General features: G+C 43.7%; 116 protein-coding genes, 2 pseudogenes and 1 riboswitch (1 of these 119 only partly in view). Of the genes and pseudogenes, 64 read left to right on the top strand and 54 right to left on the bottom strand.

Annotated features, from left to right (window positions below; all coding sequences use genetic code 11):
- Positions 1-456, top strand: partial view of a DEAD/DEAH box helicase family protein gene (locus QUB33_RS05680; RefSeq protein ID WP_333348443.1) — the end only. Its footprint begins 2,778 nt before the window's first position; only the last 456 of its 3,234 coding nucleotides appear in the window; its start codon lies beyond the left edge, outside the window; it ends in the stop codon at positions 454-456.
- Between the two features lie 242 nt (positions 457-698).
- Here the strand turns inward: QUB33_RS05680 and QUB33_RS05685 are convergent, their stop codons facing one another.
- The 8 genes and pseudogenes from QUB33_RS05685 to QUB33_RS05720 all read right to left on the bottom strand — a co-directional run bounded on the left by QUB33_RS05685 (position 699) and on the right by QUB33_RS05720 (position 9,419).
- Entirely contained in the window at positions 699-1,673 is a 975-nt protein-coding gene (locus QUB33_RS05685; RefSeq protein ID WP_333348446.1) for a hypothetical protein, read from the bottom strand.
- Positions 1,674-1,871: 198 nt separating this feature from the next.
- A complete protein-coding gene (locus QUB33_RS05690; protein ID WP_015211780.1) occupies positions 1,872-2,066 on the bottom strand; it encodes a heavy-metal-associated domain-containing protein in 195 nt (64 codons plus the stop codon).
- Positions 2,067-2,615: 549 nt separating this feature from the next.
- Positions 2,616-3,029, bottom strand: coding sequence for a heavy metal-responsive transcriptional regulator (locus QUB33_RS05695; protein WP_333151733.1), 414 nt, complete (start codon positions 3,027-3,029; stop codon positions 2,616-2,618).
- 178 nt (positions 3,030-3,207) lie between these two features.
- Positions 3,208-4,185, bottom strand: coding sequence for a cupredoxin domain-containing protein (locus QUB33_RS05700; protein ID WP_333151735.1), 978 nt, complete (start codon positions 4,183-4,185; stop codon positions 3,208-3,210).
- Positions 4,186-4,444: 259 nt separating this feature from the next.
- Positions 4,445-6,703, bottom strand: a complete 2,259-nt coding sequence (locus QUB33_RS05705) for a heavy metal translocating P-type ATPase (protein WP_333151737.1) — start codon at positions 6,701-6,703, stop codon at positions 4,445-4,447.
- Positions 6,704-6,748: 45 nt separating this feature from the next.
- On the bottom strand, positions 6,749-6,949 hold the full coding sequence (locus QUB33_RS05710) for a heavy-metal-associated domain-containing protein (protein WP_333151738.1): 201 nt from the start codon (positions 6,947-6,949) through the stop codon (positions 6,749-6,751).
- Between the two features lie 451 nt (positions 6,950-7,400).
- A pseudogene (locus QUB33_RS05715) lies at positions 7,401-8,105 on the bottom strand (transposase); the annotation flags it as partial.
- A 9-nt stretch (positions 8,106-8,114) separates the two neighbouring features.
- Entirely contained in the window at positions 8,115-9,419 is a 1,305-nt protein-coding gene (locus tag QUB33_RS05720) for an Nramp family divalent metal transporter (protein WP_333151740.1), read from the bottom strand.
- 168 nt (positions 9,420-9,587) lie between these two features.
- Positions 9,588-9,730, top strand: a riboswitch (cobalamin riboswitch).
- Between the two features lie 18 nt (positions 9,731-9,748).
- On the opposite strand from QUB33_RS05720, the gene QUB33_RS05725 reads away from it, so the two are divergent.
- Complete coding sequence (locus tag QUB33_RS05725; RefSeq protein ID WP_333151742.1) at positions 9,749-9,946, top strand: CbtB-domain containing protein; 198 nt, start codon at positions 9,749-9,751, stop codon at positions 9,944-9,946.
- 145 nt (positions 9,947-10,091) lie between these two features.
- Positions 10,092-11,282: a hypothetical protein gene (locus QUB33_RS05730; protein ID WP_333151745.1), complete on the top strand. Its 1,191-nt coding sequence runs from the start codon at positions 10,092-10,094 to the stop codon at positions 11,280-11,282.
- Positions 11,283-11,351: 69 nt separating this feature from the next.
- Here the strand turns inward: QUB33_RS05730 and QUB33_RS05735 are convergent, their stop codons facing one another.
- The 6 genes and pseudogenes from QUB33_RS05735 to QUB33_RS05760 form a co-directional block, all read right to left on the bottom strand.
- The gene (locus QUB33_RS05735; protein ID WP_333151747.1) at positions 11,352-12,272 is read right to left on the bottom strand and encodes a vitamin K epoxide reductase family protein; all 921 of its coding nucleotides are present in this window, start codon (positions 12,270-12,272) and stop codon (positions 11,352-11,354) included.
- A 55-nt stretch (positions 12,273-12,327) separates the two neighbouring features.
- Entirely contained in the window at positions 12,328-12,975 is a 648-nt protein-coding gene (locus tag QUB33_RS05740) for a hypothetical protein (RefSeq protein WP_333151749.1), read from the bottom strand.
- 66 nt (positions 12,976-13,041) lie between these two features.
- Entirely contained in the window at positions 13,042-15,024 is a 1,983-nt protein-coding gene (locus tag QUB33_RS05745; RefSeq protein WP_333151751.1) for a heavy metal translocating P-type ATPase, read from the bottom strand.
- 189 nt (positions 15,025-15,213) lie between these two features.
- A pseudogene (locus tag QUB33_RS05750) lies at positions 15,214-15,507 on the bottom strand (transposase); the annotation flags it as partial.
- Positions 15,508-15,698: 191 nt separating this feature from the next.
- Positions 15,699-16,289, bottom strand: coding sequence for a cation transporter (locus QUB33_RS05755; RefSeq protein ID WP_333151753.1), 591 nt, complete (start codon positions 16,287-16,289; stop codon positions 15,699-15,701).
- A 44-nt stretch (positions 16,290-16,333) separates the two neighbouring features.
- Positions 16,334-16,678 carry a metalloregulator ArsR/SmtB family transcription factor gene (locus tag QUB33_RS05760; protein ID WP_333151755.1) on the bottom strand — a complete coding sequence of 115 codons (345 nt, stop codon included), beginning with the start codon at positions 16,676-16,678 and terminating at the stop codon, positions 16,334-16,336.
- Positions 16,679-16,727: 49 nt separating this feature from the next.
- Between QUB33_RS05760 and QUB33_RS05765 the strand changes: the two genes are divergently transcribed.
- The 4 genes from QUB33_RS05765 (at position 16,728) to QUB33_RS05780 (ending at position 23,439) form a co-directional block, all read left to right on the top strand.
- Positions 16,728-16,871: a hypothetical protein gene (locus QUB33_RS05765; RefSeq protein ID WP_333302392.1), complete on the top strand. Its 144-nt coding sequence runs from the start codon at positions 16,728-16,730 to the stop codon at positions 16,869-16,871.
- Between the two features lie 548 nt (positions 16,872-17,419).
- On the top strand, positions 17,420-18,136 hold the full coding sequence (locus tag QUB33_RS05770) for a DUF305 domain-containing protein (RefSeq protein ID WP_333142764.1): 717 nt from the start codon (positions 17,420-17,422) through the stop codon (positions 18,134-18,136).
- Positions 18,137-18,209: 73 nt separating this feature from the next.
- The gene (locus QUB33_RS05775) at positions 18,210-20,156 is read left to right on the top strand and encodes an efflux RND transporter periplasmic adaptor subunit (protein ID WP_333348449.1); all 1,947 of its coding nucleotides are present in this window, start codon (positions 18,210-18,212) and stop codon (positions 20,154-20,156) included.
- Between the two features lie 157 nt (positions 20,157-20,313).
- On the top strand, positions 20,314-23,439 hold the full coding sequence (locus QUB33_RS05780) for an efflux RND transporter permease subunit (protein ID WP_333348450.1): 3,126 nt from the start codon (positions 20,314-20,316) through the stop codon (positions 23,437-23,439).
- Here the strand turns inward: QUB33_RS05780 and QUB33_RS05785 are convergent, their stop codons facing one another.
- Complete coding sequence (locus QUB33_RS05785) at positions 23,440-23,886, bottom strand: heavy metal-responsive transcriptional regulator (protein ID WP_333348452.1); 447 nt, start codon at positions 23,884-23,886, stop codon at positions 23,440-23,442. It lies immediately after the preceding gene.
- Positions 23,887-24,445: 559 nt separating this feature from the next.
- On the opposite strand from QUB33_RS05785, the gene QUB33_RS05790 reads away from it, so the two are divergent.
- Both QUB33_RS05790 and QUB33_RS05795 read left to right on the top strand, forming a co-directional pair.
- Complete coding sequence (locus tag QUB33_RS05790) at positions 24,446-25,522, top strand: cysteine synthase family protein (RefSeq protein WP_333348454.1); 1,077 nt, start codon at positions 24,446-24,448, stop codon at positions 25,520-25,522.
- A gap of 3 nt (positions 25,523-25,525) precedes the next feature.
- Positions 25,526-26,833, top strand: a complete 1,308-nt coding sequence (locus QUB33_RS05795; RefSeq protein WP_333348456.1) for a hypothetical protein — start codon at positions 25,526-25,528, stop codon at positions 26,831-26,833.
- A gap of 599 nt (positions 26,834-27,432) precedes the next feature.
- On the opposite strand, the gene QUB33_RS05800 is transcribed toward QUB33_RS05795, so the two are convergent.
- The gene (locus QUB33_RS05800; RefSeq protein WP_015211800.1) at positions 27,433-27,579 is read right to left on the bottom strand and encodes a hypothetical protein; all 147 of its coding nucleotides are present in this window, start codon (positions 27,577-27,579) and stop codon (positions 27,433-27,435) included.
- Between the two features lie 225 nt (positions 27,580-27,804).
- Here QUB33_RS05800 and QUB33_RS05805 point away from each other — a divergent pair, with 225 nt between their 5' ends.
- The 9 genes from QUB33_RS05805 (at position 27,805) to rppB (ending at position 35,080) form a co-directional block, all read left to right on the top strand.
- Entirely contained in the window at positions 27,805-28,308 is a 504-nt protein-coding gene (locus QUB33_RS05805; protein WP_333348458.1) for a hypothetical protein, read from the top strand.
- A gap of 99 nt (positions 28,309-28,407) precedes the next feature.
- On the top strand, positions 28,408-28,914 hold the full coding sequence (locus tag QUB33_RS05810) for a hypothetical protein (protein ID WP_333348460.1): 507 nt from the start codon (positions 28,408-28,410) through the stop codon (positions 28,912-28,914).
- A 96-nt stretch (positions 28,915-29,010) separates the two neighbouring features.
- Complete coding sequence (locus tag QUB33_RS05815; protein ID WP_333348462.1) at positions 29,011-30,066, top strand: acyltransferase; 1,056 nt, start codon at positions 29,011-29,013, stop codon at positions 30,064-30,066.
- A 162-nt stretch (positions 30,067-30,228) separates the two neighbouring features.
- Positions 30,229-30,558: a four-helix bundle copper-binding protein gene (locus QUB33_RS05820; RefSeq protein ID WP_333348464.1), complete on the top strand. Its 330-nt coding sequence runs from the start codon at positions 30,229-30,231 to the stop codon at positions 30,556-30,558.
- An 81-nt stretch (positions 30,559-30,639) separates the two neighbouring features.
- Entirely contained in the window at positions 30,640-31,674 is a 1,035-nt protein-coding gene (locus QUB33_RS05825; protein ID WP_333348466.1) for a C39 family peptidase, read from the top strand.
- Positions 31,675-31,839: 165 nt separating this feature from the next.
- Positions 31,840-32,316 carry a DUF2808 domain-containing protein gene (locus QUB33_RS05830; RefSeq protein WP_333348468.1) on the top strand — a complete coding sequence of 159 codons (477 nt, stop codon included), beginning with the start codon at positions 31,840-31,842 and terminating at the stop codon, positions 32,314-32,316.
- A 96-nt stretch (positions 32,317-32,412) separates the two neighbouring features.
- A complete protein-coding gene (locus QUB33_RS05835) occupies positions 32,413-32,886 on the top strand; it encodes a hypothetical protein (protein WP_333348470.1) in 474 nt (157 codons plus the stop codon).
- 113 nt (positions 32,887-32,999) lie between these two features.
- Entirely contained in the window at positions 33,000-33,470 is a 471-nt protein-coding gene (locus QUB33_RS05840) for a DUF2808 domain-containing protein (protein WP_333348472.1), read from the top strand.
- Positions 33,471-33,694: 224 nt separating this feature from the next.
- Complete coding sequence (gene rppB / locus QUB33_RS05845; RefSeq protein WP_333348475.1) at positions 33,695-35,080, top strand: two-component system sensor histidine kinase RppB; 1,386 nt, start codon at positions 33,695-33,697, stop codon at positions 35,078-35,080.
- A 671-nt stretch (positions 35,081-35,751) separates the two neighbouring features.
- On the opposite strand, the gene QUB33_RS05850 is transcribed toward rppB, so the two are convergent.
- The 4 genes from QUB33_RS05850 to QUB33_RS05865 form a co-directional block, all read right to left on the bottom strand.
- Positions 35,752-36,117 carry a hypothetical protein gene (locus QUB33_RS05850; RefSeq protein ID WP_333348476.1) on the bottom strand — a complete coding sequence of 122 codons (366 nt, stop codon included), beginning with the start codon at positions 36,115-36,117 and terminating at the stop codon, positions 35,752-35,754.
- Between the two features lie 689 nt (positions 36,118-36,806).
- Positions 36,807-36,956, bottom strand: a complete 150-nt coding sequence (locus tag QUB33_RS05855) for a hypothetical protein (protein WP_333348478.1) — start codon at positions 36,954-36,956, stop codon at positions 36,807-36,809.
- A 190-nt stretch (positions 36,957-37,146) separates the two neighbouring features.
- The gene (locus QUB33_RS05860) at positions 37,147-37,803 is read right to left on the bottom strand and encodes an acyltransferase (protein ID WP_333348480.1); all 657 of its coding nucleotides are present in this window, start codon (positions 37,801-37,803) and stop codon (positions 37,147-37,149) included.
- Positions 37,796-38,377 carry a serine acetyltransferase gene (locus tag QUB33_RS05865; RefSeq protein WP_333348482.1) on the bottom strand — a complete coding sequence of 194 codons (582 nt, stop codon included), beginning with the start codon at positions 38,375-38,377 and terminating at the stop codon, positions 37,796-37,798. The genes QUB33_RS05860 and QUB33_RS05865 overlap by 8 nt, the downstream gene beginning before the upstream one ends.
- A gap of 657 nt (positions 38,378-39,034) precedes the next feature.
- On the opposite strand from QUB33_RS05865, the gene QUB33_RS05870 reads away from it, so the two are divergent.
- From QUB33_RS05870 to QUB33_RS05885, 4 genes are all read left to right on the top strand, one after another.
- Positions 39,035-39,583 carry a hypothetical protein gene (locus QUB33_RS05870; protein ID WP_333235648.1) on the top strand — a complete coding sequence of 183 codons (549 nt, stop codon included), beginning with the start codon at positions 39,035-39,037 and terminating at the stop codon, positions 39,581-39,583.
- A gap of 103 nt (positions 39,584-39,686) precedes the next feature.
- Positions 39,687-42,800 (top strand): hypothetical protein, encoded by a 3,114-nt coding sequence (locus QUB33_RS05875; RefSeq protein WP_333348483.1) that lies wholly within the window; start codon positions 39,687-39,689, stop codon positions 42,798-42,800.
- Between the two features lie 85 nt (positions 42,801-42,885).
- Complete coding sequence (locus QUB33_RS05880) at positions 42,886-43,713, top strand: hypothetical protein (RefSeq protein ID WP_333348485.1); 828 nt, start codon at positions 42,886-42,888, stop codon at positions 43,711-43,713.
- A gap of 13 nt (positions 43,714-43,726) precedes the next feature.
- Positions 43,727-44,569: an ATP-dependent DNA ligase gene (locus tag QUB33_RS05885; RefSeq protein ID WP_333348488.1), complete on the top strand. Its 843-nt coding sequence runs from the start codon at positions 43,727-43,729 to the stop codon at positions 44,567-44,569.
- Positions 44,570-44,639: 70 nt separating this feature from the next.
- On the opposite strand, the gene QUB33_RS05890 is transcribed toward QUB33_RS05885, so the two are convergent.
- The 4 genes from QUB33_RS05890 to QUB33_RS05905 all read right to left on the bottom strand — a co-directional run bounded on the left by QUB33_RS05890 (position 44,640) and on the right by QUB33_RS05905 (position 49,985).
- Positions 44,640-45,230, bottom strand: coding sequence for an HU family DNA-binding protein (locus QUB33_RS05890; RefSeq protein WP_333348490.1), 591 nt, complete (start codon positions 45,228-45,230; stop codon positions 44,640-44,642).
- Between the two features lie 36 nt (positions 45,231-45,266).
- The gene (locus tag QUB33_RS05895) at positions 45,267-47,978 is read right to left on the bottom strand and encodes a hypothetical protein (RefSeq protein WP_333348492.1); all 2,712 of its coding nucleotides are present in this window, start codon (positions 47,976-47,978) and stop codon (positions 45,267-45,269) included.
- 4 nt (positions 47,979-47,982) lie between these two features.
- Positions 47,983-49,464 (bottom strand): hypothetical protein, encoded by a 1,482-nt coding sequence (locus tag QUB33_RS05900; protein ID WP_333348494.1) that lies wholly within the window; start codon positions 49,462-49,464, stop codon positions 47,983-47,985.
- A gap of 101 nt (positions 49,465-49,565) precedes the next feature.
- The gene (locus QUB33_RS05905) at positions 49,566-49,985 is read right to left on the bottom strand and encodes an RNase H family protein (RefSeq protein ID WP_333348497.1); all 420 of its coding nucleotides are present in this window, start codon (positions 49,983-49,985) and stop codon (positions 49,566-49,568) included.
- 90 nt (positions 49,986-50,075) lie between these two features.
- Between QUB33_RS05905 and QUB33_RS05910 the strand changes: the two genes are divergently transcribed.
- The gene (locus QUB33_RS05910; protein WP_333348499.1) at positions 50,076-50,621 is read left to right on the top strand and encodes a hypothetical protein; all 546 of its coding nucleotides are present in this window, start codon (positions 50,076-50,078) and stop codon (positions 50,619-50,621) included.
- Here the strand turns inward: QUB33_RS05910 and QUB33_RS05915 are convergent.
- Entirely contained in the window at positions 50,612-51,238 is a 627-nt protein-coding gene (locus tag QUB33_RS05915; protein WP_333348501.1) for a hypothetical protein, read from the bottom strand. The genes QUB33_RS05910 and QUB33_RS05915 overlap by 10 nt on opposite strands.
- A gap of 95 nt (positions 51,239-51,333) precedes the next feature.
- On the opposite strand from QUB33_RS05915, the gene QUB33_RS05920 reads away from it, so the two are divergent.
- Entirely contained in the window at positions 51,334-51,915 is a 582-nt protein-coding gene (locus QUB33_RS05920) for an HNH endonuclease signature motif containing protein (protein WP_333348503.1), read from the top strand.
- 7 nt (positions 51,916-51,922) lie between these two features.
- On the opposite strand, the gene QUB33_RS05925 is transcribed toward QUB33_RS05920, so the two are convergent.
- Together QUB33_RS05925 and QUB33_RS05930 are read right to left on the bottom strand one after the other, a co-directional pair.
- A complete protein-coding gene (locus tag QUB33_RS05925) occupies positions 51,923-52,234 on the bottom strand; it encodes a hypothetical protein (RefSeq protein WP_333348505.1) in 312 nt (103 codons plus the stop codon).
- A gap of 16 nt (positions 52,235-52,250) precedes the next feature.
- On the bottom strand, positions 52,251-53,075 hold the full coding sequence (locus QUB33_RS05930; protein WP_333348507.1) for a DNA cytosine methyltransferase: 825 nt from the start codon (positions 53,073-53,075) through the stop codon (positions 52,251-52,253).
- A 68-nt stretch (positions 53,076-53,143) separates the two neighbouring features.
- On the opposite strand from QUB33_RS05930, the gene QUB33_RS05935 reads away from it, so the two are divergent.
- The 5 genes from QUB33_RS05935 to QUB33_RS05955 all read left to right on the top strand — a co-directional run bounded on the left by QUB33_RS05935 (position 53,144) and on the right by QUB33_RS05955 (position 55,848).
- Positions 53,144-53,542, top strand: coding sequence for a hypothetical protein (locus tag QUB33_RS05935; RefSeq protein ID WP_333348509.1), 399 nt, complete (start codon positions 53,144-53,146; stop codon positions 53,540-53,542).
- A 63-nt stretch (positions 53,543-53,605) separates the two neighbouring features.
- Positions 53,606-54,022: a hypothetical protein gene (locus tag QUB33_RS05940; protein WP_333348511.1), complete on the top strand. Its 417-nt coding sequence runs from the start codon at positions 53,606-53,608 to the stop codon at positions 54,020-54,022.
- Positions 54,023-54,076: 54 nt separating this feature from the next.
- Positions 54,077-54,817 (top strand): hypothetical protein, encoded by a 741-nt coding sequence (locus QUB33_RS05945; RefSeq protein ID WP_333348513.1) that lies wholly within the window; start codon positions 54,077-54,079, stop codon positions 54,815-54,817.
- An 88-nt stretch (positions 54,818-54,905) separates the two neighbouring features.
- Positions 54,906-55,253, top strand: coding sequence for a hypothetical protein (locus QUB33_RS05950; RefSeq protein ID WP_333348515.1), 348 nt, complete (start codon positions 54,906-54,908; stop codon positions 55,251-55,253).
- A 148-nt stretch (positions 55,254-55,401) separates the two neighbouring features.
- Positions 55,402-55,848: a hypothetical protein gene (locus QUB33_RS05955; protein ID WP_333348517.1), complete on the top strand. Its 447-nt coding sequence runs from the start codon at positions 55,402-55,404 to the stop codon at positions 55,846-55,848.
- 26 nt (positions 55,849-55,874) lie between these two features.
- Here the strand turns inward: QUB33_RS05955 and QUB33_RS05960 are convergent, their stop codons facing one another.
- Complete coding sequence (locus QUB33_RS05960) at positions 55,875-57,056, bottom strand: thymidylate synthase (RefSeq protein ID WP_333348519.1); 1,182 nt, start codon at positions 57,054-57,056, stop codon at positions 55,875-55,877.
- Between the two features lie 132 nt (positions 57,057-57,188).
- Positions 57,189-57,410, bottom strand: a complete 222-nt coding sequence (locus tag QUB33_RS05965; protein ID WP_333348521.1) for a hypothetical protein — start codon at positions 57,408-57,410, stop codon at positions 57,189-57,191.
- A 119-nt stretch (positions 57,411-57,529) separates the two neighbouring features.
- Here QUB33_RS05965 and QUB33_RS05970 point away from each other — a divergent pair, with 119 nt between their 5' ends.
- From QUB33_RS05970 to QUB33_RS06110, 29 genes are all read left to right on the top strand, one after another.
- Complete coding sequence (locus tag QUB33_RS05970; protein ID WP_333348523.1) at positions 57,530-57,928, top strand: hypothetical protein; 399 nt, start codon at positions 57,530-57,532, stop codon at positions 57,926-57,928.
- Between the two features lie 119 nt (positions 57,929-58,047).
- Positions 58,048-58,413 carry a hypothetical protein gene (locus tag QUB33_RS05975; RefSeq protein ID WP_333348525.1) on the top strand — a complete coding sequence of 122 codons (366 nt, stop codon included), beginning with the start codon at positions 58,048-58,050 and terminating at the stop codon, positions 58,411-58,413.
- A gap of 78 nt (positions 58,414-58,491) precedes the next feature.
- Positions 58,492-58,905 carry a hypothetical protein gene (locus tag QUB33_RS05980; RefSeq protein WP_333348527.1) on the top strand — a complete coding sequence of 138 codons (414 nt, stop codon included), beginning with the start codon at positions 58,492-58,494 and terminating at the stop codon, positions 58,903-58,905.
- Entirely contained in the window at positions 58,902-59,198 is a 297-nt protein-coding gene (locus QUB33_RS05985) for a hypothetical protein (protein ID WP_333348529.1), read from the top strand. Before QUB33_RS05980 ends, QUB33_RS05985 begins: the two co-directional genes overlap by 4 nt.
- Before the next feature lie 282 nt (positions 59,199-59,480).
- Entirely contained in the window at positions 59,481-59,888 is a 408-nt protein-coding gene (locus tag QUB33_RS05990; RefSeq protein ID WP_333348531.1) for a hypothetical protein, read from the top strand.
- A gap of 178 nt (positions 59,889-60,066) precedes the next feature.
- Positions 60,067-60,363: a hypothetical protein gene (locus QUB33_RS05995; RefSeq protein WP_333348533.1), complete on the top strand. Its 297-nt coding sequence runs from the start codon at positions 60,067-60,069 to the stop codon at positions 60,361-60,363.
- 177 nt (positions 60,364-60,540) lie between these two features.
- Positions 60,541-61,050, top strand: coding sequence for a hypothetical protein (locus QUB33_RS06000; RefSeq protein ID WP_333348535.1), 510 nt, complete (start codon positions 60,541-60,543; stop codon positions 61,048-61,050).
- A gap of 88 nt (positions 61,051-61,138) precedes the next feature.
- Positions 61,139-62,680 (top strand): phospholipase D-like domain-containing protein, encoded by a 1,542-nt coding sequence (locus tag QUB33_RS06005; protein ID WP_333348537.1) that lies wholly within the window; start codon positions 61,139-61,141, stop codon positions 62,678-62,680.
- 22 nt (positions 62,681-62,702) lie between these two features.
- Positions 62,703-63,308, top strand: a complete 606-nt coding sequence (locus QUB33_RS06010; RefSeq protein ID WP_333348539.1) for an alpha-ketoglutarate-dependent dioxygenase AlkB — start codon at positions 62,703-62,705, stop codon at positions 63,306-63,308.
- 71 nt (positions 63,309-63,379) lie between these two features.
- On the top strand, positions 63,380-63,982 hold the full coding sequence (locus tag QUB33_RS06015) for an SLOG family protein (RefSeq protein ID WP_333348541.1): 603 nt from the start codon (positions 63,380-63,382) through the stop codon (positions 63,980-63,982).
- A gap of 71 nt (positions 63,983-64,053) precedes the next feature.
- Positions 64,054-64,326: a hypothetical protein gene (locus QUB33_RS06020; RefSeq protein ID WP_333348543.1), complete on the top strand. Its 273-nt coding sequence runs from the start codon at positions 64,054-64,056 to the stop codon at positions 64,324-64,326.
- Positions 64,327-64,400: 74 nt separating this feature from the next.
- Positions 64,401-64,652 carry a hypothetical protein gene (locus tag QUB33_RS06025; protein ID WP_333348545.1) on the top strand — a complete coding sequence of 84 codons (252 nt, stop codon included), beginning with the start codon at positions 64,401-64,403 and terminating at the stop codon, positions 64,650-64,652.
- Between the two features lie 98 nt (positions 64,653-64,750).
- A complete protein-coding gene (locus QUB33_RS06030) occupies positions 64,751-65,224 on the top strand; it encodes a hypothetical protein (protein ID WP_333348547.1) in 474 nt (157 codons plus the stop codon).
- Positions 65,225-65,309: 85 nt separating this feature from the next.
- A complete protein-coding gene (locus QUB33_RS06035; RefSeq protein WP_333348549.1) occupies positions 65,310-65,765 on the top strand; it encodes a hypothetical protein in 456 nt (151 codons plus the stop codon).
- Positions 65,766-65,839: 74 nt separating this feature from the next.
- Positions 65,840-66,301 (top strand): hypothetical protein, encoded by a 462-nt coding sequence (locus QUB33_RS06040; RefSeq protein WP_333348551.1) that lies wholly within the window; start codon positions 65,840-65,842, stop codon positions 66,299-66,301.
- A 205-nt stretch (positions 66,302-66,506) separates the two neighbouring features.
- Positions 66,507-67,265 (top strand): hypothetical protein, encoded by a 759-nt coding sequence (locus QUB33_RS06045; RefSeq protein ID WP_333348553.1) that lies wholly within the window; start codon positions 66,507-66,509, stop codon positions 67,263-67,265.
- Between the two features lie 266 nt (positions 67,266-67,531).
- Positions 67,532-68,461: a DUF5131 family protein gene (locus tag QUB33_RS06050; RefSeq protein WP_333348555.1), complete on the top strand. Its 930-nt coding sequence runs from the start codon at positions 67,532-67,534 to the stop codon at positions 68,459-68,461.
- 83 nt (positions 68,462-68,544) lie between these two features.
- Entirely contained in the window at positions 68,545-69,123 is a 579-nt protein-coding gene (locus QUB33_RS06055; protein ID WP_333348557.1) for a hypothetical protein, read from the top strand.
- 94 nt (positions 69,124-69,217) lie between these two features.
- Positions 69,218-69,565 carry a hypothetical protein gene (locus tag QUB33_RS06060; protein WP_333348559.1) on the top strand — a complete coding sequence of 116 codons (348 nt, stop codon included), beginning with the start codon at positions 69,218-69,220 and terminating at the stop codon, positions 69,563-69,565.
- Position 69,566: 1 nt separating this feature from the next.
- Positions 69,567-69,914 carry a hypothetical protein gene (locus QUB33_RS06065; RefSeq protein WP_333348561.1) on the top strand — a complete coding sequence of 116 codons (348 nt, stop codon included), beginning with the start codon at positions 69,567-69,569 and terminating at the stop codon, positions 69,912-69,914.
- Between the two features lie 47 nt (positions 69,915-69,961).
- Entirely contained in the window at positions 69,962-70,297 is a 336-nt protein-coding gene (locus QUB33_RS06070) for a hypothetical protein (protein WP_333348563.1), read from the top strand.
- A 30-nt stretch (positions 70,298-70,327) separates the two neighbouring features.
- Positions 70,328-70,579: a hypothetical protein gene (locus tag QUB33_RS06075; RefSeq protein ID WP_333340788.1), complete on the top strand. Its 252-nt coding sequence runs from the start codon at positions 70,328-70,330 to the stop codon at positions 70,577-70,579.
- 87 nt (positions 70,580-70,666) lie between these two features.
- Positions 70,667-71,032 (top strand): hypothetical protein, encoded by a 366-nt coding sequence (locus QUB33_RS06080; protein ID WP_333348565.1) that lies wholly within the window; start codon positions 70,667-70,669, stop codon positions 71,030-71,032.
- A 9-nt stretch (positions 71,033-71,041) separates the two neighbouring features.
- Positions 71,042-71,278 (top strand): hypothetical protein, encoded by a 237-nt coding sequence (locus QUB33_RS06085; protein WP_333348567.1) that lies wholly within the window; start codon positions 71,042-71,044, stop codon positions 71,276-71,278.
- 39 nt (positions 71,279-71,317) lie between these two features.
- A complete protein-coding gene (locus QUB33_RS06090) occupies positions 71,318-71,632 on the top strand; it encodes a hypothetical protein (protein WP_333348569.1) in 315 nt (104 codons plus the stop codon).
- 457 nt (positions 71,633-72,089) lie between these two features.
- Positions 72,090-72,599, top strand: coding sequence for a thermonuclease family protein (locus QUB33_RS06095; RefSeq protein WP_333348571.1), 510 nt, complete (start codon positions 72,090-72,092; stop codon positions 72,597-72,599).
- A gap of 6 nt (positions 72,600-72,605) precedes the next feature.
- Entirely contained in the window at positions 72,606-73,226 is a 621-nt protein-coding gene (locus QUB33_RS06100) for a hypothetical protein (protein WP_333348573.1), read from the top strand.
- 11 nt (positions 73,227-73,237) lie between these two features.
- Complete coding sequence (locus QUB33_RS06105; protein ID WP_333348575.1) at positions 73,238-73,564, top strand: hypothetical protein; 327 nt, start codon at positions 73,238-73,240, stop codon at positions 73,562-73,564.
- 30 nt (positions 73,565-73,594) lie between these two features.
- Positions 73,595-73,849, top strand: a complete 255-nt coding sequence (locus QUB33_RS06110; RefSeq protein WP_333348577.1) for a hypothetical protein — start codon at positions 73,595-73,597, stop codon at positions 73,847-73,849.
- Positions 73,850-73,966: 117 nt separating this feature from the next.
- Here the strand turns inward: QUB33_RS06110 and QUB33_RS06115 are convergent, their stop codons facing one another.
- From QUB33_RS06115 to QUB33_RS06195, 17 genes are all read right to left on the bottom strand, one after another.
- The gene (locus tag QUB33_RS06115) at positions 73,967-74,218 is read right to left on the bottom strand and encodes a hypothetical protein (protein WP_333348579.1); all 252 of its coding nucleotides are present in this window, start codon (positions 74,216-74,218) and stop codon (positions 73,967-73,969) included.
- A gap of 58 nt (positions 74,219-74,276) precedes the next feature.
- The gene (locus QUB33_RS06120; RefSeq protein ID WP_333348581.1) at positions 74,277-76,133 is read right to left on the bottom strand and encodes a hypothetical protein; all 1,857 of its coding nucleotides are present in this window, start codon (positions 76,131-76,133) and stop codon (positions 74,277-74,279) included.
- Positions 76,134-76,493: 360 nt separating this feature from the next.
- Positions 76,494-76,934 (bottom strand): hypothetical protein, encoded by a 441-nt coding sequence (locus QUB33_RS06125; RefSeq protein ID WP_333348583.1) that lies wholly within the window; start codon positions 76,932-76,934, stop codon positions 76,494-76,496.
- On the bottom strand, positions 76,849-77,169 hold the full coding sequence (locus QUB33_RS06130; protein ID WP_333348585.1) for a hypothetical protein: 321 nt from the start codon (positions 77,167-77,169) through the stop codon (positions 76,849-76,851). Before QUB33_RS06130 ends, QUB33_RS06125 begins: the two co-directional genes overlap by 86 nt.
- Positions 77,166-78,035, bottom strand: coding sequence for a hypothetical protein (locus QUB33_RS06135; protein WP_333348587.1), 870 nt, complete (start codon positions 78,033-78,035; stop codon positions 77,166-77,168). The genes QUB33_RS06130 and QUB33_RS06135 overlap by 4 nt, the downstream gene beginning before the upstream one ends.
- An 11-nt stretch (positions 78,036-78,046) precedes the next feature.
- On the bottom strand, positions 78,047-78,301 hold the full coding sequence (locus QUB33_RS06140; protein WP_333348589.1) for a hypothetical protein: 255 nt from the start codon (positions 78,299-78,301) through the stop codon (positions 78,047-78,049).
- A 10-nt stretch (positions 78,302-78,311) separates the two neighbouring features.
- Positions 78,312-78,656 carry a hypothetical protein gene (locus tag QUB33_RS06145; protein ID WP_333348591.1) on the bottom strand — a complete coding sequence of 115 codons (345 nt, stop codon included), beginning with the start codon at positions 78,654-78,656 and terminating at the stop codon, positions 78,312-78,314.
- The gene (locus QUB33_RS06150; RefSeq protein WP_333348593.1) at positions 78,656-78,880 is read right to left on the bottom strand and encodes a hypothetical protein; all 225 of its coding nucleotides are present in this window, start codon (positions 78,878-78,880) and stop codon (positions 78,656-78,658) included. The genes QUB33_RS06145 and QUB33_RS06150 overlap by 1 nt, the downstream gene beginning before the upstream one ends.
- The gene (locus QUB33_RS06155) at positions 78,873-79,220 is read right to left on the bottom strand and encodes a hypothetical protein (RefSeq protein WP_333348595.1); all 348 of its coding nucleotides are present in this window, start codon (positions 79,218-79,220) and stop codon (positions 78,873-78,875) included. The genes QUB33_RS06150 and QUB33_RS06155 overlap by 8 nt, the downstream gene beginning before the upstream one ends.
- Positions 79,213-79,548 carry a hypothetical protein gene (locus QUB33_RS06160; protein WP_333348597.1) on the bottom strand — a complete coding sequence of 112 codons (336 nt, stop codon included), beginning with the start codon at positions 79,546-79,548 and terminating at the stop codon, positions 79,213-79,215. Before QUB33_RS06160 ends, QUB33_RS06155 begins: the two co-directional genes overlap by 8 nt.
- Before the next feature lie 35 nt (positions 79,549-79,583).
- On the bottom strand, positions 79,584-80,030 hold the full coding sequence (locus tag QUB33_RS06165) for a GIY-YIG nuclease family protein (protein WP_333348598.1): 447 nt from the start codon (positions 80,028-80,030) through the stop codon (positions 79,584-79,586).
- Entirely contained in the window at positions 80,020-80,460 is a 441-nt protein-coding gene (locus QUB33_RS06170; protein WP_333348601.1) for a hypothetical protein, read from the bottom strand. Before QUB33_RS06170 ends, QUB33_RS06165 begins: the two co-directional genes overlap by 11 nt.
- A 16-nt stretch (positions 80,461-80,476) precedes the next feature.
- Positions 80,477-80,695: a hypothetical protein gene (locus QUB33_RS06175; RefSeq protein WP_333348603.1), complete on the bottom strand. Its 219-nt coding sequence runs from the start codon at positions 80,693-80,695 to the stop codon at positions 80,477-80,479.
- Positions 80,692-81,033, bottom strand: coding sequence for a hypothetical protein (locus tag QUB33_RS06180; protein ID WP_333348605.1), 342 nt, complete (start codon positions 81,031-81,033; stop codon positions 80,692-80,694). The genes QUB33_RS06175 and QUB33_RS06180 overlap by 4 nt, the downstream gene beginning before the upstream one ends.
- Before the next feature lie 173 nt (positions 81,034-81,206).
- Complete coding sequence (locus QUB33_RS06185) at positions 81,207-81,776, bottom strand: hypothetical protein (RefSeq protein ID WP_333348607.1); 570 nt, start codon at positions 81,774-81,776, stop codon at positions 81,207-81,209.
- Entirely contained in the window at positions 81,760-82,113 is a 354-nt protein-coding gene (locus QUB33_RS06190) for a hypothetical protein (protein ID WP_333348609.1), read from the bottom strand. The genes QUB33_RS06185 and QUB33_RS06190 overlap by 17 nt, the downstream gene beginning before the upstream one ends.
- A gap of 66 nt (positions 82,114-82,179) precedes the next feature.
- Complete coding sequence (locus QUB33_RS06195; RefSeq protein ID WP_333348611.1) at positions 82,180-82,440, bottom strand: hypothetical protein; 261 nt, start codon at positions 82,438-82,440, stop codon at positions 82,180-82,182.
- A 168-nt stretch (positions 82,441-82,608) separates the two neighbouring features.
- Between QUB33_RS06195 and QUB33_RS06200 the strand changes: the two genes are divergently transcribed.
- The 3 genes from QUB33_RS06200 to QUB33_RS06210 all read left to right on the top strand — a co-directional run bounded on the left by QUB33_RS06200 (position 82,609) and on the right by QUB33_RS06210 (position 87,788).
- Entirely contained in the window at positions 82,609-82,821 is a 213-nt protein-coding gene (locus QUB33_RS06200) for a hypothetical protein (RefSeq protein WP_333038842.1), read from the top strand.
- Between the two features lie 277 nt (positions 82,822-83,098).
- Positions 83,099-83,707: a Uma2 family endonuclease gene (locus tag QUB33_RS06205; RefSeq protein WP_333348613.1), complete on the top strand. Its 609-nt coding sequence runs from the start codon at positions 83,099-83,101 to the stop codon at positions 83,705-83,707.
- A gap of 532 nt (positions 83,708-84,239) precedes the next feature.
- Positions 84,240-87,788: a PAS domain S-box protein gene (locus tag QUB33_RS06210; RefSeq protein WP_333348615.1), complete on the top strand. Its 3,549-nt coding sequence runs from the start codon at positions 84,240-84,242 to the stop codon at positions 87,786-87,788.
- 162 nt (positions 87,789-87,950) lie between these two features.
- Here the strand turns inward: QUB33_RS06210 and QUB33_RS06215 are convergent, their stop codons facing one another.
- The 4 genes from QUB33_RS06215 to QUB33_RS06230 form a co-directional block, all read right to left on the bottom strand.
- Positions 87,951-88,097, bottom strand: a complete 147-nt coding sequence (locus tag QUB33_RS06215) for a hypothetical protein (RefSeq protein WP_333348617.1) — start codon at positions 88,095-88,097, stop codon at positions 87,951-87,953.
- A gap of 61 nt (positions 88,098-88,158) precedes the next feature.
- A complete protein-coding gene (locus QUB33_RS06220) occupies positions 88,159-88,317 on the bottom strand; it encodes a hypothetical protein (RefSeq protein ID WP_333298450.1) in 159 nt (52 codons plus the stop codon).
- A gap of 10 nt (positions 88,318-88,327) precedes the next feature.
- Positions 88,328-89,326 carry a hypothetical protein gene (locus QUB33_RS06225; RefSeq protein ID WP_333348620.1) on the bottom strand — a complete coding sequence of 333 codons (999 nt, stop codon included), beginning with the start codon at positions 89,324-89,326 and terminating at the stop codon, positions 88,328-88,330.
- Between the two features lie 99 nt (positions 89,327-89,425).
- Entirely contained in the window at positions 89,426-90,694 is a 1,269-nt protein-coding gene (locus tag QUB33_RS06230; RefSeq protein ID WP_333348622.1) for a transposase, read from the bottom strand.
- A 459-nt stretch (positions 90,695-91,153) separates the two neighbouring features.
- Here QUB33_RS06230 and QUB33_RS06235 point away from each other — a divergent pair, with 459 nt between their 5' ends.
- Positions 91,154-91,423 (top strand): helix-turn-helix transcriptional regulator, encoded by a 270-nt coding sequence (locus tag QUB33_RS06235; RefSeq protein ID WP_333348624.1) that lies wholly within the window; start codon positions 91,154-91,156, stop codon positions 91,421-91,423.
- 39 nt (positions 91,424-91,462) lie between these two features.
- Here QUB33_RS06235 and arfB read toward each other — a convergent pair whose 3' ends face one another.
- Together arfB and QUB33_RS06245 are read right to left on the bottom strand one after the other, a co-directional pair.
- A complete protein-coding gene (arfB, locus tag QUB33_RS06240; RefSeq protein WP_333348626.1) occupies positions 91,463-91,876 on the bottom strand; it encodes an alternative ribosome rescue aminoacyl-tRNA hydrolase ArfB in 414 nt (137 codons plus the stop codon).
- 72 nt (positions 91,877-91,948) lie between these two features.
- On the bottom strand, positions 91,949-92,419 hold the full coding sequence (locus QUB33_RS06245) for a restriction endonuclease (protein WP_333348628.1): 471 nt from the start codon (positions 92,417-92,419) through the stop codon (positions 91,949-91,951).
- A gap of 346 nt (positions 92,420-92,765) precedes the next feature.
- On the opposite strand from QUB33_RS06245, the gene QUB33_RS06250 reads away from it, so the two are divergent.
- Positions 92,766-94,250 (top strand): alpha-amylase, encoded by a 1,485-nt coding sequence (locus QUB33_RS06250; RefSeq protein WP_333348630.1) that lies wholly within the window; start codon positions 92,766-92,768, stop codon positions 94,248-94,250.
- Between the two features lie 60 nt (positions 94,251-94,310).
- Here QUB33_RS06250 and gnd read toward each other — a convergent pair whose 3' ends face one another.
- Positions 94,311-95,765: a decarboxylating NADP(+)-dependent phosphogluconate dehydrogenase gene (gnd, locus tag QUB33_RS06255; protein WP_333284161.1), complete on the bottom strand. Its 1,455-nt coding sequence runs from the start codon at positions 95,763-95,765 to the stop codon at positions 94,311-94,313.
- A 293-nt stretch (positions 95,766-96,058) separates the two neighbouring features.
- On the opposite strand from gnd, the gene QUB33_RS06260 reads away from it, so the two are divergent.
- Positions 96,059-96,481, top strand: a complete 423-nt coding sequence (locus QUB33_RS06260) for a hypothetical protein (protein ID WP_333175632.1) — start codon at positions 96,059-96,061, stop codon at positions 96,479-96,481.
- A 128-nt stretch (positions 96,482-96,609) separates the two neighbouring features.
- Here the strand turns inward: QUB33_RS06260 and QUB33_RS06265 are convergent, their stop codons facing one another.
- Entirely contained in the window at positions 96,610-97,206 is a 597-nt protein-coding gene (locus tag QUB33_RS06265) for a Uma2 family endonuclease (RefSeq protein ID WP_333348632.1), read from the bottom strand.
- Positions 97,207-97,636: the final 430 nt, after the last annotated feature.

Genomic DNA, 97,636 nt, shown 5'->3' on the forward strand with positions numbered 1-97,636 from the left:
AAAGATGCGATCGAGGTTTATTTCGATAATCAAATCGGTATTATCGAGGTCGAAACTCAAGAGCCAGAGGCAAAAAATAATAGACTAACCAAGGTTGCTAAAGCTAAAGAGCCTAGTAGTACGGTATATCAATTTGACATTCTAGCAATTATCGAAGCCCGTAACCAGCAAGAAGATTTAAAGGGAGAACTAATTAAAGAATTTGAATCAAAAATCAGCGACTTATTTGAATACGTGCGGAATTCTGACAACGGTAAACGTTTGATTGTGAAAATTAAGTCAAATGTTTCTGAAGCTGAGAGATATGAGGAGTTCGGCAAAATTTATCGTACTTACAAAGCTTTAAATCGCAGAAAAGTAGGAGAGAACTTTTTTAAAGAAACTGAAGACCTGATTGATAAGCTTTGCGATGATTTTGAAATGACGGTTCGTAATGCTAATGAGCAGAGTATTTAAGCACTAAGAGTGTCTGAGTCAGGTTGTTATGGAGTAATGCCGTTAGTGCGATCGAAATTCCCAAACTTAACATCGGCAAATTCGATCGTACTAACGATTGATTCCATAGTTTACTCATGATTTATCGCCAAGGAGTTTTGCTATCAGCCACCAGTAGTTAGCTGATAGCAAAATGTTTAGAAATCAAGCATTTGAAACAAAAATCTGTTTCTCTGCTTCAGAAACAAAAAATGCGAGTATAATTATTCCACGTTTACCCAAAAATCAGCCGTGACAATTTGACCATTACGATTGAACTGCCCCCAAAGCTTATATTTTCCTGGTTGGGGGAAACTGGTCATAAAGTGAACCTCTCCTGCTGGAGTATCTTTCAAGGCATGAGCATGAATATAGTCGGCTTTTGTCAACGGTGATGACTGCTTGAGGATAACTAAGTGTCCTCTTTCGCCTAAATAGGGCTGTAAATCCTTCAGCGGTTGGTTGCTACTAGCATCTTGCAAATTGAAAATTAAGTTAACTCCTTGTCCTGCTTTTATTTGAGGTTGAGAAAACGTGAGGTTAGCCTTAGTATTTCCCAAAGTTTTGGTGGTAGCCATGTCAACTTTCGATCGAGCTAAAGCTTGACCCGGAACTTGCATTTTTAAGACAGAAACTTGTTCTGCATTTTCGGCGGGTTTGTAATCGCTGAACAGCGTGTAACCACCTGAGCCGGGAAAATCAGTTTGAACTTCAAAGCGTCCATTTCCTTTATAGGTGGGGTGAATATGATTGAAATATTGGAGATTATCGCTAACGACAATCAGGTGCATTAATTGTTCTTGGAATTTATCAAAATCAGCAATAGACTTTCCCTCTTTGTTTTGGACTTCAATTACCAAAGGTACGAGAGTTTTGGGCGCGATATTGGAGGAAACTGTCAGCTTAGCGATAGCATTCGCAGGTTCGGCCTCTGAATATCCCGAAGGACCACCATCATGATGTTGTTCTCCCGCGTCATGGGTTTTGGAATCCTCCATATTATGACCCTCATGAGGATTTTTATTAGCTGCTGATGTTTTGGAATTATCCATTACATGACCCTCGTGAGAACTGGTATCTGCCACTTGTGAGCCAGAAGAAGTTGATGTTTCGCCAGATTTCGTGCTTGAGGGTGAGAAGCAACCTTGAACTAGGATGAGAGTTGAAGTAATAGCAATTGCAGTTAAAAATGGCTTCATTGTTTTGTCCAGTTAGTAAACTTGAGGTTGTCTATTTATCAGGGGTTCAGACTTTGCTGTTCTCGTTTGGAGTTTCTAGTTAAGGGCATTCTTGTAAATGAATCCTCTAAACTACTGATAAACTCCACCGTTAAGATGAATATTTAGGATTGGCGGCTAGCCAAAGCTAACCGCTGGCAGGAAAAAAGACTAAAAGGTTTACACGGATGGATAGCCAGCCGCAGCTATTGCTTCTTTGATTGCTGTTTCGGAGGCTTGAGTTTCTATGCTGACAAGTTTGGTTTTTGGATTGGCTTGAACCGAGGCAGTAGAATCAAGCGTTTGAATAACTTTGGTGATAGCATTCACGCAAGCAGAACAAGCCAGTTTAGGAACAGTTAGTTGCAGTACCATAGTTTTCAATTTCTAATCGATGGTGATTAATGGGTAAACTTTGTTGAGTAAATCAATCGTGAACTTACTCAACCTAATAACAGCTTAAATTCTCCATTCGACTGGAGAGTCAAGGGGGTAGCGAAAGAATATTGACAAATTTTTTCAGAATAAATCGACATATAAGTAGGTAGGCAGGAAAAATTATCTTTATGTACCGAAAAGCTTAGTGTGGTGATTGGATTTAAATTTAAAACGTTGGGTACGGTAGTTTTTTCTTTCTCCTCTATCTAACTTCTACTCCCTGAATTACGACGTAGGCAAGCTCTAGCTCATTGTCAAATATTTGTCCGGCTAATTCATCTTTTTTAATGTGTTGCAACTCTAATATTTAGGCAGGCAGAAAATATATAAACCCTGATTTTTTCTTGACCATAACTGTTGAACTTGCCTTAATCAGTGTATGGGGCCGTTGTCTTGAGCGATATTATTTTTTGATAAAAAACCAGTGTGTCAACTTCTCTAACCTCCGTTGACACACCGATCGAAACAATTAAGTTATAGAAGAATTTACTTTTTTTGAATCAGAGGACAAATGATGGAATCAACCTTTTCTAGTAAGGTGGGCGAACCTGAAAGTAATCCTTCCAACTCTAGTTTGAGGATAAGTAGTTGCTGCATTTGTAGATCGATAGCGAGCAGTTTATCTTGCAACTGGACTTTGATGTGTTCACAAGGCAACTCTCCCCCATCGTGAACCGTCAATAATTCTTGAATCTCGGCTAAAGTTAATCCCAAAGTTTGGGCGCGTTTAATAAACCTTAGCCGAGTCAAAATATCAGAATTAAATAATCTATATTTCCCTTCGGTTCTGCCTGATGCCTTGATTAAACCGAGTTCCTCATAGTAGCGAATGGTTTTGATCGGTACGCCGCTTTCCTTCGCAACTAAACCAATGAGTTTTTGCTTTTCTTGAACTAACATACTCATTTCCTCTACTGAATCCAACTCTAAGCTTATGATAAACTATCCAGTGGGATGGAGAGTCAAGAGGGGCTAGAAATTTTTTTGAATGCCTGAGTGGCGATCGCCTGAATGTCGCAACTTTGGGTAGCAGTAGGCGTTTGGACAAACCATTCGAGCGATCGCACTTGGTTGACGGTCAGTTATTTAAGGCTTGAGCAGCCATTTCATCTGGGTCAGAGACGTTAGCGGCTTGCACTTCTATGGTACCGCGAAACATATTCATGCCACAACTAAAAGTGTGGTTTCCTACGTCTTCGGGAGTGAATTCAATGGTTGTTACTTGATTCAAAGACAAATCGGTAGCAATGCCAAAATCGGGAATCAGCACTTTCGCTAAACAAGCACTAGAAGTTTCACGTAAAAAGTGGAGTTGAACGGGTTTACCTGCTTTAACTACCAGATGATTGGGCGTGTAGCCTTTGTTAACAATGATACTCACTTTCTGGATGCCCTGGTCAACAGTTGGATTGATTTGCATAGCTTCAGCGTCAATTATTGTTTCAGGCTGATGTGTTGACATGGATGAATTGAACTGGGATTCTGTTAGTGTTTGAGGTTCCTCGAACCCCGTTGATTCAAGTTGTGGGTCTTCGGTGGCGATAATTTCGCCTCGAAACATATTCATGCCACAGCTAAAGACATAACTGCCAGCTTTTTTAGGTGTGAATTCAACAGAGGTTACTTGATTCAGATGCAAATCTGCTGCAATATGAAAATCTGGAATTAAGACTTGTTCCAAACAACTGCTAGGATCTTGGCGGTGAAAGTTAAGACGCACGGGTTGTCCAGCTTGCACAACAATGCGGCTGGGTTCATAGCCACCATCAACGGTGACGGTTACTTCTTGAATTCCTCCACTGGCTGTAACTGCTTTCTGAGATTTGGGTTTGCTAAGGAGAAACCACCAAAGTTCTAAACTAATTAACCCGATTCCAGCCAAAGTAACTAAAATCTTGTTACTTAAGGGTTGTTCAATGCGCTGAAACTGACTTTTTTGCTGTGTTTGAGTTTGGTGTGTTTCATGGGTATTTTGCGCTATTCCTTCACCAGATAACATTCCTAGTACAACCCCCAGACTAGCAATAGTACCGATAATTGTTGTTTTGCCGATCATTTGAAAACCTCCTAAAAAATACACAAGATTATGGGAGTAAGAGCGGGTTTTGAACAAAGGTATTTAGTGAATTTCCTTCGTGATTGACTAAACCCGCGCTATCGTTCGATGTTTCATTCATCAGAGTGCAAAAATAGGCTACGTTAACACTCCAAAAATTGAACCGGAAATTACCCCAAGCAGAAATCCAAATCCTGCTAATGTTCCTAGAAATGTAAGTTGCTTGTTCATCATTATTCCCTCTTAAGCACGAATCAAATTAGCCAACATTTTTGGGTCGAAAGTTACGGAGACGCAACGCATTTGTTACTACAGAAACGGAACTAAATGCCATTGCTGCCCCGGCAATAATTGGATTGAGGAGCCATCCAAAAATCGGGAAAAGAATTCCGGCGGCGATCGGAATGCCTGCCACATTGTAGACAAAGGCAAAAAACAGATTTTGTTTGATGTTTTGGATCGTAGCGCGAGACAGTTGGATGGCAGTAACAATGCCTTGTAAGTCACCAGAAATTAGAGTGATATCGCTAGCTGCGATCGCGACATCTGTTCCTGTGCCAATTGCCATGCCTACGTCAGCTTGAGCAAGTGCAGGTGCATCATTGATTCCATCCCCCACCATTGCGACAATTTTTCCCTCTGCCTGAAGATTTTCGATTTGAGCGACTTTTTGATCGGGACGAACTTCTGCAATAACTCGTTTGATGCCGACTTCCTGCGCTATGACTTCTGCCGTGCGACGGTTATCACCTGTTAGCATTACCACTTCTAATCCCATCTTTTGTAAAGTGCGAATTGCGACAACAGAAGATGGTTTTACGGCATCGGCAATGCCCATAATTCCTTCTACTTTGCCATTTATGGCAATCCAGATAACCGTCTTACCGAGATATTCCAATCGATCCCACGGTGGCTGCAAACTACTGGTATCAATTCCCAATTCGTTCATCCAACGATGAGTTCCAATTTGCACCGATTGATTGGATACATACCCTTGCACACCACTGCCTGCGTGAGCCTCGAACTCCCGTGAATCCGTCAACTCCACTCCTTGAGATTGGGCATATTGCACCACCGCTTCTGCCAGAGGATGTTCTGAATTCCGTTCGACGGATGCAGCGAGGCGCAGAAGTTTTAGCTCGTTACCATTGGCGGTACCATTAACCGTTATAAAGTCCGTTACAGTGGGTTTACCTTGGGTAATCGTGCCTGTTTTGTCTAAAACAACAGTTTGCAGTTTGTGCGCCAGTTCTAAACTATCTGCACCTTTAATCAAAATTCCGTTTTCTGCCCCTTTACCTGTACCCACCATGATCGAGGTTGGCGTGGCTAAGCCAAGCGCACAGGGACAAGCAATAATCAGCACGCCCACGGTGGTAATCAATGCCATTGTGACGTTGCCCATGATGTTGTACCAAATGATGAAGGTAGCGATCGCAATGGCAATCACAACAGGGACAAACCATCCCGTAACGCGATCGGCTAATCGCTGAATCGGTGCCTTGGAGCCTTGCGCTTGCTGCACCAGTTTAACGATTTGCGCCAAAAACGTATCTTTACCCACTCGTGTGGCTCGGAATTTGAAGCTTCCAGTCTTGTTAATAGTCGCTCCAATCACTTCATCACCAGGCTGCTTTTTCACGGGTACACTTTCACCCGTCACCATTGCCTCATCAATCGTTGAGGAGCCATCAATAATCTCGCCATCCACGGGAATCTTTTCACCCGGACGAACTAGAATGACATCTTCCAACACTACCTCAGCGATGGGAATGTCCACTTCTCGTCCATTACGAATTACCCGCGCCGTTTTTGCCTGCAAACCCATAAGAGAACGAATTGCTTCTGAGGTTTGTCCCTTAGCGCGGTTTTCCAACAGTCGTCCTAGCAAGAGCAATGCAATAATTACAGATGCCGCTTCAAAGTACACATCTGGTTTAAGACCCTGACTGATAAACCACTGGGGAGAGAAGGTGGGAAATAGAGAATAGAGGTAAGCTGCCCCTGTCCCGATCGCTACTAGCGTATCCATTGTCGCGGTATGACGCTTCAAGGCTTTCCAGGCATTGATGTAGAAAGACCTACCCGCCCAAAACAATACTGGAGTAGTGAGTACAAGTTGTAGCCAGGGATGGTGCAGCCACATGGGAATCAAGGGAATAGGCAATCCCGTCATCGCAGGCAGCGAGCCAATCACGATAACGGCGCTGATAATACCGCTAACCCACACCTTGCGGGTCAAGTCCTGATTTTCACTTTGCCGCGCCTGCCGTTCTGCATCATCTTCTGGGGCAAGTACATCATCTTGCATCGGCAGAGCAGAATATCCAGCCGCATCCACGGCATCCTGAATCGCTGCTACATCAGTTTGGCTGGGATTATAGGTAACGCTGGCTTGTTCAGCTCCAAAATTAACATTGCACGTCTCAACTCCCGGAACTGAGCGGATTGCCTCTTCGATGTTACTTGCACAAGAGGCACAACTCATGCCTCGCAGTTTCATAGTGGCGTTTTCCATACAAAATCTCCTTATTTTCATCCTTAAAATGGGTCTGAGAAATCTTTAGTGACAGGTAACGGGATAACCTGCCACTGTAATTGCCTCTGTAATGGCGGCTTCAGATGCTTGAGTTTGGATATTGACCAGTTTGGTTTTGGGATCTGCCTGAACATTTGCGGCGGCATCTACTGTCTTGATGGCTTTGGTAATGGTTTCGCCACAAGCTGAACACGCCATGTTAGGGACTTTTAGCTGTAGTGTCATGGTTGTATTTTTCCTTTCCTTTGAGGGGTTAATCCTATCTTGCAGTATCCAGTCCACTGGAGTGTCAAGGGGGAATGAAAAGAAATTTTTGAGAACCTCTAAAAAGGAGAAATCAACACCCTGGACACCATGATCTGCTGTCTCTTGAATCCCTAGGGCGTGTTTTCAAAGTCGGTGTATCCTAGATTGGGGCGCCGATCGCACGCAGGGAGTCATGCTTCCCTTCAATCAAGGCCAAGTGTGGACCTGTCCCTTCTGCGCCAATACGGTTCAGTTAAGGGCTATGCAGTGCTTAAAACAATAAATACAGGAGGATTCATTATTATTCCAGTACCTCTGTGTTTAACTTGTTTAGAGCGAAATTTTGAGACAGGCTTTTTCACAACTCTTGGGTTGTTTCTATGAACCATTTCAGGTAGAAGTTGGTCAAGTATCTCTAAAGTTAACCAATTCAAAAGAAGAGAATTTCTTGTGGTTGTAACCGCTGGAATTTTGGCAGAGCACGACGAATCACTCGTAATGTTCCAGTAAAAGACAGACGCAATGGTGAAACACCGGCACTGCTTGCAGCTTGAAAAATTAATGACCGTACAGCTCTTCGGTCCTAGTAGTAAACCATAAATTTCTTGTACCACTTCTTTCGGTCTTTGAGAACGAATATGAGTTTTTCTTCCCAATAAATGTACTTTGACTTCATCAATAGTATTCTCGACTTCCCAACGTTGATGATATTCACAAGCAAGTGACTGGGCTGGAAATTTTTCAGCGTCCAACAAGCTCGTAATTAAACGATATCTAATTTGTGTGACTGGGTGTTCGGGAGCCTCAATTGTGTACTCAATTACTCTTACCTGTATGGGCTTAAATCTTTTTTTTCTTAGTTTGCCTGATGGATAAATCTTTCCTCAAATATGAACCATCATCTAATAGTGTTTGGTTTAAGAATTTAACGTTGGATGGAATTCGCACTCTTCTACTCACAACCTTTACTGACTGTAGCTTCTACCATCGCATAAGAATGTAAGCCTCTATCCCACATCAATAGCATTCCTGGCGTTACTGAGCGTAACAACTTTAACGCTCTTACTCTTTCTCCCATTTTATATGGACACATTAAGGCATCAAATATTAAATGTGTTCCTGCCTCTACCGCAATCGCAGATTACTAGAAAATAGTCTGCAATAACAGCCAACTATTTAATCCTACTATAATACTAGCCACTAACCAAGCTAAGGCTTTCAGCCAAAATGGATTCACAAACTCTCCCATTAAGTTGCGGTTTGAGGTAAACATTACCAAGGGAATTACTGCAAAGGGTAATTGCAAACTGAGAATCACTTGACTGAAAACCAGTAAATTAGTTGTACTGCCTTCACCAAACAAGATAATTACGATCAAAGCCGGCACAATTGCAATCAGTCGAGTCAGCAAGCGCCGCAACCAAGGTCGCAGCCGAAAATTTAGAAACCCTTCCATCACAATCTGTCCTGCTAAAGTTGCTGTCAAGGTTGAGTTCTGCCCCGAAGCCAATAAAGCAAAGGCAAAAATTGCACTAGCAGAACCCACACCCAGTACCGGAGAAAGCAGTTTGTAAGCATCTTGAATTTCTGCTACTTCTTGATACCCGGAAAAATGAAAGCTTGCAGCCGACAATATCAGAATTGCTGAATTAATAAACAAAGCTATTGACAGCGCTACGGTGGAATCAATTGTGCCAAATTTAATTGCTTCCCATTTTTTATCAGCAGTTTCTTCCCAAGAGCGAGTTTGCACGATCGACGAATGCAAGTAAAGATTGTGCGGCATCACAGTTGCCCCCAAAATACCCACCGCAATATAAAGCATTGCCTGATTTTGCAAAATCTCTAGGCTGGGAACATAACCGAGTAAAACTCCTCCGGCATCAGGTTTTGCAAAAATCATTTCTGCAATAAAACAACCGCCAATAATTGCAATAATCGTAATCACCAAAGCTTCGATATAACGAAAGCCTTTTCCTTGTAAAAATAATACCATTATTACATCTAGCGCAGTGATGCACACTCCCCAAACTAAGGGAATACCAAATAGCAATTGCAGTCCGATCGCACTTCCAACAAGTTCAGCTAAATCGCAAGCAGAAATAGCAATTTCACAAAGTATCCACAGCAAAAAACTGACTCGCGGACTGAAATAATCTCGACAAGCTTGTGCCAAATCTCGTCCCGTTGCCACTCCCAAACGCACGCAGAGTGATTGCAGCAAAATTGCCATCAAATTAGATAGCAAAATCACACTTAATAGCGCATAGCCAAACTTGGCTCCCCCCGCTAAGTCAGTCGCCCAGTTTCCGGGGTCCATGTAACCCACTGAAACCAAATATCCCGGCCCTGCGTAGGCCAGCATTTTACGCCAGAAACCTTTGCTGTTGGGAACGGGGACGCTGCGGTGGACTTCAGGAAGGCTGGGTCTGTTTTCGGGGTGAGTCATTGGTTTTATTGTTAAATAATTTTCATATTATTTTCATAATCTCACAAATTCTGTTAAATTTCATCAGTCGTATTGCTCAAAATCCGCCAAAGTTGCAAGAAATATGAAGTTGTGTATTTTTTATCTAACACTCCAGGTAATGTGAATGCAGCAACAGAATGTGTGATATGCTCTGAATATCAAATCGGTTCTGGTGAGGAACAGCCACCAGAGGTAACGGGGAAAGTTCGGTGTAAGTCCGGCACTGTCCCGCAACTGTGAAGGAGACAAGTTCTCCAAGTCAGGATGCCCGCCGATGCCCAAATTTACTTTATTCATCTGCGAGGTACATGATGACTACTCAATCTTCTTCTTCTTCGGTTTGGCAACAAACGGCACGGTTGACGCTTTCAACACCCGTGCAAGCGACGCTCTACATCTCCCTATGCGCTTTGACTGTCTGGACTGTTTACTTTACAACTTATCCCGCCGTCCATAACAAGGTACACTCTCTGCGCCACCACACTTTGATGGTTAGTTGTCACTAAACAAGATTGTTTTTATTTGAGATATTGCAGTGCGATTCGTTTAACCTGTTGGGGCGGGTAAACCTGCGAGCTTTCTCAGAGTGCAGACAGGTTAAATAAACCCGCCCCCACCCCGCGCGAGATTCCTTAAAAGTCCAGAATTAAAATGTCAAAATTAAAGTTTTCTGCGCTCATCAGTGCTGTCTGCATGATGAGTATCTTTTTCTATGGTTGGGTAGGGTTTTCGCAGTCTCCACAATCAACTGTGCGACTGACTTCTGAACCCCCAATCAGCCAGATTTTACCCTTTGAAGCCGAGGCAACTACACCTTTATCTCCAGTGTCGTTAAAGCTGCAAGCTTTAGATGCAGCGGGGATTCCTTTAGAGAATGCTCGAATTAGTTTGACAATTTTAACTCCGCCTAAAAATCATTGGTTTACCACCGATTTTCCGATCGTGGAGGGAACAAAGTTGCTGGATATAGAGGCTGTTGCAGCTAAAGGTGAGTTACAAATCCAGCAAATGCTGCCCATTAGGGGAAATTATCAATTGTTAGCAAAGGTGACTCCGATCGCAGAAAATGCTTTTACTCCTATTCAGCAAACTTTAACACTATCCGTGCCGGAAAACGGGGTGAAGTATCGCAATTTTGGGATTTTAGCTGTGATTTTGTTGGTTGTTGGGCTAGGTGGCGGCTTGGCGATTGGAGGAAAGCCCAAAATCCAAGCAGGAGAAATAGCGCCTGAAAGAGTGCGATTGCTGTTAAGTGGGGCGATAATAATTGCGATCGCTACCTTGTTATATGTTAATGTCAGTGCTGAAATTGCCCAGTCTGAGATGTCGATGCCAATGTCTCACATGACAGAATCTAAACCGACAGAAAAAACTAGCCCCATTGTGCAATCTCAGGGTTTACAGGTGCGACTTTCTGGAGATGTTAGTGCGACAGTAGGGAAAGCTGCTAATTTACAAGTTCAAGTCACCGATACCAAAACAAATCAGCCAGTCACAGATGTATTGTTCAATGTTAAAGTCACCCAACTCGAAAATGATTGGATTGCTTTTGCCTACAAAGGTGTCCCGGATGCAGCCGGAAAACTGATATGGCAAGAGCAGTTTTTTGATGGCGCACCTCACAAAGTAGAGGTAGAAGTTTCTCCCCAACCCAACGGGGCCCGTCAGTTTTCACCATTCCAGGTTTTACAAAGTATTGAAGTTGAGGGAGTCGCGCCTCCTCTTTCAGTGCGGTTGACTGTTTTAGCTTACTTTACAGGCATTGTAATCGCGGGGATGGCGATCGGATTTGGATTGCAGCGCCGTTTGCTTGGGCTGCGGGTGAGAGTAGGGCGCATTTAACCGGATTTCGGATAATTTAATTTAAGTGCGATCGACTATGATTAAGTCGATCGCCAGAAATCACTCTTGTCAACGTTCCTGATTTGAGAGCTCTTTAAATTCGCGAGTTCCCTGATAGCCAGATAAATCCGCTAACTCCTGCAAAGATTTTTGCCCTTGGTAAAACTTACCGTTAATTTCCCAAGTGGGAGTCCCTTGAATCTTCGCAGCTTCGCAAAGATCCCGCCGAGCATTTTTCCCTTGAGGATTGCACTCAATATAATTGATAATGCCCGCCGCTTCTTTGCCGAAACTTGCTTTCTGTGCTTGACAATGATCGCAGGTAAAAGAGCCGTACATTTTAGCACCCACTATTTTTAAATGCTGCGCTAAAGCAATTTCTGAAGTACCGGAAGATGTCGTAGTCTTGATGCTAGTCTCGTTAGCTGTACCGAGATTATTCACATCGGCATAAAGAGCCAGAGAGGAAATCAGCACTAACATAGACACCACAATTCCTATAAAAAATAGTTGCCCGATATCATCCCATTCGCGACCTATTAATGCTAAGACAAACAAGCTAGTTGCAAACAAAGCAGATGCAATACAGTAAATACAAGCTGCTTTAATATCAACAGCCAGTACATACATCAGATAGCCGCTGAAAATCGTCATAGCTGTGCTACCAGCAAACAGAAATAGTCCCGTCCAAGACTCTAACTTAGAGCGGAGACTCTTCTGTTCTGCGGGATTGACCAATAGGGGAGCTACGGCAAAAACTATCATGCTCAAATAGCCCAAAAAACCGAACAAAGAAAGAGGCAAACCAAAGACATAGGCATAAGGACTCGAAAGCACGATATCGCAGCCTTCGATCGGACAAACTGCCGTTCCGTTGGATAACTTAACCACTGTTAGATAAGCAGTGATCGCAGCCCCTATCGAGGCAATTCCTGCCGTGAGCGGACGAGAATAGCGGTGAATCCAAGGCATGGAACGTTGACGACGCATAATATTTTTTCCTGTGCTGGATATTTCCCAAGACTAAATTGTATTACCAACCATTTTACACTTTGATGAAATAAGCCACAATTCCTAGAAGGATTAATACTGCTCCGGTTAATCCTTGTTCGTGAGCCTCGAAAAAATGCAGCTTTTCTTCTAAAGCATTAACTCCTTTCATTCCCAAGTCTACTAGCAAAACCATTCCCAAAACTGTCACAACTAAGTAGACCACAGAAACTACAAGTATGCCGCTCAAACCAATCGTTCCTGCTGAAAAAAAATAGGCTTCTATTTCGATGCAAGGCGAGAAAAACATTCCTGTTCCTAAAACAGCTAGGATTTGAAATTGCGATCGCTTGGTAGTTAAATTAACTGTTTCCGCGTGATGGTGGTGGTGCCTGCGAGAACTATCTAACTCTGCCAAAAGATAGATAATTCCTAAAACTAATAAAACTAAAGGCGCAATTATTTCAGCGGCCTCTACATAGGTAGCAGCGAACTTGTAACCGAATAAGCCGACGACAATTCCAATTAGGATAATGCTGAGGGTATGAGCAACTCCTGTAATTACTGTAGCCCGCAAAGTTTCGCTGCGAGACCAATTTTCAGTTTTACCAATCGCAATTAAAGGCATCCAGTGGTTGGGAATTAATGCGTGAATAATACTAAGAGCTAGACTTCCCAACAGAATTTTGAGCATACTTTCCATTTGCTTTCCTCTACAAATTGCTACAAGGAGGAAGGAATTGCCCGCCCTCCTGGAGTTGTCAGCCGACTACTTTAAAACTCTAGTCGCATTGAAAATAGCTGCTAAAGCCACCCCAACATCAGCAAAAACTGCTTCCCACATTGTCGCTAAACCAAAAACACCCAAACCAATAAATATCGCTTTAATTGACAGGGCAAAAATGATATTTTGCCAAACAATATTGTGAGTTTTTCTGGCAATTTGGATGGCTTCAGCCACCTTGGAGGGTGCATCTGACATAATTACAACATCGGCAGTTTCGATCGCCGCATCCGAACCCAAACCTCCCATTGCTATGCCCACATCAGCTCTAGCAAGTACGGGTGCATCATTAATTCCATCCCCGACGAAGATAATTTTATCGCCTTTTTTAGATTGGGAGATCAGTTTTTCGATCGCCTCTACTTTTCCTTCAGGTAATAACTCAGCTAAGTAGGAATCTAAACCGAGCTTTTTCGCAACACTCTCAGCTACAGCTTGATTATCTCCTGTGAGCATCACGATTCGCTCAACACCCAGTTTCTTGAGGTCGCGAATAGCCTGTACAGCGTCTTCCTTAAGCTCGTCAGCAATCAAAATATACCCAGCGTAGCGGTTGTCTACCCCTAAATGTACGATCGTACCTTCAGCATTGCAGACATCGTGAGGGATATTTTCTCGGTGCAGCAAACGGTCATTTCCGGCAAGCACAATTTGATTATTTACTTTCGCCCGAATGCCGTGCCCCGCTATTTCTTCGTAATCTTTCACATCCGATGAATCTATTTTTCCGCCGTAAGCTTCCATAATAGATTTCGCGACTGGGTGATTGGATTGAGATTCTACTTTAGCCGCTATTGCCATCAACTCTGTTTGGGAAAAACCATTTTTAGGCACAATTTGTGCTACTTTAAAAACTCCTTTTGTCAAAGTTCCTGTTTTATCCAAAACAACTGTCTTGACTGCTGTCAGAGTATCTAGAAAAGTCGAGCCTTTAACCAAAATCCCGCGCTTGGCTGCACCGCCAATTCCCCCAAAGTATCCCAGAGGAATGCTAATCACCAATCCGCAAGGGCAGGAAATAACTAACAAGACTAGGGCGCGGTAAACCCACAAAAATCTGTCTGCATTAGTTGCTCCTGAAATGAACAAAGGCGGAATTAAAGCCACTGCTAGCGATGCAAAGACTACAAAGGGCGTGTAGTAACTGGCAAATTTGCTGATCATCTTCTCAGTCTCAGCTTTTTTGCTTCTGGCATTTTCTACTAATTCCAGAATTCGGGAGATTGAAGATTCACCGAAGAGTTTAGTAACTTTGACGGTGAGAACTCCTGTCTGGTTAATTGTTCCTGCTAAAACTGTTTCTCCAACTTTCACGGTTCGAGGTACTGATTCTCCAGTTAGTGCAGACGTGTCAAGCTGAGAATTGCCGTCTATAATTTCACCGTCTAAGGGAATTTTTTCTCCCGGTTTGACAAGGATGATATCGCCGATGACTACTGTTTCTGGTGCAACTTTTTTAATGTCGCCGTTGTCCTTGAGGTTGGCATAATCTGGGCGAATTTCTAAAAGCGATTTGATCGATTGACGCGATCGCCCTACAGCAAATTCTTGAAAAAGTTCTCCGATTTTGAAAAACAACATCACCCCGACTGCTTCAGGGAGTTTGTGAATGGCTACAGCGCCGAGTGTTGCTATAGTCATTAAGAAATTTTCATCAAAAAATCGACCTCGCAGAATGTTGCGACCCGCACTGGTTAAAACATTCCATCCGCTTAAAAGATAGGCTGGGATGAAAACCAGATATTCACCTATAGAATAGGGCGTGTTGTGCAGTTTTTCTTCAAAAATTAAACCGCCAACAAATAGGACAACAACCGATATCACAGGAATCAATTCTTGCTTCAGGTTAAAATCTCCGTTCCCGTGGTTGTGGCTGTGGTCATGGTTATGATTCTCATTACTGAGATCGGGGCGATCGTCGTGACTGCAACTACAGCAGCCGGAATCTGATGCTTTTGTCTTTTTCATGATGCCTCCTAGATGGAAAAACATAATTAACTTATGAACATATATTCATACTATATCTCCAAAGCTAACAATTTGGTAAATTATTGAGTTAAAAGTTTGGCTGCTAGTTAGCTCAAGTTTGCGGTCACAAGTTGCGATCGAGAGTAAGAATTATTATCGTTTTGCTCATGTTAAGTAAAAATTATTGACTCATATTATTTGCTTGCCTGTGTCACATCCCATTGCTTGGTTTACCATTGCTGCATTTTTGACGCTTTGACTATCCACGATGGCTTCAGACGGACTCACCGCTCGGTTGTGGCTAACTTTAACCCAGGCTCTAAGTCGGTCATGTAGCCTCAGCAAAGTTCCGTCTTTACGCCAGGTGCAGAAGTAGCGATAGACGCTCTGCCAAAGTGGGAAGTCTCCCGATAAGTCACGCCAAGTACAGCCTTGGGTTAACAGGTAAAAGATTGCATTCAGGACATTCCACACCTCAACCTTGGGTGACGATCCCTAGATGTTGGAGGTGAAATAAAAGGTTCAATCAACTCCCATTGTTCCAAAGTAAAGTTGCTGGAGTACATTTTACTCATAGCTATTTTTGGTACTGTTTCTATGTCTCGGCGATGAAAAAACTAAAACGAAGCGAGAAACGTTCAAATCGTTGCTGCAAAACCTGTTAAGCGGTATTACTACAGCCGTTGTTGCTTCATTCTGTCACGTTGTGTATCTCGAATAATACTGATTCCACCCCAAACGACTAGGCTTGCGATTCCCAATCCAACAATTAAATCAGGAAACCGAGAATTAAATAGAGTGACTAGGAAACCTGCGACGATCACACTAAAATTTGCAATTACATCATTCTGCGTAAATATCCAACTTGCCCGCATATGTACCTCACCCTTACGATGCTTTGAGAGAAGGTACAAACCATAACTGTTAGCAATCAGGGCCAAAAAAGCCATTGCCATCATCCAACCTGATTCCGGTGAACTTCCCCAAACAAACCGTCGAATCACATCGACGACAACCATCACGGCTAACGTGATCTGAAAAATACCACTTAGAGTCGCTGCACGATTCTTGTGATGCGCCGATTTGCCAACTGCATACAGCGACATCGTGTAAACTGAAGCATCTGCAAACATATCTAATGAGTCTGCAACTAAGGCAGTTGAATCCGCTAAAACTCCTGCCACAATTCCGACGACAAACATTGTGCCATTGATAAGTAACAGAATTCGCAACGTTTTACGCTCGGCTGCGTTCTTGGCTTCCATGTGACATCCACAGTCTGACATCGTGCCTCCTGTTTAGCTTGTTGTTATTCGTTCTCTGAGCAGTTGTAGCGGGTACATTCATAAACTCCTTTTGCTACATCAGCCAGTAACTCTTCAACCATTTCCAAAATCTCAGCAACTCGTGCATCGGCGAGTTGATAACTGGTGTACCGTCCTTGCTGCAGGGTGTTTACCAGACCGCAATCACGGAGACAGCCCAAGTGGTTTGAGGTGTTAGATTGCGATAGCCCGGTTGCTTCAACAATTTCACTCACGGTCATTGGACGCGATCGCAGCACGTCCAAAATCGCCAATCGTGATGGATCGGAAAACCCACGAAAGAGTTTTGCTTTCAAGCGAGTGGACTGGGATTGAGCAGAGACAATCATATGCTTAGCTTCAATACAAAGCTCTTTTATATCATCATATCAGCAACTAATGATATGTCAACACCTGAAAGCTTATTTATACCCTTACGTGAGCAGCGTCGCAGTTCCCACATCCGCTATTGCCCAAGCCGGAGCATCGTTAATCCCATCTCCCAGCATCGCTACAATTTTCCCTGGTGCTTGCAGTGTTTAGATTTGAGCTGCTTTTGGGTCTAGTCCAACTTCAGCAAAAACGCGCTGGATACCAGCAGAAGGGGCCATCGACTCAACTCATGCCTTGGAGTTTGACTGTCAGATGATCCATATATGCACTGTGAAATTGGGAGGGGTAATATTCTGACTTCTGTCTTCAAGCGCCTGGATAGCCAACAGATGCGCTCGCTTCCCTAACTTCATTTTCCGGTTTCACAGTTTGAATTGTCACCAACTTCGTCTTGAGATCGGCTTAAACAACGGCGGCTGAGTCAACTGCTTGGACTTCTCTAGTCCACTGGAGAGTTAATGGGGGATTGCGAAATTAATCAGGAATTATGGAAAAAGTGGTTTGACACCCTACCCATAGGGGTAAGGCGCGCACTGTGCACCCTACATAATTAGGTTGTGAGTCCTGTAAATCTTAAATGTGAGTTCGATCGACGGCACAGCAATAATTTTTTACAATTTCCAGTCGAAAATTTCATCCTAATTTCATTTATATGTGGAAAGCTGAAGATAAATAGTCCTTTTAAGCATATAAAATGTATGAAACCAATTTCATTAAAAACCGGCTTTGCAGGGCTGACATTGATCGCCACAGCCGCCCTAACCAGCGGAGTGCTCGCAGCTTGTTCAAAAGCTCCTACAAGCCAAACTCAAGCCCCAAACGTTACGGCTGCAACCGAAGTGAACAACAAGCCAGACGCGGCACAAGGTGGCATGGGTGGCATGAATCATGGCATGGATCACAATATGTCAATGGATTTAGGCCCGGCTGATGCCGAGTACGATTTGCGATTTATTGATGGCATGACACTGCACCATCAAGGTGCTGTAAACATGGCAAAAGAGGTACTCAATAAATCCAAACGCCCGGAAATGAAAAAAATAGCAAATGAGATGATTGCCGCTCAGAACCGCGAAATCAATCAAATGAAAGAGTGGCGAAAAGCTTGGTATGCCAAAGCCAGCAGTACGCCAATGGCTTATCACGCTGCAATGAGTCACACGATGGCAATGACTCCCGAACAAATGCAAAGCATGATGATGAGCATGGATTTAGGGGCCGCTGACGACCAATTTGACTTGCGATTTCTCAATGCGATGATTCCCCACCACGAAGGAGCTTTAGTGATGGCCCAAGATGCTTTGAAGAAGTCGAAGCGGCCGGAAATAAACAAATTGTCCCAAGAGATTGTGACTTCGCAAAAGCAAGAAATCGAGCAAATGAAAGAGTGGCGACAAGCTTGGTACAAACAGTAACACCATATTTCACCCGGATTTCATTTTGATCTGCAAAACTGATCTTTGAGTTCAGATTCTCCCCTACTCAATCATGCAATACTACCGCCGTGTCCGCTCCTCAGCACCCATAGTTCACTTTTCGGGAATACTCCTGACTCTTTTGTTATTCATCGAGTCCACCCCCGTTTTTGCCCACGCGGGACACGGAGATGAATTTAAGCACAGTGGCGAAACAACTGAAACTCCTACTGCTATTTCTGTCGATGCCGAAACAGCAAAACGATTAGGAATTAAAGTCTCCCCAGCCGCTCGCCAGCGACTAGATATCGGCATCAAAACCACAGGACAAATTGAAACTTTACCCAACGAAAAAGTAGAAGTTACGGCTCCGGTTGCTGGCAAAGTAGTAGAGTTGCTGGTTAAGCCTGGGGACAAAGTATCAAAAGGTCAACTGGTTGCGGTTTTATCGAGTTCAGAATTAGGACAATTGCGGGTTGAATCTCTCTCGAAACGTGCCGAAGCTGAGGCAGATTTGCAGCAAGCACAAGGAGATCTAAAACTAGCACAAGAAAATTACGATCGCCAACTTCAAATATCCGCAGCAGAAATCGCCCAAGCCAAAACCCAATTGACGGCGGCAACTAAGCAGTACCAGCAAGAACAAGAATTAGTAAACAACCGTTCAGTTGTGCAAGCCGCTAAAGAAAACTATCAGCGCCAAGTTGAAATAGCGCAAGCCGAAATAGCGCGGGCAGAAACAGAATTAACTGTGGCAAAAGAACAGTTCGAGCGCGACAAAGAATTAGTGGCATCTGGGGCGATCGCGCGGCGCACAATGCTGGAATCGCAAGCGCACTTCGCCGAAGCACAAGCCACTGTTGCTAAGGCAAAAAGCCGTCCTGAAGTTATCCAAGCTCAAACCGAAATTAAACAAGCCGAAGTAGACCTCCCAATGCGGGAATTGCGGGAATCTCAAGGCATGGTTGCAGAAGCAAAAGCTCAACTTACCAGAGCTCAGAGCCGCCGGGAAGTCCTAGAAGCCGAGAACCAAGTTAAACGTGGCAAAACTGCCGTCCAAGTTGCTCAGTCGCGCATTCGTTTGGCTGACGCACCCTATCAAGCGCGGCTCCAACAATTAGGAACGGTTGCCAACGATCGAGGACTCGTTACCGTAGTTGCTCCGATTTCGGGGACGGTAGCAGATCGCGAAATCACTCTAGGAGAGTCAGTAAACGCTGAAAAACCGTTGATGAGTCTCTTAAATGACAGCCGCGTTTTTGCCACCGCCAATATCTACGAAAAAGACCTAAATAAAGTAAAACAGGGTCAGGTAGTCAGGGTAAAAGTCGCTAATTTACCCGATCGCATTTTCAATGGAAAAATCGCCTTCATTGGGTCATCCGTCGAAGGAGAAACGCGGGTTGTGCCGGTGAAAGCAGAAATAGATAATATTAACGGCGAATTAAAGCCCGGACTGTTTGCGGAGTTGGAGATTTTAACCGACAAAACTGCAACAAATATTTTAGCAATTCCGAGTGGGGCGGTAGTGGATGTTAGCGGTAAAAAAACTGTTTACGTCCAAAATGGCAATGCTTATCAAGCTGTTGAAATTGAGCTCGGTCAAACGGCAGGAGATTTAGTTGAAGTTAAGAGTGGTTTATTTGAGGGAGATTTGATAGTAACGCAGCGAGCACCTCAACTTTACGCACAATCTTTGCGGGGCGGCAGCAAGCCCTCAAAAGACGAGGAAAAAAAAGAGGCAATTCCAAAGGTAGCAGAGGTTAATTTTAATAATTTACCCGTCTCTTTCTGGTGGACGGGAATAGGGGGAGCAGTTGCGATCGCATCCCTGACTTTCACAGCCGGCGTGTTGTTGGGAAATCGGCGCAAATTGCCAGCATTAGCAGTGGATTCTGGAAACAATGCCGGAAACAATAGTTTTTCCGACTCTGCATCGCCGTTGCACAATGAACTGCTGTTACACAATAACAACCATCACGTTAAAGCTCAAGAGAAAGAAGTCAAGAGTTTGAAGTAAACAATTGCGTGAATATAGCAATTTAGTTTGCAGAAGTATCTATCTATAGCCTTTCTCAGTAAAATGAGGTGCTCATAGGGCATAGGGCATAGGCATAAGACTCGCCCCCATACCTCACCACGCTTGAGAACCGCTATATTAACTCCAAAATAATAAAATGTTCAGCACTATTCTCAGATGGGTAATTAACCGCCGCTGGCTAGTTGTTATCGCTACCATTATTGTTAGTCTTTGGACATTGTATATCATCCCCCAAATGTCCCTTGATGTCTTTCCTCCTTTTGCACCCCCGCAAGTCGAAATTCAGACGGAAGCACCGGGGCTGGCGCCGGAAGAAATCGAGTCTTTGGTAACACTACCGATCGAAAGTGCGATTAACGGAACTCCAGGGGTAACAGCAGTGCGATCGTCTTCCGCTGTAGGGCTTTCTGCCGTTAAGGTAATCTTTGATTGGGGAACTGAAATTTACCAAGCCCGCCAGTTGATAACAGAAAGGTTGCAGCAAGCTCAAAGCAAGCTTCCCGCAGGAGTAGAAGCACCACAAATTTCTCCGACAACTTCACCGGTAGGCCTGGTGATTACCTATGCTTTTACCTCGGAAACTACTCCTTTGATGGAAGTGCGCCGTCTGGTGGATTGGCAAGTCACAAATCGCCTTCTAGCTGTGACTGGCGTTGCTCAAGTGGTGGCTTACGGCGGCGATCAGAGGCAGTATCAAGTATTAGTAGAACCTGCAAAGTTGAAAGCTTTTAATGTGTCGTTGCAGGAAGTTGCCGAAGCGACAGCGGCTGCGAATGTTAACGCGCCGGGGGGGTATTTAATTACGCCGGATCGAGAAACTTTAATCCGGGGGGTGGGGCGGATTGCGTCTGTGGAAGATTTGCAGCAATCTGCGATCGCCTCTCGCAACGGAACGCCTGTCAGAATTGCTGATGTCGCTGATGTCAAAATTGGTGCTGCAATCAAGCGGGGCGATGGCAGTTTTAACGGCAAAAAAGCTGTGATTGTGATGGTAAACAGACAGCCAGTTGCTGATACTCCGACGGTAACTAAAGCGGTTGAGGCAGCAATGGCTGAGGTGCAGCAAGCTCTGCCAAAAGATATTAAAGTTACTGTGACTTTTCGACAGGAAGAATATATTAATTCCTCGGTGGAGAATGTGCGATCGGCTTTAGTTGAAGGCAGCATCATTGTTACCATCATCCTGATCCCGTTTTTGATGAATTGGCGCACTCTGGCGGTTGTTTTGCTGGATTTCTTTCTGACTTGGCTGTTCGCGCTGCTGGCGATGTATTGGCTGGGGCTGGGGCTGAATACGATGACTTTAGGGGGTTTGTCGGTGGCGATCGGCACTGCGATCGACGATGCGATCGTCTATGCCGAAAATACTTACCGCAACTTGAGAGAAAATAGGTCTTCTCTTAATCCGCGTCCGGTAATGGATGTGATTTTTGACGGCAGTCAAGAGGTGCGCGATTCGTTAATTGGAGCGACTGTTATTGGGATTGTTGTGTTTTCTCCTATTTTTACTTTGCCCGGTGTAGAAGGTCGGATTTTTACGCCGATGGGGATTACTTATTTGGTAGTTGTTGTGATTTCTAGTCTGGAATCGCTGTTAATATCTCCCGCCCTTTGCGCTATCTTGTTGCCTACCAAACGCATGAGTTCCGAGGAACCTTGGCTGCCGAGATTTTGCAAGCGTATCTATCATTTTTTTATAGAATTGTCAATGCGCTATTCGGCGATAATTTTAGCTTTAGCTGCTGCTAGCATGGTGGCTGCATTAATTATTTTGCCATCTTTTGGACGGGTGTTTTTACCGGAGTTTCAGGAGCAAACTTTGGTAAATACTATTCTGCTTTATCCGGGGGTGTCTTTGGAAACAACAGATAGCGCGGCTTTTGCGATCGAAGATGCACTTAAGGATGATAGCAGGTTTGAATACGTGCAAGTGCGATCGGGCAGAGCTCCGGGAGATGCTGATGCTGCGGGAGTCAATTTAGCTCACATTGATATCGGTTTGAGCGAGGAGGGCATGGAACACAGGCCGAAAACTTTGGAGGCGTTGCGGCAGGAATTTGCTAAATTGCCGGGAGTTGCACCAAATATCGGCGGTTTTATTTCTCACCGGATGGATGAGGTTTTATCTGGTGTCAGAAGTCAGATTGCTGTCAAAATCTTTGGCCCGGATTTGGATCAGCTTCGCAGCATCGGTGCAAAAGTTGAAGAGCAAATGAAAACTGTTGAAGGGATTGTAGACTTGCAACTCGAACCGCAGGTGCCAGTGCAACAAATTCAAATTAATTTTAACCGTCAAGCTGCGGGTAGATACGGTTTAAAAATTGGAGAGCTTTCTGAATTAATTGAGACAGCTTTAAACGGCAAAGTTGTTTCTCAAGTTTTGGAAGTGCAGCAAACTTTTGACTTAGTTGTTTGGTTGCAGCCTGAAGCCCGAAATAACTTAGAAACTATTCAGAATTTGTTGGTTGATACTCCAAGCGGTAATAAAATTCCCCTCGCCCAAGTTGCTACTGTCAAATACGGTACTGGCCCCAATACGATTAACCGCGAGAATGTTTCTCGCTTGATTGTGGCGGCGGCTAATGCTAAAGGTAGGGATTTGCGATCGGTTGTGAATGAAATTCAAGCTAAAGTCAAACAAGAGGTGGAGTTGCCTTTTGGCTATTTTATCCAGTACGGCGGTCAATTTGAAGCCGAGCAAAGAGCTTCGCAAAATATTATGATATTTAGTGCGATCTCTTTTCTTGTAATTACAGTATTGATGTACTTGTCCGTCAAGTCAATTCCTTCAACTGCGATGATTATGATTAATTTACCCCTCGGATTAGTGGGAGGAGTAATTTCTGTAGCTTTGACTGGCGGCATCATTTCTGTAGCTTCTTTAGTTGGTTTTGTCACTTTATTTGGCGTTGCCACCCGCAACGGCTTGTTATTAGTAGACAACTACAACACTAAATTTGCCGAGGGAATGCCTTTTAAGGAAGCTATTGTTAAAGGCTCGATGGAACGGCTCAATGCTATTTTGATGACGGCTTCAACTTCAGCTTTAGGTTTAGCACCTTTAGTCTTAGAAGGCGGCCCCGGAAAAGAAATCCTGCAACCTTTGTCAGTAGTAGTTTTAGGAGGATTGTTTACTTCTACTGCCTTGACTCTGTTAGTTTTGCCAGCTTTGTATGCTAAATTTGGGAAAATTTTACGACCTCAACAACCTCAGCCAGTTATTGAAGACGGGAAGGTAGTTAAAGCTGAAATAGCGAACTGATCAACCCTCCTTCACTCCCTCAATCAAAGTGCAAAGTTCCTCGCTATCGGGATTGTCTGAAGCTCGATTTGTCCAAAGTTTTTTATAAGCTTCCAACTCAGCTTTGAACGCACTCATGCGCTGAATTTCCTGCTCAAAGAAATTTATTTTGCGACTTAATAAGTCTTGCACTAGCGGACAAGCTGTTATTCCTTGACGGCGAGAGGTCAAAATTTGCTGAATTTCTTGAAGAGAAAAGTTGAGTCTTTGGGCTTTCTTAATAAATTGCACTTGTCTGGCAGCATCGGCTGTGTAGTAACGATAACCGCTACTGTTGCGTAAGGCAGGTTCCAGTAACCCTAGGCTTTCATAGTATCGCAGGGTGCCTACAGTAACACCAGTTTGCTTGGCTAGTTCTCCTATTTTTAGTAGTTGCTGTTCTAGGGATTCTGTTGCAAATTTTGTCATAGCAGTTCTAGGTAAATTGGCACCCTATCATTATAGCGGTAGCCACTTTTACTTCCACTTTTTTGTGCTGGTTATACTCACCCAATTTGGGCTGATAAAATATTTTATTTTGTCCATAATCCTAGTGACTCAAAAAGCAGCAGTAACTCAGTTTGGAGTTACTGCTGCTTTTTGGGATTTTCTTATTTATCTCCTGCCCCTGCCAATATAAAAACTACTTATATCAGGCGCTATTTCCTATATCTTTTTAAATCACTAAACCTGACTTATTTCACCCAAATTTCATTTTGGTGTGATGATAATAACTCGGCTTTAGTGTTGTTTATTGAGAACGGTTTTTGCACCTGTAGCGCTTTTGTATTTACTCAGAAGCTATATATGAAAATTTAGAAATTAGATGCGTTTACCCTGATTTTGAAGTTGCAAGCTTGTAATTAGGCAAAGAGGGCTTCTGGCTAATTGATAAGCATGATCTCGCGCTCGGATACTAAAATTTCCCGCAGGCAAGCAAGATAGATGACCAGGACTAACTACCGTGTATTTTGAAGGATCTAAATCAATGATTCAACTCTTACAAACAGCGCTGAAATCATCCCTAGCTCGCGATATCACCCAGGCAATTGGACAGGTTCCCATTGTTCGTCTCAATCGCTTGAGCGAACTCTGTCAGCATCACGAATTTTATCTCAAATTAGAATCCTGTAATCCCGGTGGCAGCATTAAAGAGAAAAATGCTGTATGTCTGGTTCAACACGCAGAACGTACCAGGTTACTCGCCCCCGGCGGCACAATTGTTGAATCTAGTTCTGGTAATTTCGGCATTGGTTTAGCAATGATTGGTGCAGCGCGAGGCTATCGCGTGATGATTGTCATCGATGGTAAAACACCGCCCCCGATTCGGCGAATGCTGGCTGCCTATGGAGCAGAATTGGTAGATGTCCCCCTGAGTGCGGCAGATGCCAATGGATCGATGCAAGTTGCGAGGATGAAAAAAGCCAAAGAACTCGCCGAAACCATTCCTGGTGCCTGGTATCCTTGCCAGCACCGCAATCCCGAAAACCCAACTGCCCACGAGCAATTTACTGCTCGCGAAATCGAACAGGCTTTTCCCGTAGCACCAGATGTTATCGTTATTGGCGTTAGTACGGCGGGACAATTGGCGGGAATTAGCCGATATTTTAAACAGCGTCATCCCCAAACTCGAATTGTCGGCGTAGATGTGGCAGGTTCGGCTATTTTTGGCACGCCGTCTCACCCCTATAAAATGACAGGATTGGGGTTATCTTTTGTACCGCCCAATTTTGATCCAATGGCACTGGATGCAGCGTATTCTGTGAACGATCGCATTGCCTTTTCTGTTTGTCATGCCCTGGCACGTCGAGAAGGCTTGTTGTTAGGAGCATCCACAGGCGCTATCGTTGCCGCTGCCCTGGCTTACAGCCAGCAGCATCCCCATCCTCAACGCATGGTACTGTTGAACCCGGATCGGGGCGATCGCTATCTCGAAACAGTCTACAATCCAGAATGGCTGTCCCAACAAGGGATTGAAATCTTAGAACAAAAAGCCCTCACCGCTACAATTAACGCCCTTCAAAGCGTCCCTCTTACCCTCGTGCGACAGCAAGAACCTGCATAAACAATGACCTTAAAGGCTTCTCAAAGTCCGTCTAAAATCGGTCTGCTAGATTTATGGCGGCAATTTATTCCTCTCTCCCTCAGCGATGTGGCAATGGCTTTTGGCGATCCGATGATGACGGCTGCCCTAGCTCATTTACCCGATGCACGGGTGAATTTGGCAGCCGTAGGCATTGCCAAAGCCCTTGCGGTCTTTTTTGAAAGTCCGATTATTATGATTCTGCACGCCTCGAATGCGCTTGCACCGAATGGGCGATCGCGTCGCGCCTTGTGGCGATTTACGCTTTTAGCAGGGGGCGGACTGAGTGCGTTACTGTTGCTGCTGACGCTGCCGTTTATTTTCGCCACGCTGGGAGGGACGCTGTTAGGAATTCCACCCCAATTGCGGCAGACGGTGCAGACTGTGTTGACGTTAATGTTTCTGTGGCCTTTGGCGATCGCGTGGCGGCGTTATTTTCAAGGATTGCTCATCCACACAGGTCATTCTCAGGCGGTTGCCAAAGCTAGCATGGTTCGTTTGTTAATTGTAGCCCTAACGTTATGGGGCGGATTTATGTTGAAAATGTCAGGCGCACTGCTGGCGGGGACTGCTTTGATCGCGGGGGTTCTCTCAGAGGCGCTGGTTGTAACCATTGCGGCGCAGCGACTAGGAGCCACTCGTTCGCCTGGAACAATTGATTCTGAGTTAAAGCTACCCACCAATCTCAAAAGTGTGTGGAATTTCTACTGGCCATTAGGCTCTTCAATGCTGGTAGTCTGGGGTGGACGTGCTGTCCTGGTGGGAATTATTGCCCGCGCCCAAGACGCTAATATTGCATTGGCCGCTTGGCCGGCGGCTTGGGGATTGGTTTTGGTGATTGCCAATGCGACTCGCATGGTGCAGCAGGTGATTATCAAAAATCGAGATCAAGTGAGCGATCGCCAATTAATTGCATTTGCCCTCAGTGTGGGTGGGTTTTGTTCGCTACTGTTGTTTTTAGGTAGTACAACGCCATTTGGGTTGCAGGTTGTGCAAAGTTTTATCGGCAACGATGAAGCCCTGGTTGAGAGTATCCGTCCCGTATTGCTGTTGTGCGCGTTTGTACCCCTTCTGGTGGCGGTGCAAAATGCTACTCAAGGTTTTTTGGTCGGGGCAGGTCAAACCAAAGGTCTGAATTATGCAACTTGGATTGGCACGACTATATTGCTTTTAGTTGCGTTCGGTGCAGTTCAGCTTGGGGCATCGGGTGCAATTGCGGCTGCGAGCGCGATGATTATTTCTTTAACAATAGAAGTATCCTGTCTCGCGTTCAATTTACGCAAACAATTATAGCAACCGCCAAGGCTGTGCCGGACGCAAGGTGTAAGACATCCTCGATCGCATGGAGTAAACCATCAAAATTTTGAGAGATCGCTAATCAGTATTTACTTCTTGGCATCATCATTAGTTTCCCCATCGCCATCGCTTTAATTGTCGATTACAGTTGGCGGGGTTGTCACCCCGCCAGGGTGTTATACTATCTCAGGACTTACTTGTGTGCACACTATATGTAGTGTGCACACAAGCAAGATCGCACTATTCGAGAAGTAGGGTAAAAGAGCAATTAGAAAACTAGCTACCAGATTTGATGTGAGTAAGTATAATTGTTGAACGACTTTTTAGTAGCTGCTGTTCTAAGGATTCTGTTCCCAATTTTTTCATAGCAGTTTTAGGCAAGTTGGAACCCAATCATTATAGTGATAGCCACTTTCAGTTTTGTGTAGTGGTTATAGTTATCCAATTTTTCGATAAAATACTCTATATTGTCAAGAAGAATATTGGAGAAAAAAGCAGCAGTCACTCAAAATTGAGATCGTGCTGCTGTCGGATATTCTCTTGCTTATCCGGCGAAAAATTCGCGATGGAATCTACACGCCGTGGAAAAATAAGGATTATTTATCGCAATTAGCTTGAGGGCAGTCAGGAGTAGGAGTAGTACAGGGGCCGGCGGCAAAGACAACCGCGGCTGTACCTGCTGTCAGGAGAACTGCCGTCAAAGCTGCAAGAGTGAAGCGTTTAGTCTGAGTTGCTTTTATCATGAATTTTTACCTGGGAATCTAGGATCGAAAAGTTTCTTTGGGAAACTATATATAGCATAAACCCTCAAGTCGGCTATAGAGTCAAGGGGGGGGAAGACTAAAAATGATAAAAATATTGAATTTCCGATGTCACAATCCGAATACCTGTAGGAAAATCTGAAGATTTCATCCTGATTTCATTTTTGGGTGTCATATTCTAATCATTGTACCCAAAAAATAAATCGAATGAAAGCGCTCAAGTCAAGCTTAGTTATTCTAGCCAGTGTCGGATTGCTGTTTTTGGGAGCTTGCAGCAAAAGCGACCAAGGAACCGGCCCAAACAGCAGCCCAACATCCGCTCCTGTTGCCTCTCAACCTAATACTTCCAGTCCGGCCGCTTCTCCTGCAGCATCTGCTAAAACAGAACCTCCCAAACCATCTAAAGGAGGTCAAGTTGTCGAGTCTGGACCTTACCACCTAGAACTTTTAACTCTGAAAGAGGATACCGGAACTCACTTAGATCTTTATTTGCAAAAAGGTGATACCCACGAACCGATTCCTAATGCAAAAGTGACGGCACAAGTGCAGTCTCCGAATGGAGAGCAGCAAACGCTGGACTTTAAATACGATGCTGATGGCAAACATTACGCCGTTGTATTTCCAGGCAAAGATGCAGGAAGTTATCCCGTGAAAGTGACTGCGGATATTAACGGAGAAAAAGTTGACGGTCGTTTTACCTTCAGTCAATAGATAGCTGATTTGCTCTGAACGCATAGGAATTTTGCTTCAAGAATTGATGAATTTTGGGGCAGTCATTGTTCATTACTAACAAACAAAGGACAAAAACAAATGAAATCTCTGAAGACTGGTTTAATCGTTGCAGGTACTGCGGGAATGATGTTAGTAGCAACCTATGGCAATGCTACGCAGGTCACAAATGCTGCTAGCAGCCCCGCTGCTAGTCCAAATGCTTCTGGAACAAAACCGTCACTATCACTCAACCCGACTACACAAATAGCTGCAACTCCTAATCATTCTAATTCATCAAAAGGGGGTCAAGTAGTAGAATCAGGCCCTTATCATTTAGAGTTGGTGGTCGAAAAAGAAGCCGATCGAACTCACCTGGATTTCTATTTGCAAAGAGGCGACAACCACCAGACAATACCTAATGCGAAGATAACCGGTCAAATTCAGATGCCCGATCGCACTCAAAAGGATCTTACCTTTACTTATGACCAGAAAGACCAGCACTATACTGCTTTGCTGCCTGGAAAAGCTGCTGGTCAGTATCAGATGAAGATTACTGCTGATATTAAGGGTCAAAAGGTAGACGGTCGATTTACGTTCAATCGTTAGGGATACGGCACTGCCAATAGTTGGCAAATTAAGAGTGAAACCATTAACTATATCGTTTACAGCCGATTGTTCCCCTCTAAATACCCCTTGTTTACAATGCTAAAAGCTTCTAACAGGTGCATCGAATTTGATTTAATCCGAGCTTTTGCTATCGTCAGTGTTGTGATTATTCATGCTGGGTTTTTGTCATTACCCGATCGCAGACTTCTATTTATTGCGATCGATACACTCCAGCTTTTCTGCGTACCTGCATTTTTACTGCTTAGCGGTTTTTTTCTTACCAACAAGCGTGAGAATCAAAATAACCCAACGCTGATATTAAAGAAAAGGCTATCGCGAATTATACCACCCTATCTTTTTTGGTCGGTAGCCTTCTACATTTTAAATAATTTTGGCAACCTCAAACGATTTGATTTACTCGGATTAGTTAGAGATGTGCTGACAGGTTCTGTGCTGCCCCCCTATTATTTTATAGTTGTGATTGTTCAATGCTATTTGTGGTGGTGGATTCTAGTTAAATTAAGATTTTTTGAGTCCCGAAAAGTTTTGGCTTTGGGTTTCACCATTCAAATAGCTTTTACCATAGTCTTTTACTTAGTTGCTTTCAAATACTTACCTTCCATACCTATACCGCTGATAGAGCGCTGGATTTTTAGTTGGATTTTGCCGTTTTCCACTGGTTTAGTTCTTGGCAGTTGCTATGACAACATTCAAGGATACCTTCAGCGCCAAAGAATGCTTATTTTAGCAGCAACTATCTTGTTCTATCTAGCAAGTATTTGGGAATTTTACGTACTCAGTGAAGTGAATTCGGATGCCTGGTTTGCCCGATCGTTTTTTAAACTATCTACTCAAGGATACGCAATTTTGTTCGTACTGTCGATATTGGCATTTTCTCAAAGCATCATACTTCCTAGTAAAGTATCGAAATTAGTCAAAATATTGGCGACTTACTCCTTTCCTATATACCTGCTAGATGTGATGGTAGTAAACTATGCTAATTTAGCGTCTTATAAATTTATGTATTCTCCCGATCCCCTGCTCAAGCTCGGAGTTTTAGTGACGGTAGATTTGCTAGTTTGTTTTGGGATTATTTACCTGTTGCAAAAACTTTTACCCAAGAATTACAGTCAGTACATTCTGGGAATTTAATCTGGATTTACGCCACATCCCTGGGGCAAAGGCGCTGGAAGATGTGGAAAATGGGTTTAACAATTTCATCCAGATTTCATTGCGTAATGTCAATGTGAAGTTAAGGAGAGTTAAATGTGGCTCAATCATTTAAAACATTAAACTTTTCAGGGATCTTTACCTATGAGCGAACACCCACACAATTACCCATCCTATTGCGATACAGTGGTTCAGTGCGCTACTGAATGCGAAAAATGCGCTGAGTTCTGCATCGGAGAAATGCCAGAATGCCGCCGACTCTGCCGAGATTGTGCAAACATCTGCTGGACTTGCGCTAGTTTTATGAGTCGCGGTTCGTGCTTTGCAGAGGTAATCGGTAAAGTCTGTGCGGATATCTGCGAAGCTTGCGCTAGCGAGTGCGAGAAACATCAAAACGAACACTGTCAAAAATGCGCTGAAGCTTGTCGGGGCTGTGCTGCGGAATGTCGCGATATGGCAAGTGCTGCTGCTTAATTAATCACGCTTCGGCAAGGTGGGATTTGTAATACTCACCTTGTCTGGAAACAGTTAGTTCCAATATTCAATAAATTAATTATGAAACTCCAAAATATTGTAGGAACAAATAAGAAGGTGGATGTAAAGGCGATCGCTGCCGATAAAGAGCTCACTCGCCAAATCCAAATTCGTCTCATCGACTTAGGTTTGCTAGACCCTCCAGCCAACGGCATCTTTAGTCCAGTCTCTACTGCGGCTCTCAATCGATTTCACAAGCTGATTCAGTGCACTGATGAACCAGGATTTATCGGAGCAAAAACAGCCGAGAAACTTATTGAAGCCAAGCCATCGGATCTCAAATTTCCACCTCCTGTCCTCAAGATAGTTAATGAGACAGTTCTCAAGGCTAGACCTATCTATGCGTTAAATTTATCAGATGCAGAGAAACAAAAAATTGAAACGGGGAAAGTATTGGAGCTTGTCTCTTATGAAATGGTTCGCGATCACATCCGAGTAGCTTTCCGAAAAGATTCCTTTAAAAATTCTCAAATCTGGTATGTCTATAGGTCGCACGTCCAAATTTTACAAGAAGGAAAGGTAATTTATCCAAAAACTAAGCCTAAGAGCTTTCAACTTGCCAATTTTCCTTACAAGTACCAACTGGATAATTACTATAATCCGACTGGTGCTTGCAATGTCACATCAATGGCAATGTGCTTGCAGTTCCTCAACAAACAGCGCCGGGACAAGATCGGTCAATTTGAGGACGAACTCTACCAATATGCACTCAACAAAGGTTACAGTCGCTGGAACCCCTACGACTTAGCAAAAATTGTCAGAGAGTATGGTGCTCAAGATACCTTTAAAGAGAATGCGACATTTGAGGAAGTTAAAGATTGGTTAGTAGATGGAAACCCAACGGTCATACATGGCTATTTTACTCCTTTCGGTCATATTCTGCCCGTAGTTGGATATGACGAAACTGGCTTGATTGTTCACGATCCTTATGGAGAATGGTTTGCTAGCGGGTATAACAACAACGCCAATGGAGCTTATCTTCACTATTCCTATGATTTAATCCGTCGCGTTTGTATGGCAGATGGAAATTTCTGGGTTCATTTCATTTCCAAGTAAGAGAGTAAAGCGCTTGTTTGCTATTAAAATTCACCTCTCACTGGTTCATATTTCATCTTGATTTCATAATTAGCTGTCAATCTAGTTAATAAGAAGCTAACTCTTCAAATATGAATGTTGAAGTAGGTTGGCGTACTGTACTTAATTCCCTAGAGAGTCAAAACTATGAGAACACTCATTTACGGTGCTGTATTTGCTCTGTCAGCCACAGTTTTAGTTCCTGCTGTCCATGCGAGCACCAGAACAGGCGCCGAGAATTTTCCTCACATTGATAGTGCAGTACAATTTCCGGAAACTAAGGCAAGAATCGTCAGGCATACTTTCCGGCTGCACATTCCTCAAGGAACTAGGGCTATTTCTCAATTAAAAATTAGCGTTCCTGCGGGGTTAACTGTCAGGGATGATATCAGTATATCTGACGATTCAGGTCAAAAAATTGACACTAAGGTTTCTGTCAACAGCAATCAAGTTATACTAACCTTCTCCCAACCTCTTTCTCCCGAAAACACAATCAAAATTACCATGAATAAAGTAATAATTTCTGGAGTTTCTAACGCTTGGATGTACCAACTTACTGCTATATTAGTTGGCGACAATACAGACATTATCCTCGGTATAGCACGGGTTCGTAGCTATCAATAAAAAAATCAGGTGTTACGGCCGATCTTTCATCCTGATTTCATCCATACGTATCAAACTAAGAAATAAGCCAAACGTTAGTTTTCAAGGAGTGCAGTCGTGAAAAAATTAATTAGTATTAGTGCAGCATTTGCCTTAATTCTTACCTCTTCTATCTCCGCAGCAGAAGCAACAGGAATACCGGGAGATTCCCAATCTCCTCACATTGTCGGAGGCCGTTCCTATCCTGACTACCCAACTTGGAGAGCCTTCCACGATTTTGACGTTCACGTTGAGGGAGAAGCCATTTCAGAACTGTCAATTCAGTTGCCATCACTGCGAATCAAGGGTATTGAAGTAAGCAGTCAATCCGGTGAAAAGATTGAGGCAACAACTTCTGTTAAAGGTGGAAAAGCAACGGTAGTTTTCTCCAAACCTGTAGTTGCCGGGACTGTGCTGACAATTTCTATGCTTGAGGTTGAGGCTTCAATCTACCCGCGTAATTATATATACCGCGTTTATGCCAAGAAAGTGGGTCAGAGTTCAGACAGTAAAGTTGGTACGGCCAATATTCAAACTCTCCCGCGTTGGTAAATGCTTGTGAAGGTTGAGTCTTTAAACGACTGACATCTGACCTGGATTTATTTCAGGGCTTTTAAACCAATTAATGCCGAGTCCATTGAGTTAATTATTTGAGGAGCATCGCCATGAAAAAGTTACTTTACGCTGCTGCATTCACCTTTGTGCTAGCATTTAATGCCCCGACTACTCTTGCAGGAGGAGCCATGCGAAATGCTAATGTTTCTCACCTCGTACACAGCGGCGCCCATCCCAATAACGCTCGCTTTCAGGGTGCTACCCATCATTTTGAAGTTCACGTTCAGGGAAAAGCTCTTTCGGCACTTGCAATTGATTTGCCGGATGATGTGAAAATGCGTAGCGGAATTGAGGTCAAAAATCAATCTGGTCAAAAAATCGAGTCTCAAGTTTCTGTTAATAACCGAAAAGCCACAGTAGTTTTCTCCCAACCTGTTTCTCCTGATACCACCATATCAATTGATATGCGGGGCATATACACTCCTGGTTACAGTCGGAATTGGGGCTATGCTATCTCTGGTAAAATGGTGGGAATAAATGCAGAAGTACCACTCGGTACAGTTTTAATTCAAACCTACTAAAGGTAGCTGGCAGTTAGGGATTTTAAATTGCAATTAACTTGAATAAATTCGAGAAAATTGCAATTTAAAATTTGCTCTTACTTAAAGGCTAAAAGCTAAAAAAGTCTGAAGAGTGCTATCTTTTGTTGCTCAATTTTTAAAAAGATTTACTGCTATAAATTAGAGTTATGCCCTGACCAATTAGCTATTAACACTTTAACACTTACCAATTACCACTTAGGAAGATGAATCAAAATAAACTATTTAATCGGACTCGCTGGAAATTAGCCATTTCCTATGCAGCAGTAATGGGTTTGATTTTAAGCTTGTTGGGATTTGGTGTATATAAGGCGATCGCCCACGCTCACTGGGTAGCCCTAGACCGGGAATTAGAATCGGTAGCGGGAACGCTACATGACAGCCTAGAACTCAAATTGCAGCAGCCCGGACGCTTAGAGCCAATAGTAAACGAACTTTTGCCCAACCTCCGCCTCATTGGAGTTAACGGCATTAAAGAACAGTTGCCAAGCCGCCATACTTTAAGCGCTATCAACCAAAGCTATTACTATATCCGTTTATTTGATAAGTCAGGAAATTTGATTGCTACAGCAGGCGCTTATCCCGAAAAATTGCCACCGACATTTAACTCGCAAAACTGGCAAACAATCACTGACAGCACAGGCAATATTTATCACCAAATTTCAGTATCGCTGCACACTCAAAATCAGGAAAATTGGGGATATTTTCAAGTGGGGCGGAGCTTGCAAGACTTCAACGATTATCTCAGTACAGTCAGATTAGTTTTAAAGTTGGGATTGCCTACTGCGTTAATCTTGGTAGGCTTTTCTAGTTGGTGGCTGGCAGGATTGGCAATGAAACCAATTTATGCTTCCTACCGACAAATTCAACAGTTTACAGCGGATGCCGCTCACGAACTACGAACGCCTTTAGCGGCATCCCAAGCGACAGTAGAATCCGGGCTGTTGATGTCTGAATTGGATGAAAAAGAAGCGCGGGAAATTTTGCGAACTGTAGAGCGCCAAAACCGCCGATTGACTCAGTTAGTGGCTGATTTGTTGCTGTTGGCGCGGATGGATAATCAACCGATACCCGATCGCCCTCAATTGTGTTGTTTAAATGACTTGGTTAGCGATTTAGTCGAGGAATTGGCAGCAATGGCGATCGCCAGAGAGGTAGCGCTAACATCGGAATTGCCGGTGCATCAGCCATTGACTGTTATTGGTGATTCTAACCAGCTTTATCGCTTAGTTTTTAATTTAATTGTCAATGCCATTCAATACACTTCACCTGGTGGCAAAGTAACTGTTATTTTAGAGAAAAGTGACCATTTAGTTGTGATTCATGTCCAAGATACAGGGTGTGGGATTGCAGCAGAAGATCAAAAGCAAATTTTTGACCGGTTCTATCGAGTTAACAGTTCACGCGATCGCGTTACTGGCGGCTCGGGATTGGGATTGGCGATAGCGCAAGCTATAGCCTTAGCACATGGCGGTAGCCTGACTGTGCAAAGTAAATTGGGTACGGGTAGCATTTTCACACTGCGATTTCGAGAAAGAAATGCGGCGTTGATGAATGATGCCATGAATCATGGAGTAATCGGCACATCCTAGAACTTGGGCGTTGGGCGCTGCACATTTATGGTATGATGGACAAATATACTTAACTAACTAGGGCTTGCTGAATAAGTGGTTGAAGTAAACACTGTATGGATTTTCGGACGAAGAAAGGTAGTAATGGTGCAAGAAAAACAGGTGAAATAGATCACAAGCCGTGCATTACCATCTGCGAGCATATACATAAAAGCGGCACTTTATCTTCTCCCACCCTTGGAGTTTGAGCTAGCCTACGCATACAAAGGGCTTTTTCCAACTCGACCACACATGATTTTTTAGGATCGAGGGCTTGTGCAATCATCTTTGATAAGTCGCTTCTTTAATCCTATGTTTTTAAGCAGGGTTTTCTTCCCCTTCTTCTTTCCATTATCACTCTCTTTCCTGGATCATAGAATTTGTTGGTAACACGATGATATTATACAGGGTTTAAAAAACCTTATTCGTAGCAATATTAGCCATTCCCTTTTGTTTAATATTTTAATTCAAGCCGATCTTGAAACTCAACATTTGCATCTGACTGCTTACAACTTAGAATTCGGAATGCAAATGAATTTTGATGCAAATGTCAATCAACCTAGAAAGCTTACCCTCCCGGCACCCATACTTGCTTCTTAAATTCGGCAAATTTTTGCTAACGGCAGCTTCCCCTTATAATAATCGCTTCCAGGTCAAGGAGAGCTTTCACTCTCCATCTCTAACTGATACACCCGCAAACTCGGATGTTCGCCAATCAGTCGCCAGCCATATCCTTCAACCGTTGGGGTAGGTCGCACTCCCTGGCGGTACAGGAATATCGGCTCATTTCTCATCAATGCGGTGAATATCTCCCGCTCTCTGTCTTTGCCATCATCCCAAATCAGGTGAGCTTTGCCGAAGTACCCCGCACCCATCAAACTGGCGAACAGCCATTCCATGAGAGCTTGCTGCTGTTCCTGGGTTAGCGGGGATTCACCGTAGCTATCGATTATGGGAAGCTCGGATTTGGGTTTGAGCGAGGCGAGGAGGGCGGTGACGAGGTTGAGGTACTTTTTCATCCGTAGTAGAGAGGCGTAGACCAAATATTATGCACTGGCGCAACAAATTGGAAAAAGTCTCGCACCAACTCAATACCTAGTCACAATTATATCAAACTGATAACAGTGGCTGTTGAGAAATTCAGGTAATCTTGGAATTAGATGAGCAAAATCGGGAAATTGTTCACCACAGATTTTCTTAGTAATTCGATGCTGATGAGGGTTTATTTCGCTAAATTTCGGAAAACCTCGGATTCACCTTGCCCATCTATTCGATCGATTCTTAGCTATTCACATCACATATCGAGCCGTATCCTCACGAAATCACGGCAGTTTATCAAGAAATGCTACCACCTCAGTTTTTGTGCTTTTTACGGACAGGCAATCCAGGGACAAGGAAAATCATGATGACCAGATTGTCAATTTGTAGCTTTGTCTAATTGTTCTTAGTGGTCGCTTAGGACTCACTGGCAATGACAGTTTTATTGAATATAAAATGCTTTTCGTTGGTTGTAAGTATGAAATACAATTAATTGACTAAAAGCTACTTAAATGCTATTAACGTAGTCCTTCGCTTTTGGACGATGATGTTTTTTCTCCATAACTATGACTATCTCTCATCAATCACATCTAAATCTAATGAGCAAAATAGCCACAATAACTAAAAATCACATCGAATGGTTTAAGGAACCGAAGGACTGCTTTTTCTACTATGGCAGCAACTGGTGTCCGGGTTGGGCGATGGCGCTACGCGCCACGCAAGCTACGGTAAAATTGAACTTCCGTTGGCGCAGCCCTCGCAGAGGATCGTTCCTCAATGTTTCTTTTACCTTATCCGAGATGCTTCCGGTGACTGTCATTGGCTTCCTGCTAACAAAGCTTCTTGTCATGGGGAAGGTCAAAGTCATCTGTTTGACAGTAGTTATAGCAATCCTAAATCATTTGTGAATTCTTACTTCCTCCCCGCGGGTTCGGGGAGGGTTGGAGTGGGGTAAAAAATTTACGACTCATTTAGGATTGCTATAGTGGAATTTATCTTAAGAAGAATCTCTAACTTGGGTAGGGAGATTGCTGGAATTGGGCCACAGTTGGAGTGGATGTGTTGCCGTAGAAGTGGGACACTCGTAACTTTACGAGCTCGGGCTCAATTTCGGGGTCGAAGCTGCCCTCGCGGCTGTTAATCAAATCGGCCCAGGGCAGGCTTTGAGTTTCGGCTTGCAATTTTTTCACTAAGTCTTCGACGCGGCCTATCGGTCTGGCGGGGACGCCGGCCACTATATCGCCCTCGGCGACATCTTTGGTGACGACGGCACCGGCGGCGACGATCGCATTTGGGCCGATAGTGACGTTGCGAAGGACGATCGCATTTAAGCCGATAAATACGTTGTCCCGGATGTCTATCTTGCCTACGGCATCTAGTTTAACGTTGTAAGCCCGGTCAAGCATGGCGATCGAGCCATCGTGGCCGAGCACGGTACAAGATGAGAAGTGAACATTGTTGCCGATGCGGACGTAGGCGGGATCTCCAAAGACGGTATTTGGCCAGATGCTGCAATTTTCGCCGATCGCGTACAAGTTGCCGTGGCGGCGGAGAAATTCTGTGTATTCTTTGGCACAGGGATTACAGAATTGGATGTAAAGGCCACGGAACTTGCCGTAACGCATGGCAAGATGGCGGATAATTTTTTGCAATGTTGATCTAAGCATTTTCCTGGTTTTTGGTAGATTGAAGAATCTTGGCAGGAATACCAACAGCAGTTTGACCGGCTGGAATGTCTGATAAAACTACAGCATTGGCACCGATATTTACGTCATCTCCCAAGTTTACTTCTCCGAGGATTTTTGCACCAGCGCCGACGTTAACCCGATCGCCCAATTGAGGGGATTCTAGCGGTTTGTCCAAATAGCGGTTTCCCAACGTTACACCTTGGCGGATAATGCAATCGTCGCCAATTTTACAATATCCGTGAATAATAATAGCGTTTTGATGTTCAATCACGACGCGACGACCGAGCTTCACAGTGTAAGGCAAGTCTATCCCGTAAGTATTGCGGACTTTTCGGTACAGCGATCGATAAAGAATGCTCAAGGGAGCCCGTAGCAGCTTGGGTTCAACTTTCATTCTCCAGACACCGAAGCGTTGAACTGCTACGGCGCGAAATCCCGGTTTTGTCCAATCTCGACCATGAGCAATCCAGTCTTCTTTAATTTGCTGCCACAGTCCCAGGCCGGGGTCTTCTACTTCATTTTCACTTGTGATTAAGTTTTGCTCAGTTACCATAAGCTCTAATTCACACTATTTCTTGTTTACTCTATTGTTAGATGCCGACGATATTAATGGGTCTATAGCAATCCTTGCAGGAGTCGTAAATTTTTTACCCCACCCCAACCCTCCCTGAACCCGCTTGCTCGGGAGTAAGAAATTCACAAATGATTTAGGATTGCTATATATGGTCAATTCCTTTGATTGGCTTAAAATCAAGAAATTCAAGCCTATCTCCTGAAATTTCCTGCACTTTCTAGCGACTAATAGCGTTGCACCAGTTCGCTACTGGTTTTTCTTATGCTCAAGTTTGTTGTGTGTTTAGCTTACTATTTTGTTGACCCGCTACAGAAAATGGTTAAATTGTTTTCTTAGGTGACAGAAAAAGTGATAAATGGGTAAGCAATTTTGAAAAAGCATAGTTTTTTGATACTCAAAACAGTGCAAATACTAAAACAACATTTTTAAACAATAATTCTGTAGCTTGCTGATTTTTTGCTGATTCTATATTTGTTATTGCCGTTTTCTGGTCAGAACCCCCTTAGTCAAATTTATTTTTTGTTCCTATCTTATTTGTAAACAAAGGTCAAGTTTTTGCCGTCAAAAAGAGAAATAAAATTGAGATGATATACTAAAAAAATAATTTATAGCTCGATACCAAGCTCGATTACCACCATGACAATAACAGCAGGATTCGCAACAAAAATGCTGCGGGCAACACTCGCTGACTACAACTTTTGGCCCCAATCTGAAAGCGATTCACCGCTTTCAATTAAAAGAGCTAAACTGCCCTTGGATGAAGCAGCAATCCTCAGCAGAGATGCTTCAATGCGGAGAGCTGCAATCAAGGCGATGAATCCCCTCGCTCCTAGTTACAAAGCTCCGGCGACACGACGCATTGAATACAAAACTTTAGATGAGCTGTTTCAACCTTTGATCAGAAACTCTTTGACAGAGTTAGTAGGGATGGCAACCCAAAGTTTGGCGATGGAAGAGCCTGTTTTACCAGAGACAGTATTTAGCATTTTGATGCCGATCGAACAGGTTGAATATCTAACTGAGCTTTACCAAACATTCACTCAGTTGCAAAATACTAAAGTCATCATGGTTCACGACGATGACGGTGACAACACAAGCCCTGATGCTTACACCACTCTGATGATTGCTGGAGAATCAGTGGAATCAGAAGTTATCCTGGCTCAGGCTCTGCTGATTCAAACCTGATAAGCGCCAAAGTTCTTTCTCTCTCTTGTTTTTAATCTCTTCTCTGGTAGTGACTACAGAGAAGAGATTAATTCTCGTGTATTCACAAATTAAATAAATAATCATGGCAATTAGAATCACCGCCCCAAATCAGCCAAGTATTCAAGTAAACTCTTTGCCTTATTCCTTACCTGTTACTGCGATCGCAGACAGTAACACAAATACTGACGTTCGATTTAAACTAAACGGTACAGTTGTCGGCACAGACGCCACAGCAACCAATGTCGGCACGACGGCTGCGCCTCAATATCAATTTGGGATGAGTATTACAATTAATACTGCGGGGAATCATTTAATTGAAGTTGAGGATATTACTGGAACAGCTCCTGTCACAGTTCGATCGACCGCTCAAATAAATTTTGAAGTTAAGCTAAATACTCCAACAATTGCGCTACGAAATCCTATTCTTTATTCAGGGCAAACTGTAGTAGTTGCTGATGTAGAATATCCGCCAACCAACTCTTTTGTCCGCTTCACTCTCAACGGCTCAATTATCAAAGAATCTCCTTGGGTTCCATTCGAGACAGCTATCACACAAAATGGAACTCTACGCGCTGATTTGATGGTTGGCACGAGTGTTGTTGCGACCGCTTCTCGTGAGGTTTCTCTTATTCCTCCAGAGCCGGCAATCGTTGGGCCACAAGGTCCGATCGGCTTAACCGGCCCGGCTGGTCCGATCGGACCTCAAGGCGTTCCCGGCGAAAAAGGCGATCGCGGTGATGTTGGTCAGCCAGGAACTCCCGGCGCAACAGGCGCTCAAGGAGCAACTGGAGCTGCTGGTAGTCCTGGCGCTCAAGGAATTCAGGGAATTCAGGGAAATCCTGGTGCTAATGGTGCAGATGGTATGCCCGGTGCTCCAGGTACACCCGGTGCGATCGGTCCTGCAGGTGCTGCCGGCCCGCAAGGTATTAAAGGTGATCCAGGAAATCCCGGCGCGGATGGTCAACCCGGTGCAGCAGGTGCGATCGGGCCGTCTGGTGAAACAGGAGCACCAGGTCAGAAAGGCGATCAAGGAATTGCCGGTGCTGCTGGGGCGACTGGTGCGATCGGTCCGATCGGCCCGAAAGGTGATCAAGGAAATCCCGGTGTTGAAGGCGTAGCAGGTTCTCCCGGTGTAGCCGGTGAAAAAGGCGAACCAGGCAATCAAGGAATTCAAGGAATTCAAGGTTTGACGGGCCCGGCTGGTAGTCCAGGGCCTCAAGGAAATCCAGGCATTCAAGGTGAACCGGGCGAACGTGGTTTACCGGGAACTCCCGGTGCAACTGGTGCTGAAGGTTTACAGGGTCAGCCTGGGATTGCCGGCCCGCAAGGCGAGAAAGGCGATATTGGTAATCCAGGCATCCCTGGCGTTCCCGGTGAGAAAGGCGATCGAGGCGATCAAGGTCTAGTTGGCGCTACTGGCTCTCAAGGAAATCCAGGCTTAACCGGCCCACAAGGCAGTCCCGGAATTCAAGGTGAACGTGGCGATCAAGGAATTCCCGGTGATATTGGCGCAACCGGCCCGGCAGGTTTAACCGGCCCGCAAGGCGCTCCCGGCATAAAAGGCGATCGAGGTGATCAAGGCATTCCCGGCACAGTCGGCCCTGCTGGTGATCAAGGTTTAACCGGCCCGCAGGGTGCTAAAGGCGATCGCGGTGATCAAGGTTTAGTTGGTGAAGCTGGCGCAACGGGCCCGATCGGTCTAACCGGCCCTCAAGGTTCTAAAGGTGATCGGGGCGATCAAGGTATCGCTGGCGATCTCGGCCCTGTTGGTCCGATCGGTTTGACTGGCCCGCAAGGTTCTAAAGGCGATCGTGGCGATCAAGGAATTCCCGGCGACATGGGCGCGACTGGTCCGACCGGTTTGACCGGCCCGCAAGGTCAAAAAGGCGATCGAGGTGATCAAGGAATTGCTGGCGATATGGGCGCTACTGGCGCTACAGGTTCGATCGGCTTAACCGGCCCCGCAGGTCAAAAAGGCGATCGCGGTGATCAAGGAATTCCCGGCGATATGGGTTCGCAAGGTTTGCAAGGTAATCCCGGCAGTCCTGGTGAACGTGGAGAGCAAGGGATTCAAGGCACACCGGGTGATATCGGCCCGACTGGTCAAATGGGGCCGGCTGGTGCAATAGGGCCACAAGGTGGAACAGGGCCACAAGGTCCTCAAGGACGACCCGGCTTGATTTGGCGTGGAAATTGGAGCCCAACATTCCAATACGCCATGTTTGATGCTGTTGCCTATAACGGAAGCAGTTATATTGCCACCGGCCCGAGTTTGAATAATCCACCGCCGTCGATGTTCTGGACTTTGGGAGCTAAACAAGGCGATCAAGGTTTGCAAGGACTTCCGGGAGCTAAAGGTGACACTGGAGCGATCGGCCCAACTGGTTCAACTGGCGCTGCCGGAATTCAAGGTGCAACTGGTCCCGCTGGAGTACAAGGGCCTCAAGGTTTGAAAGGTGATACTGGTTCACCAGGTGCAACTGGAGCGCAAGGTGCAACTGGTGCGATTGGTGCAACTGGAGCGCAAGGAAATCCAGGTGTCGCTGGTGCAACTGGTGCGATCGGTCCTAAAGGTGATATTGGCGCAACTGGTGCGACTGGTGCTCAAGGAATCAAAGGTGACACAGGAGCGCAAGGAATTGCTGGCGCTGCGGGTGCAACTGGTGCGACTGGTGCCACTGGTGCGATCGGTCCTAGAGGTCTTGTGGGTGCAACTGGTGCGACTGGCCCTCAAGGAGCTACTGGCGCAGCGGGAGCCACTGGTTCTCAAGGAATTCAAGGTGTTGCTGGCCCTGTTGGTCCGACAGGTGCGAAAGGTGACACGGGAGCAACTGGACCAGCGGGAACAGCAGATATTGTTTGGTCAGCGCCAATTTCTTTGCCTTTGTCGTGGAACGTAACAGGCAATGTAACCTATCAAACCTGTGGCAAATTAGTTCGACTTAACGTAGATGTGCTTATCCAATACGCCAACATTTCCGGCATGATTATCTGTGGAAATATGCCAGCTACTGTCTTTAACACCTGGTTCCATTCCACAGCACTGATTTTCAAGCCTGACTTAACAATTGCTGCTACTGGTCAATGGGGATTGATGAGATTCCAACCAAATAACCGAGAGATTGCTCTTATGTTTGACAAAATCGTGAACGAACAAATCCGATGCGTCAGCAATTTCATCATGGCGGTTAACTAATTTCATCGTTCTGTAGTTTCATAGCTCTGTTTTCTGATAAAGCAGGGCTGTGAAGCTAAACTCTTCAATTACCACAAAAATTAAAATGCTTCCACAATTACCAAACACTTACAGTCCCGCAAAGGAATATCCTACAGGTTTCTGGTTTAGCAGTCCTAAGCTCAACGGAATTAGGTGTGTTTATCACAGATTTGGTGCAATAAAGGGATTAAGAAGCCAGACTTTGACTACGCGATTCGTTGGTATCGATCGGCTTGAGTTAGCTTGTCAAGGTATCTGTGATGCTAACAATCTCTCCTTTATGGATGGTGAGTTATTTATTGCCGGCAAAACACTGGATGAACTTACGGTATTGGTACGCGATCGAACCAACTATGACCTTGCTGATAAGTTTGGTATCGAGTTTAGAGTTTCTGCTGTTGTTGAAACAACAAATCCTAATCTGACAGGGCATCAAATGATTACTTTGATGCGACAAAACATCCCATCAATGGGAATGGTGAGTTTTATACCTCAAGAATTGATTCGCAGTACACCGCTCGGCGTTCTTGACGAATATACGAAGATAGTGAATTCTGGTGTTTCTGATGAAATATTTCTAAGAAATCCTGATTCAGTTTATTCAGAAGTGCGATCTGACAACTATTTGAAAGTGAAGGCTATAACAAGCGGAATCTTTACTGTTGTTGGATTTACTCAAAATCCTGTAGTAAATTTCGTAAGTTATATGTCAGTTGAAGGCATGGTGAATGGAGTTAATAAAATTACTCGTGTTTACGGCTTAAACGATGAAGAGGAACAGGATCTCTGGATGAATAGAGATTCCTATATGGGTAAACAAGTCCAAATCGTTTATATGGGGCTAAGTGCTACAGGGAATTTACGAACCCCTGCTTTGGGTCGATTCGTTTAAGGAAAAAGTTTGAATGATGTTGCCACAATTAGCCAATACTTACAGCCCAACAAAAAACTATGGCGTAACAGAATGGTTTAGCAGCCCTAAACTCGATGGAGTCCGTTGCTTATATGAAAATATGACCAGTGGATTGAGAAGCCGATCGGGATTGACTCGATATTCAGGACTGACTGAGATTGAGGAAATGTGTGAGAGTATCCGATCGACTAATAATCTGTCTTTTATAGATGGTGAGTTATATATCCCTGAAACTCCTTTTGATGTTATCTCAGGAATTGTCCGCAGCAGAAAAACTGTAGAAGCTGTAGTAGCAAATAAACAGAGAGTTCAGTTTCGGATATTTGCGATCGGGTTCAATCAATTCCGAACGATGCAGACAGTTCATGAAGTAGATCAACTCAAGCAAATCTTCCCGGCAATGGGAAAAATTAGCTACGTCCATCAAAAACTGATTCAAAATAATGCTTTGGTAATCCAAGCTGAAGCTGAGTTGATAAAAAGCTCTGGACTCTCAGACGAAGGCATAATGCTGCGGAATCCAAACTCTGTCTACGCTGGGGTTCGATCGAACAATCTCCTAAAAGTCAAAAACTTTGTAAAGAACAATTTTACGGTGATTGGCTTTACCAAAGGTAGTGGCAAATATCTAAAGTCTCTGGGTAACGTACTGATTCGGGGAATGATTGACGGTCGAACCATCAATAGTAAAGTGGGAACAGGATTTACTGACTTGGAGCGATCGACAATCTGGGCTAACCAAGCTGATTATTTAGGCAGAACAGTTGAAGTCGTTTATCTCGGCGTTACTGCTACAGGTTCTTTACGGCATCCAATATTTTCGGCATTTGTCTGAGCCAAAATAGAGCCACAAAAAAGCTTGAGTAGTGTACATCTACTCAAGCTTTTTTGTGTCTGACTCAAAACTATTTGACGACTCCAACCAGCTCTGGAGCTTTCCTCGCTAATATCCAGCCAGTAGTTGGCGAGTAAACCGGGGTGTTAGCGGTAACTCCCCAACCTAGTAACTCATTTGTTGGTACTTCAACGAACGAGCCATCAGGGGCTTTGATTTGCCAGATTTGCTGAGAAAAACTTTGGGTCTTTTGCTCTAGCAGTTCGGCAGGAATAGGAGGAGGTTGAATTGTTCCAGCTTGAGCAACAGGAGCAACAGCAGCGACAGATTGAGCAGTAGATTCAGCAGCAGCGGAGGGCTGTGGTTGGCTTGGATCTGGCTGAACTAAAGTCAAAAAGGATTTGCTGAAAGTGAGCTTAGGTCTGCGAGAAGCCTTAAAAGTAGTAGGTTCTCCAGTTCGTGGGTTGCGCCCTTCACGCGCAGCGCGATCGGTAGCTTTCAAAATCCCTAACCCTTCCAACGGTAGTTTTTCACCGTTGCGGAGAGTGAGCGACATGAAGGCTACTGCTGAATCCCATACCGCGTTAACGGTACTTTCAGAAAATCCAGTTGAAGCTTTTACGTGGTCAGTTAAGGCAGACATAACTAATGTGCTCGACAAGACTAATGAATATTTTAATTATGCACCATCAAATGATTAATTTGGTGGTAGACCAAAATCTTCAGGGGTATAAAGTCCTGCTGGGAACTTGCCTTCTAAGAAGTCGATCTGTTCTTGAGAGAGCGTTCGATTATAGAGCCGAACTGTTTTCGTGATTATCTGTCCACTTTCCTCCATATATTTGCCGTTGGTATAACAGCGCATCTCGCGAGTTTCACCGATCGCAACTTTACTTTGGTACTCTTTCGGTATCCATCCAAGCGGAAAGTACCCGACATTTCTGGTACTTTCAGGGAAGCTCATATCAACGCCAAGTTCCATCCGTGCTGCCACTTCTCCCGCAGCAGGCTTCATTCGCTGAACAATCCGAATCAGAACATTTTGCCCTTTCCATTCACCTTTACTCCACACATTGGGTTCTTGCTTGTGAACGTTGTAGGCATTGAAATAAGGTAAGGTGTCGGGATTATCTTGCAAATCTGTCACGATTTCGTCCCTGAATAAGTTGAAGACTAATGACCCGGTACTTAAATCAGTAGCATGGGTATGAACTGCTCTCCAGTAAGCAGCAGCCCAACTTTTTGCGCTGAAAGCCTCGCCGTTGGGATCGGCTAATTGTTCAAGAGCAGAGTTTTTGAGAGCTTGATATTTTGCCGATACCTCACGGATTTTGGTAGTGTCACCATCGTTTTGCTTTTTCCATTCGATCGCAACCTTCATCTCGTCCGCGTATCCTTTGCGTTGCTCAAAAGCAAAATCTAACTGCTTTTGATCGACTACAACACCCACAAAGAGTGCATTTTCAAAGGAGTTGATGTTGATGTTGGTTTCCAGTTGAGCTGGTCGCCAGTAGCTGTTAACCACTCTGACCAGGCGGGAGATAGTATCGATCGAATCCGGGGCAACTCCACAAGCTCGGGTTACATAAACCGCATCATCTTTAAAATCTTTGAGCCAAGGGATTTTAGCCGCGTCTCCCAGAGTATTGAGATATTCGGTAACAGCTTGCAAACCCTTGTCGTTGTTAGGATATGCCGATTTGAGCGAATCCACAGCGATTTGCAATTCCTGACTGAGGAAGTCGATAATTGCCATTTCTTTGGGAGCGGTCTGCATCCCACCGGGAGGAATCATCAGGACTATTCCTTCAGCTCCCGCACCCCGCGCCCGACCGAGAAGTGAAGCCACAATCCCGGTGCTGTCATTCATGCTGTTAATCGCGACTTGTTGCAAAGTTCCGGTCAGCGCCATTTTCGGAAGCTTGTCAACGGAGGGAGGTGTAGCAAAGTTGTCGATCGCATCTCTCAGAGCTTGATACTCGTAAGAAGCAATGAGCTGAACAAAATCGCCGTCAAAGTCTCTGCCCAAATTCAGCATGAGTTTTGTCGAAGCTGCCATCAATCCATGACCTCTGGCATAAGTGCCTTCATGACGGTTGATCCAGAGTTGACAATCTCCCCAGTGGCGCATCGGGTTACAGAAAACGATGTACTCGCCTTCGTCCATCCCCGGTGCACAGAAAACTTTTTCCGTAAAAGTGGTTACGTTGTTTTCATCCGTGCTTTCGTACTTTTGGAAATACTCATCAGGTTGAGACATCAGTGACCAGAAACGAACTCCGGCTGCTTTGGCTAAGTTGAGCCAAACTGCGCGAAGTCTTTCTGCTACCTTGCCTGTGATATAGGGATGGAGTAACAGTCTGCCTTTTATGTCATATTTGATAATTTCCATTGCGGTGTTAACATATTCAGCTTCGGACTGAATACTATCGCCTTGTTCGCGCTCTTGCTCTGCTTCTACTTGATGGATTCTCAACTCTGTCGCCAAAGCTTGAATCGAGTTAGTAGCTGCTGCTAGTTTTTCACATTTTGCTCGAAGCCGGGTAATAATTCTATCTTCTTCCAGGGTTTCAAATTTAAACCATTGAAATAGCATCCAGCCCGCTTTTGCTGTGCGTGTTTCTGCTTCAAATACCAGCCCGCACAACAATTTACCGTTATAGTTTCCGAGTGCTGGTTTTTTGCCTTTGAGCGAACTCCAGGGAATCACCAAATCATAGCCTGACTCATCTAACAGAGGATTATAGGCGATCGTCCCTTTTGCTACCCATTGTTTAAATGATGCTATCCGAAATTGAATAGGAACATCAGCATCAATTTCATTAGGGTCAAACTCTACTGTTCCTGCACCAAGAATCTCCATAAATTCTCTGGAAGCTTTGGCGTGACTGTCTCCGCTGTTCCAGTGTCTACGATTTGTTGGATCATCTTGGGGATTTCCTTGAGCATCACGCCGAGTATCATCAACAATCACATAATTGAATTCTCGTCCAATTAAGTGTTTGCATCCAGTGTGCATAATACTGCCATAAATAATTCGTTTCCATTGTTCCGTCGTTGCATCTCCATAATAATCTTTGCCGATCGGAGCTAAATTGAATGTAAACCTACCATGATTGCGAGAGTTGCTTGCTAAATCCAATTGATATCGATCGGTTACATCAACAACAAATGGATTTAATAATGCAGCATTTTTGGTATCTTCTGGGATTTCGCCAATACAAAATCTATCTTTCCCAACATCTTTGTGTAACCCTGAAAGCAGGGTATTTCGCAAAGTAACTTTGGGAGTATTTGACCACTGTTTTGCAACACAGTCCCACACTGACCAAACAGCAGTTGTTGCTACTTTTGCCAGTGTTTCGTCTGCGCCGTACCAGTCATAGGTAAGTTCATAGTTTGTTGGCATCTGATTAAATAAAGTCCATAAAGTTGAGTCTACCTGTTGCTATTCTAGCAACTTTGTCTGCCCCTAATAATGCTAGAATTTCTTCTTGTCCAGTAACTTGAATGGGATTATCAGGATTGGTTAAATTATAGCAAATAGCAAATTCATTTTTTGGATCTACCCCGAGTCCTATAATTTGGCTCATAGCAAGTTTGGCATTGTTTCGCATATCTCTAGCGGAGGCTTTGAATTGTTCCAATATCTCGATCGCATTAGTATCGTACATGGAAGCTACTCTCAGATTAAATCGGTTGGGATTATCAGCTAAATCTCCAAAAACGTAGAGAGTTTTCGCTAAGGCAGTTTTATTCCGCATGGCTAAAATGATAATAATTGAAACGATTAAAATTGGACCAGCCATTGCTAACAGAAACATCCAGGCAGTAACATTCATATTCGTCGTACCAAAAACAGTCATCAACAAAGCTTCGTTAGCTTTCAAGGCAGAAGCAGCAAAGAATCTTAGTGCTTGAGCTCCAGCGCTGCCCGAAACTTTGAGTACGATCGAAGTGACAGAATGAGTAAGCGCTGAAATTAAACTGGCTGGCATTCCAATCAGATTCATACAATTGGTCAAAAACCAGCTTGCTATGCTGGAAATTATGCCTGCGGTAATCCCTACAGTCGCCAAAGCACCGCTAACAGCAACGATCGGTGCTACGACTGGGACAATAATCAAAGCGCTGGCATTTACTTTGATACTTCGGATTGACAAGATTCGATCGTTATAAATTGAGTTGATCTCATAATTGGTATGAGCTGTTACTGTTCCACCTCCAGTTCCTGTATCTGTGATTGTTCCTGTGGGAGGAGTTCTTACAATTCTAGGAGAAGGAATAGGTGCGTCACCCATAGCAACCAAACTTCTAGCCACATTGTTGTATCTAGCTCTGGTTCTTCTTCTTTCATCCAATCTCAAACGCTGATCCTGTAATTCCCGGTAATATTGATCTCTTAATCTTCTGGCTTCTTCCTGCATTTGAAGCTTTTTTTGATTGATTGATGACCAAGCCTCATCCATCGCGTAATCAATTTTTACTCCTGTTTTGGACAGTTCTGGCAAATTTAAGCTGCTGTTAAAAGCATTTATGACATCGCCATAGATACCTTTCTCTGTACTGGTAGAAGTTAGTGCAGCCAACGCTCTTTCACCAGCACCCGCTAAATTGTCATAAAGTTTGCTGTTGTAAGCTCTGTTTATACCGTGGGATGTTTCCAGAAATGCGGTTCCGCATTGACCTATCAACATAGGGAATGCCAAGACATTTTGTGATGACTGAAGCCAACTCAGGATAGCTTTTCCGCCTGGATGAGCTAATAATCCTTGAGTTAGTGGTTGTTCCATCAGCCATTGCTGGGGAGCATCCATTATCTTTTTGACTTCACTAACCCCTGTCAACGATTGAAAGTTTGCCCAGACATCGGTTATTGCATCAGTAGTAGGCATAAGAATTGTGATTTTAAGGATAACCAATATTGTAGTTCAAATCACACTGTTAATGCCTACTACTGCCTTCAGATTAGGAAAATTATGCTTCAAGAATTGGATTACTTTAAACTTTCCTCTCTCGATACTCGATCGCACTCAGTCAGTTCAGGAGTGGAGTTTCGGGGTAGCCAGATCCATGTCACCTCGTGAACTTTTACTAATTCATCAACTTTTTTCCACAAATCTTGATTAACATTACGCTTCCAGTTTTTCGTCATAGTATGGACGACGTAAGTAGAATCGGAAAACAGGGTAACTTTGCATGACTTCTTGAGAGCTGTCAACCCTTCGATCGCTGCTGTCAGTTCCATGCGATTGTTAGTAGTGGTTGCATCAGCTTTACCACTAATCATTTTCTTCTTAGTTTTCCCTGGAATAGTGAGTAATGCAGCCCAACCACCGGGTCCCGGATTTCCTGCACAAGCACCATCACAATGAATATTAACCACACTTTTTGTTTCAGTTACTGTTGCTGTCATTGACTTAATAAAATGAACATCAAAAGCTAAAAGCGAAGCTACCTGAACCCTTAATTCTTGCTATAATATAACAAATGATTGAGAGTTTTTATGTCAGATAACACAGATTTGTTGAAAGAAAATGCGCGTTTAGTCGTGGTTAATTCAGAATTGTTGATTGAGAATTCTGACTTGTTGACGCAGAATAGTGAGTTAACAAGTTACAATACGGAACTGATAATAGAAAGTTTGAGGGTACAAGCAGAAAATCTGAGACTAACTACGCGGTTGGAGCAAATGAACTACTTAGCGAAAGCAATGTATCAGGATTTCAAACTCGATCGACCTAATGGACGTTTGACTGAAAATAACAGAGAATCATTAGAGCTGGAAAGTGGCGGAACGATCTATCTGGTTCAGTATGTCGATCGGAATGGAAAATCGTACATATCAACAGAAGGTCTAACACCAGAAGGTGATATATCCCCTAAGCTTTATTACTTCGGGTACGCTGTGTTTTTCATGGTAGAAGAATTGGTGCGACAAGGGTTTAGTAGTCTGCCTGAGAGATTTTCCAAGTTGTTCGATCGAAACCCAAAGTTTATGAATTATGTCGTCAAAGAGTTCGATCGAGTGATGGCAATGGATTATCTATAAGCCCATTTAAGAAGTTCAGAAGCGGTCAAAGAACAGAAAATCTGATGTTTGGTTGAAGAAAAAGCTATCTGGGCTTCACGGACTAAGCGATTGATATCCGCCATAAGTAGAGAATCAAGCTGGTTCTGGTTCATGAAATCAGCAATGTAAGCAGACATTAGGTAGGTATTCGCCAGAATTGGTTTTTTAGGTTCTTCTTCCAGCATTAAAATTTCAGTTGCTGATGTACCGATGACAAAAACCCCATTAGCAAAGTCAGGATGTTTGGATTTAGTGCTAAAAGTTTTCCACTTTCTAGGAGCTTCGACTTTATCCAGTACAGAATCTGAAGAATGATTACAGTAATCTGCAACCAATGCAGCTACGAAAGTCTTAACAATGATTTCGTTGCTGTGTTTATAACTGTAACTGCTATTTTCTAGAATTCTTCTGGCAGAAACGGCTACACTCCACGCTTCTACTACATGGGAATGAATAGATACTACTCTCAGTTCTACTTCCTTGTTTCGTAGCTTGCGGGCGCGTAGCGCATCGATAGCTAAGTAAACAGCATGACCGTCGATACCGTCTAACTGGGCAATAAAACATCGCACAATCAGCCTACGACCACAATTCATGTCCAGAAACAAATTTCGTTTGTTTTTGTTTTTGCTTTTGATTTTGTTTTTCGTTTTTTGTTTTCATGATTCTGAATCTAAAGTTAAGGTTACTTATGAGCGATCGTACCATTAAAAAACGCTTTGAAAAACACGTTATTAGCAAAGATAATTGCTGGCTAACAGATTTGTGGTGTAATGACAAGGGTTATCCTAAAATTAGTTTGAACAAGAAGAGGATAAATGCTTCTCGTGTAAGTTTTCAACTATACAAGGGGGAAATTCCTGAAGGTATATTCGTATGTCATAAATGCGATAACCCATCTTGTGTAAATCCTGAGCATTTATTCCTCGGCACTCATAAAGAAAATATGAGAGATATGGTAGAAAAAGGACGCTCTAATAAAGGTTCTAAAAACCCTCAGTCTAAACTAACCGAAAAAGAAGTGTTTCAAATCAAAGCTTTGCTACTTGAAACTAACTTAACGGTTGAAAGAATCAGTATATTATTTGAGGTTTCTCGACGAACGATCGGATACATCAAACAAAACAATATCTGGAAACACGTTAATTGTGTTGCTAATAGCAGTTTTAGTAACACCAGCACCGATCGAAACAAAAACAATAACAGAAACAATAACAGAAACGGTAACAGACAGAAATCTTTAGAATGGGAACAATTGAGTTTATTTGACTAATCTGTTACTAAAGCAATCCCAGAATTTGCAGATGTCGATAAACTAGAATTTCTTCAATGCCGACTTGCCGACCGATGGCCTTCATTGATAGACCTTCGGCTCTGAGCGATGGCGTTCCGCCCCGCAAGCTACGAATGCGTTCTCTCAGAGCTTGAATTTCTTCAACAGATTGAGTAACTGGTTCTACTTGCTTAGGATGTAGATTCCAGGCTCTGATGCTGCGCTGTACCATTGCTGCTGTCGTGTTGGTATGTTTGGCTATCTGGGAATAAGACAGCCCTTGACGGTACAAACGGATTTGCTCTTCTACATTGCTCATCTCTTTGCAACAATTACTAATGTTGAGGAAGTAAAGAAGCGAGGAACTGGAGACGCATTAAGGGCACAGTAGCTTGGGGGACGCAGATCGACAGACCTGCTAAGTTGATTGCTTCTGCCCTACCGGGAGTTCTGCGCTCTACTCCCGGTTCTGCTGGCGGGGGATTCATTCTCCACCAGTGGTCATAATGCAATCCAGCCAGGTAGTCGGGATTCCGAGCATCCAAAGGCAGAGTTCGGGATTCAGCTTCTGGGTAGCTGGTAAACGATTTTGCAATTTCAATTTGGTTTCTAAGGTGTTTTGTCCAGCCCTCCCACCCTTGCCGTTGCTCAATGCCAAGGTTGTTGGTGTGGGCAATGACAAACACTCTTTGTCTCTCGTGTGGCGCACCGCACTCCGACGCGCTGATAACTTCAACTTCTGTTTGATAATGAGCCATTCTGAATCCGGCAAGGATTGTTCGTAGCCCTCGATCGATGAGTCCTGCTGGATTTTCCACCAAAACAAAACTTGGTCTACCGAGTATGATGCAGCGGAGTGCTTGGAACCATAAACTTGATTCAACATGAACGAGTCCGGTTTTGGTTCCGGCTCTTGATGTGCCTCGGCAGGGGAATGAGACGAAAAAGACATCGGCTTTATTTTTGATTGGTAGGTAGTTACAGATATCGGAATGGATTGGGATTCCTGGGAAGTGCGTTCTAAGAACTTGTTGGGAGTAAGGATTGTTTTCTACGAATTCGATCGTCTCTAATTTAATCTGAGAGTTTTTGTTAACTAAACTACTGCCTAGTTCCCAAGCTCCTATTCCGGCAAATAAATCAACGCATTCTAGTTTCATGTTAGTGACTTTATTTTAATTTTATCACTTTCACTTCGTGTTTGGGAAGCAGTTATTAACCAACAACTATGACTAATCTGACTAAAATTGTAATGATTTCTGGCAGTCGTTCTATCAAAGATATCAGTGCTGGATTACCATCAATCGATCGAATAATGCAGCTAAACTTTTCCATAATTGTTGGTGAGGCGGGAGGCGTAGACAAGCTAGTCCAAGAATATCTACGTCGATCGAATTACCTCAACGTTAAGGTTTACTTTGCTTTGTGGGACGGTAACGCAAAACCGAGAAACACCACAGGATATGAAACGGTGGGAGTTGCAGGAAGCTATGTCAATCGAGATATAGCAATGTGCTCAATTTGCGATTACGGTTTGGCTCTCTGGGATGGCAACAGTCGGGGAACTAAAGAGAATATCGATCGAACTGGAAAGAAAACTAAAATAATCAGAATTGGAGGTAGTTGAGGTTACGGGTAAGGTCGCTTTGCGATAAGAAAGTGACCTATACGCAGTTTATCAAGCAGAATTATGTCAGAAATTCACATCAATTCCATCAGCCTTTTTCCCTACGATGTCAATAGACGCGAGAAAACCTATTTCGATCGAAACGGCAAACCTGTTGACAAAGACCTTCTCAAAGGTCATTACTGTGTTGGTTATGAAGGCAAAAACGTTGCATTATTTACTTGGTCAAGAAAACAGAGCAAAGAATTAACTAACATAGCAACGTTCTTTGAAGGTAGCACGGCAGAAGAAAAACGCCAAATTCTGTGGAATAAAATTGAAACTCAAACAGTTAATAGACACATTATCCGGTTCTGTGAAAAAGTTAGAGATGAGCCTTTATTCCTTTGGTATGTCAGCCATTACGACTTACCCACAGCTCAGTTCATTAAGCGTTTTCTAGAGTGGTATTGGTCAGCCTATCCAGTGATAGAACAGTGATAGAAGAAAGAGAAAACTGTTATACTCTAGCTATTTAGTTAGAGTATAACCCTAATGTTAGAAACAGAATCTCCCGATAAATCAGCATTGAAAGTAACAGACATAGCGCCCAAGTATGGAGAGAACTATAAAACTGGGTACATAGGATTTCTCAACAAAGGAGCGGACGTAACATCGATCGGCATCGCTTATTTTACGGGCTGGGATATGATAAGCGATATCCATGTAACTCATACCTTGATTGTCGCTGGCGAGGATCAATGTATCGAAGCAGATATGGCAAATAACACAGTCAAAGTTTGCACATTAAGCAAATACTTCAATGATCCTAACTGTCAAATCTTCTTCCGCAAACCCATATTTTTCAACGATGCCGTAGGTTATGCGATCGCACACAAAGCCAGTCTCGAAGTCGGCAAACAATACGATTTCGGCGCAATCTTGACCCAAGGACTCTCAGGAACTTTCCCTGGACGGATGCTCGATCGACTGCTGACTGGAAAGTTGGAGGAACTGTTAGGCAATCTGCTTAATCATCCTGATAAATGGATTTGCAGCGAACTTGTTGCCTACGCCTTGGATGAGCAGTTATTCTACCGAGATAAAGGCATCCTGAAGCGTCCTAACTCTACCATCAGTCCTCAAGAGCTTTTTCAGGATACCGATATCTTTGCTCCCTGGAAACATTCTTCACCTTCAACAACAGTTACAGAAACAGTTATAGAAACTGTTACCGTAACAAAAACAGTAACAGAAACAGAAACAGATTCAGGAACAGACTTAATCTGTAAGTAAGAATAGCTGAGGCTGAGATTAACAGTTAAAACGCTTTGCGGTAAGGACGTGAGTTTTGCCCACGTTCTACCCGTGAAGGAGTTTTGACATGAGTTTAGTTACAGTTACAGCAACAGGAAAGAAGGTAGTTGCGCCGATTTGCCATCCACACCAGTCTCAGTTTGATTTGCCAGCTAGCCAGAATTTGGTTTGGCGAGGCGGTGTCTATGTTTGCGTAGATGGTAGGAAGGAATATTCTTTCTCGTGCCAGCTCCCGTTATGTCAGAACGGCGATCGCATCCAGGTAGGTAGCGTTTATTTGACCGTCTGCGGGGTAGCTACAGTTAAGTCGATCGTCCCTTCAGTTACTGTTGCTCAATATTTTGATTATATTGTCGAAACTGAACAAGCAACTGACGAAAAACTTTTATCCTGGGAATTCGATCGGGCTGTCTAACTTTTAAGTCATGCTCATGTGACGGTCATGTCATGCTCATGTGACCGTCATGTCCGCTACAGGTACAGGTGAGAAGTGAAGTGAAGAAAGAGAAAGAGAAATAAAAATACTTCGTTTTGGGGAGATGATGTTACTCCCAAAACGAAGTATGGAAAACCCATCATTATTTACCTGGATTGTAAAAACCAATTATCCAGATGCCGATTTCTGGCTAATAAATAAAGGCAGCAAAGAGAAGTTAGGAGAACCAGTGAAGGAATTTCAACCTTACCTCACAGGCATCAAATGTCCCGCCTTAATTCTTCCAGCTTACGGTTTCTATATGTGTCTGTATCTGCATCAGAAAGGAATCTGGCAAGCGCATTCGCACGGTGTAATCAATCTTAAACATCTACGCATCAAGTATATCAAACAGGTTTTCCAAGAAATTGCTACAGACCACAGACTGCAACATGAAGCCCGTTATAAATCCTTTGTTCCATCTCCCCTTGTCAGAACAGAAATAGACACAGACACAGACACAGACACCGAACTAGAAGAACTAGAACTAGAAGAATTAGAACTAGAAAGGGAAGAGTTGTATGCTGTGATGTAAAAGTCTACATTCAAGATAAGTAGGAATTATTTATCTTGAATGTAGTGATGATTTGCCTTCAAACACTCAGAAGCTTTTTGGAGTTCGATCGCCAGATAGCTAATATGTAAGGGTTGTATAGCAGGACAGGCGTTACATATTTCTGTCGCTAACTGAAGCGGGTTGGAGCCAGAATATTTGGTAACAGTTTCACCGATCGGACTCTGTTGCAAAACTTCTATTTGACCATTGACAAGTTCAATTAAGAAAGTACCTGCTGGATCAGAATAATCCTTGTTCTTGCAAATTTGGGCATATTGGTTAGCAATTAGTTGATCAGCACTTTCCCAAGTATTATCGTACAAATGAGCTGACTGACTCAACGTGATTAACGGGCCCATTTTCAAATCATAGTTCGTAGCTTGCGGGTGCGTAGCACATCGCCTAGCAATTTCATCTCGAATATGTTGCTGTAGGGCGCGCAATCCCATAGCATTTGCCGGCCATGCTCCAAACACATCATTACTGCGGAACGTACCAGTCAGCGATATTTCCTTATCCACAACACGCAGCCAAATGTGATTCAAGCACGGACTGCCCTCATGCTCATGGTCAGAAGATCCGTCAGGTCTAGCAGATAGGTTGCCGTTACCGGAATCCCAAAGGTTGATTACCCCACTGGCCGCGTCGATTTCCTTGATGAGTTTATAGATCACTTGCTCGACTTGATCGCGTCCGAACCACGATCGCATTCTTTGACCGTAGCTATATTTAATGCCTTCTCTGTAAGGGGCATCTTCAAGCATCTGAGGTATGTACTCGGACAGAAATTCTCTGTCGAGCGGTAGATAATTCGGCTGCGGGAAGAAGAAATCAGCAGGTTCATCCGTCACCACAGCCATCAAATCTATCAGCTCTTGCCATTGACCATCGTAGCCAGTTGGTCGCAGCACACCCGTCGTCTTGATGCGGTGGATCATTTTTACCCATGTTTCGGCAATCGTCTTTCCTTCGATTCTGTGTCCGTAGCGCTGACCTGGCAGAACTGTTGGTATGGTTTCGATCAGCGGAAAGGTTACAGCTTCGCCCCAGGGTTCGATCGGTAACTTAGAAAATTCTTTGATCAGTGTTACTGCCTCAAGAATACTGATTGCTTCCTTACACTCGATCGACTCTCGTAGTTGCTGCAACACTTTTTCGGGAATTTCTTTATCAATATATCCTGGCACCGCAGAATTTATTACCCAACATTCTTTCCCCGTCGCACTCTTCCCTTTTTTAAAACCTTTACGAAAAAACTCTCTTAAGCATCTTACTGCACCTGAATTCTCATCTTGCTTTGTAGCATTTACAATTACCAGCTACCTAACGTGAGGATTGTACAGTAAGTTTCTGATTAAAAAGTTGATTCCACTTATCGACGAATATAACTGCCCAATTACAGCAAATTGGTTTGACTCTACCTTTTTCCCGATCGCACTTTTATCTACCCATCCGCTAACTACTGCCGTTTGTTCATTTCCTAAGATTAGTTGATTTGGTTTGTACAGCGGTACATATTTAAACATTTCTTTCTCAACCATTGACTAAAATATGATTAACTCAATACCAATAGAATAACTCAGTTTTTAGCTCAATGCAAATGCAATATTCCCATTGCTTCGCTGTAAAGTATTGATTACTTAATGATGAAATTCTCACAATGGAAAGAATCAATTTTGGTGGAATTCAAACTGAGGTTTTAGTGTTATCTCCACACCACGGCTGTTTTATTTTCCTGCTATCCGATCGACTCGCTGTCAAGGGTGTTTACACAAGGCGATTTACTTGGGATGAAACAACGGACAATCTGAAAGGTTTTCTCTCAGACAAATTTGTCTTGTATGTAGGGGCGCATACCTATGATGAAGCTGAACTTATCAAAGCCAAAATTATCGAAGCTGGCGGAACTCCCAATCAGGATGTCTCTTCTGCAAAACTTGTCCGTGGCTATTCCTACCAGGTGAGAGCGATCGGGCTGCCACCTGAATATCTTCTACATACTTTACAACATTTTCCTCATCCTCATCCTCATCCTCATCCTTATCCTCATTCTACTTAGCTAGAAACAAACATCAGAAACACTAACAATCACAGAAACGGAATTGAAAACTGTTACTAAGATTGTTAGTGTTTTGCTTCGCTATGAAGTGTTGAGTTAGTTAGTAAGGAATCTTAGTCATGGAAAAAGTAAATTTTGCAGGTGTTGAAGGTGAACTTATCGAAACATCACCACACGGAAGTTACGTGGTAGTAAGATTGAGCGATCGAATCACGATTGTCGGCACAACCAATAATCAATTCAATTGGGAAGAAATGCCGGATGCTGCTTCAGGATTTGAATCTTTCATCACGTACATAGGTGTAAAATCGACAACTGAGGCTACTAAATATCTAGCCGTTGTAGCTAAAGTTGGCGGTTACACAATCAAGAAAGAAGGAGAAGCCAGAAAAGCCAAGCGGATTAAAGATTTCCCGTTTGAAATTAAAGTACGTGGCTTAAGTCCTGAGTTTGTTGCTGAAGTAATTCGTTGTAAGCAAAAGTAGCTAACTGTTTTAGTTTCTCCTCAGTAATTGAGTGAGGAGAAACTAACATAAACCTAATTCAATCCATGAGCAAGTGAAATGACTGACACAACTGACAAAATAGTTTACGACTTAATTCAACGATTTGAAATTGTTGACGGTGTACCTAAATTGATATCTAGCCAAATCCACAGCATCGAAGGCGGAACAAATTTGTTTTCGATCGCAGAGTGTTGGATGGCGAAGAATACCAAATTAGAACGATTCAACAAACAGCAATACGTTGCTTACAAAAAGAAAGGCGAGAAAAGATATCAACTGGTGTTAACTCCTAGAGCTAGTTTTCTTCAGGTATCGTTTGCACCTTCTAGTCTTAGTGGCAAAATTCACTTTGAAACTGAATCTGATTTGCTCTTTCCTTACGCACTCAGGGTAGCGATCGATAACAAAGAAACTCTCATCCAGCTTCTCAATGACCTTTTCTATACCAGTAACAAGAGGACAGAAACATGATGCAAATAGATACACAAACTGAAACTGATCAGGAAACTCTACGCCTGCGTGATGCGTTCCGGGTGCTCGCATGGGAGGTTTGTGAAACAAATCCTCAGATTCGTGAAGATTTAAATCTGCGTCACAGTAGATTCTACAGTCGCTGGAAAAAGAGCAACATTCGATCGATGGATTTGACTCAACTTACTCAATTAGCAGCAGAAAGAGGTTTCTCGATCGAACAACTGTTAACTATCAGAGAATGCTACTACTCCATTGCACAACCTTATCCTGATACTTTTGCTGATGATTAACTGTTGACCTACAACTAAATTGATGATGGTTAGTTTATCTTTCCATCATCAATTTATCATCAATCGATCGATAGTTAGAGCTAAAGCAAAGACAAGTCCAGTAGTTTTTCTGTTAGGGTCGCTTTGCGATAGGGAGTTGAGATAGGTTTTCTGTTTTTCTCATCGTTAACGGAAGAAAGAACCCCAGTAGTTTTTCTGTTAGGGTCGCTTCGCGATGGGGAGTTGAGAGAGGTTTTCTGCCTGTTTCTAGATTTACTGTAGTTTACACCAAAGGATTCCATCATGGCTATTGTTTTTATGTCCAAGACTGCCAAAAAGCGTAGTTTGTTACTTGATGCACTTCGCATTCTTGCTTGGGAAGAGTACAAATCCACCAACAAAGAAACACTCAAGAATCTGCAATATGGCGGTTATTCTGTGTTTGAGGCAGAGTGGAAAGAAGAAAAACTTCATAACAACACTTATGAAGAACTTCTCGCTTTCGCCAAAAGTTTAGAGTTTACCGAGGTAGAATTGTTGAGCATTCGATCGACCTATTATTCTAAGAAGTCGGGGTCGGCTACTCCTAGTTCTACAGCTAGTCCTAGTCCTACTCAGAAAGTCAACGATTCATCGGTTCCGGTTTCTGCTCCTGTTCCGGTTTCTGCTCCTGTTCCTGAAGAAGAATTTGATATTGGTGATCTGTTTTAGCGTGAGTTAATTCATCAGCCAATGGTAAGATTAAGTTAAATATTTTGGGTTCGATTCGATCGAAAGTATTTAACTTAATCATCGGTGAATGAAGAAGCAATGGTGAGGTTAAGCATTTTGTATGGCTTCGCCTTGAGGGATTGAGTTAGATTTTCTGTACTTTACTTAGAGGTTTATCATGACTATCAATATCTTGACCAAATCTGAAAAAGAAGCATCCAATTTGAGAGATGCAATTCGTATCCTGGCTTGGTCACAGTTCAAAGCTGAGAATGATACCGATCTCAAAGGTTTGGATTTGTATGAGGTTTTCAAGCGTGACTGGGAAGGTTACAAGATTCATACAATGGTTCTGCCGGAAATCCATAAGTTCGTTGCTGACCTTGGATATACGACAGAAGAATTGATGCAGATTCGCAGTGAATATTATGCCAACAAGAAAGAGTACAACAACAATAGGACTGATGAGTTCTAAAGTTAGTTAGTACCGATCGATACCAAAGAAAAGCCTCAATATCCGTCATGGGTGTTGGGGCTTTCAAATTAAGAGAAAGAGAAAGAGCAAGGTGAATGTTTTTAGTGAGGGCGCTTCGCGATGAGGGAGTGAGCTGTATTTCTAGCAGCTCACTAACCACTTATCTAGGTATTTCTCATGGCAACTTTAACTGAAACTTTGGTATCTATCGCTATTGCTGGTGAATTGGCAGTTCTCGGCTTGTTAGGCGGTACTGGTTTGATTGGTTATGCAAAAGTCACAGCAGCCCATGTCCAGTTAATTCAGACAGCGAAGCAAAGCAGATATGACGCAATTGTTAATTATGGTCAAGTAAGAAGCGTTGCAGTTTTCACAGGCGAGAAAGCAACAATCGCAGAGTGTTTAGGTGGAGTTTGTGGAGAGAAAATCTCCTTGCCCAGCGGAGTCAATATCAAGTCAACCTTTAGAGGTATTGATGCGAAAGTTGCAGGCAAAGCAGGCAGCAATGTAGCAACCTTGATTAGTTGGAGTAGCGAAACCAACAGCGGAATTGGTGGCAGTTTTGGTCAGCATGGAACAATCACATTCAGCCATCCCTGGACCAGAAAGAAGTTTTGTTTAGTTAGAGGCGGAGCTTTGGGCAATCAAGGCGAAGTCGTCATCAAAACTGACAAGGATTGTAGATAGAAATGTACAACTACAACAAGAAAATCTCTAGCACAAGCTAGAGATTTTTTTTTAGACCCACGTAAATATTACTCATCAACCCAAAATCATGAACAAGAAAATCGTCGCTTTAGCAGTTTTAATTGTCGCTGGTTTCGTTTCCTGTAATCAATTCATGAAACCAAAACCCACAGAAGAAATTTCCGCAGCTCCAGTCATCAAAGCATTGCCTCAAGATCCATCGCTTCAGGTTTATTTCAATCAATCTCAGACTTCTAGCTACACAGAGCCATATCGTCAGGTCACTCGTCCAGGTCATGATTTGGAACAGCTCATGGTCTATTCCATCAACAGTGCTCGCGAGAGTGTCGATGTCGCAGTTCAAGAACTTCGCTTGCCTCGGATAGCGCAAGCTCTAGCGCATCGCCATCGCTCAGGTATCAAAGTTCGGTTGATTATCGAAAATCTGTACAATCGTCCTGTCGCTCTTTCTCCCTCACAGGTGAAAGCGTTACCCAAGCGAGAGCGCGATCGCTATGCAGAACTCGTTCACCTGGCAGATACCGATAAAGATGGTTCTCTCTCCGATACCGAAATCTCCAGCGGTGATGCTCTGGCGATCGTTCGTGAAGCAGGAATCCCGATGATTGATGATACCGCTGACGGTAGCAAAGGCAGCGGATTGATGCACCACAAGTTCATTGTCATTGATGGCAAAACTCTCATCGTCACTTCAGCGAATTTCACGACCAGCGATATTCACGGCGATTTCAAGAGTGCCGAAAGTCGGGGCAATCCCAACAATCTGCTGAAAATGCAAAGCCCGGAGCTGGCAAAAGTTTTCAGTGAAGAGTTCAGTCAGATGTGGGGAGACGGCCCTGGCGGAAAGCCAGACAGCAAGTTTGGTGTCAAGAAAGCGATTCGTCCGTTAGCTAGCGGGGCGCGAAGCGCCATCGCCAGAGTTTCTGTTGGCGGTGCAACAGTCTCCGTTCAGTTCTCGCCGGCGACAAGCAAAACTCCCTGGCAGCAGACACCGAATGGATTAATCGATCGGACTTTAGCCAGTTCATCCAAATCTGTCAATCTGGCGCTGTTCGTCTTTTCTGCCCAGCAGTTGGCAGACACACTGGGTAGAAAATCCCAGACTGGAGTTAGTATCAGAGCTTTGGTTGATTCGAGTTTCGTTTATCGTCCCTACAGCGAAGCGATGGACATGATGGGCGCTAGCCTACTCGAAGGTTGCAAATTGGAAGTCGAAAACCGTCCCTGGAGTCAGCCACTGGCGACAGTTGGGATGCCGAAACTTCCTCTAGGCGATCGACTGCACCACAAGTTCGGTGTTGTTGATGGAACCAAAGTCATCACCGGTTCTCACAACTGGACTGAAGCCGCCAACCGAGCGAATGATGAAACTTTGTTGGTGATTGAAAGTGCCACGGTCGGCGCTCACTTCGAGCAAGAGTTCGTAGCTTGCGGGGCGCGTAGCGCCATCGAGTCTATCAAGGCGCAATTCTGGGTCTGCCCCAGCGCATCAAGCAGAAAATGGATTCGCGCAAATCTGAATGCAAATAGAAGAATCTCCAGCCCTCGCTGGAGATTTTTTTTTAAAGCGATCCACAATCCCCAACAGCGCTTCGCGTTAAGGATTTGATTTGTCCTATCTGGAATCAACCATGCTGCACCTCAAAAAGTATTTTTCTGTTCAGGAACAACACAATCTCGTTGACATGACCCGAAATATAGCCAAAGTCAATGGCGGTATGACAATCCCTGTCATGCCATCTGGTCAAAGTTTTAACTGTAGCCAAACCAGTTGCGGGAAAGTTGGCTGGCTGTCCGATCGCAAAGGCTATCGTTATTCACCCATCAATCCAGTAAATAATCAGCCCTTCGCAGCAATGCCGACAGAGTTGATAGAGATTGCTCAAAGTTTAGCCAATTTAGTTGGTGAGTTTCATTATGAGCCTGAAACCTGTTTAATCAACTTTTATCCAGCTAATGGCAAAAGTAAGTTAGGTTTGCATCAAGATAATACGGAGCAGAACCTCAAACCCTGCATCATTTCAATATCTCTCGGTGACGATTGCAGTTTTGTTGTCGGGAGCAACCGCAGTCGGAAAGATCCACTCGACGCCATTCTCTTACGATCGGGCGATGTCCTTATCCTCCACGGTGACAGCCGTTTAGCCTATCACGGAGTCCAAAGAATCCTCCCCAAAACTTCAAAGTTACTGAAGAATAACGGCAGATTAAACTTGACAATTCGACAAGTTTATTAGCCAATAGCCAAAGTCAAGAAAATTAGTAATGCTTCGCCATGAGTTGTTGATTCTTTTTCAGTCAACAACTCATGGCAGCAACAAAAATTTTTGGATTAGCTCAGCACGTCAATCGAAAACTTACTCGCGACACTGAGTATGATTTTCCGCAATCTTTTGAGCCACAACAATACAACACAGCGATGATTACCGGGCATCGCTACATCACTAACAGTTACAGGGTCGAAGTTGACAAACTGATCATGATGGCAGTTAACCAAGGTGTCAAAAAGTTTTTTACTGGCATGGCGCTTGGCACGGATCAAGTAGCTGCTGAAATCTTCATTTACCATAAGCTGAAATGGACAGCGGTAATTCCTTGCGCTGACCAAGATAGTTTGTGGAAACCTCGTCAGCAAAGTCATTACAAGAAGTTGCTGGCACAAGCAACTGAGCAAATTTGCCTTTACAAGAATTACAGTCCCGGTGTCATGCAGGCTCGGAATGCTTGGATGGTGAAACGATCGGATCTCTGTTTAGCTGTTTTCAGTGGCGATCCTCATAATCGGGGCGGAGGAACTGCTACTACTTTCAAAATGGCTAGAGATAAGAATTTGCTCATTTATCAGTACGTTCCCGCCGAACGTAAGTATCTCATCATTCAACCTACTCATAAACAGTTAACCCTGTTTTAGCTGTCTTTCATCCGTCTCCCCCTTCTCAAGGGGGATATCTTACCAACCATAAACTTTACCGGAAACTGAACATGACCAAGAAAGCAAGCAAGAAAGTAAAAGTAGTGATGGCTCATCTCCACTCTCGGATTGCCAGACTTGCCAAGGGTGCGATCGAACGGGGAGACATTACCAGTTGCGATCGCATCTCCGACAGCTCCTATTTGATCAAGCGCATTGACAAAACCGATCGACCACAGACAACCAAATATACTACTGTCGCTGCTGCTAGTCTCCTTCATCTGCTCAATTCCTACGCTAAAGCTAATCTCCCAGAAACAGTAGCAGAAACAAAAACAGTTTAGAAACATTCAGAAACAGAAACAGAAACAGAATATTGCTTCGCTGTAAGTGAGTGATGTTCCGTTTCTGTTTCTGGATGCAACAACAAACTTGGTCAGAAAAAGACATCGACTATCTTTCAAGGATTGAAAAGATACTAGATGTTGATGCGATCGTACAAACGCTTAAATCTCGCTGCATCTGCGACTGTCAGATGTACCACGATTCTGATGTCAAATTAGCTTTTGTCCGTTGGTTTCAATCCAGAATCGAACACATGAGCAACGATATTTACAATGTCGTTGATGCTGATGATAAGGTTTTTCAACTTAATCTAACTTTCTCTTGAATGGAAAGATAAAGGCAAAAAAAAGTACCTCATTTATGGCTTCGCCTTGAGGTACTGATTTTTTCTCTATTGCGAACACTAGCAAAGAAGGTAACAATATGTCGTCCATCACATCTTCAACTACTCTAGCACAAATTGTTTCAGAAATTCAATCGCAAAAACCCGACAGATCTAATTTGTTTGGTAAGCCCTCGGATCAGATGCTTCTCGAAGCGATCGGCAAACTAATCAATCTGGATGAAATCGTTGAACGGCTTCAGGCACTGGATCATTATCAGTGCAGTTTATTCACGGCTGACGAAGTTAAGTTTGCCTTCCTCAAATGGATTGAGAATCATCTTGAGTCGATCGAACTTCAACCTGAATGGTTCCTCAACAAGGATTTCAAGCATTTCGATCGACATCTGCCATTTGATGAACTGCAAGAAGCGGTTGAACAAGAGTTTGATGTTGAAGCCGTTTATGAAGAAATCGGCGCTGCTCATGAAGCTGGATTGTTTGATAATTCTAGTCTTGAAGATCAGTTTACTGGTACTGCACAACAAGCAGCAGCCGATGCTTTAAGTTGGTAGCTAAATAGTCAACGAAAAAGCGGTTAGCGTAGGACTAACCGCTTTTGAATTCAGTTTCAGGTATTTTCCACACAACAATTCTATCATGGAACATCTCAAAAGACTTGCCGAGATTCGCAATCAAATTGAAAGGTTGAAAGTTGAAGCTGAAGCGATCGAACCTGATGCTATTCTTGAAGCTTTCGAGATTATTGAGTCTAAGAAAGCTCGCAAAAACGTAGTCTTTAACGATGACAATGCCAAAATCGTTATCCAACTTCGCACTCGCTACGATAACGAAAATCTTAGTGTCGCTCGACTTGATGAGGATATCAGCCGTGAATACGATAATTTATGTCGATCGAATGCAATCCCTATCGAAAACAGTCAAGCTTACATTAATGATTTGAAAGAAATGCTTGCTGAAGCAGAAACAAAACATGAAGCGCTTCTCAGTTCTCCGTACTTAGAAACGTTAGAGAAACAGCGGGCAATCGCACTCAATAAAACTGAACATAAAGTGCCAGCATTAGCCGTTTATGTTCACTACCTAAAGCGTTAAAATAAACCTAAAGCGATTGTACTCTCTTATTGTGCTTCGCTTTAGGATGTTGATTTCAACAACTATTTTCTACAATGACAATAATCACTGTCAATCAATCCAGTTTTCAGGTAGAGCCATTTCTTCGTTACAAAGAAAATCGAGTTAAAGGACACTTCACTTTAGAAGGTTTAGAATTTCCATCGCTCAATATGGCGATCGTCAAAATCAATCCCCGAATCTTAAAGATTAATTCTGTACTTGGTGTGCTGCCAGTAACAGAAGTCTGGGGATTTGTTATCAATGATTCTGGCGGAACTCTCTCAACTTTCGTCACTGCACAGAGAGAATTTCCCTCGATCGAACCTGACAAAATCTATGAATTCGACTTTCTCCCGTTTAAGTCTCCGCTAGGGAAAGGCTTCATGTTAAACACTTTTCCTCGTAATCTGAACAATGACCATGAGAAATTCGGACTAGAAATAGCTAACGATATCCTCACTTCTGCAATAGATTACTGCCGTGATGAAAGATTGGATGCTATTACCTTAACTTAGTCATTTTGATTGCTGTCAGCCGTAGCTTGCGGGCGCGTAGCGCATCGCCCACAGCAATCAAAATTTACGGTAAAGTTGATAGATAAAGCCAAGGCAAATGTATTGCTTCGCTTTTAAGTCTTGAGTTTCTTTCAAAGGAACTTAAACAGAAACAAAAACAGAAACAGAACAGAAACAAACTTCAAACTTAACCAGAAACAAAATCATGCAAAACCCAATGGTTATCGACGGATTCGCTTTTCGTATTCCCACAATTCCCAGCCGTTACAGAGCGAATTGCTCCAAGGAATTCGGGATGTTTGTCACTGGCGAAACTAAAGGAATGAACAGCAGTAAAGCTGAGAAAGCTGGCTTGACCCGTGGTGAATTTGTTGAGATGGCAATTTGCGCGATCGCACAGAAAACGCTAAGTTTCAAACCTCACTATGAAAATGAACAGTTTACCGAAGTTTGGGGAATCCCAGTCGCCGGGGGAATGAAGACTCATTTTCATGAAAAATGCTCTGAGCTAAGTACCTTTCTCATTCACCGTCAATCTCAGGACAAGATGAAAGGCTTAGTTGAAACTTTTGGACGTGAAGCATTCAATTCTTGGGTTGAAGAAGGTATGGAAGGCGACCCCAATGAATATGCACTCCGAAAAGCATCAGAAGCTTATTTCTCCAACATCTTCCGGTTCGAGATGGTGCAAAGTGAAGGCAATTATGGCCCTTACTTCTACTTAGCCGTCACGACTCGTCCGCTCGCAACTCCTTTAGAAGAAGCTGCCGTCAAAGCTGCTCGCATGATTTATGAAGATGAAAAGAACGGTATCCTTCATTGTGCCGATCCTCGACTCATTGAGAATGAGGCAATGTGCTTAGGTGCTTCATCTTCTCATTTAGCCATTGCACCGGGTAATGGCACTGCTGAAGTCATTGAAGCTCAACAGCCTGTCAAGCAACAGCAACTTAAAGGTAAATAATCTGTGTTGAGCTAGGAGTAATCCTGGCTCAATCAGATTCTTGATTCACCTTAGTTCACCTTAGTTCACCTTAGTTCACCTTAGTTCAGTTCGATCGTCATCAATCCGGCTATCGAACTGAAACTACTCAATCTTCTGTGAAAACTTCGATACGCTTCAGACCCGCCAGCTACGAACGGAGATCGAGGCGATCGACATTCCCCCTATCCAAATCCAATCAGCCAATCCGAAGCTTCTCCTATATACACATACGCGCATTAATTAACATGAGCAATATTGAATGGACAGGGTTGACTTGTAATCCAATCCACTTGGTGAAAGTCGATGGCAAACATGGCGGACACTGGTGCGAGAAAATCAGCCCAGGCTGTGCGAACTGTTACGCCGAGGCAATGAACCTCAGCAACTATTTCATCTTTGCCAGTGGGTTGCCGTACACCGGGACAGTCCCAGTCAACATGATTTTCTCAACGATCGTCATGGAAAAGTTGGTGAAGATGAAAAAAGGCGAAAAAGTTTTCATGTTTTCCATGACTGACTGTTTCGGGCATTGGGTCAAAAATGAATGGCTCGATTTAGCTTTTGCTTATATGGTGGTAGCTCCTCAGCATACCTTCCAGGTGCTCACAAAACGCCCAGAGCGGATGCCAGAATATTTCCGATCGGCTAAAGAACGAATCAGAAAAATTGTTGAGGAATTGAGACGGAAGCTGAAGTTACCCCAGGCAGAATTTGTCTGGCCGATTCCGAATCTCTGGCTCGGCACTACGATCGAAAATCAGAAAACTGCTAATGAGCGAATCCCTTATCTGCTACAGACCCCAGCAGTAGTTTGGTTTTTGAGTGCTGAGCCATTACTGGAATTCGTGAAACTTAAGAAGGAATGGCTAGATTTGATCCACCAGGTAATTATCGGCGGTGAATCTGGACATGATGTACGTGCTTGTCAAATTGAATGGATTCGATTCATGGTTAAGCAATGTCAAAACGCTGAAGACGTGGCGATATTTGTCAAACAACTTGGCTCAAATCCTGTTCTCGGTTCTACCTATATCGAAGGAATAGCGACTACTTACGAAGAACTGAAGCTCAAAGATAAAAAAGGCGGGAAAATCGCTGAATTTCCCGAAGATTTGAGAATTCGTCAGTTTCCTGTCCCGCAGCTTAAAATGTTGCTCTCTTCTGTCTCTGTCTAATCTTGCCTGAGAAAAACCTCTGACCTGCGCCGATCGTTTGTCAGAGGTTTTTCTTTTCTACTGCCTACAATCTTTCAACAAATATGGCACTCAATAAAGTCGGCGGACAAAAAATCGCTGCTGCCAAGATTGGAATTTCTGTTGAAGAATATCAGCGAAATCTTAAGTCTGGTCTGAAATGGTGTTTCTCTTGCAAATCCTGGCTAAAGCTGAACTTGTTTAATGAAAGCAAAAATGCGCGGGACGGCAAAGACAACCGTTGCAGAAGCTGTCGCAGAGCCTTCGATGCGCTACGCGCCCGCAAGCTACGAAAAAGGTATCAGCCTATTCCCATCGAGATACGCAAATCCCGAGGCTTTTCCCAGGTTCCGGGCAGAGATGGCGACAAAACCCAAGCCCGTAACCGGGTAAATTACGCAGTCAGATGCGACAGATTGCCCCATGCCCGTAATATCCCGTGCGTGGATTGTGGTCATTTAGGGCCCGATGGCGTACCGCCCCGCAAGCTACGACTCCATGAATATGACCACTATAAGGGGTACGATGCCGTCAACCATTTAGAAGTTGAATGCGTTTGCGTTCCTTGCCATGTCGATCGGGAACGCCAACGGAAACAGGAACGGCAATATCATAATCACCCCCGCCGTTCTAATAGCTTTTAACACTTACCACTCTGTCTCTGTCCTCTTATAGGGCAGAGAGACAGAGTTGTGCTTCGCTGTAAAGCTGTAAAGTTGTAAGTTTTGGAGAGTTAATATGGCAATTCACATTCCTAAGAAAAAGCAATTCCCTGAGCCTGAGCCTCAGCCTAATGCTTCAGAATCCAAGCCAAAGGAGTCAATGTTCGCGAAATACACAGCAAAACTAGCCTGGGAAGTGGAGAATATTGAGCCAGAGTTAGAGGAACTTTATCCCTATTACAAAGATTACTGCTATATCTTTCTGACTCCTCACTGTGACGAAAAATATGTGGGGCCCGGTTATGGCAATTATCGGGATTGCTTAGAAAAATACGATGAGATTGGTCGGCGGTTGGCACAAATGTGGCCGATCGACCAAGTAACCGAAGCACACAAAATCAATCATTACAGTCGTGGTAAATAGTATGCCGATTCATATTCCCAAGAAAAATCAAAACTTCCCTGAGCCTGAGCCTGAATCTACTCCTAGATTTGATGCAGACTTAGCCTTTAAAGAATTAACTGCAAAACTTCGCTGGGAAAAGGAACATATTAAGCCTGTGTTGGGTGAACTGTTCCCTTCCTATGACGATCGATGTTATATCTTTCTAACATTTGGATGTGATGAAGGATATGTAGGAGAAGGTTATGGTTTTTACCACTCTCGCATAGAAGAATATGATGAGATTGGTCGGCGTTTGGCTAAGCTGTGGTCGATCGAACAAGAAACAGAAGAAAGGAAAGTAAATCACTACAGTCGTGGTGCCAGGTAGCGTCAATAGTGCTTCGCTGTAGGGTAGTGAACTTTTGGAACAATAATATGTCACTGCCCTATCTCACAAAAATTGACAATTCCGACTTAGAAGCTGCCTTTTATGGGTTAATCCATCCTTTAGATATTCCAGACGATCGACCAGCTCTGAGATTAGCTAACCGACTACGCTGGGACAGACTCAATATCGAACCAGAGTTACAAGCATTATTTCGCTATTACCGCAACACTTGTTCGATCGTCAATAAAACTCAGGGCTTTGATGCTGCTAAATCTCACGAAACTTACGATGAAATCGGTCAATTGTTAGCCAATATGTGGTCGATCGAGCAACTTACAGCACTCCAAAAACTTAATTATTATCGTCGTGGAGCTTCGCTGTAGAGTAGCAGTCTTTTAGTTAACCCTTGCTCAATGAACACTCAAACCTTAGAACTTTTAGGGCAAAATACCCAACAACAGTATGAAAAACTAACCGCCAGAGCTTTGTATGAAATGGAATATATGGAGCCATATTTAGGCTCAATATTATTCCCTTATTACAGTCACTACTGCATTATCTCGGTACTCGGTATCAACTATTCTCAAAAGAACTTTGGCATTTTTGATAACGGTTGCCATGCTGATCGGTACGATCGAATTGCCATGCTTCTCAAAAGGATTTAGCAAAGTTGTCAGAAAAAGTGACTGTTACATCGCGCTTGTAACAGTCAATTAGATCAGTAAAAACCAAATCAATTATACCCTAAGTCAATGCAAGTATTTCTCACGGGAACCGAAAGACTTGAGAAAATGAACGCGGAAATGTGGACGCGCATTCATAATATCACAAAGCTAAATGCTACCATCTTAATCGGGAACTATCGGGGTTTCGATCAACTAGCTTTAGCATTCCTAAATGTTCTGGAATATCGCAACGTTAAAGTTTATGAAACTGGAAGCAGTCTAAGTTTCGGCTATCCAATCATTAATGTAGGTCGATATCCACGTCAGGATATTGAAATGAGTCGAGCGGCAGATTATATGTTGGCAGTTTATGACGGTCTAAGTTATGGAGTTAAAGCCAACTTGAGACGGATGCCAGCGGAGAGAACTCGAATCATTTACGTTAACATTTGAAGCCAAATCATGAAAGTAAAATCAATCATCTTTGACGAAAACAATCCTAATCGCGATCGCAGCCTGAAAATGTTTGAGAATATCTACAAGGGTTTACTCAAAGAAATTAGGGGCGATCGCACTTACAAAATGCCTCCCAACTACATCAACTGGCATATTTTGAGCGGAATTATTTCGGTAGCTATGTCAAGTTGCACAGTTGAATATCTCAGAGTTGATTTATCTGCATTCATCCATAGCTACTGAACAGCTCTCTGGTTTATCAAAGATGCTCCTATTTATTGCTTGACCCAGCAGCTAATTACAGCATTCGATCAGACAGATGTACTTGCTAAACCTGGTATCCTGAGAGGTTGGCAACCATCCTTACCTAGTTTCCTGCTAGCCATACCCAAAGGCTTAATTCACACGCCCGATGGTGCTGAAGTGGATTATCTGACGGTTTCGTGTAGTGATTGTGATTATCCAAGCTGGAATTATGGCAAGTGGAGTAACATCGAAATTAAACCATTTGCCTTGAAACACGGTCGATATTTTCAGATTTGCACAGTTGATTCTTATGAAACTGTGTGGACTTCAGGAACTGGTGTTGAAAAATGATGGTACTTTGATTTACGATGAAAATGAAAACTTCAACAAATATACTATTTCGATCGATGATAAAGTTTTCCTTCCACGCATCCGTAATTTGGTAATTAATGTACTCTTGACTTTGGAATTTGTACCAACGTTGCTGATGCCTGTAACTGACTCCAAAGTCAAAATTAAAAGTAATAAATTATGCCGAGCGATCGGATCTTTTTTAATATGAGATATCCCCCATAGCTGGGTAAAAAATATCAAATTTTCTCGGTATTATCCGCAGGAAAAAGAACTCATTCCTCTCCGTATAGCCACTGGAGACAAGGGCATTATAGGGTGTTAGGATCAGGTCATGGTAGGCGCTGGAGAGATAGTAAACGGCTTTGAATTCAACCTATTTGGGTTAAATTCTAATAGCAGTTCATCAGCCTAAAAAGTAAATTACAATAAATAAAATACTTCTGAGGCTGAGCTCATGATTACTCCAGGAACTGCATATAACTGTTTTTCAAAATTTATATTTGATGGTGATACTTTAACCCTAGACTTTCGAGGTGCTGATTTACGAGTAAGACTACGATGGATAGATACTCCTGAAGCTCAAAGGTCAGGAATAAATAGCACAGACCCCAGAATACTTAAACACTGGGAATGGGCGCAAAAAGCAAAAACTGCCTTGATGGAGTTGGTCGCAGGCAAACCAATAATTTCAATTCCGATCGAGAAAGACCAATACGATCGCTGGGTATGTGATTGTTACCTTGAGAAAATTTCTGTGGCAACCAACATTCAAATCCTGCAATGCAAAAGTGGAATGGGAGTAAGTTTTGTCCCATTTAATCGTTTCGCCTACAACATTCGAGAGTTGGCTGTACTCAAAGGGATTATCACCGAAACTGCTAGCGCTAATCGTAAGAAATTAGGTATTTGGTCAGACCCTGACCTAATTCTTCCTAACGAGTTCAAAAAATTAACCTTATCCTGAAAAACTATGAAATTAGCTGAAAAAATTGTCAAGTATATGGAAGCCAAAAATTATCACTTGGCTCGGAAACCGGGAGAAAAAAACATCATTTATGTGGAAGGGATGGACCCGAACGGAACCCTTAACGCTGATACTCCCAACCATTTCAACGATGCCCGACTGATTTTAGGATTCCGGGATGGACTGCCGACGATCGAAGGCGCTTGGGAAGCGACAACCGAACCAGGCTATTACTACACCGACAATCCCATGAACCCTAATGGAGCTGCCAGAATTGCCTTTGGGCAGTATCGAGCATGGCAAGTCGGACTTCATGGTTACTCTAACCCCCATGAAGCTCTTGTCCAGGTCGGACTTGTCAAAGTGCACCGGGATTGGAACAGGGACATGATGAGAACCGGTGATGAAATCCATGAGGGTTACTTCGGCATCAATCAGCACCACGGTTGGGATCATCCAGTCGATGATATTCACACAGCCGGAGCTGGATGCTTTGTCGGTCACGATATTGAACAACACTTTGATTTCATGGATCGGGTTAAGTCTGACCCAAGATACAGAAATGACCACGAATTTATCTATCCGACAACTATTATTCCTGGTGATAAATTGTTTGCTCCTCGGTAATAAATGCACAAATGAAACAAGAAACTCTTGACTATATTGCTGCTTCGATCGGCGTTATCGCTGTTGGTTCTACCTATATTTTCTGGTTAGCATCTAGACAAATCAAGGATAGTTTAACTCATAAGATTGAAAGATTTGCTTATGATTTAATGAAGAAACAAGAAGGCGATACTCTTAATCTCGGATACAAAATGCGACGATGGCAAGATGTAAATAAGCTTCGAGCAATTACGGTAGATTGTAGACTTGAAGCTATTGAAAGACAGTTACAGATGCCTGCTTGCAACATTATCGCGACGATCGAACAACAATTTGAAGATACAGACGCAACTATCTAACTCAATCAATCAATCAATCAACTACTAATTATGAAATTAAGATATAGAAAGCCAACTGTTGATCAGTTAGACAGTATCGCTAGTTTTTTAGGAGCTGTTGCAGGCATTGCGGAATTACTTGTATCTTGTAAATATATTAGCAATGAACAGGGTCAACTTGTTGCTGGACTAGCATTAATTGCTTGGGGCTTCTTTAGTAATAAAGCGCCTCGGGTTGAGAAACCTAGAAGGTATCAACGTCCTGAATTTCTACTCAATGAACTGACTGAGCAAGAATATCAGTAAAACTCCGATTAGCATACCGAACAGAAAAACTGTTAACTGATTCATAAATTTCCTCCTTTCATTCATATATCTCATAGTAAATTGCAATTTACTATGAGATATATTTTTGGTTATAGATTAGGGATTATTCAGTTTGTCCGATATAACCTTTGTTGTTCCGATCGCTCCAGCAACCAAACCTGTAATTAATCCAGCAGTGAAAACATCGGCTGGATGTGGCAAGTTTTGGCGCTTCAATTCTTCATTTGTTTGCCTCGCATCTTCTTGTAATTCTTGGATTACGTTCGGAACAACTGCACCAGTGGTTAATAAAGCTGTTGTCAATGTTCCTGCCAAAAATACTGATTCGCCTGCTGTTGGTTTACGCATTTTGTCTCCTAGTTTTGTGTGAGTGATTGACTAAAATTTGATATCGATCGAAATGAGCCTACCTCTTTTCCAAGTAATCCTTGTATTTAGCAATCAGAGAAGGTGAGCCGTGTTTCATTACCAGGTATTGAAAACACCTTTTACCTACATCTGAATAACTTCGAGGCTTTCTTCTCCCCTGGGTGAAACCCAAACCGATTTGTATGAGTTTGCTGGGACTTGTATATTTATCGGATAATTTCAAAATGCGCTCAAAAAGTGCTGTTTCTGACTCATTTGGCAGTAATCTTGAGAAATCTTCCGCATCCCAAATAACCGGATAATCCTCTTTGGGTAAGGGTTTCGGACTTATCTTGGCTTTGATAAGGTTATCAAACGGTGATAATTCTTCACCTGAGTTATCTGCCGAATTATCTGGTAAATTATCTGAATTTTCACCAGCCTGCGATCGATGTAACTCTATTTGTCGATTGAGTTCTTCAGTCGTTGATTCCGCTAACCAATAATCCCACGACACAGCCTGATTTAATGCCCGATTTAGTCTCTCTACATCTGATTCTTTTTCCGGTTCTGTCTGAGTTTCTGGCTGAGTTTCTGTGTGAGATTGTGATTGAGATTGTGGTTGAGATTGTGTATCGTCAACGGCTGAAGTAATAACTTGATTATCAGAGTCTGAAGTAAAGCCATTAAATAACTCATAGACCCATTCAGGACGTATCCATTCCGGCAAGATAGAAATAGGCAAATCTTTGATGCACTCTCCTTCTTCATCTTTGATGCCCGAAATAGTTCCTTTGAAAAGTGGCTGATATTTGCTGTTCGATCGTAAAGAAAGTTTGATAACTCCTGAGTTGACAGATTTACTGAAACCGTCACCACCGCCGAAAGCAGCGTTAGTATCATTGTGAGCAATGAAGATGGGCGCTTCTTTGCCTTTGCGAGGGTCGCCAACAACTTTTCGGGTTAGTTTGCTGGCAGGTTCTGCCGTACCTTCTTCAAAGCCATATTGTGTCATCTCATCAAAGATTGAGGTCAACCAATCATCCTTTAGAGTTCTGACTTTGAATCGATCGTACATGGCGTTAAGTTGTGCGCCAACTTCCTCAAAGTTTTGATTTGCGCCGTAGCCGGGAACGCCTAGCTTAACCAAACTTTTCCAGCACTCATCATAATTTTGGTGGAAGTGAGGGTCAGCGATCGAGATGATTTTGTGACCATACAAATAATGCCGGCACAGTGCTAAAAAAGCTGCAAAGTAACTTTTAAAGCTACCCATATCCCCATAAATTAGGATGGGTTTGTGCATCAGTTGTGCAATCCATCCTCCCTCATGCTCCTCAATCAATTTCAACAGCTTCGATCGGGCAGCAGCTATATACTCCGCTCTCTTCTCTTCTACTGTTTTCTCTCTGGCTGCACCGCCCGGAACACTATCAATAACAGAATCAGAAATAGAATCTGTTTCTGTTTCTGACTGAGAATCAAAATCTGTTTTTGTTTCTGGTATTGGGGGTTGTGAAGATTTAAGAAGTTGCTCAAGAATAGCGGGGTGATCGTGAGCCATGACCCGGACAAAATTCTGCTGAGTCTCGGCTTTGTAGACCTCAACAGAGGCATCAGCCCGAAGCTTCTCTTTGACCACTACCTCCTCAACCAGGACATTGGTGAGTGCGGAGTTAACAGCAGCATCAAGCGCTAGCTGTTTCAGTCGCTGCTCAAATTGCCAGAGTTCTTCTTGTTCGAGCTGTTCCTTTTTTTTCTGGCTGTCGTGCCAGCCAAAATATCCGCAGCCGATCGCAGCGAGAGAGCTGGCTTGCCGAACTCCCACCCAGCGATCGAACGGAAGCGGCATCAATGCCAGCGCCAAAGAGCAAAATGCTCCGAAAAATGATCCGATCGTTACCCTGTTACCCATGACTGATGACTCCTATCCTTTACCCAATCCCCAATACCCAAAATCCAATACCCCAATTCCATGCCCGACTGCCCGACGATGCCCGACGATGCCTGACTCTGCCTGACTCTGCCCGATGCTTGATGCGCGAGATTTCCGATTCGATGCGCGAGATTTCCGCGTGATTCCGATGACTGATGACTGATGACTGATGACTGATGACTGATGAGCGACGGGCGACGGGCGATGTCCGATGCGATGCCCGATGCCCGCTGATGACTAATGACTAATGACTGATGAGTGAGGAGTGATGGGGAAAAACTCTAAAATTCCCTGCTGCTGACTTAAGCGGATACAGCCATAGCAACAGGGAGGCAAGTGTTATTTACTACCAGCACCAATGATCCACATGGCGACGATGATAAAGATTGCGATCGCCAAACCATGCTGCCAGGTCAGGAGATAATACAAATCCCAGAAGCAGAGAATGCCTCCGATCGCCAGTGCTGCACCGCCAGTCCGCCAAAGTCCGAGATAAGTGCGATCGGCTGGCGACATGAAAAACAGACTGAGAGAGCCGATGACGATCGCCACGATTCCTAAGAAAATATGTGACGGAAAGAACCGAAACACATTCGCTATGCCAATGCCGATCGCAAAATTCACTACCAAAAATAGCCAGTTGTTGACATTTTTGAGCTTTTTCAGTTGCGGTGACGGCTTGAAAACCAGTGCTTCAGTTTGTGCCTGTGACTGTGCCTGTGACTTTGGCTGTACAGCAGGCTTCGGGTTTTGTGGTAATTGTGGAGTTTGTAAAAACATGGTTAGTGCATTTATTGAAGGTTTTGCCGTAGAGTAGACAACAATTCGGGCAAATCTCGATATTCTGTATTGCCGAAGCTTCAGCAACTACCAAATATCCGTAACGGTTGGGTAATTTGATTCCTGGTTCATGGTCATCTGTCGTTACCCAGCCTGTGTTTGTCGTAGCAGCAGCGCCGTTCTTGTAATCGATCGAACTGACGACTTTGAAAATTTGACCTTGAGAAATAATCAACTTTCACCTCTCATGAATTTAGTAAATCTTGAAAAACCACGATTTATCTGCGAAGCAACACCATTAACTTTGCCTGCCATGTCGCCTGACCAGTTCACCGCTACGTTGATGGAATCTTTCGCTCTACCTGTTGTCGATCGTTGTACTGCCGATCGTTGTGTAGCTGCACTTGAAGCTGAAACAAATTGAGGTTGAGCGTAATTGGACTGACTAATTTGGAGCGGAGCGGAAGTCGAACCGCCGAGAGATGGATGGCTCAAGCCATGAGTGCCGTGTTTCAGACCGTATGAAGCTTGCTTATAGATATTGCTCTCTTGATCTTTCCAATCTGCTAACTGTTGAGCAAATTCTGGATTTCCTTGCATTTTTACGGTGGCTGCATCAACTTCGGCAACTTTCTTGGCAAGCGCAGCAATTACCGTGTTGTCCCAGAAAAGCTTATCTTGTTCAGTTTCCCCTGTGAATTGTTCTTGCTTTTTGGTAAGTCGATAATCTTCGACTTCAACTGTTGCGCCATACTTGGCACGAGCAACGGCAACATCTATCTGAGCTTTCTTAATTTTCTCAGCGCCTTTATAGCCAGCTTCCATCAGCCAGCCTTGAAACTCACGGAAACAGATTTGTGCGTCAATGAGTAGCTTAAACTTCTCTTTGATTTCGGTGATGTGGTCAAGGAACCATTTTGCTTGGATTGCCCGATCGCCGATCGCAGCCCAGCCCTGGGGAGTGAGCTCGTTCAAGTTAGCAGTTGTGAGATTGAAAACATCAGCTAACATTTGCTCCCCCTCTTCATCAAGAGCGCCCCCGACTAGGGTTGAGAGAAGGTAAGTCAATACATCTTGTTCTTGATCGAGTAGTTGTTGCATTATTTTTCCTGTTAGTTAAATTGTGTTGGATCAGAAGGCTCTTTCAGTCGATCGCAAATACACCAATTCATTTGCTTTGTTGATTCACTCCATTTCAGTTTGATTACCCAGCCTAAATATTCATACTCCTCATCAGAATTAGAGTCGGATTCTACAAAACCTCTAGCTTGGAGATTAAGCAAGAGTTTGATAGCTAGTTGGCTAATGATGCGATGGCGTTCCGCCCCGCAAGCTACGGGCAATAAATTCAAGAATTTATCTAACATTATTGCTTACCTAATCCAATTCTTCATCGTCATACTCCATAAAATCGTTAATCCACCTTTTGGCTGCTAGGAGGGAGTCAGCGGAGTTATAGGTCATGCCTTGATCAAGAAACCGATACATACCGTCGTAGACAAACCAGTTCCATTGTTCGCTCCAGGGTTCCTCTCCATCAATGTGGAAGCATCGCAAACGGATAATCAATCCACAATGGTCATATTCGTCAGAGATTGGTGGATCTATCACCCATTCTGTGATTGCACCTTTGAGTTTTAGGTAAATCAACAACTGCTTGGTGAATGATAGGACGATCGAATCGGGCAACAGATTCAGTATTCGTTTGAGATTTCTACGCATTATTCTGGTAAACCATTCGGTGTTAGGTAAGCTGTAATTTTGACCATTTCTCCCGGTTCGGGTTTGGGGAGTTGGCGCTCAACTTGTTTCATTGCATGAATCACGCAAATTTCCGTGTCAGCATAAAGTGTAAAAATTTGGGTTGGGCGACGGCTGCTGAAAACGTAAATGTTGCGAGAATATTGATTTGTTGCTGGAGCTTTGCCAAGTAGCCAATTAAACATCTATTTCTTCCTCATCTAAAATGTCTGTCTCATCGCCTAGAAAAGCATTCGCCCATTTCAGAGCTAGGGCGATCGCGTCATTTTCAGTAGTAGCTGTTCCATTTCTGAGGATGTCAGCGCTTCTACCATCACAAACGAACCAATACCAGTACCAGTAATTCAACTTTGCACAGGCAACGATTTTGATTTCTAAACCGAGATAAAAGAAAGTTTCGGCTACATCGGATTGATCCGGCTGCCAATTCCGTAGTTCATCTTTTTCGTGTAAGATTTCTACGATCGAGCTACCAATCCTTTCAAGAATCTTGACGGGCACCAAATTCAAAACTTGCTTAAGCATCTTGATTACCTTTGCTAATTTGGGATGGTATGTTGCCCTCAAGAAATTGTACTGTCCAAGTTTGAGCTAAAGCTATAGCATCATCTTTCGTCTCTCCGATCCCACTCTTTAGAACTACTTGTCCAAAACCGTCATAGACTAACCAATCCCAACATTCGATATCTTCTTTCAGGAATTCTGAATATGCAGAGAAAAACTTGATTTTAATTTGCAACCCTGCATAAAAATAGCAACCTGGCAGTAGATGTTGAGCATTGTGCTCACAATTTTGATAGATTTTATTACTCAGTTTTCGGGAAGCTTGAGCAACTTTTTCTTGAGAAGCCAACAGATTTGGGAATAATTTCAAGATATGTTCGATCATTATCTAAAAACCAGAGAGAAAAAGAGCATCAAAATTAAAATAGTCAGAGCGAAGTAAGCGAAGTTGACCACCCAACAGATAACAAATAACGTGATTTGCATCAGTAAAATTCTGTAAGGAGGGGCTTCAAACCATTCTGTCCTACCATCTAATCCTGGAGCGCGGTGAACATTCCAACGCTTAAAAATATTGTGCGTCGTCTTTTCTGTCAGTCTCATATTCATTGTGAATACGATCGCCCTAATTTTTAACGGAGCTTGGTACTCTCGTGATAGGAAATAGTGACGTGATTCGGGTGTCTCACTCAAGCCAACTTTGGATAGATAACCGTCTTGAAAAATGTAATTAAACCCTGGCACATAATCACTCTTTCTCTTAGGTTTTGGCTGCTTACGTTGGCGTTGATGTTTCAGGATTAGAGTAGCTTTAGGGTTTTTATTTCGCATTTAACTCTTGTCTCAGAAGTGCGATCGAATGATTCAAAAGAGCGATTCGTTGTTTGTTTAATCCTCTGTTACGTGTATAAAGATTCCGTAGTTCTTGATTAGCATTAAACCGTGTCTCAAAATCAGTGGAGGTCAACTCTTGTTCATATTTGGCGATCGTAACTTTATTTTTTGCTTGTTCGGCTTCAATTTCCTCAAGGGACATATCGATCGGTTTTTTGAGCTTGCCCCCTTTCATCAAAAGGACTTGTTGTGCTGCTAATTTTTCATTGCGTTTGGAGAGTTGCAAAAGTTCTTGATGCAATTGCAGAGAAACTGTTGAATCAGTCACAACTGCTATTTGATCTGTCAGCTTAGTTTTGAGCAATTCGTTCGCGTCGCGTTCGGCTTGAAGTTGGTCATTGCTCATAGTGCTGATTCTTTTAGGCATGAGAATTAGCTCCTAGTTAATAATCCTTGCTGTGGTTGACGATGGTTGCGATCGTATTACTTGCGCCATCGGTTGAAAGTCTTACCCAACCTTCATCAGACATATCTTGAACATCAATTTCTACTCGCCATTCTTCGATTAAAGTACAGAAAGAAATTTCGGCTGTACTGCCTTTCCCAAACTCCTTCAGGAAATCCAGAATGGCTTGTATTTCAGGTGTTATTTCCATCGTCATCCTTTTGGTGATTCCCAACAATCACCCAGTATCAAAATGTCGGCTTCAGATGGGAATGTACATTCATAATCTTGCTGTTCAGTCTCGAAACGGTAACAGGTTTCTGGATAGGGACAATGCCTACCTCCGACGCAATTAGGAGGTAGTTCTCGTTCTTTTGGTGTACAGAGTTGCAGGTTATCGTCTACTGGTTCCAGAAATCGAGTCCGATCGCCTAATGGGGACAAATCCAGGTCAATTACTCGGCACAGTTCCAAACATTTATAATCAGCACTGTAGACGTAAACTTTTTGGTTTGGATTCCAATCATAAACTTCGTCTGAGGTTATAGGAATCATTGTCTTTTTCTTTGAATCTTTGCCAGAAGAATCGCAATCTGATGAACCTGATGAGAGCAAACTCGCATAAATAACCAAAGCCATAAGTAACTTTTCTCGGTTAGCTGAACGAGCTTGCTCTTCTAGAATTAGCCGATCGCTATAAGCTGTAGCTAATTCTATGCAAGATTCAATTAACCCCAAGCACCAGTGATCTGTTTCGGCGGGTGGGTTTTTTTTCCTGGCAAGCTACCGTTACGAAGATCGAGGGGAGCATTTTGGACTGAGCTAACAATTTCTCGGAAATTGGCACGAGTATTGGTCGATCGAGACTTGAGCTGATCGATTACGTTGTCTCCCAAGGAGATGTAGAAGGCATCAACGACGGAAGCAGCAGCAGCAGCACCCACATCAGTCATCGCCAGAGCTGCTTCAGATGTTGCGTCTCGGACTGCAACCACTAGCTGACTGGTTTCTTCCTGTCCGTCGCGGTTTTGAGAATGGTCAATTTCACCATCATTGATATCATCGCAGTGCTCAGCGTATCCGGTGCGCTTGGAAGCGATTTCGATCAATGCGTCAGTCGGGGTCTTAAGTTCTTCACGAATCAGACGGTAATATTCCCGTACTTCGTCGATATCGACTCCTTCGACCTGAGCATTTTGCCATTTGCGATGACCGAGGGCTTTGCGGACGTTGGTGATGTCGGAGACTTTACCGAGTCCTAGTTCAAATTTCAGTTCAACTCTAGATAGTGTCGTCATTGATGTTAAGTCCTACGTTTTGCAAGTATTTACGTGTTTTGTCGATATCTCGATCGCAGGCAACGAATATTTCTTCGACCTGAACCAGACACCGTTTTTGGAAATCTGAAAATTTACGAGAATGCAGCACTCGATCGCATTCTGGGCATTCTTCTTCTAGCAGTGTCAGTCGGCGTTTGAATGTCGCTTCCGACATTGGTGCTGGTTTGCGCCTACTTTTACGCCCGACGCTTCCCAGAATTTGCTTTATTTGCGATCGACTCCAAAAATTACGTCTGCCCCATTCGTCTTCAATCTGTGCGTTATAAGGCTTTCGGCACTTTTTTTCGTATCTCATGAGCTACTTTTAGTACCCTTTTTTTGAGCCCTTCAAGTAGCTCACGATAGAGTAAAAAAAATGAATCTATTGCCTGCCAGCACCACGTTTCGGCGCTTGTTCAGTCTGAGAAGAGTTAGTTTCTGGTACTGAGAGATTTTTTTGTCCCTGCGGGTAAGCTTTTCTTGCGTCCCAGTATCCCAAATCCCGTCTTTGTTCCCAGATTTTTTGGGTTGCTTGTGCTGCTGTTTCCCCGAACCCTCTGACCTGGGAATCTGGATTGAATTGGCGCTCTACTACGATCGGATGTTCTCTCCGATACGCCAATTGCGTCATCTGTAGTAACATAATTCTGTCTCCTGGTGTCGTGTACCGACATTGGTTGAAAGTCCAGAAAAGTGGTATCAACACTTTTCTGGGCGTTTCAACAAACTGTAACATCCAATGGATGTTGCGTCAAGAAAAAACTTGAATATTTAGCTAAGATTTGTTTCGCTCATCGAATATGCTAGATTCATGAGCGAGGAAAACAGTAAAAAAGGAAAAAGTAGGGATACTCGCGATCGGCTCACATTTGATGTGGGTGGGTTACGCGAGCGACTTAGAGCTCAGGCGATCGAACCGGGTCAATCGCTGGCTTCGATCGTTCGCATGGGACTGCTGGAATGGTTAAGGATTCGCGAAGAAAATCAACAAAATCAAGAATCTAAATCTAAAAAAAGCGATTAAATTGATATATCAGTTATTTAAAATGCTTAAATCCTATATCCCGTATATGTTTGAGCGATGCCAATTCAACCTTGACATCGTAGGGGTCACTGGTTCGAGTCCAGTTGTGTCCATGAATTTCACATCATTTATAAATCAAGGGTTTTAGGTTTGCCGTCCTACCGAGAGTCTGGTCTTTCGCTAGACAATTAACCTATTAGTTAGATAATTCACTTAAAAATCTGACGCACCCTACTGAATGAGAATCAAATGATATTAGAGCATTGGAGACTTTACCATGACTCAAGCGATATCGAAGTTAAGGAGTTTTGATGAATTTCTGGCAGAAAAACCCGAAAACGGACGCTATGAATTACATAACGGAGTTATTGTTGAAATGCCAAATCCAACGGGTAAACATTCAGCGAGCGCGGGTTTTCAAGCGATAGAATTGGGTTTAGAAATCAGGCGATTACAACTTCCTTACTTTATTCCCAAGGAATGTACAATTAAATTTAATGATAACTCTGGCTACGATCCCGATGTGATTGTATTAGATAAACAAGCCGTAGAAGCCAATGAGTCTCGATGGGAAAGAGAATCAGTTATTACTCAGGGAAATTCGGTTAAATTAGTTATTGAAGTTGTCAGCACAAATTGGCGCGATGATTATGCACATAAAATGATTGATTATGAAGCATTAGGCATTCCTGAATATTGGATTGTAGATTATTTGGGTTTAGGGGGTAGCCGTTATATTGGTTATCCGAAACAGCCTACTATATCGGTTTATCAGTTAATAGATGGTGAGTATCAAATTAAGCTGTTTCGGGGAGATGAAAGAATTGAATCAGCGGTGTTTCCCGAGTTGAATTTGACCGCTAAGCAAATTTTTAATGGTGGATAAGCGATCCGCGATCACATAGCTCAGTTGGTTAGAGCACTACAATGCCATTGTAGGGGTCAGCGGTTCGAGTCCAGTTTTGTCCATAGCTAAAACCCGCCCACAAAGCGGGTTTTGTTGTTTCTATAACCAAACTGGTAGATTTGGCATTCTCAATTAGGAATGACAGAATATGTCTAGCCAGAGATTTAGTACAGTCGCCACGTTTTGTCGAGGCTGTTGCTGGGCAGTTGCGTAGTTTGCATGAGTTCGCTGTTAAAGAAACGCTAGCCCGATTCTCGTCGGCACCATCCCCATCCGTGAACAAAGTGCAAGCAAGCAGAACAAGAAAGAGAACAACTGTGAGAACGCGATCGCCTTGCACAGTCCCAAGCAGAAGCCGCTAACCGGATTCAAGACGAATTTTTAGCGGTGCTGTCCCATGAGGGGCGATCGCCCGTGTGCTTAAACACTAATGACTGAGGTTTTGGGCATATTATATTTTGATTCCCTAACAATAACTGGCATAATAGGTAAATAGGCAGAACTAACCGCAATGAATGTAGAACGTACAAACTCCTTGAATGATGGACAAGAGCTTACTGTAAATTTTCCTCAAGAGCTATGTACGCACTGCCAAGCACTCGAAGCACGACGATTTGCGGTGATAGTCGATCACATGGCTGAGGCTTTTATTTCTATTAATTCAGAGTGGCGCTGCACCTATGTCAACCATAAAGCAGAGCAGCTTTTAAACAGGAAGCGACAACACCTGATAGGCAAAAATATATGGACTATATTTTCGATCGATCTTACCTCTGAGCTATATAAGTATTGTCATCGAGCGATCGTAACGCCAACGGCGATCGAGTTTGAAGAACACTACCTCTCACTCAACAAATGGTTGAAAATTCGCCTCATCAAGAGTGAAGATGGCTTACTTATTTACTTCCAAGATACGACTCAAACATCTCAACTCGATCGACAATTGAAAGCCGAAATCGCCAAGTGCCAGGAGGTGGAAGCCACTCTTCAGAAAGAACAGGACTTTTTGACGGCAATTTTAAACAACGTTCAAGCTGGCATTGTGGCTTGCGATGCCGATGGCATATTGACGGTATTTAACCAAGCAGCTAAAGATTTTCATGGATTACCTCAACAGCCAGTACAACCAGATCAGTGGGCCCAATATTATGACTTGTATTTGCCCGACGGCAAAACACGGATGAATATAGAGGATATTCCCCTGTTCCAGGCATTGCAAGGACAAAACGTTCGTGATGTGGAAATGATGATTGTTCCGCAACATGGAACTGCGCGAATGCTGTTAGCAACTGGACAGGCGATTATTGCCGCCAACGGCGAAAAACAGGGTGCTGTTGTCGTGATGCACGACATTACACAACGCAAGCAGGCAGAAACTGCTTTGCGTGAGGGTGAAGCGCAATTATCCAGCATCTTCCAAACTATTCCTGATGGCATCACTATTCTAGATTCTACCGGACAGATTATTTCTGCAAATAGGGCAGCAGAGAGGATTTTAAGATTAACTAGCAGCGACATTGTGGAGCGAGGCTATAACGATCCATCCTGGTACATTACAACCGTGGAGGGTGATCCTTTCCCAGAAGATGAACTGCCGTTTGCGAGGGTGATGCAAACAGGTGAGCCTGTTTATGGTATAGAACATGGCATTAGTCATGCCGATGGAACTCGCACGATTCTCTCGATCAATGCTTCCCCTTTGTTTGACGCAGAGGGACAAATTATCAATATCATTGCTGCTTTCAGCGACATTACTGAACGCAAGCAAACCGAATACGAACGAGTACAGCTTGTTCAAGAACAGGCAGCCCGTGCCTTAGCAGAGGTTTCTCAGGAAAAATCAGCATTTTTAGCCCAAGTGAGTGCTGTCCTTTCCTCTTCGCTAGAGTATGAACAAACTCTCCAAAGCGTTGCAAAGCTGGCAGTTCCTTATTTTGCAGATTGGTGTAGTGTCGATCTAGTGAATGACGATCGCACAATTGGTCGTGTTGCGGTGGCTCATTCAGATCCCGAAAAAGTGAAGTTTGGCTGGGAGTTGGCTCAACGCTTTCCCAGACATTTAGATGATGGGTATGGCATTGCTAAAGTGATGCAAACAGGACAGGTTGAAATTGCGATTGAGATTACAGATGAACAGTTAGTTGCCACCGTCCCGAATGCTGAATACCTGGAAATCTTACGTGGAGTTGGGTTAAAGTCCTGCATCATTGCACCGCTACAGGCACGCGGGCGCGTGTTGGGTAGCATTACGTTTGTGTTTACTGAATCCGATCGCCGCTATCGCCTGGAAGACATTGGCGTGGCTGAAGATTTGGCTCAGCGAGCAGCGATCGCCATTGATAACGCTCGTCTCTATAATGAAACACAACAAGCGAAATTAGCCGCCGAACTCGCTGCTAACCGCACGGCTCGACTGCTGGCGGTGATGACGGCTGTGTCTGAATCACTAACCTCGCCTCAAGTGGCTCAGGTCATTATTGAACAGGGAATGTCCGCACTGGGAGCGAGTTCTGGTTTGGTTGCCGTATTAAACCAAGATGCAAGCGAACTGGAGATTATTCAAGCGATTGGCTTTGAGCACGTAGGAGAATTTCAGCGCAGTTTTTCGATTCATGCACCCTATCCTCTCGCAGAAGCCGTGCGAAGTGGGCAACCTGTTTGGCTAGAAACTATCGAAAACCGAATTGCCCGTTATCCTGATTTAGCTCAAGCTTATGCCAAGGTTGGTTCAGAAGCCTGGATTTCAGTGCCATTGTTGATTGAAGGACAAGCCGTTGGTGGGCTATCGCTTAGTTTTTCGACCGTTCCCCGACTTTCCGAGAGCGATCGGGCTTTCGTTTTGGCACTGGCACAGCAGTCGGCGCAGTCGATCGACCGAGCACGGCTCTATGAGTCAGAATCGCAAGCACGGACACAAGCAGAAGCAGCTAACCGAATTAAAGATGAGTTCTTAGCTGTCTTGTCGCACGAATTGCGAACTCCGTTGAATCCGATTCTGGGTTGGACTCGACTGCTGCGAAGGGGAAACCTGGATTCTAGCAAGACGGCGGTAGCTCTCGAAACGATCGAACGCAATACCCAGTTGCAAGTTCAACTGATTGAGGACTTGCTGGATATTTCTCGCATTCTGCAAGGCAAGCTGAGTTTGGACTCTACTCCTATTAATTTGAAAACAACTCTTAAAGCTGCGATCGAAACAGTTAGTTTAGCCGCCGAAGCGAAAAACATTCAAATTCAAACTCAGCTAGAACCCAATGTGGGCGATGTGTTAGGAGATGCTACCCGATTGCAACAGGTTGTCTGGAATTTGCTCACCAATGCCATTAAGTTCACCCCAACTGGAGGTCGAGTTGAAGTTGAGCTAAAAAGGATTGATTCCTTTGCTCAAATTCAAGTCAGAGATACAGGAAAAGGGATTAAGCCAGAATTTATTCCCTATGTATTTGACACATTTAGACAAGCCGATAGCAGTATTACCAGAACCTTTGGTGGATTAGGGCTGGGATTAGCGATCGTGCGTCACGTCGTTGAGCTACACGGTGGAACTGTCAAAGCCGAAAGTTGTGGAGAAGGACAGGGAGCAACATTTACTGTCACACTTCCCTTATTAGCCAGAAGCAATGATGCAAACAGCGATCGCAACGATAATCTATCACTCAAAGCTCACACTTCACCCTTGGCTAGATTATGTATCCTGGCCGTCGATGACGAAGTAGACAATTTAGAGTTAGTTCAATGTATTTTGGAGCAAGCGGGAGCCACAGTGATCTCTGTATCTTCAGCAAAAGATGCGCTACAAAAGCTCAATGAATCTAAGCCAGATCTTTTGATTGCTGATATTGGAATGCCACAAATTGATGGCTATATGTTGATTCGTCAAGTCAGACAACTATCCACACAAGAGGGAGGAGAGATTCCCGCGATCGCCCTCACAGCGTATGCAGGTGAGGCAAATCAACAGCAAGCACTAGCAGCCGGATTTCAAAGGCATCTTCCCAAGCCTGTTGAGCCTGAAACGTTAGTGGAGACAATTGAGAAATTGCTTCATCCAATAGAGTAAGGCAGAGTATTAGACATCTGTGGAAATTAAGATTCAGCTATCTCAGTACAAGGATTTAAAGTTGATTATTGGAGATGTCTTTTGAGTATAGTCTGGGAAGAAAATGCCACGAATTGAGGGCTAGCCTAATGCTGTTTGGCTTAGATGTATGAATAGGCTCTGCTAAGGCATTGCTCCCCAAACCTCATAATATATCTTGGACACCAGCCCTGGGCCCACAACGCGGGAAATTTTAACTTTGCCCCACAGTTGGGAAATTCCGATCGCAACCTGAAGCAATGTCGATCGCCCCCAGCATCTCCAAATCATATCAAATCCGATCGCCAGTCCATCTCAGGACACGGCACGGCGCCGTGTCCTTAGCCGTAACTTATCGGCGACAGCCTTCGGCGATCGCCCTTAACACCGCTAGTCGCACTTCTGGATGAGATTTCTCAAGCCCGTTAGCCCGAAAAACCCAGTGTCCGCCGCCCGCGTGTTCGATCGCAATTTTCTGTCCATCAGGCAAAACTATTTGCCACCAATTCAACACAGTGGCTTTAATAAGGTGGCACTGAATTTCGTTCAGTTGAACCTCCATTAATTTCAGTTGACGCATGATTGGATTTTGGGCAGATGACTTCATGATTTTTCTCATTAAATGAATTCGACTGTTTCTCGGCTTTGATTTCACTTTGCCGATTTTTGAACTTAACTTCACCTTCCGAAGTTTTCGCCTTAACTTCCCTTTCCGAAGTTTTCGCCTTAACTTCCTTTTTACCACCTTTAGGCTCAACTTTGACTCCAAAACCTTTAGACTTAACTTTTCCTGGGGCAGAAGTTGAAGTCGGTTCCGTGGCCGGCTTCTTAAACTCCGCGTCTAATTGGTCTAAAATCTCCTCTTGTTCGGGAGTATGTTCCGCTGGCCGATCTAAATTTCTGGGATTGTATTCGCCAACCAACCTTGCCAAAAATTCCGAAATTGACAGTCCGGCTGCGGCTGCTTTTTTCGTTAAAAGGGCGTAGGTGTCGGTTTTAATGCGAATTTGTTTGAGCCGGAGGTTGGGATTGTTGTCAACGGTTTCGGCAATAGTTACTGCGGTAATCCTTTCTTTTGGTATGACATCGACAACTTCTTGCCACTTTTCCTGTAAAAGGCAGTCGCCGTATTGGTCGGTTACTGCGTGTTTGAACAAAGGGACAACTTGAGCGACACAGCTAGGCAAAATCTCAAATCCAGCTTTAATTAAGCGCAGGCAAATGGCAGCAGCTTTGATAATTTGCGTGCAGTAAAAATACTGCCTGCCTAAAGCTTGTTCGCAGTAAGTTTTAAAAGTTTTAAACTTGTCTTTGTACAATCGCAGTTTTCGGATCGCGTCCAGCATGATTCCTTGCCGCACGTAGTCTAGGAATCCCCTTTTAATTTCGCCTGTCAGATAGTCTAAATCGTGAAAGGGAGATTGATTCTGGATTTCTTCTTCAAAGTCTAGCAGCGGGCCTGCAAAGTGAAAGTTGGAGGCGACATCGCCTAGGTAGAAGTTGTCAATTGATGTGGGCATGATCGGGAATGGTTCGAGAAATGGCACGATAGCACGGAAGTTGTGCGATCGCCAAGTAGAAATTTTGGTCTAGATCTTTGATAGCTGGCAAAAGTATAGTCATTTATAGACATGGGAGGCGTTAAGCCCCTCCCCTTTCACTTTTACTTTGAGCGGATCGACCCGCCTCGGCTGAACTACGCAGCTCCCTATCCCATCGCTGAACGCATTTGGGATTGCTTTTCTGAGGATATTGTACGCTGCATTCACATCGGAATTAATTAGCTGACCAGTCGATGTTTTGTACAAACCCCGCTTAATCCGCTTACCAGTAAACACAGGCTCTTTTTCTGTTTTTCCATAAACAGGCATTGGGTCTAAACCCACAAAACTTGCTCGGGACGTGTAGGATTCTTCCTGCACAATCACTGTGATTCCCACCAACCGAGCTTTGTATTCTAACATCTCAATTAATCGAGAGTGAGGGATACTGACAAAATTTTGGTTAGTTTGTTTACCTAGACCGATATCGGTTTTCCACTGTGCATTTTTGCCGATTACTAGCGTTCCAATTTGTTTCGCTACCAAATGGTCAACAATCACACGACTAGCATGATGCAAGTAATTATCAACTTTTTGATTGCGACAGCGAGTTAAACGCTGAATCCGGGGTGTGGTTTGACGATTTCTTTTTAACTGGGATTGTAGTCGTGCTTTTCGCTTGTTATAGAACTGGTTGATCGCTTTCAATGGTCGCCCGTTAACCAACAAAGGGATAAATCCCGGTTGATTTGAAGTTAACGCCACTAAATTATCCAATCCTAAATCAATACTAGCTACAGAGTTGGCATTGCTGATGGTGGACTCCGGTTCATCATAAATTACCTCCATTACATAGGAATCACATTTCGGAACCACTCTAACTTGACAAATCTGGTTGGGATTGACTTTAGTTTTGATTAAAAAGTCAGTCCCAGAAAGTTTAATAACTCCCTTCTTCAACTGTTTGCTACTAATCGCTTGACTCGTGTAGACGAGAAGGTTTCGCCCTTTGATCTTATCTTTGTACTTTGGTAGTTTCGGGCGACCCGTGAATCTTGAAGAGTCAGCTTTGTAAGCTTTAACGGCTTCAAAAAACGATTTCCAATTCTTGTCTAGCACCATCAAGATTTGCTGACTGACCTTGGCAGGCAAAGCCTTATATGCTTCGTGAGACTTCATCAAACGATTCATTTCGTTGTAATGGACATAGTTCCATCCATAAATAAAGCTCTGACGAATGACGTAATTAGCGGCATTGTAGAGGTTTTTGGACTTGAAAGCTAGTTCGTCAATCTGGGCGAAACGGTGTTCCGTTGATTTAATGATGTGCCTCTCTGTTAGTTGCATTTGGGACTTCCGCTCTTGGGGCTATTCCTATTCCTTGTTCACCACTCACAACATAATACAATTGTTGTTTATAATTGCCTATAAACTCAATGAAGTTTTACAATACTTGCTATGGCTAGCCTGTACCAGGTTTCTCTAAAAACTATGTTTGAGGTTTTAGGATTAGACGTAACCAAAATTCCCGATGACTTGCCAAGTCGATCGCCCTCATCGAACGATAACTAACCCGCAGGGGTTCGGAAAAGTCTAGGGAAAGGGGCTTGAGTCATGCACCCAAGCCCGGAAAATACTAAGGGTATGCAGGCATAATGGGTAGAAACTACAAATAAGGCAGCTCGCTAAACCAAAGCGTTTCCACCGTCCGGCTAAAGGAGCCGCCTTTGTGTTGTCTCTATCTTTAACAAGGATACTTGTAAACAACTCGGTTGTCAACAAGTTTGCTTGTAAATTTCCTATGATATGCCCCGAAAGAAACAAACTCAAGAGTCCAAAGATATACCAGCACTGCAAATCTTGCGGGAGGCTGTTGGTTTATCGCAATCCGCCTTAGCCAAACAAATTCCCGACAAAACCCGCACAAAAACCCTAAGCCAACAAGCAATCAGTAACTGGGAGCGAGGACTAGACCAACCAGAACTGACCATTGCTCAAATGAAAGCTCTTTGCAAAGCTTTGGGAAAAACGCTTAACGATTTGCCTGACGACTTAGGCCCACCAACTCCTGACTGACAACTAAAAAGTCAAAAAGCCCGATCGACCTTTCATCCCTCAATCCGTGACTTTCCCTCTCAGAGCTTTAATGTGCCCTCGCTTGGTTTTGCTGTCGAGACGCTTGCGCTGGGAACTACGAGTTGCTTTGCTGGGTTTGCGCCTTTTCGGTATGACGATCGCACTTTTAATCAGTTCTTGCAGCCGTCTCAAAGCCTCCTCCCGGTTTTGTTCCTGGCTGCGGTGTTCCTGAGCTTTGATGACAATCACACCTTCGGAGGTGATGCGCTGGTCGTTGATTTGCAACAAACGCTCCTTGTAGCGATCGGGCAATGAGGAAGCTGGGATATCAAAGCGCAAGTGAATAGCACTCGCCACCTTATTTACATTTTGTCCCCCCGCGCCTTGAGAGCGAATCGCACTAATCTCGATTTCGCGATCGTCTATGAACACAGTGTTAGAAATTTGTAGCATGATTCATCAGTGAGATTAAATATACCGGGAAAGCAGTGCATCTTTTATATATAACTTACTTGGGTAGATAAGTTATTTACAATTCTTAGCTGTTAAGATGAATTCGATGAGTTTTTTTCGCTCCCATAACTCTACCTCGTTAGATTTAGCAAGTTTGCAAGCATTTTCTGTAAATCTGTTGTTGGTGATTACTTTTCCTTTATTTCCTTTGTAATGTCTGACGGCTCCTGCTACTTCTTGAACTGCTTTAATACCAACTGGATTTTTGCTCCTTTTCGCTTGAACCACGGTTTTGCAGCCATCTTTGTATAAAATTAAATCCGCCCCATAATCTTGACTATCTTGAGTTAAAGTAACACTATAACCCAAGTTTCTAAAATGGACATCTAGAAAATTTTCAAACTCTTTTCCCGTCATTTCATCCACTTCCAGAATACCACTGTCTAATAAACGCTTTTTTTCCTCTTCTTCTTTCAATGTATCCAATACCGATGTCGCAATCACACCCACAACGGCAGCGGCTCTTACAATAAAAGATTTCATAAAATTACATTTTTTTAAAAGGAGTAGTTATGATGGTAGCAGATTTGCTCAGTATAGTTATCTACTAAGATCACAAGTAAGATCACAAGCACATTGTGATCTTACTTACGGATTTTTTGAGATTGCCGATCGTGGACTGGGGATTTTTGTCTGCACTCAAGTTCAAGTATGGTTCAAAGAGTCAGGCGAAAGTCAAGGGATTTTATAGTTTAGAACTGTAACAAAACTTTAATTACACCCAAACCGTAGGTTTAGCAAAAATTACGGCGGATACAGTGACAAGCGGCAAGGCTGTAGCCTAAGATCGGTTTAAATTGTCAGTATCATCTCAAGGCAAGGGTGCAAAATGGCAGATATCAACGGCACGATGATGCAATATTTCCACTGGTACATTCCCGATCGAGGAACCCTATGGGATGAGGTGAAAAATCAAGCGAAAGAATTGGCTGATGCGGGTTTTACGGCACTGTGGCTGCCCCCAGCTTACAAAGGAAGTGGCGGGCAAAGCGACGTTGGATATGGGGTTTACGACTTATTTGATTTGGGAGAATTCGACCAAAAAGGTTCAATACGCACCAAATATGGTACTAAGCAGCAATATTTGGATGCGATCGCAGCCCTACACAAATCTCAGATCCAAGTCTATGCCGATGTAGTTATCAACCACAAAATGGGTGCAGATGCAGCAGAGATATTTAAGGCAACTCCTTATCCTCACAACAATCGGCTAAATCCCAAAGGTGGATTGCAAGAAATCAAAAGCTACACCCATTTTAACTTTCCCGGACGCAAAGGTAAATATTCCCAATTTGAATGGCACTGGTGGCATTTTGACGCAGTAGACTACAACGAATACAATTCAGACGATCGCGGCACAGTCTATTTGATAGAAGGGAGAATGTTTGATGACTATGTTGCCCTAGAAAATGGCAATTTTGCCTATTTAATGGGGTGCGATCTGGATTTCCAGGATCAAGGGGTACGAGATGAAATTACACGCTGGGGTAAGTGGTATCTCGACACAACAGGTGCCGACGGTTTCCGTTTAGATGCCATCAAGCACATATCGTCTTGGTTTTTTGCGGAATGGTTGGAGGAAATGGAGCGATATGTCGGCAAAGATTTGTTTGTTGTCGGTGAGTATTGGGCACCCAATATCGATATCCTGCACTGGTATATCGGTTCAGTTAAGGGCAAAATGTCAGTTTTTGATGTGCCGCTGCATTACAACTTTCATTACGCCAGCCAACAGGGCGGTAACTACGATATGCGACGCATCTTAGACGGTACAATGATGCAGCAGCAACCGGCTCATGCAGTAACGTTTGTCGAAAACCACGACTCCCAACCGCTGCAAGCACTTGAATCTGTTGTAGAACCGTGGTTTAAACCTCTTGCTTATGCGATTATTCTATTGCGAAGAGAAGGTTATCCCTGCGTTTTCTACGGCGATTATTACGGTGCAGAATATGAAGATTGGGGGCGTGATGGCAATCGGTATAAGATTGTTATGCCCTCTCATCGATCGCTAATTGACAAGTTTCTCCATGCTCGCAAACACTTCGCCTACGGCCCTCAATATGACTATTTCGATCATTGGAATACCATTGGCTGGACGAGATTGGGCAATGGGAAACATCCACAGGCAATGGCAGTAATTATGAGTGATGGCCCGGAGGGTTTCAAGTGGATGGAAGTTGGTAAACCTAATGCTAAGTTTGTGGACTTAACAGGGCATATTCAGGAACCTGTTTTTACTAATGAGTGGGGTTGGGGCGAGTTTCGCTGTCAAGGCGGTTCAGTATCCGTGTGGGTTCAGGAAAAAGATTAGTTGGCAGTAATCTCATGGTTTATCTGTAAGGTGCGCCGAAACGCACCCTACAAAAATTAATTAATCGGTAGTACCGGTTTGCAGCGACTCTTTAGCAGTCTGCGTCCACTCAGAGTGGAAGAATTCGCCACGCGGTTTGTCGGTGCGTTCGTAGGTGTGAGCCCCGAAATAATCACGCTGAGCTTGCGTGAGGTTTTGCGGCAATCTTTCGCGCCGGTAGCTATCGAAATAGTCCAGCGAGGCGCTAAATGCTGGCACTGCAATCCCCAGTTGGCAAGCAGTAGCTAACACGTCCCGCCAAGCCGATTGGCGATCGAGAATGCTCTGTTTGAACTCCGGTGCTAACAGCAAATTCGGCAACGTGGGGTCGTCCTTGAAAGCTGTTTTAATCTTGTCCAAAAATCCAGCCCGAATGATACAGCCACCCTTCCAAATTCGGGAAATTTCGCTCAAACTTAAGTCATAGTTGTACGACTTCGAGGCTGCGCTCAAAAGTGCCATACCTTGCGCGTAGGAGCAAATCTTCGAGCAGTAAAGCGCATCCCGGACTTTGTTCACAAACTCTTTAGTATCGCCTTCGTACTTGCCGCTAGGCCCGGTTAGTTCTTGGGAAGCTTTGATGCGCTCGTCTTTGTAAGAAGACATGATTCTGGCATTCACAGCAGCAATAATTGTGGGAATGCTCACGCCCAATTCCAAAGCACTCATTACAGTCCAGCGGCCGGTACCTTTTTGGCCTGCTGCGTCCATAATTACCTCAACTAAGGGTTGCTTAGTTTCCGGGTCGTTGTACTTGAAAATGTTAGCCGTAATTTCAATCAAAAACGAGTTGAGTTCGTCTGTGGTATTCCATTCGGCAAAAACTTCCTGCAACTGCTGGCCGTTCAATCCACCAACGTTTTTAAGCAAATCGTAGGCTTCAGCAATGAGCTGCATATCCCCGTACTCAATGCCGTTGTGAACCATTTTCACGTAGTGGCCGGCGCCACCAGGGCCGATGAAAGTCACGCAGGGGCCGTCATCTACTTGAGCAGCAATTTTGGTGAGAATTGGCTCTAGTAGGCCGTAAGCTGTTTGCGTGCCACCGGGCATCAAGCTAGCACCATTCAGCGCGCCTTCTTCGCCGCCGCTGATGCCCATGCCGACAAATCCCAGTCCGATCGATTCTAAATCTTTGGTGCGGCGTTCGGTGTCGTCGTAGAGTGAGTTGCCGCCGTCAATAATCATGTCGCCCGGTGACAGCATGGGTTTGAGCTGGTCGATGACGGCATCTACGGGTTTCCCAGCTTGCACCATGACTAAGATTCGGCGCGGGGTTTCTAGGGCATCGACGAATTCTGTCAGAGTCTTGGCGGCTACAATGTTCTTGCCGGGGGCGCGTAGGGCCATGAAGTCGTCGGTTTTGGCTGCTGTGCGGTTGTACACAGCTACGGAGAAGCCTCTGCTTTCGACGTTGAGCGCTAGGTTTTCGCCCATCACGGCTAGACCGATTAAACCAAAATTTTGCTTTGTCATGCTAATAACCCGCTGGTTGTTCCCGCTTGAGGATTGATTTGCGAGAGAGGAAAGCGAGGCGGGGTGTAGCGCTTTCCGGTGGACTAAAAGTATTGGACAATAGACCTAGGAGGTTTAGGTTTATTTTTATATTCTCAGAATTGCTGTTTGGTAAATCAGTAGGGTTTTTTTAAGATTTAAGGGATATTAATGACGCGGGCAGGTGATGATAAGGCAGGTATTATGTCGATCGCGGTAACGGTAGATACAAACAAGCGGACATTTTAAGGAAAATTGAGGAGACTGTTTTAACTATGGAAGATTTGCAGTATCTCGCGGCCTGGGTGAAGGAGCAACACGCTCGCGAGTATATTTTGACTTGGCTGCTGAGTCAACAGGGGCTGTGGTGGTCTGATGGGGATATTTATCAGGCCGTTTTGCAAAAGTCGGGAAAGCTTTTGAAAGCTTATGTTCAAAAAAGGCAAGCGGGAGAGTTATTTGAGGGAATTTCTGAGAAGTTGGTGGGAGATGATAATTGGGATGATTTGGTGCTGAGTTTAGGGCGAATTGTTGCTGTTTATCAAGAGGAATTGCTGAAGCTGCAAGAGCGCGATCGCAAGGGGGATGGGCTAAAAAAAAATTTGATTAGCCAACCGTTGACTGGGGATGCTTTGTCGCTTTTGGAGGTGCAGCAAGCTTTGCCCGATCCTTATGCGGATACGTTGACGGGGAGATAATTGCTCATCATTTTTGTGGATGGAGGCTCATCTCAGAAACCGGGTTTCTTCCCTTATTTCTCGTACTCAACCCAAATTGTCGCAGAAACCCGGTTTCTCGCCACTTGGGGACAGTTCGGGATCGAGATTCAAGGATTGAGAATAGGTGTAATATCTAGAAGAAATCCGGGAAGTACATCTTCACCCGAAAGTGTAGGCGGTTGGTCAAAAGAGAAATTAATAACTTCTGCTACCTCTTCAGACAACCGATAAATTTCTACTAAAGGCGTTTGGGGGTCAATTAGCCAACCTAAGCGGCAGCCGTTAGTTTGATAATACCGCATTTTAGCCCGCAATGTTTCTAGGGAATCACTTTGCGATCGCAATTCAATTACAAAGTCCGGGCACAGGGGAGGAAATTTGCGCTTATCTTCTGCGGATAATGCTTCCCAGCGTTCTCGGAGTACCCAAGAAACATCGGGAGAACGCTTCGCACCGTTGGGTAATTGAAAGACGGTGGAAGAGTCAAAGACTTTTCCTAATTGAGTCCGTTCATTCCACAAGCCGACTCGTAGGTTCAGATCGGAATTTCTGATGCCGCTTTCGCCGCCTGTTGGAGGCATAATAATTAGTTCTCCTTCGGGGGTTTGTTCTAATCGCCACTCTTCATTAGCGATGGACAATTGATAAAATTGTTCGTCGGTTAAAGCGACGGCGGCAGGTAGGTTGAGAGTTATAGTTTCCATCGTTGATATTATCGCCAACTAGGTTGGTTTTATTATAGCTCGCACTTTCTGACAATTTTCTCAAAAAGATCGCACGCTCAGAAACCGGTTTTCTTCCGATATTTTTCGTGCGAGGCTGAAAATTGTCGCAGAAACCCGGTTTATCGCCACGCAGCTAATCCCAGGAAGCGGGTTTCTTCCGATATTTCTCGTACTCAACTGAAAATTGTCGCAGAAACTCGGTTTATCGCCACCTAACGAGAGAAATTAGATCGCAAATCCGCGATAATTTATCACAATCACCCGCGCCAAATTCCCCACGCTAACCCACAAGTCCGCCGGGGGTTGAAAACCCCCGTCTGATAGCAAAAGTCCTCCTAAGAAACTTAATCTAACTGCGGAGTTTTAGCAATTAGCTCAAACCCAAAAGACTCCGCAGTTTTCTCCAGCT

This window comes from Microcoleus sp. B3-A4 (genome assembly GCF_036705385.1).
Classification (GTDB): domain Bacteria; phylum Cyanobacteriota; class Cyanobacteriia; order Cyanobacteriales; family Microcoleaceae; genus Microcoleus.

Bases quoted from the DNA above. Each gene is read 5' to 3' on its own strand.
- QUB33_RS05685 (WP_333348446.1), bottom strand. From the start codon at position 1,673: ATGAAGCCATTTTTAACTGCAATTGCTATTACTTCAACTCTCATCCTA.
- QUB33_RS05690 (WP_015211780.1), bottom strand. From the start codon at position 2,066: ATGGTACTGCAACTAACTGTTCCTAAACTGGCTTGTTCTGCTTGCGTG.
- QUB33_RS05695 (WP_333151733.1), bottom strand. From the start codon at position 3,029: ATGTTAGTTCAAGAAAAGCAAAAACTCATTGGTTTAGTTGCGAAGGAA.
- QUB33_RS05700 (WP_333151735.1), bottom strand. From the start codon at position 4,185: ATGATCGGCAAAACAACAATTATCGGTACTATTGCTAGTCTGGGGGTT.
- QUB33_RS05705 (WP_333151737.1), bottom strand. From the start codon at position 6,703: ATGGAAAACGCCACTATGAAACTGCGAGGCATGAGTTGTGCCTCTTGT.
- QUB33_RS05710 (WP_333151738.1), bottom strand. From the start codon at position 6,949: ATGACACTACAGCTAAAAGTCCCTAACATGGCGTGTTCAGCTTGTGGC.
- QUB33_RS05720 (WP_333151740.1), bottom strand. From the start codon at position 9,419: ATGACTCACCCCGAAAACAGACCCAGCCTTCCTGAAGTCCACCGCAGC.
- QUB33_RS05725 (WP_333151742.1), top strand. From the start codon at position 9,749: ATGATGACTACTCAATCTTCTTCTTCTTCGGTTTGGCAACAAACGGCA.
- QUB33_RS05730 (WP_333151745.1), top strand. From the start codon at position 10,092: ATGTCAAAATTAAAGTTTTCTGCGCTCATCAGTGCTGTCTGCATGATG.
- QUB33_RS05735 (WP_333151747.1), bottom strand. From the start codon at position 12,272: ATGCGTCGTCAACGTTCCATGCCTTGGATTCACCGCTATTCTCGTCCG.
- QUB33_RS05740 (WP_333151749.1), bottom strand. From the start codon at position 12,975: ATGGAAAGTATGCTCAAAATTCTGTTGGGAAGTCTAGCTCTTAGTATT.
- QUB33_RS05745 (WP_333151751.1), bottom strand. From the start codon at position 15,024: ATGAAAAAGACAAAAGCATCAGATTCCGGCTGCTGTAGTTGCAGTCAC.
- QUB33_RS05755 (WP_333151753.1), bottom strand. From the start codon at position 16,289: ATGGAAGCCAAGAACGCAGCCGAGCGTAAAACGTTGCGAATTCTGTTA.
- QUB33_RS05760 (WP_333151755.1), bottom strand. From the start codon at position 16,678: ATGATTGTCTCTGCTCAATCCCAGTCCACTCGCTTGAAAGCAAAACTC.
- QUB33_RS05765 (WP_333302392.1), top strand. From the start codon at position 16,728: ATGATATGTCAACACCTGAAAGCTTATTTATACCCTTACGTGAGCAGC.
- QUB33_RS05770 (WP_333142764.1), top strand. From the start codon at position 17,420: ATGAAACCAATTTCATTAAAAACCGGCTTTGCAGGGCTGACATTGATC.
- QUB33_RS05775 (WP_333348449.1), top strand. From the start codon at position 18,210: ATGCAATACTACCGCCGTGTCCGCTCCTCAGCACCCATAGTTCACTTT.
- QUB33_RS05780 (WP_333348450.1), top strand. From the start codon at position 20,314: ATGTTCAGCACTATTCTCAGATGGGTAATTAACCGCCGCTGGCTAGTT.
- QUB33_RS05785 (WP_333348452.1), bottom strand. From the start codon at position 23,886: ATGACAAAATTTGCAACAGAATCCCTAGAACAGCAACTACTAAAAATA.
- QUB33_RS05790 (WP_333348454.1), top strand. From the start codon at position 24,446: ATGATTCAACTCTTACAAACAGCGCTGAAATCATCCCTAGCTCGCGAT.
- QUB33_RS05795 (WP_333348456.1), top strand. From the start codon at position 25,526: ATGACCTTAAAGGCTTCTCAAAGTCCGTCTAAAATCGGTCTGCTAGAT.
- QUB33_RS05800 (WP_015211800.1), bottom strand. From the start codon at position 27,579: ATGATAAAAGCAACTCAGACTAAACGCTTCACTCTTGCAGCTTTGACG.
- QUB33_RS05805 (WP_333348458.1), top strand. From the start codon at position 27,805: ATGAAAGCGCTCAAGTCAAGCTTAGTTATTCTAGCCAGTGTCGGATTG.
- QUB33_RS05810 (WP_333348460.1), top strand. From the start codon at position 28,408: ATGAAATCTCTGAAGACTGGTTTAATCGTTGCAGGTACTGCGGGAATG.
- QUB33_RS05815 (WP_333348462.1), top strand. From the start codon at position 29,011: ATGCTAAAAGCTTCTAACAGGTGCATCGAATTTGATTTAATCCGAGCT.
- QUB33_RS05820 (WP_333348464.1), top strand. From the start codon at position 30,229: ATGAGCGAACACCCACACAATTACCCATCCTATTGCGATACAGTGGTT.
- QUB33_RS05825 (WP_333348466.1), top strand. From the start codon at position 30,640: ATGAAACTCCAAAATATTGTAGGAACAAATAAGAAGGTGGATGTAAAG.
- QUB33_RS05830 (WP_333348468.1), top strand. From the start codon at position 31,840: ATGAGAACACTCATTTACGGTGCTGTATTTGCTCTGTCAGCCACAGTT.
- QUB33_RS05840 (WP_333348472.1), top strand. From the start codon at position 33,000: ATGAAAAAGTTACTTTACGCTGCTGCATTCACCTTTGTGCTAGCATTT.
- rppB (WP_333348475.1), top strand. From the start codon at position 33,695: ATGAATCAAAATAAACTATTTAATCGGACTCGCTGGAAATTAGCCATT.
- QUB33_RS05850 (WP_333348476.1), bottom strand. From the start codon at position 36,117: ATGAAAAAGTACCTCAACCTCGTCACCGCCCTCCTCGCCTCGCTCAAA.
- QUB33_RS05855 (WP_333348478.1), bottom strand. From the start codon at position 36,956: ATGACAGTCACCGGAAGCATCTCGGATAAGGTAAAAGAAACATTGAGG.
- QUB33_RS05860 (WP_333348480.1), bottom strand. From the start codon at position 37,803: ATGCTTAGATCAACATTGCAAAAAATTATCCGCCATCTTGCCATGCGT.
- QUB33_RS05865 (WP_333348482.1), bottom strand. From the start codon at position 38,377: ATGGTAACTGAGCAAAACTTAATCACAAGTGAAAATGAAGTAGAAGAC.
- QUB33_RS05870 (WP_333235648.1), top strand. From the start codon at position 39,035: ATGACAATAACAGCAGGATTCGCAACAAAAATGCTGCGGGCAACACTC.
- QUB33_RS05875 (WP_333348483.1), top strand. From the start codon at position 39,687: ATGGCAATTAGAATCACCGCCCCAAATCAGCCAAGTATTCAAGTAAAC.
- QUB33_RS05880 (WP_333348485.1), top strand. From the start codon at position 42,886: ATGCTTCCACAATTACCAAACACTTACAGTCCCGCAAAGGAATATCCT.
- QUB33_RS05885 (WP_333348488.1), top strand. From the start codon at position 43,727: ATGATGTTGCCACAATTAGCCAATACTTACAGCCCAACAAAAAACTAT.
- QUB33_RS05895 (WP_333348492.1), bottom strand. From the start codon at position 47,978: ATGCCAACAAACTATGAACTTACCTATGACTGGTACGGCGCAGACGAA.
- QUB33_RS05900 (WP_333348494.1), bottom strand. From the start codon at position 49,464: ATGCCTACTACTGATGCAATAACCGATGTCTGGGCAAACTTTCAATCG.
- QUB33_RS05905 (WP_333348497.1), bottom strand. From the start codon at position 49,985: ATGACAGCAACAGTAACTGAAACAAAAAGTGTGGTTAATATTCATTGT.
- QUB33_RS05910 (WP_333348499.1), top strand. From the start codon at position 50,076: ATGTCAGATAACACAGATTTGTTGAAAGAAAATGCGCGTTTAGTCGTG.
- QUB33_RS05915 (WP_333348501.1), bottom strand. From the start codon at position 51,238: ATGAATTGTGGTCGTAGGCTGATTGTGCGATGTTTTATTGCCCAGTTA.
- QUB33_RS05920 (WP_333348503.1), top strand. From the start codon at position 51,334: ATGAGCGATCGTACCATTAAAAAACGCTTTGAAAAACACGTTATTAGC.
- QUB33_RS05925 (WP_333348505.1), bottom strand. From the start codon at position 52,234: ATGAGCAATGTAGAAGAGCAAATCCGTTTGTACCGTCAAGGGCTGTCT.
- QUB33_RS05930 (WP_333348507.1), bottom strand. From the start codon at position 53,075: ATGAAACTAGAATGCGTTGATTTATTTGCCGGAATAGGAGCTTGGGAA.
- QUB33_RS05935 (WP_333348509.1), top strand. From the start codon at position 53,144: ATGACTAATCTGACTAAAATTGTAATGATTTCTGGCAGTCGTTCTATC.
- QUB33_RS05940 (WP_333348511.1), top strand. From the start codon at position 53,606: ATGTCAGAAATTCACATCAATTCCATCAGCCTTTTTCCCTACGATGTC.
- QUB33_RS05945 (WP_333348513.1), top strand. From the start codon at position 54,077: ATGTTAGAAACAGAATCTCCCGATAAATCAGCATTGAAAGTAACAGAC.
- QUB33_RS05950 (WP_333348515.1), top strand. From the start codon at position 54,906: ATGAGTTTAGTTACAGTTACAGCAACAGGAAAGAAGGTAGTTGCGCCG.
- QUB33_RS05955 (WP_333348517.1), top strand. From the start codon at position 55,402: ATGGAAAACCCATCATTATTTACCTGGATTGTAAAAACCAATTATCCA.
- QUB33_RS05965 (WP_333348521.1), bottom strand. From the start codon at position 57,410: ATGGTTGAGAAAGAAATGTTTAAATATGTACCGCTGTACAAACCAAAT.
- QUB33_RS05970 (WP_333348523.1), top strand. From the start codon at position 57,530: ATGGAAAGAATCAATTTTGGTGGAATTCAAACTGAGGTTTTAGTGTTA.
- QUB33_RS05975 (WP_333348525.1), top strand. From the start codon at position 58,048: ATGGAAAAAGTAAATTTTGCAGGTGTTGAAGGTGAACTTATCGAAACA.
- QUB33_RS05980 (WP_333348527.1), top strand. From the start codon at position 58,492: ATGACTGACACAACTGACAAAATAGTTTACGACTTAATTCAACGATTT.
- QUB33_RS05985 (WP_333348529.1), top strand. From the start codon at position 58,902: ATGATGCAAATAGATACACAAACTGAAACTGATCAGGAAACTCTACGC.
- QUB33_RS05990 (WP_333348531.1), top strand. From the start codon at position 59,481: ATGGCTATTGTTTTTATGTCCAAGACTGCCAAAAAGCGTAGTTTGTTA.
- QUB33_RS05995 (WP_333348533.1), top strand. From the start codon at position 60,067: ATGACTATCAATATCTTGACCAAATCTGAAAAAGAAGCATCCAATTTG.
- QUB33_RS06000 (WP_333348535.1), top strand. From the start codon at position 60,541: ATGGCAACTTTAACTGAAACTTTGGTATCTATCGCTATTGCTGGTGAA.
- QUB33_RS06005 (WP_333348537.1), top strand. From the start codon at position 61,139: ATGAACAAGAAAATCGTCGCTTTAGCAGTTTTAATTGTCGCTGGTTTC.
- QUB33_RS06010 (WP_333348539.1), top strand. From the start codon at position 62,703: ATGCTGCACCTCAAAAAGTATTTTTCTGTTCAGGAACAACACAATCTC.
- QUB33_RS06015 (WP_333348541.1), top strand. From the start codon at position 63,380: ATGGCAGCAACAAAAATTTTTGGATTAGCTCAGCACGTCAATCGAAAA.
- QUB33_RS06020 (WP_333348543.1), top strand. From the start codon at position 64,054: ATGACCAAGAAAGCAAGCAAGAAAGTAAAAGTAGTGATGGCTCATCTC.
- QUB33_RS06025 (WP_333348545.1), top strand. From the start codon at position 64,401: ATGCAACAACAAACTTGGTCAGAAAAAGACATCGACTATCTTTCAAGG.
- QUB33_RS06030 (WP_333348547.1), top strand. From the start codon at position 64,751: ATGTCGTCCATCACATCTTCAACTACTCTAGCACAAATTGTTTCAGAA.
- QUB33_RS06035 (WP_333348549.1), top strand. From the start codon at position 65,310: ATGGAACATCTCAAAAGACTTGCCGAGATTCGCAATCAAATTGAAAGG.
- QUB33_RS06040 (WP_333348551.1), top strand. From the start codon at position 65,840: ATGACAATAATCACTGTCAATCAATCCAGTTTTCAGGTAGAGCCATTT.
- QUB33_RS06045 (WP_333348553.1), top strand. From the start codon at position 66,507: ATGCAAAACCCAATGGTTATCGACGGATTCGCTTTTCGTATTCCCACA.
- QUB33_RS06050 (WP_333348555.1), top strand. From the start codon at position 67,532: ATGAGCAATATTGAATGGACAGGGTTGACTTGTAATCCAATCCACTTG.
- QUB33_RS06055 (WP_333348557.1), top strand. From the start codon at position 68,545: ATGGCACTCAATAAAGTCGGCGGACAAAAAATCGCTGCTGCCAAGATT.
- QUB33_RS06060 (WP_333348559.1), top strand. From the start codon at position 69,218: ATGGCAATTCACATTCCTAAGAAAAAGCAATTCCCTGAGCCTGAGCCT.
- QUB33_RS06065 (WP_333348561.1), top strand. From the start codon at position 69,567: ATGCCGATTCATATTCCCAAGAAAAATCAAAACTTCCCTGAGCCTGAG.
- QUB33_RS06070 (WP_333348563.1), top strand. From the start codon at position 69,962: ATGTCACTGCCCTATCTCACAAAAATTGACAATTCCGACTTAGAAGCT.
- QUB33_RS06075 (WP_333340788.1), top strand. From the start codon at position 70,328: ATGAACACTCAAACCTTAGAACTTTTAGGGCAAAATACCCAACAACAG.
- QUB33_RS06080 (WP_333348565.1), top strand. From the start codon at position 70,667: ATGCAAGTATTTCTCACGGGAACCGAAAGACTTGAGAAAATGAACGCG.
- QUB33_RS06085 (WP_333348567.1), top strand. From the start codon at position 71,042: ATGAAAGTAAAATCAATCATCTTTGACGAAAACAATCCTAATCGCGAT.
- QUB33_RS06095 (WP_333348571.1), top strand. From the start codon at position 72,090: ATGATTACTCCAGGAACTGCATATAACTGTTTTTCAAAATTTATATTT.
- QUB33_RS06100 (WP_333348573.1), top strand. From the start codon at position 72,606: ATGAAATTAGCTGAAAAAATTGTCAAGTATATGGAAGCCAAAAATTAT.
- QUB33_RS06105 (WP_333348575.1), top strand. From the start codon at position 73,238: ATGAAACAAGAAACTCTTGACTATATTGCTGCTTCGATCGGCGTTATC.
- QUB33_RS06110 (WP_333348577.1), top strand. From the start codon at position 73,595: ATGAAATTAAGATATAGAAAGCCAACTGTTGATCAGTTAGACAGTATC.
- QUB33_RS06115 (WP_333348579.1), bottom strand. From the start codon at position 74,218: ATGCGTAAACCAACAGCAGGCGAATCAGTATTTTTGGCAGGAACATTG.
- QUB33_RS06120 (WP_333348581.1), bottom strand. From the start codon at position 76,133: ATGGGTAACAGGGTAACGATCGGATCATTTTTCGGAGCATTTTGCTCT.
- QUB33_RS06125 (WP_333348583.1), bottom strand. From the start codon at position 76,934: ATGTTTTTACAAACTCCACAATTACCACAAAACCCGAAGCCTGCTGTA.
- QUB33_RS06135 (WP_333348587.1), bottom strand. From the start codon at position 78,035: ATGCAACAACTACTCGATCAAGAACAAGATGTATTGACTTACCTTCTC.
- QUB33_RS06140 (WP_333348589.1), bottom strand. From the start codon at position 78,301: ATGTTAGATAAATTCTTGAATTTATTGCCCGTAGCTTGCGGGGCGGAA.
- QUB33_RS06145 (WP_333348591.1), bottom strand. From the start codon at position 78,656: ATGCGTAGAAATCTCAAACGAATACTGAATCTGTTGCCCGATTCGATC.
- QUB33_RS06150 (WP_333348593.1), bottom strand. From the start codon at position 78,880: ATGTTTAATTGGCTACTTGGCAAAGCTCCAGCAACAAATCAATATTCT.
- QUB33_RS06155 (WP_333348595.1), bottom strand. From the start codon at position 79,220: ATGCTTAAGCAAGTTTTGAATTTGGTGCCCGTCAAGATTCTTGAAAGG.
- QUB33_RS06165 (WP_333348598.1), bottom strand. From the start codon at position 80,030: ATGCGAAATAAAAACCCTAAAGCTACTCTAATCCTGAAACATCAACGC.
- QUB33_RS06170 (WP_333348601.1), bottom strand. From the start codon at position 80,460: ATGCCTAAAAGAATCAGCACTATGAGCAATGACCAACTTCAAGCCGAA.
- QUB33_RS06175 (WP_333348603.1), bottom strand. From the start codon at position 80,695: ATGACGATGGAAATAACACCTGAAATACAAGCCATTCTGGATTTCCTG.
- QUB33_RS06180 (WP_333348605.1), bottom strand. From the start codon at position 81,033: ATGATTCCTATAACCTCAGACGAAGTTTATGATTGGAATCCAAACCAA.
- QUB33_RS06185 (WP_333348607.1), bottom strand. From the start codon at position 81,776: ATGACGACACTATCTAGAGTTGAACTGAAATTTGAACTAGGACTCGGT.
- QUB33_RS06190 (WP_333348609.1), bottom strand. From the start codon at position 82,113: ATGAGATACGAAAAAAAGTGCCGAAAGCCTTATAACGCACAGATTGAA.
- QUB33_RS06195 (WP_333348611.1), bottom strand. From the start codon at position 82,440: ATGTTACTACAGATGACGCAATTGGCGTATCGGAGAGAACATCCGATC.
- QUB33_RS06200 (WP_333038842.1), top strand. From the start codon at position 82,609: ATGAGCGAGGAAAACAGTAAAAAAGGAAAAAGTAGGGATACTCGCGAT.
- QUB33_RS06205 (WP_333348613.1), top strand. From the start codon at position 83,099: ATGACTCAAGCGATATCGAAGTTAAGGAGTTTTGATGAATTTCTGGCA.
- QUB33_RS06210 (WP_333348615.1), top strand. From the start codon at position 84,240: ATGAATGTAGAACGTACAAACTCCTTGAATGATGGACAAGAGCTTACT.
- QUB33_RS06215 (WP_333348617.1), bottom strand. From the start codon at position 88,097: ATGATTTGGAGATGCTGGGGGCGATCGACATTGCTTCAGGTTGCGATC.
- QUB33_RS06225 (WP_333348620.1), bottom strand. From the start codon at position 89,326: ATGCCCACATCAATTGACAACTTCTACCTAGGCGATGTCGCCTCCAAC.
- QUB33_RS06230 (WP_333348622.1), bottom strand. From the start codon at position 90,694: ATGCAACTAACAGAGAGGCACATCATTAAATCAACGGAACACCGTTTC.
- QUB33_RS06235 (WP_333348624.1), top strand. From the start codon at position 91,154: ATGCCCCGAAAGAAACAAACTCAAGAGTCCAAAGATATACCAGCACTG.
- arfB (WP_333348626.1), bottom strand. From the start codon at position 91,876: ATGCTACAAATTTCTAACACTGTGTTCATAGACGATCGCGAAATCGAG.
- QUB33_RS06245 (WP_333348628.1), bottom strand. From the start codon at position 92,419: ATGAAATCTTTTATTGTAAGAGCCGCTGCCGTTGTGGGTGTGATTGCG.
- QUB33_RS06250 (WP_333348630.1), top strand. From the start codon at position 92,766: ATGGCAGATATCAACGGCACGATGATGCAATATTTCCACTGGTACATT.
- gnd (WP_333284161.1), bottom strand. From the start codon at position 95,765: ATGACAAAGCAAAATTTTGGTTTAATCGGTCTAGCCGTGATGGGCGAA.
- QUB33_RS06260 (WP_333175632.1), top strand. From the start codon at position 96,059: ATGGAAGATTTGCAGTATCTCGCGGCCTGGGTGAAGGAGCAACACGCT.
- QUB33_RS06265 (WP_333348632.1), bottom strand. From the start codon at position 97,206: ATGGAAACTATAACTCTCAACCTACCTGCCGCCGTCGCTTTAACCGAC.